Raw genomic sequence first — 81,465 nt, 5'->3', positions numbered from 1 at the left:
GGCAGAGCTGGACCAATTTAATGTCATTAGTGGACCAAAAACATGGCAACGGTGGAACAATCGTATGGCTGTAGTCATTTACATTGTTTTGAAGTAATAACCAAAATGATATCTCTACCAGAATTGAAAAATCCCTCCAATATATTGTTGGGAAGTATTTCTCTTAGGTGAGCCCCCATTAAAGGATATGTAAATATTTTATTATTATTTTTTTGGTTATTAATTAAATAAAATTTATTCTTTAGAGCTTTTTTTTGATTAATAAATAAAAAAAATAAAACCATCCAGAAAATAAGTGGAAATAAATAAATTCTAAGCCCCTCCAATACGTTGTCGAATTATACTATTCCCTAATTTATTAATTCTATAATTTACCTTTATTTCCTTTAAATTTCATACAGGATGATTTACCCTTTTTTCTTTCATTTCTTTAATGTGAAATCATCATTCCCTAAATTTTGATTTATTAGATTAGAATTAGGTAGATAAACCCTTTTGGAGTGGTTGGAATTTAAACAAATCACAAAAGTGCGATTATATGCAATATACTTATCAATAAGGTCCATAACTGTGCCTTCTTAAGTCAGTTTAAGCGATACTGAAATCAGTCCATTTACAGCACGAAAACTCAGTGCTAAAAATAATGTTCTGTTCAATGTAGGCTGGTATAACTTTTTGGGGAACATCTTACTTACCTGTAACAAACAACTTCGGCAGTATGCTTACACTGTACAAAAGTCTTGGAGAGACCACTTAATAAGAGAGTAAGAGAAAGTTTTGAACATGCATTCTACTAATCTTAATTCTAAATTTTTTTAAAAAATTTTAATTTTGACCGAACCTTTTTAATGTTATAGGAGTAACTACTATGAATGATTCAGGAAGGAGGAGAACGAAATCCTACATATCAACGAAGGAAAAGCCAAAACTTTATTCAATGAATATAAGGAATATGTTTATAGGACAGCTTTGTTTTTAACAAAATCCCGAATTTTGGCGGACGATATTACACAAGAAACATTTATAAGAGTATATACAAAGTATCAAACATATGATCATAACCGCCCAATTAAACCCTGGATTTATACAATAACTATCAATGTTACTAGATCGATAATGAAAAAGCAGAGATGGCTGGAACATTTTTCACCCTTCACGGAGAACGTGAGTGAGGATCTTATAAACTCAGTAGAAGAACTTTTTTTAAAAAATGAGGAGTTAAAAGATCTGTGGGATGTTGTAAGTCAGCTTTCACTAAAAAGCAGAGAAGTTATAATACTTCACTATTATCTAGATTTCACACTAAGGGAATCTTCTGAAATTTTGAATATTCCGATAGGAACGTGTAAGTCTAGAATAAATACAGCATTAAATCAATTAAGGCGTTCAAATATTAATAGTGGACCTCATAAAAAAGGAGGGGAAATCTTTTGAAAAATAACGAATTATCAAAACTGTTAAATGTCATAGAGGAAGAAGAAAATTCCTCAGTAGAATTTGAAACTGTATGGAGGAAAGCTAATAGAAAAAACTGGTTAGAGAGATACTTTCAATCATTAAAATATAATTTAGCATTTTTATTGATCTTATTCATCCTTACACCACTTTTATTTGATGTGTTATTTAGTAATAATATATCCGTTAGTGAAACTACTCAAAACTCACCTGTTAATGAGGGAAACTTCTATATTAAGGCAAACACTTATGGTTTACCTGATGAGGTCATAATCCGAGGACAAAGTGCTTTGCCGGAGGGTACAGAACTAGTTTTAAAAGTTTTTCCTTCTAAAGAATTAAATACAGTTACTGAAGAAAAAGTTATTGAAACAGAAAGAGATGGTTCATTCACTATCATATTTAATCGATTGAAAAACAATCAAGATTTTTTTGTTACTTTAGAATTATTCTCACATAAACAAAATATAAAAACACAAGATTTGATAAGTGAAATGAAAGACATTGGGATGAGTGAGATTTTTAATTATAAATATAAACACAAGACCTACAAGGGTTTTCGCCTATATGAAAAAATTCATGGTGTTGATAAAAATACTTGGGGTCAACGTACATTTATGGTTAAAAGTTTGAAGGATTTTGAATAATTGGGGAGGATTAAATTATGTTTACTATGATATGGCGCGGATGGTGGAGACACAAAGAACGATTCATTTTAATGTTAATAGGCGTTTTGGTAATTAGTGGAGGACTGAGTTATATGGCCATATCAACGGATACTAGTAAAGGTACAATAAATGACATACTCCAAAAAAACTGGAATTCACAATACCATATCCTTGTTCGGCCAACGAAAAGTAAAAGCAACACAGAAAGCGAAAACTTAATATCTCCTAACTATTTGAGTAGCTTAAAAGGAGGCATTTCTTTAGACCAGTATAAAACTATTAAATCAATAGATGATATCAGTATTGCAGCGCCTATTTCCATGATTGGATATACTACATTTGCAGCTAATTTAAAAGCATTTAATGAAACTGAGTTTTCAGAAAACAAAATCTACCGTTTAACATATAACAAGAATATTAAAAATGGTTTAGAACAACCTCAAATGAATGAATCTACAAGTTATATAACAAAAAACCCTGATTTATTAAGTAAAGATCTCAATTTTCTTAATAGAAATATAGTTAATACAGAAGGATATTTGCTTTTAGCAGGAATTGATCCTGAGCAAGAGGCAAAATTAACCGGTTTAGATGCTTCTTTACTAACTAAGGGAAAAAATCGTTATTTTGAGGAACAGGACATTCCAGGAGTAAGAGTAAGAGAGGCAGACACAGAATTAAAAATTCCTAAACAACAACACACTTCCATACCCGTTCTTTTAAGTTCCCAATATTACGCAAAGTATAGTGAGAGTTGGAGTATTGAAGAGTTAGAATTAAATAAAAAATTAGATTCTATTAAACCCTTATTAAAGACAAAGGGATTAACTTACCTAGATCAATTTGACGGCAAGGAAATAAGTACATTCTCGATATATTCAAATGATCTTTATCAGTTATTAATTAAACAATTAACACAACAGTCGATTAATCCAAAATTTATTGTAAACGGAAAACCACCAACAGTCGAATTTACAAGAGCCTTAAGATTTTCTCCAAATGGTTTAAATTACGAGCATTTAAACAATCCGTTCCCTGACCGTTGGGAGTATTCATATGATATACAACCAATTAATAATGCTGATGGGCCTCATTATGATATACCTGATGGTTACCGTAAATTAGAACCAATAAATGATTGGTCTGATTCTTCGTTTTACGATTTAAAACATTACATTGATCCTGAATTTATTGGAGTTTATGATCCTAGTCGTTTAAATGTTGCAAAAAACCCTTTAACAGAGTTGCCAATGGAAACCTATCGTCCTCCAACAGCTGAATTGGTAGTGGATGAGACAGATAAACCGGTTAACCCTCCTAGAATGATTTCACCTAGTGGAAGTCCAGCTGGATTTCTCCAAGAACCGCCCTCTCTATTGACTACAATTGATGCTGCAGAAGAAATATTAGGAAACAAACCTATTTCAGCTATTCGAATAAAAGTAAAAGGTGTATCAACGTTCAATGAAGAAAGTCAGGAAATTTTAAAAAGTGTTATTTCACAAATTGAAAAGAAAACAGGATTAGAAGCTGATATTACACTTGGTTCCTCTCCACAGCCAACATTATTACACGTACCACAATCAGGTAATCAACAGGAAATAGGTTGGATTGAGATGCCATGGATAAAATTAGGGACATCTACAACTATTTTTAAAGAAACGAAATTAGGATTTTCAGGCATTATTTTAGTTGTCCTGATTGTTGCTATAATCTATGTTCTTGCTACAAATTTAGTATCATTTTTAGCAAGAAGAAGGGAGTTCGCTGTCCTGCTAGCGTTAGGATGGAAGATTTCAACTATATATAGGTTAATAATTCTTGAAGCTCTTCTAATTGGAGGAATAGTAGCAACAATATCCTTAACTGTTAGTGGTTACTTCATTTCACAAAATGGAAATATTTCTTTAAATAAGGTAATCATTTTAGCCCTATCAGGTTTAATAATATATTTATTGGGTTCAATTGCTCCATTATTAATGGTAAGGAAAGTCACACCATATGAAACGATTAAGATTGGTGAATATCAGCAGATAAAATATAAACTTCTAAAGTCCCCTACTATATGGTCGATGGCAGTTAATCATATGTTCGGTAAGTTGGGTCGAAACTCATTATCAATCTTAGCAATGGTGTTTCCAACAACATTATTAGCAGTTTTTATCTTTATTACTTTCCGATTAAAAGGTGTACTTTATACTACTTGGCTCGGCCAATATACAGCTATGGAGGTAGGTTCTGCTCATTATATCGCCATGGGAACAGCCTTATTAATTTCTATTTTGACAACTGCGGAATTAATGTGGCAAAACGTAGTCGAACGTAAGAGTGAAATATCAATCTTAAAATCATTAGGGTGGAGAAATAACGCTGTTAGAAAAATAATTCTCTTCGAAGCAATTTTTGCAGGGATGATTGCAGGGATTTTCAGTATCATACTCTCATTTCTATTTATTTTTGTTATATATGGAGAACCAATTAACACGCAGTATTGGTTAACCTCACTTACAGGGTTAATACCACTAATTGTAAGTGTAATAGGAGCTATTTTACCTGCACAAATTGCAGTTCGAATTACTCCTTCTGAAGGAATGAGACAAAAATCAAGCTAAATTATTACAAGGGGAGAGTTCACATGAATTCAATTATTGACATTAAAGATGTTTCAAAGTCTTATAGAGGTAATGGAGTAGAAAATGATGTATTAAAAAGGATTAGCTTAACAATTAAGCAAGAAGAATTTACGGCAATAGTAGGACCGTCTGGTTCAGGAAAATCAACATTATTAAGTCTAATAGGTACACTTGATTTTCCTACCTACGGTGATATATATTACAACTGTGAAAAAGTTGCTGACAAAAAAGGGAATAAATTAGCCGACTTTAGATTTTTTAATATAGGGTATGTATTTCAGCAATTTAATCTTCTTCCAACTTTAACTGCTCTTGAAAATGTAATGTCCCCTGTATATTCCAGAAAGGTTTCATGGAATAAAAAAGAAAAGGCATTGAATTTATTGGATGAGGTTGGATTAAGAAATAAAGAAAGTTCACTACCTTCACAACTATCAGGTGGAGAACAACAGCGTGTAGCAATTGCTCGAGCATTAATTGGAGACCCCAATTGGTTACTAGCAGATGAACCTACTGGGAATTTAGATACAAAAAACGGTAAATTAATTGTAGAGTTATTAAAATCCTTTAACGAAAATAAAAACTGCGGAATAATAATGGTGACACACGATTTATCTATTACCAAACTGGCAGATCGTACAATAGAAATGAGAGATGGAGAAATTATATTAGATACTTCTGAAAGAAGCTTTATTGATACTAAGTGATTCAAATATCTATAGGAGTATCCTATAGATGCTAAGTGAAGGATTCTATACAGGCGTTATCGAGGCTGTATTTGCTTATTCGTATAGAGCCACTTCTATCACGATATCGTAAGCCACTGAATTTCCATTTTGAGCACGTCTTGATTTGGATTAATAGGTATGATAGGTTCAATACTGACTCTAAACCCCTTGGTGTATCGGCTTCGAGCAAAACCATACCTCTGGAGGCTCCATGTCAAGACATTCTAGATTTTCCAGGACCAAAAAGAAAAATGGCTCATTTTTTTTGATGATCGGAGTGGCTCAAAATCCAGTTAGCAAAAACATCCAAGCAATTTCCTCTGCGAGAGTGCCTACCTTTATGCCATAATCTTCAATTAGCTGGTTGTATGCTTTGGACGTATACTGAAAGCTCTGATCTGAATGGAGAAGGCTTCAGCTGCGTCACTTTTTCTTATACCATGATAGGCATCCAATAAAAACACTTAAATTTCGGTATTCTGGTTCCAAAACTCAGTACCTCAAACAATTTTCACTCCTAGGTCTAATTAATAATGCTAATTTAATGAGGAGTATTGATAATAAAAAAATTAGTATTAAGCACAATATGTTTCATCTTTACTTTATTTTTTTACACAGTCGACAGTAACAGCAGAAACAAAAGATAATGTTAAAGAATGAAACGAAAGCTTACAAACAAGGATTACACTAAAACAGGTGGTCTTATCTGAAGGCAAAGTGGAAATTCATTTTTTTAAAAAGGCAAACAAGTCAAAAAACTGATTATGACAAAAGAGGACCTGTTTATATGCATTTTGCTCCACATATTAAGGTAGTTGATGATAAGGGCACTTCGCTAACACCAGGTACAATAAAAGGAAGTAACTCATGAGAAAGAGGTATTCTGGATAAAACACAGAATGTTTCTGCTAATACACTGGAACTGGTCACCTATTACACAACAACAAGTCCTGAATTACCTAAGTATCTATTCATTACAAATAAAATCAAGTATATTTCTAAAAATACTTTTTAGTCTAAATATTTTACAGACTATTACTGAACTGGTTTAAAATTGATCAGACTCGACTTTGTACATCCGAGCAAATTCTCCATCAAATCCTATTAACTCATGAATTGGTCCCAATTAAAGAACTGGGGAGAATATTAACCCTTGTGTGTAAGGTATTGTCGTTATTTCTATTGTGTTTTTTCAATTCAAACATTAAATGTTCTCTGGAAAGATAGTCTTTCCTGCATGTTCAATCTAAAAGTTCCGTAAGGGTTTACATGTGAGTAAATCAATGGGGTAAGTGCTCTAAAATCCTCTGGTGCTAGTTTCTGAAGCAGTGACTTATCTTGCTCCAGTAGCACTTCTTGTAGCATTAATGTATTGATGTACACTAGACAGTTTTGAATTAAGTGTAGAGCCAACACAGCAATTTCCTGATCCTCCAAACGGTTCGTTTGAATTTCACCTCCTTTCCCATAAAAAATGAAGCTATTTGCGGAGTTCCAGTTCTCAACGACGTTCAGTCCCTCATGGATTTCTCTCCGAACCTCTTCTGAGGACAAATATTCACTTAAAAAAATGGTTTTCATTGCTTTCCCGAGTTCACTTAGAGCACGGTACGTCGGATGACCACTGTTCCTTGTAAAACGCTTCAGTACAGCCTCCGTTTCAGCAGTACCTAACTTTAAAGCAGTAGCGTATTTAATCATTTGATCATACTGTTGTTCTATTAATGGCCAATTAATTGGTCTAGTTAATACAGGCTGTAAGTTGGAAAAAGCTTCTTGTATTCCAGTGTCTGGGCGGTATAGTTTTTGAGCGTGGATTGCTTTAAACCTTGGCATAAGCTGAAACCCTAACAAGTGACAAAAGGCAAACGCTACTTCACTTTGTCCATGTGTATCAACGTAATTTTTTTCTACCTCCATGTTTGTACAATGTCGGAGTAGCCCTTCAATCATAGAAGAAACTTCAGAAGATGAGCATGATTTCAATTGAGAATAGATGCATGTGGATTTCTTTTCTAAATGCCAATAAATCATTACACCGCGTCCCCTGTAGCGAATATGCCATTCTGTAAGCAAATTCTGGTCCCATGCACCAAACTTCTTGCTATCAGATGCACATGCAGTGGTACCATCTCCCCATATTTCAGTTACTCTATTATCTAAAATTGCATTAGTGACTTTTGATATTGCTTGACGAAGGTTTTCTTTGTGAATAAATTTTCTCCTTACATATAGTAAGTTCTTATAATTTTCCCCATGATCACCAGCAGCAACTCTTTTTAAGCCGGTATTTGTTCCTAATCCATAAAGACAGAGGATAAGTCTTCTTTGAAGAGTTTCTTTGTCTAAAATCTCTCTATTTCCTAATGTTTGGAACATGTCTGTTAAATGTACTCTTAAATCCGCCTCTTTTAATATGTCTAAGAGATTTGTCATGGGCCAGCGTTTCATTACTTCTGCTTTGATGAGGTTAAGGTTTACTGGCTCTTTTTGAGGTTGTAAAGGGGATACTGAAATCCATCCATTTCCCTTACTTAAAATTCTTACTGAAGAATCTCTTTTTACGCTTTTATCCAATTTATCAAGAGCTGTGTGCATAGATTGTTTAAGTTCTTTAATAAGTGTTTGTACATCCAGTGGCTTTCGTAATGCCTCATAGTGATGTATTCTATTTTGTTCAAAATCTTTCGGTAAGTCTTCTTCTGGATTCCTATACCGATCGGCACCTACAACCCATAATTCTTTACAACGGAGTCGATCTCTTAAAGCTTGGAGGACGCAAATTTCGTAATTCACTCGATTAATACGATTGCTTTCCTTATCAATAACTGTATCAATCCAAGCTTGCTTAACAACTCCTTCTATAGGTATAAAATCCATCTCATTATAAGAGTACTGTTTGTTATCCTTATACTGATGAAGGAGACTAATTGCGTCAATAACGGGACGGTGCACTTCATTATTTGAACGAAATTCTAAAATGCCCAATAATGAGGGAACCATTCTTCTGTAATGAGAGCTGTAAGAGGACCTCATTACAGTATGAACCTTTTGTTTATACATTGGTCCAGTATGCTTCATTTCCTTCACTAATTCTTTAAGGGTATCCTCACTTACAACCGGGAATAATACATCCCTCACTTTCCCGTCTGGTTGTTCAACAGCCTTTTCGGCTAAACGAAACAAGACATTTGTTTTCCCATTAACTTTTCTAAAATCTCGTAAGAATTCTTTTTCTACTTTTCTTTCTGCTCTGGCACCTATACGATGAACTATTTGTATAAGTAGCTCAACTAAATTATCAGTTATTTCCCTTCCTCTACTCCAAAAAAATGCTGATAATAGAGTGTATCGAATATGATCGGGATGTCTACGTAATTCTCTAATGTCTTCAGAAACCGAACGCTGCCTATAATTTCTAAGTAGCTTTGGTGGTATTTCTGTAAACAATTCTGAAGGGAGTTGTATGTCTCTCACGATTTGTAACTTTTCTATTTCTTTCAATAAAGTATCTAATCCGATCCGTCCAGGATCAGATACGAGTTCTCGAAAACTAAGTATTGTTTGATCCTCTTTAATTTTCTCATCATTAGACCAAGTACGTACAAAAGCATCTAATTTAGACTTTGAATGAAAGGAAAGCTTTGTGAAAATCGACTGGGATATATTCTCTTCAAATTGGTAAATGGCTGATTTAATATTTCTATTAAGTTGATCTTCGGTTGGGGGAATAAGATGTGAGTGTCTAAGATGAGTTAAGGCGAGTTCTCTTATGCGGTCTAAATTCATTTCATTTGGAATTATTTTTGCCTGTAGCCAGGATTTTAATTGTTCCATATCTTCAGAGGTAATCTCCTTGAAGCCCATGAAATCACGGATTTGTGCACGATGATATTTTATTGTCCGACCTTCCCAATCATATTGTTTTAAGGAATCAGCCGATACACCGACTTGTTTGGCTATATACTGAACGATATCAATACTAATTTCTTGTTTGCCCTTTGGAAACCGACCCTTGTATTGAAAAAATTTCAGGATAACCGCAAATCCAAGTCGAGTTCCACCATGTTTATTCCCAATTAAACGTGTTTCTTCAGGAATGATTGTAAAGTGTTCGATTAGTTCCTCCAGATTCCAAACTTTTTTCACTTTCTGAGCCTCCTAATTTTTGTACCTACAATGAAAAGTGTACCGAACTTTTGCATATAAAAAAAGCCTTTGAAGAAAAGGCTTCAAATAATATATTAATCTACTTTGCCCCTGGTTACACGAACGCTGGTACTGGGCCTTAATAGATACATAGAGTAGAAATTTGTTGTTTTTTGTACGTTATTAAATACAAAAAAAAGAGAAAACCGTGTTGACGCACGGTTTTCTCTAGAAGATACGCTAATCCCTCAGCTTCCCAACTAATCTAACGTTATGAGACATTTGCCTTTTACTATGCTTAGCAAAGACGAAATGTTCTTTGGTATGTCATAATACTAGGAAATATTATTGTATATTTCAAGATGTTTTCTTGAATTAAACCGATGATATTCCTACTGGTATTCAAAGTGAATAGTAATTAAATTCAATTAGAGTTTAATTTGAATTCTATTGTTATTATAATGTAATTTTCAATGATTTCATAACGCATTCTAAAGGTTGTGGCTAAGACTAGCTAAGCCTTTTTTTTGTGTTTTGCGGCTAAAAATTCCAAGGGGGTTATCCAAGTGACCCAGAAAAACATTTCAGCCATTGAAACCATGCAGTTTATGACCTATAGCGACTTAGATTTATATAAAAAAGTAGGATCCAATGCTCTTCTTGATAGAGTAATAGCTTATGAGAGAGCTGAAAAAAAGAATCCATATAGGGATCCAACCACATGTCCTTAGCTTGATGGGCATGTGGTTGGATCCCAGTTTCATATTATTAGGTCTCTTTAAATATAGAATTGACTGTTCTTGGTTTTTCTTAATATTATAAATTCGTCCTTTTTGAAGAACAAAAGTAAATCTTTAAGTTTAAAATTCATAGATCGTTCTTTTCCATTATTTTTTGCTTCAACCACTTCAGCATTTTCTCATCATTGTTTTTGTTTTGTCTTTTGTTTTCTTTTCGAATGTAGCGAGAGAGGGTGGTGTGAGCGATCCCTATTTCCAATGCGCTTTGACGGATACTCATGCCCAACGAGTCAATGGTATCTTTCATGGTTTCTGGAGTAAGAATAACGGAGGACTCTTCAACTAAGTTAAATGATTGTTGTTCTTCTTGTGGTCCATCGTAACGATGTTTATCATGTTCTACTTGAATCGTAGCCACCGTTTCATGTTGAGTCCGTTCTGATAAAAAGAATTCAAAGGGAGTTCCTCTCTTTTGAGTATCTTCTTGGTGAATTTGTTCAATCCTTTTTTCATACTCATTCTGCTGGGTATGTGTTAGTAGATTGTTTTGATTTTCCTTTACCACGATTTCAGTTGGAAGGAGAACAATATTCATCTTTTCCCAATAATTTTTGAACCAACCTTTTCTCCCGACTTTTTCTTCCTGTATGTCTTCTGTATATTTCCAACTCTTGATAACCTCATCCTGTTGAAGTTCGTCCAAAATGGCTTCAAATTTATCACGTATTTGGACACCGTTGTATCGAGCAGAGAAATCCATGACTTTTAATAGTGTCAAGACTTTAAAAGGTTGATTCAGCGAACGGTTTATGGTGCGAATTTTCCATTGCAAGTTAAGATAACGCGTTAATCGTTTTTGTTCCCTCTGTGTATAGTGACTATACTGAAAGACTTTTAAGTCCAGCAGCCCAATAGAACGGTTTGGTACTTCCAAATATGGCTTTAAAATGGAGGTTGGTTTGATTTGTAGAGCATAAATGCCTTTGGCTTTATTGGACTGTTTATCGTAAGCCACTCGTATTTTACCGATTTCAAACATCTTTTGAAAATCTTTAAACTTATAAAGTTCTTTATCTTTGATGTCCTGGGTGTTGATGACTTTAATTTTTTGTTCTCCCATCGACACCCAGATGCTTGAAAGAGCAGCGACTCGCTTCATGATATTAAATCGATCTTCTTCTCTAAAATCGATTTCTCTACCGTGTGAGGTGCGTTTTTTTAAGTTTCTTAAACGCAAGGCGTCATTGCTATGAAATTCTATGTATCCGTCCTGACATTTGGGGGTGACCATCCACAAGTATGTTATCAAATCAAAAAGGTCGGCTGTCATTTCGTCTAGAGAGTTAAGCGTTGATTCAATCAGTTCAAGCCAGATCTCTTGTTGATCAGAAGATAATTTATCTAATCGATTATTGTATGGACGGAGTTCAGCGAGGCCACGTATTTTTCCTTTGTTATCAATAATTTCTGTTTTCATGTGACCACTCTCTCCTTCCTTGAAATCTTTTTTCTTCGTAACGATGTCTCTCATCAAATGAAAATCAATATCCATGCTTGAATAAATATAATCGCGTTCCAATGCCTCCGATATCTTTTCCTCGTTGACACTGCGCTTAATTTCTTCATTTGGAAATTCTAAATGTAAATGACCAGATATCAGCATTTTTATGGTATCTCTGTGCCGGGTAACGGCTTGTCGAATCATTAATTTCGAGATATGAGGACTGATGCAAAGGGTTTGTGTAAAGAGAAAAAAGAGAGCACGAAAACTTGGCCTCATCGTATCCACTGGAGCTTCCCGTTGTATTTCCTCAGAAGTCATACGATATGCTTCCGTTTTCCAAACATTAATGATATAAGGCCGGTCGTTAAATATGGTTTTGGTTTCTTCAAAAATGACGATTTTCAACAGTTTATAGTTTAGTAGGAGATGGTCTGGTATATCTTCATACTTCAATTCAGATCATCCTTTCGCTTTAAACGTTGAATAGCACATGATTATGCACCACTCTTTTCCTAGTATAACAGGGAAGTGATTCTAAGTGTATTGAAAATGCACCAAATACTATACAGGTTATACAATGAGTAGCGATTTTGCACCAAAACTATACAAGTTAAATAAGGAGTAGTTAAAATACACCAGTAATGTTTCATACCACACAAGGTTCGCTCTATCGGATCGGATATTGCACCACGCAGTGGAACGAAATTTTTCATTTGAGCGGACTCTGTATACTATTTACATGAGGATAATGATTGAAATGACGGAATTCCATTATAAAATTTGAAACGTACTGACCAAGACCTCCTTATTCATGGTCAAATATGAGCGAACTCCGTACCCTAAAAAATGCACCAATGGAGCGAAACCTGAGCGAACATTGTCTGCCCATCATTTATAAACAATAAGCCTATCCCTTGCTATACCTACGATGAGACACACATTGCATGAAACAAGAAGTGGAACACTTTTTGATATTTCGGTACAAATTGTGAGCGGACTCTGCATTAAAAAAAATTTTTCAACTTTTCCGAAACCCCTTGAGCCACATGGCTTCAAAGGGGTTATTTTTTTTGGTGCATTTCGCTTAAAGAGGGCACTTGTCCGAAAATCGATTTCGTTATACTTATTTCATCGAAATCTATGCGCTCAAAGGTGGTGTTTCAAGTGCAACGTATTATTGAAAATAGGAATGAACGAAGGGAAACTGCTTCTCCCATCAAAATCATGCAGTTTATGACACATAACAGTTTAAATCTATACAAAAAAAAAGGATCTAAAGCGTCTATTACAAGAATGGTAAATTACGAGAAGCAAGTAAAGAACAAAATGCACCATTCGGGTGCGGTGTTTGTATCTCATTCTAAAAAGGAATTAAGTGAGGGGCGAGGGCATGTCGTCACGTCGTATGAAACGCTCTTAGAACAACATAATCAACTTTCGCACTGGACGCCAAATACCTTTAGAGGTGGTACGTATTATGATTTTAAACGCCGAATCATCAAAGGGCATACGAGGGAGAACCTCAAACAGATCAATGTCATTGGATTTGATATCGATACCAAGAACGTGGATCTTTATGCGTTATTTCTTGGATGTGATGAGCTGGGATTACCACGCCCGAATCTATTACTTGAAACACCTAAAGGCTTTCAAGGTTTCTTTGTATTAGAAACGCCATTTTATATACATAAACAAAAAGATTACAAGGCTTTAAGAGTCGCAGAACGCTTAGCCGATAACGTCATCAAAGCGTTGAAAAAATACGTGCCCGTAGATACAAATTGCGCACCGTTTGGCTTTTATCGAATTCCTCAGCATGGGAATGTCCTTTACTTTGATGATCAGCCCGCAAATACACCGTTGCTTTTATCCTGGTCGAAACAATTTGAAGAAGAAGAGAGGCGATCTTCTTTTCACGTGATCTATTCCAAGAATGCTTCAGCATTCGATCAAACGTCTTCAGACTGGTATCGTGCATTAATCAATGCTGCTCATATTGAAAGTGGTCATAACAGTGCCAGTCGTAATAATGCTATATTAACGCTGGCGATTGCTAATTATGCTAGTGGTAGAACGCTCGAAGAAGCTTATGATGAACTGGATCAATTTAATAGTAACCTAGAAACCCCATTACGAAAACGTGAATTTGAACGTATCCTCAAGAGTGCTTATTCAGGTAAATATAAGGGGGCCAAGCGTTCTTATGTAGAAGGACTGCTTGAACTATGGACTGATGGGACAGAAAAATTCCAAGGGCGAGAAGGGTGGTATAAATTTAAAAAGCCGCGTGAGGAACGTGTGCGTTCTCATTATGACGAACGGGAAGAAGATATCTTAGCTTATTTAGAAGCTCACACAAGTCCCGAAAACCCGTTTTTCGAGGGTTCATTAAAGGTGCTGTCGGAAACCTTTGGAATGGCTACTTCAACGCTAAAAGAGGTGTTTAAGCGTTCTAGTAAGCTAATTAAGCGTACCGTTGGCTGTGGGCGTAATGCTGTTTCCATGGTTTCTAGTCGTTCCATGTTATTCAGAAGCATGTTACTTACACGTAAGAAGCGAATTCAACAGGCTCAAATGACATTTGCAGAGTTACTTCCTGTTGCCAATCAATTTATTAGTCCAGTGGATATTCCAGATATTGAAGAAGAATTAGTACCCCATGAAGTGGATTTCATTTATCGATCGGGAGCTTCACCGCTCATCAAAATGACAAGTTGAAATTAATGAGCCACTCTGCCAATACATATCTAAAGTATCCTGGGCCTCAGAATCTTACATATTTGCTAAAGTACAAAAGAATAGAGTGAAGTTATTCTGGATTTTTAAAATATTTTGGGTTTTGATATATGTTTTTCGAATTGCATAATTTATTTCTGGCGGAGAAATAGGACCACTAACAAATTTTAATACTTAGGATTTAAAGGATTAATAATTGGAAATTACATCATAGTTTTTGGTTATGATTTAGGGGTGATCTTAGATAGAGTTTATTTGGAATTGGATTAAAAGAGATCGTTCTAGAATGGTTTTCTTGTTTTGGAAAATGGAAGTTATAAGAAAAAATAACTAGGCAACAAAAGGGGAATAATTGTAAAAACAAAGCAAAAGTTGGATGTTACTTTTATGTGTCGTATGGTAAAATTATGGTAATTAAGTGGTATTTAACAGAATGTTTACCCACCACTTGATTAGAGTGTAAAGGCAATCCAAATCAACATGTATCAAAAAACCACCTCCTGACCATTCGCTCACTACGTAAACGAGCAAATGGTCAGGAGGAAAATGATAAATATTGATTTGGATAAGAGATTGTGTGGTGAGTGGTGGGTTAAGTAAGAGGGGTAAGTAGGTGAGTGAGTAAGAGATAAGAGAGTAAAAGATTAAAAGATAAAAGAGTAAGTTCAAGGTCAAAAGAAAGTCAAGTTCAAGGGAATGGAAAAAATAATAAAGTGGAAATTATGAGAGGTTGTAGGGGGTAAAAAAAAATGATGAGTGTTGGTAGGTTGTTTGATGAGATAGTGGTTGTTTTTTAGAATGAGGAGGTGATTTAAATTGTAGTAGATGGGGGTTTAATGATGCAGTTTAATGTGGTGAGTGACAAAAGGATGAAGGTTTTACGTTTGATCGATCGTTTTGGTGTGATTGGGGTTACGCAGCTAGAAACGTATTCAGGAATGGCAATCATGACGATTTATAGAGCAAGAAAGCAATTAGAAGAGTTGAATTTTATTGAGAATAAGAGCTTTGGTCGACAGAAAGTATGTGTGATTACTAAAGAGGGCAGTGATTATGTTGGGAGTTTAAAGTTTGGTGGTCCAAGTGGATTTTCTTCTCTTCAACATGATTTAACCGTTGCAGAAATCCTTTTCATCATGAAAAAACGGTATCTAGAACAAGGGAAAGACTTGGATTTTAAAACTGAGCGAGAATTGACAAGAGAATATACACTTACTTTAGCCAATCAAAATCAGCCTATGCGTTGGGATTACATGGCAAAAAATGTTCCTGATTTTTCTTTGTTCAATGAGGAGAGACGAGTCGCGTATGAAGTGGAATTGTCGTCAAAGACGAATGCGAGAATTATTCGAAAGATGAAGCAATATCAGGAATTAATCAATAGTGGTCACTATACGCATGTGATTTATCTTTGTAAAGATCAAACCATTTTAAAATCGATTCAGCAATCAGCCGATGGTGTGGGGGTGAAAAATCTTCGAGCTTCATTGATCGATCAGGTTTTACCTTCAAACGAGGAGTGATATGAGTGGGTTGGTTTGATGAACAGCCGAAACAGGATAAACAGACAGATGGAGAACAACAAACAGAACAGATGATTGTCTTTTTTGCTATTTTCCTCTTGTGTGTTGTGGTCGTCCTTCTTACAGCGAGTTCCTTTGTTATGGCTCTTTTGTTTCTGGGGATGTTTCAGATTATGAAAGACAAAAAAATGGTTAACATTTTCTCGATTATAGCCGGATTGGTTTTAGCAGCCGTTATGTATTTCGAGGGATGGCGTGTATTGTTTCAGCTAACAGAAGCAACCTTCACGATTGTAGGAATGGAACGTTTTGTGAATCTAGTTGAAAATTTACTTAATAACGGTTCGCCCTTTCAAATTACATGGAAAGCTTGGTTAGCTTCATTGTCGCTTGGTGTATTGTTTGCTTGGGTTGGGGTTGCCATCATTGAATTCTACAGAGGAAGAGTGGTTACTTCAAAAGATGAAAAAAGGTTTAAATATCGCCAATCTAAGCAATTTAAGGCGATTAAAAAGTATCGTCTTTCTATTACGAATCAAATTCAGGCAAAGTGGCGAAAGAGTAAAGCGAAACAAGTAGAGAAGAAACAACCGATTGAAGACATTTTATTAGGCATAGATGAAAATAAGAATGAAATAACGATGAAATCTGCGGAAACGAAACAGCATGTACTTGTGGCGGGAACTACTGGAAGTGGTAAAACCGTTGCCATTATGACTCTCATTGAGACCGCTCTTATGAATCATGAAAGTGTGATTTTTGTAGATGGTAAAGGGGATGCGGAAACGATTGAGGATTTACACTCTATGTTTAACCGATATGGTCGTAAGTTGCATGTCTTTAGTGAAGATACAGAGCTCACCTATAATCCTTTGAAAAATGGGAATCGTTCTGAAATTACAGATCGTTTAATGGCACTTTTTGATTGGTCCAATGAGTTTTATGAAAATGAAGCCCAGGACAATCTTCAAAAAGTCGTTTATTTTCTAGAGCTTTATGACATTAATCGAGATTTAAAAAACCTTTTACATTTTCTATCCGTAAAGAACCTGTACAACGTATTAAAAAATGACATTGTTCAGGAAACCAGAATTATTGAAGAGCAAGAAAAAGTGAAAAAAATTCCTTCAACTGCTGAAAATCAGCAGTCCAAACTAAAGGTTACCGTACCTACTGATTCACTAGATGTTTTCGATGATGAACCTTCTTCAACGGAAGAATCAGAAGGTGTTGAGTATAGAACGGTTCAAAAAGAGATCATTGTCCGTCATCCGTCTGAACGATCAAAACAAATGATGACCTTGTTTTTTGATAAAGAAACGTTGTCAGATGAGGAGGATAAGGACATTGAAAAGGCATTTCCACATATGCGCACAAACCTTCAAGGGTTGCGGAGCCAGTTATCACAATTGGTTAACAGTGATCTAGGGGAATTGTTGGAGGAGAAAGAAGGCGGTCTTGACCTAGTCGAAGTCATAAAACGAGGGGAAGGAGTTATCTTTTCGTTTAACTCTCTATCGTATGAAAAATTCATTAAGCGGATGGGCCGATTTGTTATTGCCGACACAGCCAATGCTGTGAAAGAACAATTTAAGACTAATAAAAACGATAGAAAGGGCGTTACAGCCGTATTTGATGAATTTAGTGCTTATGGGTCTGAAAAGGTCGCAGACATCACAGCGAGAGCACGTAGTGCGAATTTGAGGGCGGTCATTGGTATCCAATCATTTGCTGACCTTGCCGATGTTAGCGGGGTTAACATTAAAGAAAAAGTGCTAGACACCTGTAATACTATCTTGATTGGCAAGCAAAACTCCCCAACTACTGCTGATGAAGCAGCAGGCGTAGGGGGAACATTTTCCGACCAAGAGGTCACGTATCAACTTGAAGATAAAGGTGGATTATTCAAGCGAATTGACCTCAAAACAGAAAAAGGAACGGTGCGGAATGTGCAAGCCTTTTACTTTCACCCCAATGAAATTAAGAATTTTGATACAGGGCAATTTGCCGTTATTCGAAAGGCAGCCAAAGGATTGTCAGAAGAAGAAAGAAGACAAATGATCTTTTTCCGAAATCCTTTAACAGACGAAACTCCATCATTATGGAAAAGGTTATTCATCAAATTCCGTACAGGATGAGGGGAGATGTGAAATGAAGTCCGCAGAAAAATTTCAGAATATTCAACATAATTCGACAGATTATATGAAAGAGAATATGCCGAAGAAACAAAAGAAGGAAAGCCGAACCCTTCCCAAACAACGAAGTATGAAAGGGATTCGCTTTACGATCTGGTTTGTGATTGGGATTGTTTGTGTCACTGCTGTTTTAGGTTTTTTGCGTGCTAACAATGCTTTAAGTAAAGTGGCTGCCACTCAATCCACTATTGAGGATGTCAAAGAAGGCTTTTCTGTTCAAGATTACAATGCTTATAGCAGTCCAAAGATGAAGCTTTTTGGTGAACAGGTCGTAAACAGCTTTATCACGATTCCTAAAGATGAAGGCGAGCGAAAAAAAAGAGTAGAGACCTTTAATTCCTATCTTGCCAGTGGATTAGAAGCGCAAAGTTTTGATGGTGTGAAGGGGTATCGAAAGCTTGAAAATCAGCAGTTGTTTGACATTCAATATGGCAAGGATAAAGCAACCCTTCAATACAAAGTAACTTATACAAATGTCTCTATTACCGAAAAAGAGGTGGAGAAAGAAGTTAAGGATGGAGAAAAGAAAAAGAAGGTCAAACAAAAAGTTCAGGAGGAAAAAGAGCAAGTGAAAACAGCACTCTTGAATATACCAGTGCAAGCGAAAAAAGGGCAATATGCTGTCATTGAGAATCTTTATTTTTCGGCTGTACCAAGTGTGGAAGGCGAAGGGTTTATCGCCATTTCTAGTAAGTTACCAAATGAAAATAAAGTAACCGAACAGCAAAAACAAGAAGTAGAGTCGTGGTTAAATGAGTTTTTCACGAAATATGCTTCTGCTCCTAAAGAGGAAATGGAATATATCATGAACAATCCGCAATCCCTCGAGGGATTAAAAGAATTTGTGAAAATATCCAATTTAGGAGTTTATCAAACTGAAAGTAAAAACACGTTTACTGTAAAAGCGATTGTGACCTTTAAGGAGAAGGAAATTGACATCACGAATGAAGAGCGGTTCACGCTCACAATTAAGAAAGATAGCGGTAAGTATTATGTTCAAGAAATGAAAAACACATTAGGGGGAAAATAATATGTTTAACATGCTAAACAATATGGTACTTGGTTCATTACCTACACTTTCAGGAGTACGTGATTGGGTTGTGACAGAAGGCGGTAACGCTGTTGCCATCGGGCTTGTTGTATTTTCTGTTTTCTTCTTGTTCAAACAACAGATTGGGCGTTTTCTCGGATTTATTCTAGTTGCGGGAGTTGTGTTCTTTGCGGTTGGTAGCCCTGAAAGTATGCTGAATTCATTAAAAGAAGTGGGAAATATTCTAATTGGCAATTAGTCTTGCTGCAGTAAGGGAGGAAGAAAATGAAAACCTATAACTACAAAGGTATTTTTGAAGAACCTGTTACCCTCTATCGACTTGGGAAATTCAGTTTGCCGTTTGGTGTACCCCTTGCAAGAGTGGTCATTGCGCTTCTTACCTTGGCAATCATGTTCAGATTCCGAACCTTTTTTAATGGTGTTGGTTCCCTTATACCTGGCTTAACAGTTTTTCTGTATATCTGCATTCCGTTTGTGGTCTCGGGTCTTCTGTACAAGTTAAGGAAGGATGGAAAGAAGATTCATAACTATTTGTGGGATATAGGAGTTTACTTGATTACGATAAAGTTTCCAAAAAAGCGGTATTGCAATGACGAGGTGATCCTTTATTCAGATGAAACCGTTCAATTAGAGCCAGTCTATTATGAGATTCCTGAAGAAGAGGGCGAGGTTGAACATCTTCTTGATTTTGAGGAATATTTGTTCAAACAAGAGGTTGAGGAAGAACAAAAACGAGTGAAAGCCTTATAAGGGATTCTATAGCCCCTTAAAGGAGCTTTTCGAAAAGGAGGACTAATACCATTGTCTATGAATCTAAAAGCGCCTATGAAGCAATTCTATAAGAATATGATGTTAACAAGAGGCGGAGATGTGTATACCTATTATTCTGTCTCTCCAGAAATGATTCCAACGAACAATGCTCAATCTCTTCGTGAAGTAAAAGACCGATTTACTTTATTTTTCAAGGAGCTAGAGCGTTACGGAGATTTTCACCTTGAAATGTATCCTCACCAAATGAATTTAAGAGAACGGTTTGATGAAATTGAAAAAGACTTTCATGAAGATACAAAGGAAGCAGGGAAGTATTACAACAAGGAAACGATTCAACTTTTGGAACAAGAGCTAGGAGCTATTACGCAATATCAGTTTATTTTAGGGGTTCGACTTAAAAGTGTAGAAGCTATTCAGACGGATTACTTTGCAGGAGCTTTAAAAGGAGCGTTTAGTAGTGTAACAGATCAACTTGTTAATATGTTTGGGTTTGAACGAGAAGCAGATCATTCGCTTTTTGAACGATTCTCCCCTTTGGAAGAAGATCTCTTTCAATTAGTTCAAACTGTTGGTGGAAAACGGTTATCAGAAGACTCCCTTGTTTATGTCAACCGTTATACCTTCTTACGAGATATTCACCATTCTGTTGAAGAGCAAAAGAAAATGAGAGGGATAACGAACATTACCAACTGCATTATTGACCCTACAGAAATGGGATATTTGAAGCTTTCTACACCTGAAGGTGAAACGTATATCTCTCATTTAGTGGTCGACGATTTTTCATTAGATATGGAATACAGTCATCTGTTTCAACGTGCTCAATCGCTTCCTTTTCCAGTAGAAGTGCATATTAAAGCTCAATTTCAGAATAAGGACGCCATATTGCGTAAAGTCTCATTCACAAAAAAGAGGTTACAAGAAACTGATCGGGATATGGCAGAAGCAGGAGAAGATGTAGACGATAAAATTTCAAAAGGTCGTCATATGCTTAGTCGCTTAACAAATGAGTTACGAAATGAAGATGTCGGGTTTTTACATTGGGTGGCAACGATTGTTGTTACTGGAAGGACGAAAGAGGAATGTAAATCAAGAGCTACAAGTGTACGGCGATATATGAAGTTTAAGGAAATCAGTTGTGTACAGCCAGTCGCCGATCAACTACAACTCTTTTATAAATTTCTTCATGGGGAGCCGTTAAGTTTTGAAAGAAATTGGCTTCAACGTACGACTCATATCGCTTTTGTAGAAAATCTATTCGCCGTATCGAAAACATTGGGGTCAAAAATTGGCTTTTACTTTGGTCGAGTCGATAATACTTCGGGCAGAAAAGAACTATCGTCTTCGATTGCTAGTAGTCGAGACATAGTCCTTTTCCACCCATTCATTGCTAATGAGGGGATTCTTGGCGCCGTAACCGATAGCCCCCATATTAGTATAACGGGTCAAACAGGGAAGGGTAAATCCTTCCTTGTAAAATTAATTCTTATGTACCTTTCTTTCTTAGATGTAAAGGTCTTAATGACAGACCCCAAGACAGAAATTGAAAAATGGTTCCGAAAAGCCATTGAAAGCCCTGAAATGAAAGAGCAATACCCTTTGTTTACAGAGCTTGTAGAGTCGTTCCATTACATCACTTTGGATCCCCACGACCCTAAAAACTGGGGCGTCCTTGACCCTATTTGCTTCTTGGAAGGCTATGAAGCCCGAGATACAGCACAAGCGGTCATGGAACAAATTTATGACATGTCGTCTAAAGACGACGTCAAAACAGCCGTTTTGAAGACGCTGTCCGAGGTCATAGAGGAAAGAAAAGTAGGAAAGAAAGTAGGATTAATGACGGTTGTAGAGCGTCTGATGGAGTCTGAGGAGATTACTGTAAACCGAGCGGGTCAACTGTTATGGCAGATGACTCAAAATAGTGTTTTACAACTAATCTTTTCTACAGGAGAGACGAAAAGCATTCACTTGGATGGAAAGGTGAACATTTTACAAATCGAGGGGCTTGATCTTCCGAAAGAGGATGATAATCCCAAGGATTATAGCGATAGTGAACGAAAATCCGTTTGTATGATGGTGCCTTTATCGAAGTTCTGTGAAAAGTTCGGAAGTCGTGATAAGGCAGAGAAAACCGCCATTATTTTTGATGAAGCGTGGATGTTGACAGGGGCAAAGGGCGGTAAGAAGCTAATTAACTCTCTTAAACGGATTGGCCGTTCCTATAAAAATCAACTGTATTTAGTGACACAGTCCGTCAGTGATGTAAACGAGGATAAAGATTCCAAAGGAAATATTGGGGCTAAGTTTGCATTTGACGAGAAGGAAGAGCGTCCAGATATTTTAAAGTATGTCGGGCTTGCTCCTACAGAAAGCAATCAAAAGATGTTAGGGAATATGCAGAAAGGGCAATGTTTGTTTTCCGATTTTTACGGTCGTACAGGGAAGCTGTCCATTGATTGCTTGTTTTATGAGTGGAAAGAAGCCTTTAAAACCGTTGAAAAGTCCAATTCAGCTAAAGCAGAGGAGGAATTTGAAATATGATGAAGCGAGCGGGAATCGTTGTGACGGCTGCCATGTTATTGGTAGCCTGTGGCAACTCTTATGACAAAGCGATTGATGAGGTTATTAAGCTAGAGAATGTATCTTTAAAAGAACCTGGTCTTCCTGAAAATATTAATGAATTAAAACGAGATAAAGCCTGTACAAAGGTTTTTGATGAAGGAAAGGTTATTACTATTACCTATGAAATCCGAGAAAATGACTTTGTTACTGAGGGATTTGTTAAAAAGAATGGTGATTATAAAGCGGGAGCAACTGAAAAAGATATGAAGTCAGCAGAGCCTATTTATGTAGAGAATGAAGATTTATGCCAGAACTAAAAGGAAATGGAAGCTATGTTTAAAAAGGTCTTTGCTATCTTACTAACATGTTTGTTTTTATCTTCAGGTTTAGCAATGGCAGCGGAAAAATCAACTACAGTAAAACCCAAAGAAGCGGAGTCCGGTGGGGTCGTATTGGATAGCAAGCGGTATGATTACAGCCATTATGAAGTTGTGACCAATATTGAGGGAGACTGGAACCCTTTTACTGTGGAGGAAATTGACAAGGCTATGAATAGTTTTGCCAATATGATTTTTTCCATGACAAAGATCGTTGCTCAATTAATCGATACAGGACTTGGATTATTATATGGATTGGATTTTTTAGATAGTTGGGCCGATAACATTTCAAAGGTGGCAGAAGTCATTTATGACAACTTGTATCAATCTTTCGCGATTTTGTTTTTTGTTGTCGCAGTGCTTCAGATTTTCTTTTACTACATGATGGAACGGAATGGAATGAAGGCTTTAAAAGCAACAGGAAGTTTGGCAGCGGTAATCATTTTAGCAGTTGTTTGGTTTTCTAATAGTGATTATTTCTTGAAAACACTAAATAGTATTACCAATGAAGCCCAAGGGCAAGTGATGAAAGCGGGCGTGACTTTGACAGATGAAAACGTGGAAGAAGGCAAGGAGCTTGAAGGAAGTATCGCCATTGTGCGAAATCAATATCATGATTTAATTGTAAGAAAACCTTATCTCATCATGAATTACGGTACTACTATAGAGAAAGATATTTTGAAAAACGATAAAAATCGAATAGATAAATTGTTATCAACCACTACGACAAAGGAAGGGTATGCAAAACGTCAGGAAATAGTCAGGGAAGATGTAAAGCAATTTGACAATAAATATATGACTCAATCCTACATTCCAATGAAAATTGGTATCGCGCTCGTGTCGCTCGTTTTTTCTTTATTGCTTGGGATTCCTATGTTGCTCATTGCTTTTCTCAATGCAGGGATTCAAGTGTTAATCATGATTATAGCGATTGTATTACCAATTTCTCTAATGGTCTCCATGTTGCCTAGATTCGCTAACAGTGGATGGTACACCTTTGGAAGAATGGCGGGTCTTTTCTTTATGAAAGTATTTGTCGGCGTGTTTATTCTACTGATGTTTGCGATTACGACCATCATGTATGAAACTATTCCAATGACTACACCTGCTCATTACATGTTAAACGTGGTTGCTATCTCCATGTCTATTATTCTCATGATTAAATACCGAGACAAAATTGTTGAGTTTATCACAGCAGGGCAAGTGACAACGGTAGATGGCAATACCATAAACAATGCTTATCAAAAAGTACGACAAGGAGCAACAGACGCAGGAGAACGAGCGACTGAATGGGCGTTAAATACGGTAACAGGTGGAAGTGCTTCAGCCTATTTAGAAGGTAAAAGAAGGCTAGATGAAATGAATGGAGAAGAACCTGAACGCGCTAAAAATGACATGCCATTGTCTCAAAATCGAGTATCTGAAGAACAACGAAAAGCAAACCGGACAGAGCAAACTTCACAGGCTTCAAATCCTGCTGAAGCAAAGTCAGAGGAAGTTGATCAACCAAATCGTACGCCACAACAGACGACACAAGTAACAGGAACAGCGGATGGTCCGCAAGAAATAGATTCCCATTCGGCAAATGTTGTAGACATTGGGAGCTATCGTGAAAGTCGGTTTAAACGTACCCCTCAAGTAGAGTCGGATAATGATATAAAAGAAAAAACAGAATCAAGCTCTCCAGAAGAACATCATCGAGTATGGAATGAAGACCGTATTCAACCTTCAAACCATAAAAATTCTTCTGTAGATCGAAGTAATCGGACACCACAAATGGTTGAAGATAAGCCCATTACACAGTGGGAAGCTCAACAACAAATCAACGAAAGAAATCACCTTAGCGAGTCGAATCCAAATGAACAGCAACAACAAAGAGATCGAGCAAGAACCCCTCAACGAAAAGTAGAACGACAAGAATCTGACATCACATCATCTAACGTAAACAGAAAACCGTAAGGGGGCGAAAGAGCATGAATAAGGTCATTTATATTGTTCTCGCTCTCTTTATTGGTTTAATCGGCGTCTTTGCGGGGCTGATCTTTCTTGTTGTGAGTGATAGCGAAAAAGAACAAGAACCAGGTTTTATTTCGGAAAATGGCACAGCCCTTGTTAGTGAGCAAGTAAAACGGTATGAGTCACTCATTCGGAAATATGCCAAGAAAGAAGGCATTGAACAATATACGGAACTCATTATGGCACTTATGCAACAGGAGTCAGCAGGGCGAGGGCTTGACCCTATGCAAAGTTCTGAAAGTCTATGTGGGCGGATTGGGTGTATCGTCAGTCCTGAAAAGTCCATTGAGCAAGGGGTAAAAGTTTTTAAAAGGACTCTTCAGGCAGCGGGTGGAGATATTTATCTAGCCCTTCAAAGTTATAATTTTGGGTCAGGCTTTATCGGTTATGTAAAAGATCGGGGAGGAAAATACACGAAGGAGCTTGCTGTTGAGTTTTCTCAATACATGATGACCCAAGTCTCAAATCCCGAAAACTATACGTGTATTCGTGCGGAAGCTAAGCCGTTAGGGGCTTGTTATGGGGATATAGGCTATATTGAAGCGGTGATGAAATATTATAACGGTGGGGCAGGAGAAGTCGTCCAAACAGGAAAGAAAGGCGAATGGTCGTTTCCTCTAAAAGTCGTTCAAATTACTAGCTCTTTTGGGTGGCGATCAGACCCAGGGACAGGAGAAAAGCAATTTCATCAAGGGATAGACTTTGATTGCTCAACAGGTGACCCGATTTATTCTGTAAAAGATGGTGAGGTCATTGTTTCAGGAAATGGTGGCACTTATGGAAACTTAGTGATTGTTAAACATGGAAAGGGTCAATATAGTGCCTATGCTCATTTAAATTCCCTAGAAACAAGAGCAGGAAATGAAGTCAAACGTGGTCAGCAGGTCGGTACCTGCGGAAATACTGGATACTCGTTTGGAAGTCATTTGCATTTCGAACATCGGGTTAAATATGAGCCCGTTAAAAGACTCGATAACTTTCAAGACCCTAAATTTATTCTTGGTTTGTAAGAAAGGGGAAGAGACATGAAACGGTATATTATTATTGGTTTTTCGGCTTGTGTACTTTTAAGCGGGTATCTATTTTTTCATACAGGTCAATTAAAAGAAGAGTTAACGGCCGCCCGAACAGATGTGAAACAATTACAAGAAGAAAATAAATCGATTGCGCAAACACCAGAAGACCAACAAGAAGCTAAAGCCCATTTAGTAGCGGAAGAATTTATTAACAAATATTATGTTTTTGAAAATGAACCTGATAAAAAGAAGGTTGAAGCCCTATTAACCGAAAAAGCTAAGGAAGTGGTCTCTTTTGAAGGCGATTCCGAAGTGAATTTTGAAGGAAGCCATGTTACCTCAAATGTTGAGAATTTGAAGCTGTATAGAGGTGACTATACGGATAATCGAATGCAAATACTTGCTTCTTTTAACAATATTATTACGGCTAATGAGATATCGAGCAAATCGATTTCTTATGCAACACTTGATCTAATCAAAGACGGCGATACATGGAAAATTGATGATTTAAACATTGCTCAATACTGAATTAAATCGATTGGATATTTATAGATGTTGGAGAAACGCTCTGTGGCGCAATTAGAAATCATTTTACGAATAATGGTACACTAAAATACGAAAATAAGGATTGGTTTATATGAAAAGAGTCTATCAACCGACAGACTCTTCTTTTTTCTTTAAAATCTTTGCGGAAAGTGCAGTCAGGTAACTCAACGAGATATGAGGGCAAGCATCTGCCATCCACGATTAGCTGATGTAGGCGAATCGCGTCTCTGGCGTTTTCGGTCCACGTCAATTTCAAACTCTACAAACAGCTTAACGTTGTAAATCCGCATTTTCGGGACGCTACCCCAAAAGAGGAAGTCATCTTCAGTATTTTTGAACGATTATTACTTCTAACCCTGCGTTTCTTGCTCTTTCAGCCAAATCTTCTGCATTTTCTCTTGAAGAGAAGGCTCCCATTTGGACTTTAAATAGGTTGTCTCTAAAAAGTACAATCGACTCAAAACCTTTAGATCTTGCATCTGCTGCTAATCTTTCTGCATTAGATTTTGCGCTGAAAGCACCAATCTGTACTTTGTATAAAGTCTTTGGCTCTGGTACTTTTATTAAGCCAAATGCTTTTACCAAGCCATTTACATGACCTTTGGCAATATTACTTATAAAACTAGTGGTCTTTAACTTGTTTGCATCATTCATATTATCAATAAAACCATTTTCTGTTAATATTGATGGCATGTAGGACTCTCTTAGTACATGAAAGTTTGCTGTCTTTTTTCCGCGGTCCGTGAAATTTACTAACTTTAAGATTTCTTCATGGATATGGTTTCGATAAGTGGTAGTAGGAGTACTAACCCCTGGGAAAATATAGTCTTCATAACCTGTCCCTCCGCCCGCATTAATGTGAATAGAGAGATAATAATCTGCTCCCCAAGCATTTGCATCATTTGTTCTTTGAGTTAAACTAACGGTTTGATCACCAGTTCTGCTCATCTTAATAGAAACGTCCTGATATTCATTTATTAAAATATTTCTTATCATGGAAGCAATCTGCAAGGTTAAATTTTTTTCCTGTAATCCATTCCCAACTGCTCCTGAGTCATTTCCTCCATGCCCTGGATCAATAAAAATTTTCACCAATTTTAATCACCTCAATGTATTCTATTAGAGATGTTTAAAAGGGCTTGTACAGATGCCATAACTGATTGGAAATTTGTTCATTTTCACTGTTATAAGGTGTCTTTTTCTATGATTCCAACTAGTAGGGGTCACGTCACCAAAAGTGAAAAGTTGTACGTTTAGACACAATTTGGACATATTTCAATTGATTCCCTGTACGTTTAGACAGAAATATAAAATGAGGAAGACAATGATTAATAATGAAAATATACGTTGGTAGAATCAATTAGGTCGCGTCTGTACGAAACCTGTTGGCAATTTTAAGAGGCATTTTAGTGTGTAGATGTAGGCAGCTCACTTTTCTATTTCTTATACTCTCTCCATCGACGATAAAAAGTAGCTTCACTGATATTGGTGATTTTACAGATTTCCTTTATAGGTTTATTCGTGGTTTGATGTAATTAAATAGCATGTTTGACCCCTTCATGCTTTAAGGCTAAGTGACAGGGTAGCTGCTCTAGTCCGTAAGATTATTTCTAATAAAAGTTAAAATGTTTTTTGATAATTTTGATAAGTATTATTGATAGCTTGCTATGTCGAAATTTAAACTATTTATAAAAGACATAGCGAGAAGAGGGAAACCATTGAAGAGAATTGGAAAGGGATTACTCTATAAATAGAACATAAGTTCTTAATTACCCCCTTAACAAAAGGGGGGATCGGTTAACTGAACCAGTTCCCCCAAAATGAGATGAACTTGGAAAGAAAGACACATTGGAGTTGTTTCTCATATTATCTTATGTATTCGTAAATGGTTTGTTTGGGTGTTTGTGGAGAATTTAATCGTATTGTGCTACAAATAGGCCCAGTACCAGAGTTCGTGTAACCAGGGGAAAAGTAGATCAACAGATACTTTGCCTTCTGTAATAAATATTGTTCTATTCGCCTTGTAGTAATTTTCTATAGAGTGTCATCCGAGATATACCAGCTTTTTCAGCAGCTGCTGTTCGACTAAGACCTTGTTCAATTAAATAGATGGCGTATTGAACTTTTTCTTCATCAGTTTTTGGTCTTCCTGGATGCTTTCCCCGTTTTCTTGCTGCCATAATTCCTTCTTTGGTTCGCTCTGAGGTTAGATCCCTTTCAAACTGTGCAATACCAGTAAAAATTGTAAAAAGCATTTTCCGGTGAGCTGTCGTTGTATCTAGCCAAGATTCTTTTAGACTTTTAAGGTGAGCACCTTTTTTTGAAATCATATCAGTGATTTCAATTAAGTCCTTTATAGATCTAGACAGTCTTGTTATGTCTGTTACTACAACAGTGTCTTCCTTTCGCAAAAAATCCAACATACGGTTAAACTCTGGACGTTCTCGCTTTGTACCCGTTACTTTTTCAAAGAAAATGCGTTCGTATCCAAATTCTTCTAATTGTTTTTTCTGTCTATCAAAATTTTGATCAACTATACACTACGAAAGAAAATAGAATCGTACATGTATTATTATAATTATTGTCGACCTTTTACAAAATTAAACTGCCAGACTCCGGTAGAGTTTAGAGTCATGGTAGCTTAGGTTTTTATTTAGTCTTATTTGAATGTGTCTCTCCACAACCTAGTAGCTTTGTCTCAATAATAGGATTATGATTTATAACCTCTAAAAATATCCTTTTTAATGTTACCTTTTTTGACGTTTTTGGATTTTAAAAAGTTTGATATAGAAGCAACCATAGTTTGAGTACCTGCAGCATAGTAATACCCTTTATTTCCATTGGATGTGATATAAGTTGAGATGTCATTATAAAGTGAATTTCTCTTTTGGTAATATTGCACATTAATAGAAGGATGTTTGATTGCTAGTTCATCCAATTCATTTGAATACAAAAAATTTTCTGAACTATCTATATAAAAAAGGGTATAGATAGGTTCATTATGGTTTTGGGATGTTAAATCTTTTATAATGGCTCTGAATGGGGTAATTCCTAGTCCACCAGCTATAAATAGTGTTGGCTTTTGAGGTGAATCAATGTACATAGGTCCAATTGGTCCACGCATACATATTTCCATACCAGGTTCTAATTCTAACATTGCTTGTTTAAACTCACTAGGGTTATTAGTGATTTGCATGGAAATTTGAATTTTATCTTCAGATGCTGCTGAGGCAATGCTGAATGGTCTGGTAGGTTTGTTTACTTTCCTATGGGCAATACTAAAGACTCCATGTTGTCCAGCCTTCCAATTTAATTGATCACTTTTTTCGAAAATAAAGGTAAAAATATGATTGTCCTCTTGGATTTTTTCTCGCAGCTTTATATTATTCTTCTTGAATATAGGTTTTATATCTTGAATAAACCCCATAATATCCATCTCTCCCTTAGTTTCTAGTATGATCTGTATGAAACAATAAAAAATAATGAATAAAATATTCTCTTTTAATTACTTTCCTACAAAAACCGTTTTTTCTTTTGCAACAAAAATCATGGGTCTTCATAGATTCACTAGAGCCAATTCTCTTTGAAATCCTCAATATATTTTCTAATGTTTGTAGGCATTTTGCCCGTTACTTTTTCATAATCATGCTTAATTCCTTTTGCAAGGCCAAGCTTCGTTGGCATATGAACTCCCACGACAACATTTGTAAATACTTCATCTTCACCCATATTCTTCATAAATTCTCTAAATTCTTTGACTGAAGGGTTTGTGTATTCAATTTTCACTCCAAGAACTTCAGTCATTATTTTTGCGACATCAAAAAAGTCGAGGGCTTCATTCCCTGTGATAACATAGATTTTGTTTTTATGCTTTACTTCATCAACCAACGATAGAGCAGAGATTTCAGCAAGATCTCTAGTGTCAACAAAGCTTGTTTTTCCATTACCTGCCGGTACAAAGATACGTTGTCTTTCTTTAATTTCCTTACAAAGAAAATCATTTAAATTTTGCATAAAATACCCAGCTCGAACGAATGTATAAGGTATCTTGTAGCTTTTTATCAGCTTTTCCATTTTGTAATGGTGGATAAATGGCATGAATTGCACGTCTTTTAACGATAAATAGGTAATGTGTTTAATCCCTTTATCTTTTGCCTTTTCTAAAAATATTTTAAATTGAAGATTTTCACCCGGTGGGTACATTAGAAAAATACGGTCAACATTTTCAAGAGCCCCATCAAATGTACTTGAATCTAAAAAATCAAGACTCACATATTCGTATGCATCACCAAACTTAGCTTTGGCTTTTTCAATGTTTCGAACCGCACATACCATCGGAATATCTTTAATCTTTAAATAGTTAGCAACCTGAAATCCAACTTTTCCCGTAAAACCTGTTACTAAAATCTTCATTACAGGTCCTCCTTGCTGTTATAACTATCAATTTTGTCTGAAATTTTATTTAACATGTGGATGGTGTTCAATAGCTCTTCTTCAGAAAAATCATGCAAAATGTATTGATACAACTCCACATGCTCTTTTTTCTTATCTTGTACAAGTTTTCTTCCCTTTTCAGAAAGAAATAACGTGACAACTCTTCGGTCTGTTTCGCTTCGGTGCCTTTCAATTAAACCTAAGTTTTCAAGCTTATCAGCAATACCAGTTGCAGCACCTGATGTCACACCAAAATGTTCTGAAATTTCACTTGTTTTTATTTCGCGTTTACTGTGAATCATAAAAAGAAAAATCATTAAACCATGATTAATCTCTCCTTCATCTCTAGGCTTCATAATCTCAACACTCACTTCACTTGCTCTTTTTAATGAAGTTAATAAATTTTCAAAGATGTTCAAACCATGATCCTCCTTTGTGAAAATATCTTAGTAACTAAGATATTACATATAAAAGTATATTAATAATCAAGGTGAAATTCAAGTTGTAACAATAGGTAATTAGGATGGTACCTTCCAACTTAACTTACATTATGAGAATTTTGTAGGTAGTTACGATAAAAAAAGTCGACTTTGTAAATTGATCAAGTCAATTAATTATTTCATTTTAAATTAGTCTTACCCAAACGATGTCTGTTAAATAAAGCTGTATATACATAGCCAATTAGGGGTACCGTCACATGCCCATCAAGCTAATGTAGACGTCAAGTTGAATTTTACACTTTTTGCTCGTTTCCTTTTTACACTCCTGCTGAAAAAATGCTCTTTCGGTTTTTCATCCGATGACTTTCCTCATCCTCGCCACCATGTATGACTTCCACACGATGAAGTAAACGGTCTAAAATAGCTGTCGTAATGCCTTGATCTCCAATTAAATTACCCCATTCATCAGGACCTTTATTTGAGGTAAGGATAATCGAACTTCGTTCGTATAAATGATTAATTAAATGAAAAAATAAGTTTGCTTCTCTTTGATCCATCGCCATATACATCAAATCATCGATAATCACAAGATCGGCATTTCTTATCCGTTTGAGCTGGACTTTAGATTTATTCAGATATTCTTCTGTCTTTAAAAGCTGCACAAGCTCACCCATTGTAGCGAAGTAAACATTAAATCCTCTGTAAACTGCTTCGAGTCCCAGCCCTATTGCGATAAAGGTTTTCCCAATGCCAGGGGGACCTAGGAGAATTAAATTATACTGTTGCTCTAACCAGCTTAATTCTCTAAGTTGAGAAAGCTGGCGGGCTGTTAGAACGTTTTGACCTTTTAGTTCAAACTCATCTAATGACTTCACGAAAGGGAAGCGTGCCCATTTCATTCTTTTTTCAAGGCTCTTTGCTTCTCGTTTTGCTAATTCATATCGTGTGATAGATTCTAAGAATTCCAAATAGGTCCAGGATGCTTTTTCAGCTTCGCGAAGAAGCTGTGGCAGCTCCTCCGCAGTCTCTGATAAACGTAACTGACGAAATTGATCTTGTAATTCATGCACCGTCTTGTTCATTATGCTCGACCTCCCAGAATGCTAGTATACGCATTTAATGAGCGAGTAGGGGCCTTAATATGAGGATGTTTTGCTGGTTTGGCATAAAAAGATTGTACCTCTTTAATTGGTTCATCACGCAATGTATTAAGGTGATGAGCAATATCACGAAAATCATTTGCACTGTATAGTTTCTCTGTCATGCACTTGGTCATAACAGTATCAATTAATGCTGGATACTGTTGAATTACCTTGTAGATGATCGCAAACTGGTCTCGACGATACCTTGGATATTTTTGGCTGATCTCATCAAAATATGCAGCTGCCTGAGTCTGATTTTCAAAGTAAGAGATGAGACGTTGCTTAAGCTCTTCAATCCCTTTTGAGCGATCGCGAGTATGATGACGGTTTTGAATGAGTTTTCCTTTTTCTGAACTAATAAAGTGTTCGGTAATGATTTCACCATTTGCTTCTTTACGTATTACAAGAGTTTGTTGTTCTTCGTTTGTCACTTCAATCCATACAAGATTTTCAGTCATTGCTTGATAAGTCCCTAATGGGACGGAATAGCGGTTTGACTTATAGCGGATCGTGTTGTCCTTGCTTACAGTTCTTGTTATACTTTGGTTATTGGTACTTTCATATGAAAGTAACGAAGAGACTGGCTGTAAGTGTTGCTTTTCGAGGAGAAACACTTCTGCTGGTCTTTTTTTCGTTGTCTGGTGAACCTGATGGTTCCCTGTTCGTTGAAGCCACTGTAGTGCTCGATCATTCCAATCTTCTATGTCGCTAAACACTCGACTGTCAGCGAAATTGCCTTTTATGTATTTCACTACATTTTCAATCATGCCTTTAGATTCCGGATCAGCTCTTCTACACAAGTGAACTTTGAATTTACGCTCTTTCACATAGCTTTGAAATTCTGCTGTTAAAAGTAGCTGACCTGCATTTTCACTCACTGTGATTAAGTGGTCTTGATCATAGACAATTTCTTCTGTTCTTCCTCCGTAGAATTGAAATGCATTTTCATGACATCTGATCGCATCTCTTGTAGTAAACGGACGTGCCTGCCATTCCATATATTTATGTCTGGAGTGAGCGAGTACAAAGGCAATAAAGTACAGTTTGATTTCTTTGTTGTCTGTCGTCTTCTGTTTTGTTTCACCCCAGTCTACCTGAAGTTGTTTGCCCATTGGTTGTTCAGGAACTGCTTCGTATTGGCGGACAATGACCTTTTTTTCAATCTGATAGACTTCACGAATATCTCTCACATAAGATCTCACAGTACTTCCACCGACCAATAGGTCGGGATACCTCTCTAAAAGCCAATCATGAATTTGGGCACTACTCAGGTGAGGATACTCTTCTAGCCAGGCAAGTATCCAGTCTTTATAGTGATCCAATTTTTTCTTCTTCCCCATAGGCTGTTCTATGTATGCTCTTGCTTCATCAAATGTCATTTCTAGATACTTATAGACAGTTGGTCTTGAAATCTTAAGCTCCTTAGCGATTTGTGCTACTTTAAATTTTCTTTTACGTAGTTCATGGATCTTTACATATAACACTAACTTTTCCTCCAAATCCCTAAGCTCCAGTAAAATAACGTCACAATCTATTTTACTAAAGTAGTAGGTTGATTGAGCAAAAGTGTAAAATCTTATCAAGCAAAAACTGTCAACTTTATTCTAGCGTTCACAGCTAATACCGATGAATGGTTAGTGTAGAGCTCTTTCTACAAAACAATTGTCTATGCTACTGAAAAAAGGCATGCCAAATAAACCAGCCAAATAAACCTAAAGATCGTTGTAATTCCTGTGAAAAGAGGGAAAGTTCATCTGAAACCTTGCGAAACATAAAAAACCATTCTTTCCATCATATTATAGAAAAGGATAGCGTTTTTTCACTTTTGGGGTAATAATTTGCCCTTAACTTGATGGGCATGTGGTGAGACCCCTAAACCTTCATTTTCTACTTCACAATACGAACACTTCATTCAAAATTCTCCATGATCAACTCACGTAAAAAAGCTGACATCGACTGTTCTTTTTTAGAGTCGTCTATTCGTTCCCATACCTCATCAGGCAACGTGATGGACACTTTTTTCGTGGTACCAAGTGATGGTCGACCAGCTCCGTCTCGCTTGCCGCCATGTGAAGCTCGACAATCCAAGCAGTCCTCAAATCCCTTATACGCTTTTTCGTACACCCGGTTATTAATCTCTAAATGTTTATTACAGCTCTGACAGATAAAAGTCTTCATAATCAAATCTCCTCTTGAAATTTGTTACTTCTATTGTATGATTTTAAGTAACTTTTATCAAGAGTTAAATTTTTATTCTTTTTGACCTCAAAACGTTGCCATAAAGGCAACGGACAATGCCCTCAAGGCATTAGGGTTGGTAAGGAGGCTTTCCCCTTCTGGCATAATCAGATGGTGCGTATGCAAGCATGAGCAAACTGTGGTTCTTTTCATGAGAATAAAGGAGGTTAACCCCTTACACTTATAGAATCAATATGTATAAGTGAGTGAAAGGAGAGTGGGTGTGAGTGAGTGAGAAGTGGTATAAAATCACCGAAGTAGCTGACCAGCTGAACATACCCCATCAAACGTTAAGGCGTTATTTAACGAACCACAAGCACTTGGTAAGGATTCGTAAACAACATAAAGCCTATAACATTCATGAAGAAGCTATACCCGTTATAAAGAATATGAGACGACTATATGAAGAAGGTAAAACCACAGAAGAAGTTGATAAGATACTTACAGATAGTGGAGTCCCTGTCACTATTGACGTTGAGAACGGCGAGGGCAAACGTGAGAAGCATGAGATAGGTGAGATTTTAACTAAGATGAATGAGAAGTTAGAAGAACAAGCAGATCGCCTAGGTCAGCAAGACGAACACATACGAAATCTAACAGAAGCCATACAGAAACAAAATGAAATCTTTAATAACCAATCTAAGTACATTGAAGAAAGCTTAGAGAGGCGTGATAGATTGTTAGTTGAATCCTTACGAGAATCTATGCAATCATCTTTACTTCTCGCGAGTGCCAAAGAAGACGAGAATAACGAGAACCCTGAAAAGAAGTCCTTTTGGGAAAAATTAAAGTATTTATTTAAGGGGTAATTGCTACCTATTGATACTGCATAAAACCCCACTTTTTTATGCAGTTGCCAGGCTTCTGAAGAAGCTAGAAACGTTGATAAATCAACGATGTATAAAAAGGTGTATGAACGATAAAAACCGACCAAGAGCCAAACCCTTGATAAATCTGGGTTTGGCTCTTTTTCTACCTTACGAAAATTTAACTTTATGTTAACTAGAAATGTATACTCTATACATTTCTAACTATTCCTCTGTTTGATTTATCTAGGAAAACAAAGGGTTTGACTCTTTTTCTAACTTTATAATAGTTGGCAATACTTTTATTGGAAATCACCTGTGTCCTTATTATCACCCATCATATGATTTGAACTCTCTCCTGGCTTCTCATTAGGATTTATTGGAATTTGAGCATTATTAGACTTGGTCTAGTTTTTAGACTTTGTCTACAAGCTGAAACTTCTTCGGTTTGAAGAGGTCTATAAATATAATAATGGTTTGGGAACATGAATGTTATTATCTTTACCCGAACTAAGTTTTTTCTTATCCATTACAAGAGAAGTACATGTTTTGGGGAAATCATAGGGAATAAATTGCTGGTAGTCATCTGAAAAAATATTAGCATTCCGGAAATCTCTAAATGGATTATCAATTGGTTTTAAATTACTATTACGTTGTGTTTTTAAGTGATTAACAATAACAGTTCCAATATATCTTCCTAATCTGAGTCCTTCGTTATTATCTGATGGAAAATGAACTCCTGCATATAAACGACTGAGCGCATTGTCATCAGCTATTTTTCGAAGCTTTTTTGCTTCTTTCGGGAAGAAATAGCTCAGCACCACTTCAGCACAACCTGACATGGTGGCATGACCGGATGGATAGGTTGGAAAACGCGGTGTACATATAAATGTTTCCAGCGTCTGATCATATTGATTCGGCCGTGCAACATCCCATTCATATTTTAAATCCCATACAACAATCAACGTGTCATTAATAGCAGCCTGCACAGCAGCTAAGATTCGCGCTGCATATGTTGGAGTTACATCATACGTATCTATTAAGCGATCGATCACAGGGGTCCACTGTTTGGTGGGAACTCCCGTACCATAATAATTCGCAATATTTTTTTCATAAGGTGTAAGCTGATTTAATGTGTTTTGAACAATCCGTAATTCTTTTTCAAAATCGATAAAGCTGGGATGTTTTATAGGCAATCGGAGTTTTCTCCCAATTGGATCAAGGTAACTTCCTTGTTTGTCACGTTTCAAAAATATAAGTGACCACAATCCAGCTTCAGGAGTAACCGGGTCAGTAGGCGATGTCACTTCCCCTGCATAAGGTATCTCTGTCCAGCATAAATAATCTTCACTCAAAATTTCGTCACCTCAAACCAATTCTTAATAAATCATATTATGAAAGGAATATAAAATGTGATTAGGCTTTCACACATCCCTTAGTAATATCGTCATATTTCAATCAAGTCAAAGTTTTTGTGAAGGTTTTTATTTACCATTCCATCGCTTATTTTAACTCTCCCGTTTATGAGAACAGCCTACTCATTCTTGAATAAGATAACAGAAGAGTTCTGTGTAAAGGAATGAGTATAGTGAGAAAAAAGAAAAAACCATCCTTAGTAAAATTCATTGATTGTAATATCGATTTACCTCCCAGGGGATGTTCCGGGATTTTCCCGTTTGAAGGTTGTACGAATCCAACGATACAATTAGATGCCATTGGAACGATCAGCTGTGAAGGCATCATCAGTGGTAGAGTGCTATGTGATTATCAACCCCTCCAAGGTGTCACGGTTAATCTGTCGTCATCATTCCCGGGACTGGTCTTTGATAACCCAAATCCTGTCACGGATAGCACCGGCCGGTTTTCAACGAAAGTGACCGTGGTTCCGGGCACTTCGATCATACCAAACGTCATCGTGACCGCAACGGCAGTGGTCATCGGCAAAGAAGTCAGGGATTCGATGTCAGTGAGAGTGGATTGTATTAAATGTAAACATCCTGAACTCACCCTGGACACGATCAAGGAGCCTGTCGGGTGCAAGGGTGCAAAACTTTCTGGTCGACTCATTTGCGATGGAAGGGCAATAGGGAATGCGGCCATTTCATTTATCATTGAATCACAATCCAAGCGTGTCGTTATCACTCCAAATCCTGCGATTACTCAGGGTGACGGGGAATTTACAGCAACTCTGGTTCTTTTTCCAGAGGTGAATGAGACCATTTCGATTACAGCATCAACGAAAATCGGAGGAAAAACGGTTACCTCAGAAACAAGAGAAGTGAAGGTTCGCTGCGCCAAATGTAAGAAACCGGACATAAAATTAGGTGAATTAAAGAAAATCGATTGCTGTGCCGTCGTGCGTGGGAAAGTTACGTGTGATGGCGTACCACAGTCGAATATCACGGTAATACTAACCGGTTCACCAATTCTGAAGTTTAGGTCTTCTGCTCCAGTGACCAACGAGAAAGGAGAATTTTCGTCGGTCGTCAAGGTGAAAAACGGAACTGATTTTCAGTCTGCTTTCTACACAGCTAAAGCAGTGGTGAGTGGGAAAACAGTGGAGGACACTGACCAAGTCATGGCAGGCTGTAATAAGTGTAAAAAGCCTAAACTTACTTTAGAAGTGCCATGCGAAGTCATCCCTTGTGAAGGCACTAAATTGACCGGGCAATTAACCTGTGACGGAACCCCTATCCGAAATGCTGCAATCACGATTACTATCATAGATTCATCACCAGGTGCTGTGGAAGTGAATCCCAACCCTGCCTGGACTAATGAACAAGGTGAATATGAAACAAAGATCACACCTGTCTCGGGAAAATCTGAAGACATATCCATTCAGGCGATGACAATCTTTGGCGACAAGATGATCAAGTCAATGATCAAAACAGTCAAAATTCATTGCCAATGCAAAGATCCGACCATTGAACTGGATCATATAAAAGAGATAGACTGCTGCGGAAAGGTGAGCGGAAAAGTTTGTTGTGACAAGAAACCCTTGAATGATGTGAAAGTAAAACTGTCGAGTCCAGTTTTACGGTTTGAACCTGATGTTGTGTATACAGATGAACTTGGAAGGTTTTCAAGTGCCGCTAAAGTACCGCAGAATACGCCATTCGAAGACGTTAAGTACTCGGCAAGCACTGAGATAGAGGATGAAAAGAAAATCGTAGAGAAAGCCTTTGTTTATGCAGGCTGCCAGGAATGCAGAGAAGTCAAATTGACGTTTAAAGTGCCACCAAAAGTGAGATGTAAAGGTGCCTGTCTCACAGGAAAAGTACTGTGTGACTCCAAGCCACTTGAAAATCTCAAAGTTCATTTTGAAGTGAAGGAAAAGGACTATAAGTCTACCGTCGCACCGAATCCTGCAATCACAGATAAGGAAGGGCATTATTCATCAAAAATCATTCCTAACCATGGGATGCAAGGTCGCATCTCAATCCGAGCTTTTGTTGTCATTGATGACAAAAAGATTTACACGAAACCATATGATGTGCATATCGAATGTGTCTGTCCACCTGAAGAGTGTTCCTGTAAAAATGATTAAAAAACCGGTAATGAATCAATCTTTTACTCATTACCGGCTTTTAAAAAGGTTACTATAAGACTTAGTGACAGAGTTCCTGCTGTAGACCGCAAAGTAAACTTGGAGAAATAATAAAACCCTATTTTTTTAGTTCTTCAAGCTTTCTTCTATTGACCACTCTGTATAAGGAACCTTGTGATATTCCAGTTGCCGAAACAATTTCCCTTATAGAATATTCTTTACTATCATACATCCTTAGCGCAACAGTAAGCTTTTCTTTATCCAACCTGGGTCTACGTAAGGTTTTCCCACGCCTTTTACTTGCTTCGAGTCCTTCCTTTACTCTCTCGGCAATCAGGTTTCTTTCTAATTCAGCGATGACGCACATCATTTGGAACATGGCTTTGCCCGTAGAGGTTCTTGTATCCATAATGACGTAAAATTCAATCTATTCATTTTCATGGTTAAGAGCCAAAAGAGTATAAAAATATACAAGTTTACTGGAGGTTAAAAATGAATAATCTAAAATTGGAAAACAAAAAAACTACATTTTTCAATGTTGAAAGGCTGTCGAGAAAATCTCGACAGCCTATCTTTTTACCAATTTCTTTGTTGGGAATTAACGAAATAGACCCCTCTTATATCCTGAATTACAACAAGCACCACCATAACCCGGTGATGGCTTATGTGCCCCAGCCACTTGTCCTGGCATTCCTGGTGTATACGCTCCAGCCACGCTTGGTCCTGGTCCCATATTATAGTCTTGGCTTGTTACTTCATTTGCAACAGATTGAGAATGAGGATAGTAGTGTTGATTCTGAACATTTGTATGATTAATGGTATTTGTGTGAGATGGATGGATATGAGGTTGAACAATGTTGTTGTATGTGTGCTGAGTGCAGCATTTAGTAGGATGAACAATCGCTGGTAATACTTGAGATGGTTTACAATACATTTTCTCCACTCCTTTCTTAATTATCTACATTTATAAATTATGTGAAATGGTGGATGTATGTACTAGTATAAATCCCCATTAACACCAACAAAATCAATTTAGGATTTAAAACGAATGCTATGTATTGAGATCTATACAAAAATTTCAAACAGTAAAGAAAACGTCCCTTTTTTTATCAGGCCAGATAATGGAATAAACGTAAAGGACAGCTAGATATGGTTCCTTTATCAATCAACCATACAATTGCATATATTCAAGGAGCTGAAATATGGATTTTATTTCACCGAAGGAAGCGGTGTTGAAGATGAACCAGTGACCTAAAGATACTATAGCGACGGGTCATCGTCATACCTTTGGGGTTAAATCTGACGGAACGGTGTTGGCTGTAGGTTGGAATGAGTATGGCCAATGCGATGTAAGCAGCTGGCGCGGTATCCAACTGCCCTACCTTCTCAAACTGTGAAGTAAGAAAAAAATAAATCCCTCTATTAAGAGGGAGGTTTTCATTAATATAATGGTTGGGGGTTGTGACAAGGTGGAAATCCATTTATATCCTGAATCATATAAAAATTGTATTGTTTTAAGGCAAATTGTGCTTGATACAAATATTCAATTACAAGTAGCTTTTCACCAGATGTACCACACAAAATACCTGACGTTCCTTGCCCATTTGCTAATGAAACACCGACAGGCTGGCCAATCAAATATCTAATTTTTTGTTGCCATGGCATAGTCATTACTCCTTCAAATACATGATATTGAAATAGAGAAAATAGGTGCCTGTATTGCTTAAATGATGGTCGAAGATAAACTTCGTCCCGGAGGTAAAGTTTTTGGTGGAATTTCTATCGAAAATAGCTCTGTGCTATTTTTATTCACCTGGATATCCAGTTGGCCAGTAACTCATTTTCATCCCCCTTTGTACAATTATATTGACGTTCGTAAAAATGCCAGTTGGACAAAAATTGTAGTTGTTTCTATGGATATATATCGGTTGACGTCATTTATGTTAATGACCAAGTTCGCCTTTAGATATGCATTTTTTGAAAAGACTGATAAATATTGAGAGTCTTCTTTAGGCGGCAGCACTACAGCCTATACGTGTGTCGCTTTGGCATTAAAGAAAAAGCGAACCAGGGGGACTAATTCCCTTCGGTCAAACGCCCCCTTGGTTCCGGTTCCTTTTCCCATCAACCCACACCGAACGAGTCGAAAACCTTAGAATTCTAAAAAACTGAAGAACAAAAAATTAAAAGAATAAAAGACAAAAGGAGAGCAACCAATATCCGGCTGCTTTCTTTTTTTATGGATTTTCCCCTTTTGCCTTCCGAATCAACATAAAAAACTTTTGTTGTTCAAACCACCCTTGCCCCCTCTCTAAACTCATTGTTCGTTCTACTTGCAAAAGGGGAAAAATGAAATCGAAAAACCAAAGGAGGAAAACCAATGACGAAAAACAAAGTACTAGTAGAAATCAAAGAACAATTAGATCAAGGGATTCAAGAACTTATGAACGGCGAGAAATTCCAGGAGTGGTTGAAATTCCTCTCTAACTCCCCATAACTACAGTTTTAACAATACCATTTTAAATTCACTTGCAAAATCCACAAGCCCCCTAGTAAAAGGATTTAATGAGTGGAAAAAACAAGGACGTTTCGTCAAAAAAGGAGCTAAGGAAATAAAAGTAATTGCCCCTTTAATTGGAAAGAATACAGAGAAGGAAAAAAAGGTCCTTTATGGCTTTCGATACGTGAATGTCTTTGATGTTTCAAACACCGACGGAAAAGAGTTCCAACCCCAGTTGTAAAAAGACTTGAAGGAAGTGGAGAACAAGAAAAAGCATTACTGCAGGAATGGATAGATAAAAATTACATTTCGGTGATACAGGAGAAGCTTACGGGTATTTTAATATTAAGGGAAATTACATTCTCTTCCACCTTTACGGCTCCGAGTTCGGGCTGTCTTTAGGCCAGCCATGGTTCGTTAACGTCTAATGTCCCGTTCAAATTCGGCTAAGACTGAAAGCATTCCAAACACAGTTTTTCCCACGGCTGTACTTGTATCAATTTCATCTTGAATGCTTATAAACTCCACTTCTTTTTCTCCAAGTGTATCAGCAACTTCAATTAGTTGTTTTATTGACCTAGCAAAACGATCTAATTTGTAAACCACAAACTTATTTCGAGGGGTAGTACCAGCGAACCTGTCACTACCCGCAATAATCTATTGGTCATTACATCTATATCAATCATATCCCAAATCGTCAAAGCATACATATCCCCTAATGAGTTAATGATGGGGAGGATGCAAAGGTGAAACGGGTATCCAATGTGACAGTAAGAAAACGATTAGTAATTGCTTTTATAGTCGGAATACTTATATTTACAATCATTGATATTCGGCTAGGATATGTACAATTTTTTATGGACAAGCTTACAGTAGGTGCCAAAGACTCCTGGAGCAGAAATGTTCCTTTTGAGCCAGAACGGGGAAAAATCCTTGACAAGAATGGGGTAGAGCTAGCAACAAATCAAAGTGCACCAACAGTTTTTGTAATTCCAAAACAGATCACAAACCCTGCTGAGGCTGCGGAAAAGCTTGCGAGTTCACTTAATATCTCAAAAGAGAAAATTTATAAGTATATGACGCAAAATTCATCGATTGTGCGTATCAATGAAGCGCGAAAAATCTCATATGATAAGGCAAAAGAAATTGAAGACTTAAATATGAAAGGTGTTTATATTGGAGAGGATTCGAGAAGATATTATCCTTTTGACAGCTATCTTTCGCATGTTTTAGGTTTTGCTGGTGTCGACAATCAAGGGTTAATGGGGTTGGAACTTTATTACGATAAGGAATTAAGTGGTGAGCAAGGTTCAGTAAAATTTTATTCCGATGCTAAGGGTAAACGGATGCCAAATATGGCGGATGACTATCAACCTCCAGTAGATGGCCTCGATCTTACTTTAACCATCGACACGAAAATTCAAACGATTATTGAGAGAGAATTGGACATTACACAAGCCACTTACAAACCTGATGGAATTATAGCAATAGCTATGAATCCCCAAAATGGGGAGATCCTAGCGATGTCAAGCAGACCAACGTTTGATCCGGATAATTTTAAGAATGTACCTCAAGAGATCTTTAATCGAAATTTACCTATTTGGAGTTCGTATGAACCTGGGTCCACATTTAAGATTGTTACTCTAGCAGCAGTTTTAGAGGAAGATAAGGTGAATTTAACAAAAGAACAGTTTCATGACCCAGGACATATTGAAGTTTCAGGTTCAACATTACATTGTTGGAAGAGAGAGGGGCATGGCACACAAACCTTCTTCGAAGTGGTACAAAATTCATGTAACCCAGGTTTTGTTGAATTAGGAGAACGATTAGGGAAAGAAACTCTGTTTCAATATATAAAAAACTTCGGTTTTGGGCAGAAGACTGGAATTGATCTTCATGGGGAAGGTAAAGGAATCCTTTTCGACTTAGACCGAGTTGGCCCAGTTGAATTAGCAACAACTGCATTTGGACAAGGTGTTTCAGTCACTCCTATACAGCAGGTTGCTGCGGTGTCAGCTGCCGTTAATGGAGGGACTCTTTATCAACCATATGTTGCTAAAGAATTGGTGGATCCGGAAACAGGAGAAGTGGTCATGCGGAATACCCCGACTGCCAAGAAAAAGGTGATTTCAGAAGAAACTTCAAAGCAGGTAAGAGAAGCACTAGAAAGTGTAGTGGCTCAAGGTACAGGTAAAAAAGCATTTGTAGAAGGTTACCGGGTAGGAGGGAAAACGGGTACAGCTCAAAAAGTTAAAGATGGGAGATATATGGAAAATAATCATATTGTTTCATTTATGGGATTTGCACCTGCTGATGATCCTGAAATTGTAGTTTATCTAGCCGTTGATAATCCAAAAGGAACTATACAGTTTGGTGGACAAGTAGCTGCTCCGATTGTGGGAAATATTATTAAAGATAGTCTAAGCGCCCTAGGTGTAAAAAAGCGTAAAGATCAAATTGAGAAAGAAACCACCTGGCTAGATACTCCCATGGTGGAAACTCCCAATTTAGTTGGTTTATCCCGTAAAGAACTTAAAGAACAGTTGGTTAACTTCAAACTTGATATTAGTGGAGAAGGCAATAAGGTAGTCAGTCAGGCACCAGACCCAGGAGTGAAAATTGCAGAAGGGTCAACTATAAGAATTTTAATAGGAGAATAAATCGCCCAACTTTTTAAAAGTTATTTCTATATAAAGAGTGGCTTTAAATCTAGATTTATAATAAGATCGCTCGAAACTGGGGATTTCAGACAGTATCAAATATCTCACGTTGCATATACTAATTGCATGCTATTTACATCACCAGGAAACAGTTACATCCATAGAAAATATCAAGAAATCAGAACCCTAACTGAGATGGTTAGGGTTCTGATTTTGTTATCTTTGGAATAAAGGTTGATCAAAAATAAGTTCATTTTTGTAAATTAGTAGGAAAATTTTATAAAAAAGTTTGATAAATATGTTTTCATCAAACTTGATACAACAATGTTTCCTTTAAAGGCTGAAACAGTTGTGTCAGAGACATACGAACCTATCATACTCCCCTCCAAGTATTGATATCAGAAGACTTTTGGGAAAATGATGATGGTGCTATACATAATAGGGAGTTTTATAAGATAGTTTGTAATGAAATTGCTGATAAATGGGAGCACAAGCCAAGGATACGGGTCAAGAGAATATAAGGGTGAGTTAGAGTAAAATAAATCGATGAGTGCACTTAATGTCGTCTGCACATCTGCTATTCCTTTAAATTGGGCAATCGTATTATAAGGTCAATCAGATTTATATCTGGTTGACCTATTTTATAGGTGATATTTTGGATAGTCAACAAAAAGAACTGTATACTTGTAGGGCATAAAAAAAGCCTTATATCAGAATCTTTAGTAGGTGATATTTTGAAGTTGCAGAGTTAAAATCCGAATCAAGAGCTGATATTCTATAGTCCACCTCTCTATCGAATGCTGATTTAGGAAATTATATTAACTTATTCAACTAGTGGGACTATTGCTGAAGATCGATCGGGTAGCTCTATCCGAAGGATGTTAAAAAACCCATTGAAACACCAAAAATAAACAGCGTGTGTAAATGGGTACTCTCGTAATGTTAGGATATCTTTATTAGTTTTCCTTCACTCTTTAAAGAGCTTTGAAGCGTAGACTCTGCGAGAGTTGGGAGGGTTACTTCCAAGAGAAATGTGGGGATCCACCAGGCCATACTTTTATTAGTTAACCACTTTTAGGGTTTAAGTATAAATTTCATAGAAACATTAAGAAAAGGCAAGAAAACAAGAGTTATTTCTTATAAGGTAGATTGTTGTTTAATGAAAACTCAAGTGATAGGTCATTGGGTACCCATAGTAAGAAGTATGACAAAAGTGTAATTACTTTAAAATATGGTAATGATGAAAATTTATATAAAATTACAAAGGGGGGATTGGTCAACTGAACCAATCCCCCAAAATGAGGTTAACTTGGAAAGAAAGAAACATTGGGGTTGTTTCTCATATTATCTTATGTATTCGTAAATGGTTTGTTTGGGTGTTTGTGAAGAATTTAATCAAAAAAGTTCTGAAACTTTGACAAAGGAAAAGAAATCGGTTTACCATACCGATTTCTTAGGATAAACTTCGAAAGAAGGAACATTTGGGATTTCCCATATTATCATATGTATGGAATATTTATTTGTGCTTGTGTTTGCAGAGATGCCGTTAATTAAAAAGGATATCAAAAAGCCCTATGAGTAATTACACAATTCGATAAAGAACTCTTGTAAAGAGTATATTTGTTTTTTCAGCTAAAGGGGAAGATGCAAACTTATTTTATCGTCGTAACAATAGCGAACAATATAGTGGAACAGGATCATCGTTTTATAAAGAAGCGAGTCCGTTCGATGGTAGGATTGAAATCATTTCGTACAGCTACTTACATACTGAGTGGCATAGAAGCGATGCATATGATGAAAAAGAAGCAGGTTCACCAAGGGGTGAAGTCTGCCCAAAACCAAAAAGAATTCATCCATAAACGGCTTGGGTTAGCTTCACGAATTAGCAGTTTAATAGAAACTAACACTTTATGTTTCTAGCGAATAATTTTTGCACCAGAACCAAAAAAGAAGTAAATTAGGGAATGGCTTGATAAACGAGGTATTTCTCAAACATGGTTGGCCAAAAAATGAGGAGTAAATAGGAATACAATTAATGAATTAGCTTCTGGAGTAAGATAATTAGGACTGAGTTAATCAGTCCCTTTCTTCTAGTCGATTCTCACATTCCATGCACTTAATGGAAATGTCTAGCTTTGTAGAACGAACAATTAAACCACAGCTAGGACAAACCCATTTAAAAGATTTTTTTCTTTCCTCTGGCTGCTCTGCTTCGTTTCCCTCTCCTCGGTGTAATTCCATCGCTCGACGAGCTATAATGAACGCTTTTTCATCGATTCCAAGTGTTGAGATTTTCTGTTTTGTTTCTTCTGTTAGTTTCGGATTGTACCACCCATAACGCTTATCTGGCTTATCTTCTTTAAAATAAAACCCTCGATTTTCAGCCTTTGCTTAAATTTTCGGTTGTTATAAGTCCCGCCACGGCTACAATCCTGAACGACATTTATAATATTGTGCAAATGTACCAATTCATATAAGAGCGTATCCATGGTTTCAAAAAAATCAGAGTCCAGGAATTCAGCAGCTATATTAATCTCGTAAAGTTTAATTTCTCCTTGCCGATCGCCCCAAATCTTTCGAGTCGTGCACCAACCCATTGCCTTACGCTGGTTTGAATGGTAATGGCAGGGGTGGGCAACTCGATTCAAACAACAAACCTTAAAGAAGTGACCGAGGCTGATTATTCAGCTTCGGTCTATTTCGGTTATTCCTCTTCTTCCAGTTGTTTATCACACATCATGCAATTCAATGCAATATCAGGCTTTGTTGATCGTACGATTAACCCACATTCAGGGCAAACCCACTTATAAGAAGTTTTCTTTTTTTCTTCTGTCTCAGCTTTCTCTTCACCACTTCCAGCAGCGGTACCACTTCCTCCACCTTTACGAGCAATCACAAAAGCTTCTTGTTTAATGTCTAACCCTCTAATTTTCGTTTTCGCCTCTCCGTTAGCTTAGGGAAAGCCCATCCGTATCGGTCATTCTTTTCACTTGGAAAATAAAAACCTCGCCTTTCACATTCTGCCTTAAAGCGTTTGTTATGGTACGTGCCATTTCTTGAACAATCCTTTACGCCATGAATCGCATTGTAAAGGTGGACCATCTCATGAAGCATCGTATCCATCGTTTCCATAAACTCAATGTCCAGGTATTCAGCTCCAATGTTCAGCTCGTACCGTTTGTTTTTCTCTTCCTTATCGCTCCATACTCCCGTTGTTGAACACCAACCCATTGAACGTCTTTTCCCATTCATCAGTGTTAAGACTTATGTGACGGATTAGAGCATCAACCCTGTAATCAAGCCTTTAAACAAATAAGTATATACCATTTAGAAAATAGGTTGCACTCCAATCTCGTCATCCCTAGCGATTCTCCAATTTTAGGGGAAATTAGTGCATTCCTCCCTTCAGAAAAAAAACGGCATATGGTTTAATGAATAGTACATTAGGATGATATTAAATAATAGGGTTGTCATTTTTTTTATAGAGGTTTCTTTATATACTATAAAAGCAGGAATTGTATCCGCCGCTTTTTTTTTAACATTTAATCGAACATATGTTCTAATGGTGGTGAAGAAAATGGACTCATTAAAAGAAAAATTTTATCGAATCTACCCCGATTTAAAAGGAAACAAAGCAGTGGAATCATTTTTGAGCCAGTCAAAACATCAAGAACTTCTGAAAGAATTTTTGACATCACCCAGCCCTTCAGCGGAGGATTACCTTAACGAAGCATTCAAGGCTCATTATTTTGCGATCCGATTTACTTCCTATGTAAGTTCATCTTTGTATTTTCATAGCGTCAATTTTGATAAAAAAATCCGTCTCCACCGCGGTCGGCAACTTCTGACCCTCGACCAGCCACTCAGCGGGGAGAAGGAAGGAACGTTTAAAGACATAATTCCCGATTCCGAGGAATCTTTCATATTACCCGAACAATCCTTGAAAGATGCAATCAGTGACGATGCGCTTCTGGCTGCATTTAGAAAACTAACGAACAAACAAAGGGCGATTCTTGACCTCGCCTATGTAAACGGAATGAGTGATACAGAGATTGCAAGGGTCCTCCGGGTTACGCAGCAGGCTGTCTCGAAATCCCACCGGAACGCTTTGGCAAGATTAAGAGAAGAATTACAGAAAGGAGCATGAGAATGAACGCACTTTATGACATGGTGAAAGAAGCAAAGAATAACTCTCTTTATGAAGTTAACGTGGTCCGAACATTTGAACCCAAGATCCTGAAATCGCTGCACTTGACGAAGCAGGAAAACCGCGAAGACCTTGAACAGGAATTAAGGATCAAAGTGATTGCGTATGTCCGGAACTATTCCCTTGAAGATGTGCCCGGATTATTTGATCTACCGAAATAACCGCCGCAATGCAGATACAGATCCTGCGGCACACGTTAACGTTGATGTTGATTTGAAATAAAGTCGTACAGTTTAAAACAAAGTTTAACCGTTTATAAAAAAGTTTGATCAAACTTCATTTTAAAATATGTGGTCTAAATCATCAGAGAATTAAAGGTTTTGATCAATCTTTTTTCCAAAAACAAAATCTAGTCACATTAATAAATTAGCGATCACAGCCTATTTTTGATCGAACTTTTTTATAAAGAAACAGTTGAAAGTGAAGTTCCATACCTATTAAAAAAGGACAAGTAAACACGCTCCCCCTCGTGTTTACTTGTTTTTTTATCTCAGAAAAGTTTTTATTTCCAAGGTTGTAATTTCCCACCCTCCCTCTTCTTTATAAAGTGTAAGGCAAGCAAAACGGAATAAGCGCGGCGGGGATGGCCCCCCTTACTCTGCATCCCTTTTGGCTGTCTTACTACTGAAGCCAGAGTTGCAGCGCATTAAATCGATGCAGCTCTGGCCTCCAACCAAAAATCCATTAAACCTGAGGAGAGATGAGTTTATGAATTGGACGAGAACGATGAAAAATGGTGATTCCGGCAGTGATGTAAAGGAACTTCAAATCCGCGTGGCGGGATGGGCTTCTGATTCTGCTTCACAGACCAAATTAACAATCGACGGAGCTTTTGGTCTGGGAACGGAGGCAGCGGTCAAGCGTTTCCAGCGTGCTTACGGGTTATCGGTTGATGGAATTGCCGGTCCCCAGACTCACAATCAGCTGAATGCACTTGAGAGCAGCGACGGTTCCACTGCAAGTTTCAATTTCAGTGAATTCCATTCCAAAGACGGCAGCGGTTTTTCAGGAGGGAAAGTTGGATCGAGCCAGGTAAAGGAAAGTGTTCGCCGCTTGATGTACAAGCTGGAAGCTCTTCGCAAGAAGCTTGGCAATGCGCCGATCACGATCAATTCGGGCTTCAGGAGCATCAACCATAACAGCAATGTCGGAGGGGCTTCAAACAGCATGCACCTGTACGGGGTGGCAGCAGATACCGACCCTTCAGGCAAGACACCTTACCAAACAGCAGAAATTGCAAAAACCTGTGGATTCAGCGGGATTATCCAATACAATACCTTTGTCCATGTGGACAGCCGCATCGAGTACCCATACGGATCTCAATTCTGGTATTGGGCTTAAGAAGGGAGAATGATGAGCATGCCAAAGATCGTACTTGACCCCGGCCATGGCGGGAAAGACCCCGGTGCAACGGGGAACGGCCTGCAAGAGAAGCAGTTGACATTAACCATCGCTTCAAAGGTACGGGCACTTCTGGAAGAACAATATATCGTCGAGGCCATTTTAACGCGGACAACAGACGTCTACGTAGGATTGTCAGAGCGGGCACAATTTGCGAACGGACTTGGTGCAGATTACTTCGTCTCCTTCCACCATAATGCCGGCGGGGGGACAGGGTTTGAAAGCTTTATCTACCCCGGTACGTCAGGAACCGAAAGTGGGAGGCGCCAGGATATCGTCCATGCTGAAATAATGAAATTTTATGCAGGCTTCGGTCTTCGTGACAGAGGGCAGAAAGAAGCTAACTTCGCTGTACTGAGGGAAACCGCAATGCCGGCAATCTTACTCGAGAATCTATTCATCGACCATGCCGGGGATGCTTCTTATTTAAAAAATTACACATTCATTCAAGGATTGTCACAGGCCCTCGCTTCAGGTATTGCAAAAGCAGTCAATCTGCAGCCATAGACAAGCAACTTCGACAGTCCTTTCAAGCAACCAAACATAAGGAGGTCTCGCAATGGAACATTCTGTGTTCATTCAATTATTGGGCAATTTCGGTTTTCCGATTGCAGTCACTCTTTTTCTTCTCGTCAAGCTTGAAAAGAAACTTGAACAACTCGAACTTGCCATTCACGCTTTATCCAAAGCGTTCTCCAAACAGGAAGGCAAGTCGGATAAATGAGCCCGAAAAGGAGAGGAATCTGCAGTGTTTTATTAAAAGTCAAGAAAACATTTAAAACCATTTATAATTAAGCAACCAAATAAAATGTCACACATTTTATAAGGCAAAAGAGCGTGAATTTTTCTCCAAGAGAACCGATTCAGCTAAAGTATCCAATTACGAGCTAGTAGGAGCTCTTCATGATATGGAAACGTGCCCCGTTCTTTGTGGAGATACAGCGTTCTGTATATTCCCATAAAATCATGAGTGAGAAAGTAGATCGTTATGAAGCTTATCGATTATCTGGAGAATGGAAAAATGAAGCCTGGTAGCCACAGGAACGCAAGGTGTGTCCTACCGTCATTGTGATAACTGATACTCGTTACAATACCGAAAGTCCCTTTGTGAAGTTCATTCAAATACAGAACCTTGAACAGTTAGTGAATATGCCAAAACCGAAGCCGGCTGTTCTTTTCGGTCTTCAACAAAACCAGCTAATAGTTTGTCAACATTTTTCAATAAAAACTTAAATTAACTCGTGTTATACTGAAAATAGGCATGCCAAAAAACCTTCCACTGTCATAAGTTTGGAAGGTTTTGTCTTATTTAGATGGAAATCTTAATTAGGCTATATCTTGGAAAGTGGTTTTGTTTTTTAATATGGCATAGATCCAATGTAAGAGCTTATTTACGCAAGCAATGACGGCGACTTTATAAAGTTTGCCTTCCTCACGCTTCTTATCGTAAAACGCTCTCAATCTCTTGTTTCTAGGGATGATTTCATCTGTTGTTTTTTGCTTGCGACAGTCACGAATACCAGAACGAACAGCCATATATAAGGCATGCCTTAATCTACTTGAACCACGTTTTGTAATTCGAACAAGAGTAGCTTTGAACTTACCTGATTCAAACACTTCTGGATCAACCCCAGCGAATGCTACAAGCTTTTTAGGGTGATTAAACTGGTCTATCTCACCAATTTCAGAAATGATCGTTGCCGCGATTTTTCCGATACCAGGGATAGATTGGATAATCTTATATTCTTCAACTTCTTTTGCGAGAGCGTCTATCTCTGACTCCAATCTTGATAGATGCTCTTTGTATTGGAGAAGCATATCAATATACATACTAAGACTCAGTAAATGACTCTGATAAAGTGTCTTTTTAAATGGATTCCGTGCTGCAGCTTGCTTAAGATCTCGAGCTTTTTCTTCTGCCCACCTCTTAGAGCGACTCTTACAGAATTCCTTGATTTTTTCGGCCAACATATCTTCACTAACAGCCAGAATATCTTCTGATGCGGGGAATTCCTTTAAAAGAAGCAAAGAAACAACGGAATATAAATCCCCAAACACACCTCTATACTCAGGGAAGATTTGATCCAACACTGCTTGGAATTGAAGCTTGGTTTGAACGTATATCCCAGTAATATTCTCATGCTGTCTTGTGAGATTACGTAGGTTCAAAAGCTGAATCCCGCGTCTTTTATAGGGTTCTAAATCCTCTTTGTAGTAAAGCTCACAGAGACGATAAGCATCGATGGCATCCGTTTTAACTTTCCGTAAACTAGAGCTTTTAGCTCGATGAGAGATCAAAGGGTTAACGATGATTAATAAATAGTTATGCTGCTCCAGAAACTGAACCACTGGTGCGTGATAATGTCCGGTATCTTCTAGTACAACCGAGGTTTAATGCCGGTTTTATCTTTTACACTTTCCAAAAACTCAAGTAATGAGCCTAGCCCATCAAGATCATGCTTGATACTGAAACTTTTACCGTAAGGTTTTCCCTTATCTAAAAAGGCCTGAACCTCACTTTCTCCTTTTGATACATCCAGACCCACGACTGGATTCATTCTCCATCTCCTCCTCTAATTCAACTTGCCAGTAACCCCTAGTCCTCCTAGTAGTATCATAGCTTCGCTTGTTATACGAGATCTTTGTCCCAACCAGCCTCAAACATGTTTCTACCAGTAGGGGGTGAACGGTTTAACTGACGGGATCTAAGTCCCACGGGGGCGGACGTTCTACCCTGGCTACTGTTATAATAAAACCATATAAAAAATGGTCAACCAGAAATATATAACATTCTGGTTAACCTTATAATACGAAGGGGGCGTTAGTTGAACAACAACCAACACCGTTGTTTTAGTAAATAGGGCCATTGGTTGTACTTAACAATTTGCCTTTGTGATAAACCTTCAACCTCTTTTAAGAATTTGATATTATAGAATTTAGCCATTTCGATCATCCTTTTTCTTCCCCTCGACTATGTAGTAAGTTTGGTCACTTTCTATCATAAGAGAGGTTACTAGAATTGGAAATCATGTGGCTCATTTTTTATGTGATCATTTCGTATGAAAGTGGCTCAAATCTAAATTATCAAAAACACGGAGTAGTCAGTTGCTGGTTTTAGGCCTACAAAGAAATTTACAGGTTGAATTATCCTTTGTGATTTTAGTGACAGAAAAATTTTCAGTGTAAGTGAAATTTAATTTTAAAAATAATTATAAAATTCTGAAATTTTATATTGACCTTTTTATACGCGTTTTCTATAATTGTTAGAGTAATAGTATCTATAAAGAAGGAGAAATCTTACATATTTCCAGTTTTTATCTGATAAAAAGAAAGCGCTATCAAAAAAGGGAGGTAAATTATGCAAACTAAAAAGGTATTAACGTTAATGCATGTAATGGCAGCAATTCTACTAATAGTTGGACTTTTTCCACAGCTGTTACTTGGACAGGCTAATGTCGCAGCGGCTAAATCCTGGGATTTATATTCAGAAAAGATTATGTCCAAAGATACCACCAACAAAACGCTAGAATTAGAAATTCAAGGTGTTATAAAACTTGCTGAAAATTATAAAGTTACACAGAAAATAGAAGGGGAAAATATTGAAAAATCACTTCGTGATGTAAGAGTTGGCGCAGAAAATATCACTGTGAAGGTAAATCATAAAGGAGAAATTACAAAAATCTTTATTGATGGACCGACACCGGTTAAAAATATGAGAGTTGGTATCATGACAACAGGTTTTGCGTCTATCGACCATGAAAAGATAGAATTGAGTTCCCCAACCGGGCTTAAGATTGTTGATAAGATTACAAATGAAGCTTTTGAGATTGGTGAAAATGAGAAGATTACTTTTACACCTGATTCACATGCAGTAACAGTTAAAAAGCAAGACGGTACGGAAATATATACGACATCTAATAGATTATATGTGTCAACAGTCGAGGGAAGTAAAATAAAAGTAGATAGTATTACAAGAGCAGTTAAGGATCCGTCATATCGAGGTTTTTTTGAAATAACGGCAACTTTAACAGGCGATAAACTCAAATTAATTAACGAAGTGGATTTTGAAGAGTATTTATACCAGGTAGTTCCTAGCGAAATGCCAGCTTCTTTCGGGCTAAATGCTTTAAAATCACAGGCTGTTGCAGCTAGAACCTATGCTGTAGGTGATTATTTAGCCGATCGATTTGCGAAAGGTGGTTATTTTGTTTTAGACAGTGTCATGAGCCAGGTGTATAACAATTCGAGTGAAAATACTCTAACTACACAAGCAGTACAGGAAACAAAAGGAGTCATTATGTATAGTAATGGTGGTAGTTTAGTAGATGCTCGGTATTATTCTACTTCTGGTGGTTTTGGGGCATCTAAACACCAAGTATGGGCTGATGCAGACGGGACCTTCCCAGGGCAGGAAGTTCCATATTTAGTAGCAAAAAGCCATACATTCGATCCAAATGATACTAGTGAAATGCTAGAAATAGACACGTCAAATGAGCAAGAAATTCGAGAGTTTTATAAGACACTTTCTTACAGAGGATATGATGACACATCAGCTTACTTTAGATGGAAAGTAAGTTTCTCTAACGAAGAATTAGCCAATACCATTAATAATAATATAAAGGCAAGATATGCGGCAGATCCTAACTTTATATTAACCCAAAATGAATCTGGTGAATTTGTGAGCCTTCCAATTCCTGACGAAGGCATTGGAGAATTTAACAATATGTACGTTGTAAAACGTGGTGATGGCGGCAATATTATGGAATTAGTAATTGAAGGCTCAACAGGAACCTATAAAATTGTGAAGGAATACAATATTCGATTCACCATTAGACCATCAGCTACTTATACACTAGGTGGACCAGTTACCTTACACCGCGCCACTGGTGGAAGTAGTGGTTATTCGGCTACACCACTTACAAACTATACGATTCTACCATCAGCTTTCTTTAGTTTTGAAATAGACGAAGAATCTGGTGTTACATTCTTCGGAGGTGGAAATGGTCACGGTGTAGGGATGAGTCAATACGGAGCTTCTCAATTAGGGCTAGAAGGATGGACTTTTGATCAAATATTAACAGCGTATTACTCAAATATGACTTTGACAGATGTGTCTGTAATTGGGGGTTCCGGGGAAAAGTAACAAAGTATGGGGTTTGACACGGATCTGTATCGACTTAGAGTTGGAACCTTTCGGGTTATATTTGACATAAACCATGATGAGAAAGTGATATACATACAAGCTGTTGGAAATCGTAGTGACATCTATAAGTAACGACAACACACAAACCTATTTTTAAATGTAAAAAGACTTTCCCAAATTGGAGAGTCTTTCTTTTTATACGTAAGAACAATGTCCGCTAATGCTTATTGCGTGATTTAGTTCCATTGCTACACAGACCCCAACTGTTTTAGGTACCTCACTTTTATTATGAGGGAACTTAGCGTCGTATTGGAAAAACTTAAACATAACAGTAAACCCAAGCTTTGAGTTTCCTGGTTCTGGTGCAAAAATTATTCGCTAGAAACATAAAGTGTCAGTTTCCATTAAACTGCTAATTCGTGAAGCTAACCCAAGCCTTTATGGATGAATTCTTTTTGGTTTTGGGCAGACTTCACCCCTTGGTGAACCTGCTTCTTTTTCATCATATGCATCGCTTCTATGCCACTCAGTATGTGAGTAGCTGTACGAAATGATTTCAATCCTACCATCGCATACTGATGAAATCAACGTTTACAACCTTTGAATATTAATATTCAACTTTCAGATATGAATAAAAAACTGTATAAACTTTACTTAAATTTGGAAAGGGATTACTCTATAAATGGAACATATGTTCTTTATTAACCCCCTTTTATTTCGCCATCCTAGTGATGGCGTCTTTTTTTTATTTTGAAAAGGGTTGAGGGAGGTTAAAAGCTTGAGAATAAAGGAATATTACTTCAACCCATTACATAAAGTGTTACAGATTAACAGTGTAATAGTGTAACAGTGTTAGTGACTTAACTTAGAAAATTACGTATGTTTTTCAAAAAAAATAAAGAGGGGGAAGGTCTATGATTAAGTTTGACTTGAGACAAAAACAACCGAGATCAGATAAAAAAACTCGTGTTAATGCTAGCTTAGACAATGACACTCACGAGAAGTTAAAAAAGCTTGCAATAAGCTGTGACATGACTAAAACCATGTTAGCAGCAGAACTATTAAAAATGTGCGTCAATCATTTGGACATCATTGACTTTTATCAGAAGAATTACAATAAAAACGATCAGTATAGAGTAATACCCGTAAAGAAAGATGGGAAAGTGCTCTATTAGGGGGTAATCCGAGATACGTGTAAAAATCTAAGTGTAACCTATCCTAAATTAAAAAGGGGGGATCGGTTAACTGAACCAATCCCCAAAGATGAGATGAAATTGGGAAGAAAGACACATTGGAATTCTTTCTCATATTATCTTATGTATTCGTAAATGGTTTGTTTGGGTGTTTGTGGAGAATTTAATCGTATTGTGCTACATTCATAAGATTTTTCCCCTTAATTTTGACAAAGGAAAAGAAATCGGTTTACTATACCGATTTCTTAGGATAAACTCCGAAAGAAGGAAGATTTGGAATTTCCGATATTATCTTATGTATGGATTATTTACTTGTGCTTGTGTTTGCAGAAATGCCTATAATTAAAAGGATATCAAAAAGCCCTATGAGTAATTACACAGTTCGATAAAGAACTCTTGTATAGAGTATATTTGTTTTTTCAGCTATAGGGGAAGATGCAAACTTATTTTATCGTCGTAATAATAACGATCGTTTTTGGGACTCAATGTGGGAAAAGATACGGTAGATTAATAAGCTGATATCATTTTATGTAAATCTTATGACGGACTAGAGCAGTAACCGTGCGCCCATGAGATTTGGGTGTCTCTACTGCCGATGGCAGTCTCACTGGAGTAATGTGAGTAAAGCGTCGTCTTACCTCATCCGAAAGGACTGGGGGGACAAGAGCATGACGTTAAAAGGCTTGTAAGCTCTAACACTATGAGCAAGATGCAAGTCAGCTAGGCTACATATGGTGAAGGCTATACTGCTTAAATCCCAGTCACGTCGGACGAAGCTCTGTCCCTTTGGAAAAGTGCTGAAACCCATGACTTGGCACTACTGGATCAAGGGTTGTGAACCGGTAGAACTCCTGCTAAGAGCCAACCACAAGGAGTGGACAGTGACGAACGGGACAGCATCCAAGTTACTTGGGGAAAGGATCACAGAGAACAAACTTCTATGTGGAAAGGGGTAACTCGGATGAGCCAAACAGCCCTTTAGAGACTGGAGGTACTACAGTTCTTGGAGAGCCGTATGCCGTGAAAGTGGCACGTACGGTTCGGGAAGGGGGAGTCGATGCGCCGTCGGCGCTTGGCTCCCTACTTCACCCTGTGACTAAATCTATTAGGCGTACTTCTTGACATTGCGCCCAATCTTTTTCCATTTCTTGAAACATCCAGCGCACATCTTTTGACGATCATGATAAATTGCTTTACTAGAACGAACTTCACAACCACAGTGTTTACACTTCATTCTTCATCAATCCCTTTTTTTACTTCTAGCTTGGACAATTCAGAATACTTTTAAACATAAATAAAGCAGGCTTAAGCCTGCTATGAGAACCTTAAAGGCTCCTTTTTAATTGAATTGAATGTAAATAAATACCGAATTGACAAGAAAGCACACAAGAGGAAAAATAATCAAATCAAATCTCTTTGAAGGTTTTTGAGTTCTATCTTTTACTATTGGAGATTGAACATTAGAAAATAGGCAATGAAATAGGTTGCTGTCGTTAGAAAGAAACTGGTTGCTAAACTTAGAAAGAGTTTATATTCATTTGGTACGAAATGATCTTCTGATATGAGTGATACTAAAAAAAATACGGTTCTGGTGCGAAAATTACTCGCTAGAAACATAAAGTGTCAGTTTCCATTAAATTGCTAATTCATGAAGCTAACCCAAGCCGTTTATGGATGAAATCTTTTTGGTTTTGGGCAGACTTCACCCCTTGGTGAACCTGCTTCTTTTTCATCATATGCATCGCTTCTATGCCACTCAGTATGTAAGTAGCTGTACGAAATGATTTCAATCCTACCATCGAACGAACTCGCTTCTTTATAAAACGATGATCCTGTTCCACCATATTGTTGAGATATTTAACTTGCCTTAGTTGGATGCCTTCAAGCATCTGTTTTTCTACTTTTAACTCTTGAATCGCTACAGGATAGGCTGGGTTTTTGTCTACTGTTATAACACGAGGTTTACAAATATGAGAAGCAGCCAAGGCTTTCTTGAAAAAGCGCTTGGCTGCTTGTTTATCTTTTGATTCACTTAGATAAAAATCAATGGTATTCCCTTCTGAATCGACTGCACGATATAAATACATCCATTGGCCTTTTACTTTTTCCTTTTCCATACTGATCACACACCTTTTTTAGATTAATAGTATCAGTATGTCCAAGATTTAGAGATTACTTACTATCAGTTCCAGTTTTTTGAACCAGTACTTAAAATTGGAACATAGGGGGTTGACGGAAAGGGAATTCCCCCTGGTTAGCTTTTTCTTTCATGCCGAAACGACATGTATCGGAATTAAAAAAGACGCTTTTCCTTACTGTACAGACCGTAGTTGCCCAAAGAATATTTTAAAATTGATCCATCGAAAGGTTTGGAGACTTTTTCTTAAAAAATTATGTAGTCAGAAGCTCTACAATATTCTTTAAGATTTGGAACTCCCCAGCTTTTACTTGCTTCATAATATCTCTAAATCGAAGGGTTAAAAACTCTTCTACATCCAGTTGAAGGTCAGGATGGATCTCTTGTAAATCGTGAAGAAGTACTTCCCCTCTTAGGACATGTTGCTTTTCTATTTTCACACTGATATACGTATATTCTTCTTTCCTTGTATTCCTCTTTTTGAAATGTTGTTTTAAGTCCTGTATATTCATTTCTTTTTTCCCCTCAAGATAATGATTGATGGAAAGATCATCTATCTCCTCTTCTTCCTGGCTACCTCTAATCCATTTAGCTAAAGTGTCATAGTTCATGCCTCTATCAATCTGACGAAGAAAATCTAAGAAGAAAAGGTTTATTAATTCCTCTACCGTGTAGATATCATCCATTTCATCCTCAAGTATCTCATTAATCGTCCCCACAAACACTTGGGCACGTTTTAAATCATACAAAGGAACCTTTATATTTAATCGAGCATGTTTAGACTCAAATAGACGGTGTATGAGACCCCCAGCATGATCAACAACAGCATTATTTATTAGGTCTAAACGGCTGTACTTTCTCACGTGTTACATGGCCCCCTTTCTCGATATAACTTAATACTGAAAAGACAACGCCATGAAGAGCTTTTCTTTCGGATACATTCCATTCAATGGAGAGATTGGTTAACAACTCTTTTTCAACTTGATTGGGTTTAACGGTTTTATGAGTTTCGGTGTTCCTGTATGTAGAGGACTTGCCTAACATTTCAGGATGTCTTAATCCGAACCTCACAAGCATCGTAAAAAATTGAGTAATACTTTCAGCACTTAATTCGTTCTTTAAAGATTGATATAACCGTCTAAACTGTCTATTTTCATCATCAGTCACAGGAAATTTCATTGGAGCTGATTTATCAAATCTTGTTTTACGTTTATGGTCACCTGAACGAGCTACAGAAGGCTTTCTAACTTGTTCCTTTTTTTCTTCAAAGAATAATGGAGCAATCGGTTTATGCTTCATCTTCCTTTCCCCCACTTTCTGCTGCCATTAAAATTAGTAATTTCCGAGAATCGTAATCCCATAATTCTACTTAAATTACTATATGAGATAGGGAAGGGGAGTAGACCAGGTATAAAGGAAAATCATCCTGGCCATAATGGTATTACAAAACCTTGTAAGGGAGAGCTTGATTATGGCCAAACAAAAGTTAGATAAGGAACTAGCAAGAAAAATAGTGAATGCAAGTAAAATTGCGTCTAAAGAATTGGGTTATGTTCCTGATAAGAAGTCTCACAAATAACGTAGTATCCTAGAGCCAGAATGCTATAAACCCATAATCCCACTAAAAATAGCACCTAAAGAGAGGTGCTTTTTGGTCGAACCGTGAATAATCGTCATCCACCATTTTTCAAAATGTGTATCCTTCCCCAGTTCAATACACTGCATTTAGCCCCCGTTTGATTATGAGCAGGTTATTCAAATTCATTAATAATAATTCCATGTTTATCATAATATTTATAGTTCCGAAATGTATATTCGTTTTTATCAGTTTGTGGTAAATCTGCCCAAGTTACGGTATCGAACGTATAGTATGATCCTTTTTGGCGTAATAGACTCTATGGTTTTCCTGTTAACGTCATCTTACGAGCATACACATTCTCCTTTTTTATGATTACTCATCATATTGAACCTGTCTTTCAAGTTCCTGAATCTTGGCATGTTGCTTTCTTATCAATCTATTCTGTTTGTCGACGGTGCGTTGTAATGCTCTTATTTCTTTTCTAACTGACCAATCATATATAGAAAATAAGATCATTCCTACAACACCTGTCATGATATACAGTGCATACATATTCCTTCCTCCATACATTTTACAACCTTTACACATCATTCACACAAGTCATTTTCTGCTTTTCTCTTGTTAACCAAAACGCTACACCGTCTTCATTGATAAATACCTGATCCCCCCCACTACAAGATCGGCTTTAGGAACCTTTCCTCTTCCATAATAAAGATGTAATTTATGTCGATCATAACGCAATCCTTATTTGCAATCAATTTGATCTTTTTGCACCAGAACCAGGTTTTTACTTCTCATAACATTGCCTATGGTAACTAGATTTGTGTTCATACTCATGTAATACAGGTAAGTGTTATTTGTTTTTTAATTAACATATATATACAAAAGAAGGAAAATGAGAAGAGTTTTTCTTCTCTGTTAATATTAATGATTTTGATCTTCAACTTTACAGAGCTTGGTTTTATATAGTATGAAGAAGAAAAGGGGTACGGTGATGAGACAAACAACCCAAAAAATTGAATTTCCCCAGAAAATTAAACTACTAGTCAGTTGTTGTAATGCTCAAGGTGGATTATTTGAGGTGGAGTGTTTTGGGGAAAAAGTCCAGATTGAGAAAAAGATAGATCATACTGTTCATGGTGTTCGAGGCGTTGCAAAAATAGCTAGTGGAGGGTATTTCATCGCTGATAGTTCTAGATCATTAGGGATCTATGATGAAAAATTTCAAAAAGTGGCAGACTATACACCTGGTGAAATGGATTATCATGGAGTAGAAATCTATAACAATCACGCATATGTAGTAGAAACAAATAGAAATCGGATCGGTATTTATACTCTGGACTCTATAAAGCGTGTGGGAGAGATTAAAATCAGTCCAGTGAACCATATGAATGATTTAGCATTTCATCATGGGGAATTATATATTTCTATGTTTGCTGAGGAGAACTGGCCGAAAAGCTCTCGACCTGGTGTAATTAACAGATACTCGATAGATGGTAAAAAGAGAGAAACTTATATCGATTCGCTCCATCAGCCTCACAGTGTCGTATTTTACAAGGATAAAATTTACTATTGTTCCTCTCCAAATAGGATAGTAAAAAGAGAGAAAAAAGTTCTTTTTCAATCTAATGAAGGATACCTTAGGGGATTAGCTGTTAATGATTCCTATATTTTTATTGGTCAGAGTCAATCGCGCCATGATCAGTATCGATCGGTAAGATGTGGATTCTATATTTACGATATAAAGTCAGAGGATTACGAATTTATTCCACTACCAGCTACAGAAGTGTATAGAATATTACTGATTGAGTAGGGTATTAAAGGCTTAGTCACAGGTGAAGTAGGGAGCCAAACGCCGACGGCGCATCGACTCCCCCTTCCCGAACCGTACGTGCCACTTTCACGGCATACGGCTCTCCAAGAACTGTAGTACCTCCAGTCTCTGAAGGGCTGTTTGACTCATCCGAGTCACCCCTTTCCACATAGGAGTTTGTTCTCTGTGATCCTTCCCCGTGTCTCTCCCATTACGGAAAGCATTTGAGTAGTATGATCACTCCGTACCCATATCCCTTGCGGAACTTAGGTTATCCCCAAGTAGCTTGGATATCTCGCTCTACACGTAGGTGTCCCGTTCGTCACTATCCACTCCTTGTGGTTGGGTCTTAGCAGGATTTTACTGGTTCGCAACCCCTGATCCAGTAGTGCCAAGTCATGGGTTTCAGCACTTTTCCAAAGGGACAGAGCTTCGTCCGACGTGACTGGGATTTAAGCAGTATAGCCTTCACCATATGTAGCCTAGCTGACTTGCATCTTGCTCATAGTGTTAGAGCTTACAAGCCTTTTAACGTCATGCTCTTGTCCCCCCAGTCCTTTCGGATGAGGTAAGACGACGCTTTACTCACATTACTCCAGTGAGACTGCCAACGGCAGTAGAGACACCCAAACCTCATGGGCGCACGGTTGCTGCTCTAGTCCGTCAGATGATTTACATAAAATCGAATTTCTACAACCGACTTACTGAATAACCCTAATGCATCTTGTCTCAACACCTATACAGGGGGGCTTACTGATACCAATCGCCACTGTAATTACATTTTCATAAAAGTAGCAAACGAAAGCCGTGCATTGTGCACAGTTATACATCTTTAAGAACTAGTTAAAATCAAACGTTATTTTCATAGTATTTCTTACTCCATATGGAATTTCTTCTCATTTAAAAGTCCAAGCAGGTGGAAGCTCCTTTTCGTCAGACTACGGTACAATACCACTCAATGACTCAATGAAACAAGAGCCCTCCGCTGAAATTCGGCCGAGGGCTCTTTGTGCGCATTAATAGCTAATGAAATAATTCCGGCTCTTCTCGTTCCAGTTTGTGCCTGCGTATCCTGTGCTGCCTTCAACATTCACATAACATGGAAGTACAATATGAAGAAGACCAGGCACTGCACGATTGCGGAACGTGATCGTGTATCTCATTTTTGAATTGTCGTAAGGCTGGACGACAGCGAGGTCCGAGCGCAGCGAATTAGTGTCCATTAAACCATAGTCCATTCCCTCAGAGGAGATACCCTTGGTAATCGGTGGATTGATATTGGTGCGTATCCAATAATTCCATATGTTTGTGGCTGAAACGGGATCCGTCGGCACATCGTATGTCAATAGGATTTGATTCGGCGCTGTCTGAACCACCTCCATAATAATCGGGTGAGGCGGTTTTGCACGCTCTTGTATATACTTACTCAATAATTTTCAACTCCACATATCAAATTGGGTATATGAATCGAAATTTCATATTTAAATATGGTATTCTCATTTGCCTATCCGAGTGCATGTCAAGTTGAATATCCCTCCAGATCAACTCACTAACCTGGGTATTAAAATGCTTTGATCGAGGAGGGAATAGGGTTAATACCTCAGACGTAAAGGGAAAGGCAAGGATCTGGTTGATCACGTAATAGAGCTTTGACAAATAGGTGAGTAAACAATTAGTAGATTGGGAGATAGACGACTGTAACAAAAATCAACGTTATATCATGAGATTGAAAACCGGGGGTTAATTAGAAATTGCATTAATCGTTCTTCTGTAAATTATTTTTTGGTTCTGGTGCAAAAAACTGAAAATGATAGTAAGTAATCTCTAAATCTTGGACGTACTGATACTATTACTCTAAAAAAGGTGTGTGATCAGTACTATAATGGGTGCGTATGAAAACAAAAGATCGCTAAGTCAAAGACTAGAGATAGTTGCCGTGACTTGCAGCAGGAGGTTTGCATTTACTAACTTATAGAGTGCTTAATATGGAAATTAACACCAATATGGCCTCTTATGGCTATTCTGCTGGATAAGGACAAATCTTTTTTAGGAGGTAGGTTATCTTGACGGAGCCGATTAATTCAAATATGTACGGAAAAGAGATTACAGAAATAAAAGGGGATCTTAGAAATATTGAGAATCGGGTAAATAACCTTGAAAAAATTACAACTAGACAGGATCAACAAATTATTTCAATAAATGAAAAGCTAAATAAAATTGACGATAATACAACCTGGATTAAAAGAACTATTACTAGAGCCATTATTACCGCGATTTGCTCCGGTATTATCGGTGGAGCAATCGCTATTATCTATAACACTTAAAAGGAATACAATTCATTAATAAATTGGATACACGCTTTGAAAATCCAACCTTCCTATAACTATTTTCAGCATTTGTAGCTCCCCTACTCGGTTATTATGGATTAACCGTACAAGACCTCACACAAAGGGTTCTGCTTTAATTTAATGACCGGTTCTTATCAGATAGTAGTAACAGCTTACTACAAATGTTAGATTTTTTTGTTATCACACGAGGATTAGAAGCGTGCGAAAAAGCTTTTAGAAGCTAATGGGGATGTTTTCAATAGGAATATCAGTGGTTATCGTATTTTTACTAAACAAGATGTAGAAGTGTGTCGGGAGTTTAAGAACGTATCAAGAGGAGGTAATTCGGTAGAGGAAGCCGCACAGATCATAGCGAATAAATACATAGCAAAACCCAACACAAATGATGATACTGTGTCGGATGGTGCACAGTATTCCCAATGGTCTGAACGTGACATGCTGGCTATTTTATAAAAAAAGTCGACATATTGACCACCACGAACGAAAAACAGAATATATTCAATGAAGAACTACTTAAACGTCTGGAACAACAACAGAAGTACATTGATACTCGGTTAAACGAAAGGGACAAAATGCTAACGGAGTCTTTAAGGTAATCACTGGAGACACAAAAATTACTTGCTGTGGCACATGAGAAAGAGAAGAATAAAGGATTCTTTACTCGGTTGTTTGGGAAGCAATAAAAAAAGCCCCAGATAAAGAACTCAACTTAAAATAGCACCCAAAAGGGTGCCTTACTATCGTTCTCCCCTTAGTCGGCCGATCCATGACTTCAGTACAAACTTCGGTTCTGGTGCAAAAACTTCAAGTTAATTGCAAGTAATCTAATCTTTTTGCACCAAAACCCGGTAAACTGATTGGGTATTTTCCCCTATCAATTCACTAGTAATCTCCTGGTTATTTTCTGAATATTAGGAACTAGTACTCTTTCTATATATTTCCTATTCTTCTATACTTATAAATGTTTAACTCTAGCAAACTATCATTAATTTTTGGAGGTAATTATGGTAAGAAATAATCGTAAAATGCCTAAAGTATTAGCTTCAGTTTTAGCTGCTTCATTAGCGTTTGGTTCTATAGGATATGCAGCGCCGCTTGCAATTGAAAATGGGAAATCTTCTTATTCCCAAGATCAGAAAATTGTAGCAAGAGTTAATGCTGAACTGGCGATTGAACACATTAAATACCTATCACAAGAAATTGGGACAAGACCTGGCGGTCTAGAGGGAGAGAAAAAGGCAGCTGACTATATCGCCAAAACACTTCAAGGGTATGGGTATGATGTTGAATACCAATACTTCCCGGTAGCGGACCAATTTATCGCTAACGTGGCTTTTGCTGATGGTACAGTATGGGAAATGGGTGCAGCCCCAAATGGTAAAGTCAGTGATAGCTCAGTTAAAGCTGATGTTGTTTATGTAGAAGGCGGACTGAATTCAAGTGACTTTTCAAATGTAAGCGGAAAAATCGTTCTTTTGGCAAGAGCAACTTCTACTACTGACTATAGAACACAAGTTGAAAAAGCTGTTCAAGCCGGAGCAACCGGTGTTATTCTGCAGAGCTTAGTTGGAAGCCGAGGGAATTATGGACAGACTTTCAATCCAAATTTAACAGCAAAATATGATGTTCCTGTCTTTGGAGCTTCCTATATCCATGGGGAATGGTTGAAAGAAAAGCTGGAGCAAGGACCTGTTGAAATTAATTTAACTGCAAAACACTACTCTGACCTGAAATCCGTAAACGTTATTGCAACAAAGGAAGCAAAATCGAAGAGTAAGGATACAAAGGAAGTCATTCTTGGTGCTCACCATGATAGTGTCGTAGGAGCTCCGGGTGCTAATGATAATGCTTCGGGAGTAGGATTAATGCTCGAATTGGCAAGGGTTTATAAAGGATACAATACTGATAAAACGCTTAAATTTATTGCTTTTGGTTCAGAGGAGCGTGGCTTGCTTGGTTCAAGATACTATGTTGATCAATTAACCCAGGAACGAAGAGATCAAATCGAGGCAGTATTCGTACCTGATATGGTAGCAACCAATTATGACAAGGCAAAGAATCTATATGCAATGACTCCTGATGGCAGCAAAAACGTTGTTACTGATTCTACTGGAGCTGCTGGTGCCCGTCTAGGTAATTCTGATATTCTGCCGGGCAAATTTGGATCAAGTGACCATGTGCCTTTCCATAATGCCGGCATTCCGGCTGCTTTATTCATTTGGATGGGAATTGATAGCTGGGATCCGCTTGTTTACCATATTGAAAAAGTTTACCACACACCACAAGACACAATCGAAGACAATATCTCTGCAGAAAGAATGCAATCTGCACTTGATGTTATTGGTTCTGGTCTCTTCGATGTTATCCGTAAGGAAGTTCCTGCTAATTATAAATAAGGTTCTGGTGCAAATACTCGAAGAAAATAAAAAGATGCGAAAGATTTCCAGTGAAAACGATTCAAATTCTTACAAAATTTGGTGTGTTTGATATAGATGACATTATATTAAGCATAATTGGCACTTCTTTAGGATACCTTATGCATAAATTTTTCAAAAATATTAAAGAGGCCTATTAGGCTTCTTAGTCTTATCAAATGGATAAACATATATCAGCAGGGAGATCTTTCCCAATGCGAAGAAAGCCGAATTCCTTAACATAGGAACCTCGGCTTTCTTTATGTCCATGTATCTATTAATGGGAAACTCATTAATATCAAAAGATCTAGCCTTAGCGTGGGAAATATGATAAATCGTTGGTGCTACCCCATGCCCATCAAGCTAACACTAATGAATGGTTAGAATAAAGCCCTTTCTTCAAAACGATTGTCTATGCTACTGAAGAAAGACATGCCAAATAAACCTAAAACAGGTCATTTTTTTACGCTATGCTGCTTTCTTGTGACACATGGTATAATTATAGACGACACCCAATATATCAAAGACCGTTTTTTTCTCGTATCTATGAGATTTTCGCCCGTTACGCTGTAGGAGGTTGAACAGGCGGAGTAAAACCTTTGATAACTCTTGGGTGCTTTTTTGTATCGATTGAAACAGTAATACAAAATAATCTTTAATGATATAAATGGCTTTATATTCACTGAGTTCTTGTTTTTTCTTGATGAGGAGTAGCTGCCTCATTTGAAACATGGTAGAAGAACAAAGGAGGATGGCAATTAGTTGACCATAGAGATGACATTCTAATCGCTCTTTTTTGATCTCTTTACAGTTATCTATTTCAAAAAAGGATTTCCATGTTTTAAAGAGTAATTCAATTTGCCACCGTAAAGAATAAAGATCGTGAACGTGTCCCGTTGGGACGTCTTTCATTGACGTATTAGTTATGTATACATTCATCGCACTCAATCGTTTACTCCGTTCTTTCATGACAATGCCTTTCTTCTTCTCCTTTAACGCTTGGTTTTCTCGACGTTTTCGAGTCTGTTCTTCTGTAAGCCGATGGAAAATGACTCTAGTAGGTAACTTTTGATACCGGCCGATATAAACATCAGAAATCTCATAGGTTTGACCAGGTTTTAATTGATTCATAATCTCTTCTACATCCAATTGAATATACTCGGTTTGCTTTTTGATCTTTCCATTTTTGTAGTACTCAGGATTAGGATTCCTCATATAAATACGAGAGTTTAATTTTAAGCGAGAGATATAATAAGCCCCTTCCTCATCCATTTGATGGAGATCTTTCAAGTCAAAGTATCCTAAATCGCGAATACACAAATCACCTGATTGCACCGTTTGTAAGCAAGTAGAACCGTAGGTTTTATCATTTTCCTTACCAGGTCCTGAGTGAATGTGTAGGAATTGACCATTGAGAAGATCATATTCTAATTGAACCTTCACACCTGCTGTGTGGCTGCTTCCTCCAGATCCTTGATAATTGCAGGCAAACACATCTGGAAGTTGAAAGGTAGTAGAATCTAAGATTCGTATACGCTGAAACTGATCAACATAACGATGAGGCAGAGTCTGAGAGGTAAATAACTTTTGAGTAAGCAATGAAGTTAAAACATTTCGTAGAAGCCTGACAGCTGAAGTATTAAATCGTTGATTAAGTCCCTCAGGACTTATTAAGACACCCGTTGAAGATTCTAGAGAACTACACAACTGCGTCAAGGAAGTGCTTGCTACTTTTTGGCTTAACCACACGCACAATGCTATTAAATCTTTCGCTTGATACTTACTCGCCCTTTGAACAAAACCTACCTTTTTAGCCAACTGTTGGAGAACTTGTGGAGACAATGATCTTTGTAATTCTTGTGAAAAGAGGGAAAGTTCATCTGAAACTTTGCGACACATAAAAACCATCCTTTCCATCATATTACAGAAAAGGATAGCGTTTTTTTCGTTTTGGGGGAAATGATTTACCTTGACTTGATGGGCATTTGGTGCTACCCCTTAAACAAATACTAAAATAATAGGTGTTGAAATGTATAATACTGTTTTTTATCAGAAATTCTTAAATACCCCATTTGGATTAGCAGTTATGTTTTTAACGGATCTGGGTCTTATCTTATTAGAGGGTTGGTGGTTGTGTAAAAGATGAAGATACTGAAATATATAGCTTTAACGATTAGTTTTATCATGTGGGGAATTCTAGTGGTTTTTTCGATTTATGTGGACTTTTTAAAATAGGAATATGTTTTATTGAATATTAATATTCGAAAGAAGAAATCCAGTTATTTTATGTTCGGTTTTTAATCTCTTCAGTAATTTTGGCCAACAAAAAACGTTCGGGTTTTCTCTTAAAATTACCCTGGTATTTGGATCTGCAGCCAGCTGTAATTGGACGAGAATCCGAACAAATAAAAACCATGGACTCTGTCCAAACCTGCTGGGGAACTCTTCCCCAGACCCCCTATATTCGAACTCCCCAGCCCCTCAATCCTTGAGGGGCTCCCTCGCCGGTAGGCAAGAACAAACGGTTGGTTTGTTCAATGCCAAGAGGGTTTGGATGCAGTGAAGTTGTCAACGCCTTTCCGTTCCTTATGCTCACTCGGGAAAAACGCCCTCGCTCCGCTACCACTCCAAGACATTGACAACTACCATACGGGGCATTTTTAGCCCTTTTGAGAAATACCCCCTTTGTTCAAGCACCTTCTATTGCCTTCAAGGAAACAAAACCGCCTTGAAGGCGTTAAAGTTAGCTCCTTATGAACGGTGTTCAGGATTAAGTAAATCAGCAAATATAAAACTTCCTTTCGCCTCATAGTTGGCTAGTAAACTTTGTGCAGCAATCACGAATAGTTGATTCTGTGACATCCCAACCTCTACAGACATCTTTTCTAATCCTTTTTTTACGCTATCAGGCATTGAAACAGTTAACTTTTTAATTGTCATAAAATTCACACTCCTAAATAACATATTAATTTCATTATAATATTTATATGATATTAACCCAGTATTATTATGGTGTTTTTAGAACCCCCTTGTTTTGATGTGCATACCCTCTACCCCCGCAATAATTCGTTTGGCAGTCCGTAAGGACTTTTAATCCACGCATCGGGCGAATTCGTTTTTTAATAAAGCGATGCTTCTGCTCCACGATATTGTTGAGATAATTAACTTACCTTAGTTGGATGCCTTTAGGCATCTGCTTTCATTCTTCTCTTGGATAGCTATGGTGTAAGCCAGATTTGCTTTCTAATTCATTTACATAGAAGGATCTTTTTCTTTACCTGTTACAATATCTCTTACATGAAGAGGGTTTGTAGGTGCCTAAATTGTGCCGTTTGATGGTGGCGGCGTTTCTTTCTCTATCCAATTAATTAATAAATCAAATGACTGATGTGCATAAGGAATGAGTGGTTGAAGCTTCCGTTTTGGATCAGCATTTGGATCCCAAACAAGACTGTCAACGTGATTGCCATTTTCAATCGTATAAAGACGGTGCAAATGGTCCTTTTCATTTTTCTTTACGAGCTTTCCATACGGATTTGCATGAATGCTTGGTGGAATGAGGGCATCTATTGATTCCCCTATTTTTAGTTGATAATGGAGTAACCATCGTCAGCTTTGTAATATCCACAATTGGACTGTGTTAAAGCGTAACGAATTTCACAAGCCGTGATTACCGTTTTAGCGAACTCACGGGAGAAACCGTAGTCAAGATCACAAGGAGTGCCATTGTATAACGAAGCTCCTACCATGACTAAATGACTTGTTGCTCCGGTAAGCCCTGGATGACCAGGAACCATGTGTTCTTTTTCCTCACTAAATTCCATTACATGCGATTCGCTTCCCCTAGCTCTTCTAAATCCAATAACTCAAATACTTCTGGAACCGCTGCAACATACAAAGCTGTAAGGTTTTGCTTATCATTCTTATACTGTTTATATTTTAATAGTAGAAACTCGAAATTTTGACGGTGATCTTCACTTGTATAGTACATATATGTACCTCCGGATAAATGTATATTTTAAAACCCTTTTTCTCAAACTAAAAAAAATAGTAAAAGGAGATTATCCCATGAAACCAAATAGTCCTTTTGTTTTTTGGATGTTGATTATTAGTACCATGTTATCTTCATTGTTCAGTGCGGTGATGATTAGCAAGTTAAATCAAATTTACAATAAGTTAAAGTAAACTAAGCGTTGCAGTTCGGATAGAATAATCAACATACTTTGATTCAAGAGTCCATCCGGCTCTTTTGAATTTTACTAAAGCCCAATCAATCTCTGTCGTAATGTGCATGTTAACTCCATCATCATACTAATGGTCTCGTAGATATATTGAAGATTTTCATTGGTGAGAAAGTGATCAGATTCAGTAAACCGTTTATAGATTACCGACTTCCTCATATTGCAATCATAGACCGTAGGGAAGAGAGACAATTGATCGTTCATTTAATGACTTCCTTCCTCTCACCCAATTCACGATACAAGGAACTCTTCGAGACATGGGTAATCTCTTCAATTTCTTTAATGGAGTATTCTTTGGAATCATATAGCATTAACGCATGTTTCATTCCTGAATGGTGTTATCGTATTTTTTCACACGACCTTTATATCTACCTTTCTTCTTAGCAATATTGATTCCCTCTAATTGACGCATTTTCGTGAGATCCCTTTCCAGTTGATTAACTCCGGCCATGATTGTTAGGAGAAAATCACTGTAAGGATTATTGCTTCTCATGTCTAACCGGGTGTCATTGATACTTCTCAAACAAGCTCCCTTGTCTTTAATGATATCGACTAGCTCAAATAAATCTTTCGTGCTCCTGGAGATACGAGTGAGATCCGTGACGAGTATTTCATCACCTTCACGGATAGAAGACAAAAGCTCTTGTAATTTCGGTCTCTCTAAATTTCCTCCAGATTGCTTACCAGTGAAAATTACCTTACACCTGCTTCGTTCAATTGAAACAATTGACGGTCCAAATTTTGCTCTTTGGTTGAAACCCTTGCATAACCAAATAACATAAATGTCTTACCCCCATGACTATTCCTCTTCTTCACCAAAGATTTCAATGAGCTTTTCATCTATCTCGTTCATCCAGGCAATTTGATTTTGCGTAGTAGCATTTTCTGTGCCACCGATCAGAAAAGAATTGTCCTCTAATTCGAGAAAGTCTTTGAATTCTTCTCTGGTACATTCATTACCTTCAGCAAATTCTTGATTCCAATTTGCGTAATCTTCCTCTGCTTCTGATGTCACTTTAGGCAATAATTTGCACTAATTTTAAGTGCTATTTTGCACATGCAACTTTAAAACCCAGCTACCTTCATAAGAGTTAGCTGGGTTTCTTCATTTTTACTGTTTTTCTATATAGCGATAAATCGTTGTTCTAGATACGCCCCATTTTTCTGCGACGTCTTTAATCGGTGTACCATTTTCAATTAGTGACTTCATCATTTCAATATCTTTCAGTCCGAATTTTTCAGGACGTCCACCAAGACGACCACGTGCTCTTGCTGCAGCTCGGCCGGCAGCCGAACGTTCCTCAATTAAATTACGTTCAAATTCAGCAAATGCCGCAAATAGATGAAACATCAATTGGCCTGTGGCATTAGTTTTATCCATTGTTAGATTTTCTTGCAGACTATGAAACCCAACACCACGTTCATTTAAGTTGTTCACAATTTGAATCAAATCTTGCATGTTGCGTCCTAGTCGGTCCAATCGCCAAACGACTATTGTATCACCTTCACGTGCATACTGAAGTGCTTCCTCTAAACCGGGACGTTGTTTTTTTGCCCCACTCATTTTATCGTGGAAAATTTTCGTACAACCATGTTTAGATAAAGCATCTGTTTGTAAATCCAAATTTTGTAACCCTGTCGATACACGTGCATATCCAATAAACACCTATTATCACTCTTTCTCATTTTTCTCTAATCCTATTGTAACATAAGATGAAAATGAATAGGTTATTGAACATAGAATAATGAACAGAGTTTTATTACATATAAAGTAATAAAAAACGCCCCTTTTTAATTAATAATAGGCATGTTCAGAAAAGGACGAGTTTTGTAACATATATCTCTTGTGAAATATTATCATATTATCGTTTTGACTAAAGGGTGCTTTTTAATCTTGTTCCACAATCGGGTCATTTAATTGAGCAACATCTCTAAAGAAAACTAGGTATTTAATATTTCTGCATAGATTTCTCAATTAAGGAAAAAAATAAAGGTATCTATCTTTAAGGAGGTTTTCATTTTGGCAGAAAACAAAGATATGAATGCTTTAAATGAACAAGATGTGAAGCGTGAGACATTGACAAATCGCCAAGGTCATCCTGTGAGGGATAACCAAAACATCCGTACAATTGGCAATCGTGGTCCAGCTACACTTGAGAATTATCATTTCGTTGAAAAGATTTCCCATTTTGATCGGGAAGAGGTACCAGAGCGTGTAGTACACGCACGAGGATCTGGGGCATTTGGCTATTTTGAAACGTACGGAAAAGTTGGAGATGAACCGGTAGAGAAGTATACTCGTGCTAAAGTATTTTCTGGCGCTGGGAAGAGAACACCACTAATGGTTCGCTTCTCTACAGTGGCAGGAGCGAAAGATTCGCCGGAAACAGCACGAGACCCACGCGGTTTTGCGGTGAAAATGTATACGGAAGATGGCAACTGGGATCTGGTTGGGAACAATCTGAAAATTTTCTTTATCCGAGATGCGATGAAGTTCCCTGATATGATTCACGCGTTTAAAGCGGATCCTGCTTCGAACGTACCAAATCCTCAGCGGATGTTTGACTTCGTTTCGCGTACACCAGAAGCAACACATATGATTACATTCCTGTTTTCTCCATGGGGGATTCCCGCAACATACCGCCATATGCAGGGGTCTGGTGTAAACACTTATAAATGGGTAAATGATAAAGGTGAGGCTGTCCTAGTGAAGTATCACTGGGAACCGAAACAAGGAATCCGTAACTTAACACAAGAAGAGGCAAACGCAATTCAAGCGAAGAATGTGGGGCATGCGACACAAGATTTGTATGAAGCGATTGAGCAAGAAGATTATCCGGAATGGGAACTCTTTGTACAGATTATGGTAGATGATTACCATCCGGAACTTGATTTTGATCCCCTTGATGATACGAAACTTTGGCCAGAGGATAAGTTCCCATGGTTGCCGGTTGGTTGTATGGTTCTTGATCGCAATCCAGTGGATTTCCATGCGGAGATTGAACAAGCCGCCTTTGGTACAGGGGTTCTTGTCGATGGAATGGACTTCTCAGACGATAAAATGCTGCAAGGTCGTACCCTCTCTTACTCCGATACACAGCGCTACCGTGTAGGGGCGAACTATCTGAAATTGCCTGTGAACGCACCGAAAGTGCCTGTTCGTACAAACCAGCATCGCGGCCAAATGGATATCCGTGACCCGAAAGAGTCTGGAGATAATCCACATATTAACTATGAGCCATCAATGCTCGGCGGCTATGAGGAAGCAAGTAAAGGCGTTCTTCCACCGCACCGTCCAAAGTATAATGCAGAAGCAATGAGTGCACCTATTGAACGTCCTAACAACTATGGGCAAGCTGGAAATACATACAGAGAATTTGAGGAATGGGAGCGCGATGAATTAATCAAAAACCTTTCCGAAGCACTTGCGGTATGTGACAAACGAATTCAAGAAGCGATGATTGAGCACTTTACAAAAGCCGATGAAGACTATGGTCGCCGTGTGAAGGAAGGAATTGAAAAGAAAATGAAAGAACTTGAGGGAATGAAGACAGAAAATAAAATTCCAGGCCGTGAATCAGGTCAATCGAAATATGGACAAGGTTCACTGGCTGCGAATGAAGCAACAAAAGATGCTGTAAAAAAAAGCCACGAAGCCGATCCTTATTAATTATGAAGTAAGAATGCAAGGGGGGTGTCCAGAAAGTCGGTGAAAACTAACTGACTGGTGGCCTTTTTAATTTTTTTCGTTTTTTTATGTAGTATTCCTTTTATTGGGGTACCAGGCACACCGGACTCCAATGCTTTAAAGTGGTTTTGGATTTTCTATTTAATTATATTATTTGGTTTTCAGTCTATTTTGGAGTGGAAGTATCTGAAGAACTCAAAGCAATATGTTACCACACTTATTTTTCTGTTATTAGGTGTAATTATTATTTATTATATGGAGTATTTTTTCAGTTGATGAGCTGGGGTTCCTTACTAAACAGATAAAGACATTGTGAAGTAGTGTACTTAAAGAAACGGGCGCTTAAATGGAATAAATAGTAAATAAAAAGACCGTGAAATATACAAAGTTTTATACAAAACTTATATTGCGGTCTTTTTAATATGCAAAAATTATACTGTCATCTCATATATAAATTAAATGCCAAATACAAAATTCTTACTATAGACATGGTAAGAATTCACGAATAGAAAAAACTTGCTGTTTGTAGTAAGCAAGTTTTTCGTGTTATTAGACATTTTTCTTTTTTAAAGCAGCACTTTGGTAAACATCTAACACATTTGAAACCTCTTTATCTAGGGACCAATGGGTCATCCCCCATCTTTTAGCATTAGAACCAAGATTTTCTCTATATGAATCGTGTTCTAGTAAATAACTTAATTTAATAGATAAAACCTCTGGATTGTTTACAGGTGAGAGTACACCTGTAACTCCATGTGTAACCATCTCTGGCAATCCTCCTACGTCACTAACAATTACAGGTTTTCCAGCAATCTGTGCTTCTATTACTGATAAAGGCTGGTTTTCAAGGAGACTTGGAAGTACAAAAATATCTGAAATAGTCAACAAATAAGGAACGTCATTTCGCTTTCCAAAAAAGACAATGTTTTTTTCTAACCCCAAATTCTCACTTTGAGTTTGCAACTCTTCAAACTTCGGTCCGTCACCAACAATCCAACAAACCCAGTCATTTCGAATTTTTTTTAATTTGCTAAGAGCGAATATTAAATGATGAACTCCTTTAAGCTCAGCGAGTCTTCCAGCGTAAAGGATGACCTTCTTGTTGGCAGGAGGTTGAATAGGAGATTTCTCTTTCATACGTTTAAGGAAACCTTCTATATCGTATCCATAGTGGAGTATCTTGATCTGTTCATTTGGAACGTGAAACTCATTTATTAAAATATTTTTAAGCCATTCATTTGCTACTATCGTAATTTCAGCAGACGTTGCACCCTCGTATTCAAGTTCATCAAAATATTCACAGGCTAATTTTGATGTAGGGGATATTTGGACGTTAGTTACGAAGTCTTTCAACTCATGGGCTACACTACCGTGAAGGGTGGCTACTAATGGGATACCTTTGGGTCTAATTCGATTAATACAAGTGGTTGACAAGACATCTTGTGTATGAATTAAATCATATTTTTCCAGGCCCAAAAAGGCTACTCCTATCTCATAACCATTACGTTGATTTTCATAATGTTTCACCACTGAGTTTGCATAAAAAGACGGATGAGGTTGTTTGCTTTGTTTATCCTTAATAAAACCTGACCTTCGATTCTCATTGACAATATGAACATAGTTAGTATCTTCACCGTAACCTAATAAATCTACCTCATGTCCGAAAGACTCTAGCTTTTTTTTTAATTGCTGCATATAATTCCATACGCCACCTACATGTGGAATTACCCAAAATGTAGCAAGTAATATTTTCATAGAATATCTCCTTTTTTTTGACCTGCAAGATTAACGTTTCAAAGTTATATATATATATATATATATATATTCAGGTGAAATGTTTGTGTAATAGACATTTGTCTTTTCTATTGTAAAAAGCGAAAATAAATAAAAATGATGGTGAGAGCAGCCTATAGCAACAGAGAAGATACAAACATAATGTAAATAGGAGTATTTTTTAACAATGGAGTAATGTTAAGTATTCTACCAATATCTAGTATGAAAAATTAGGATGATGAGAAATGGATCCGAAAGTCTCGATCATAATTCCATTTTATAACTGCGAATACGTAGACCAAGCAATTCAAAGTGCATTAATGCAAACTTATATGAATAAAGAGATAATCGTTGTGGACGACGGTTCAACAGTTTTTATTGAAAAAATTAAACCGTTTTTTGGGAAAGTAGGTTATTTAAGGAAAAAGAACGAAGGAACTGCTACAGCATTAAACCATGGAATACGTGCAGCCACTGGAGAATATATTGCTTGGCTAAGTTCGGATGATTACTTTCTTCCTGAAAAGATTTCTAAACAAATCTCATTTATGCTTAATCATAAATTTGAGGTAAGTTTTACAAATTTTGATCTTATTGACCACAAAAACAAAGTTTTATATTCTCAAGTCGGAGAACGTTTTTTAAATATAAATGAAATTTACAAATCTTTCCTAATTCGTAATCCTATTAATGGTTGTACAGTGATTATGAAGAAGAATGTATTGAATCAGGTTGGATACTTTAATCCTTCCCACCGTTATACACATGATTATGAAATGTGGTTCCGTTTACTGGTAAATGGATATCAAATGCATTACTTAGATGAAGTCCTCACAAAATTTAGGACACATAAAAATTCGGGTACAAGTAGATATCAAGCGGAAATGCAAAAGGAAATAGAAACAATTAAAGCGCATTATCGACCACTTATTACAAAATACATTAAATAGTTCTGAAAAAATTTGATAGTTACGGACCAATATATATTTTCATTAAATATTTCCTGTTCTTCTCCGTAAGTATTTAATAATTTAAAAATGGAGGGTGAAAGTTGACAAATACCTTTAATCAAAAACGAGAAAATTTCATTGAAAACCTGGTAAAAGAAGCAGATCCATTGCCACTTTATAAAAAAGAATTTCCTTTAATATTTTTTTGGAGTCCCAAAAGTGGTTGTACTTCAATTATCAAATGGTTCTTCTTCCAAAATGGATTACTTCAAAAAGCGACTAATTATAATCCCTGGATTCACTATTTTAGAATGGAAGTATATCAAAAACAAAATGGTTACAGGACAGAATTAAAAAATGAACTTTTGAATGGAAAAAAAGATACTTATAAACTTGTTCGTAATCCTTATGCTAGAGCAGTCAGTTCATTTTTAGCTACAGTATACAATGAAGCAATAATGAAGGGAGTTGCTCCAAACATCAATGACGGTTTATCATTTAAACAATTCTTATATCAAGTTAAAAAAATTGGCGTTAGTAGAGATTTAATAAATATGCACATTGCCCAACAATATGGTGAAGGAGAAGAGTTGATTGTCCAAAACTATTTAAAGATAGAAGATTTTGAAAGGAGCATTAGAAATATTGAAAGTAAATACGGCCTAATACAATCCAACCTTTCAGACATCATTAAATCACCACACCATTTGTCCTCGAAAATGACCAATAAAGGTTTATTTGCAGATGTAATAATTACGAAGTCTTCATCTATTGAGGCTTTACCAATGTATGATAGTTTTTATGATAAAGAAACAAAAGATTTAGTTAGGGAGTTATTTAAAAAGGATTTTGATGCATATGGTTATAATCAAGCTGACTTAAAATAGCTAAAGCCGGGACAGAAAAATGTTCCGGCTTTACATTTTATATAGGGGTAGCATGTTTATTTCGTTGATACATTTGTAATTTGATAAAACTCTAAAATAAATGTCGAATTAAGTTCAGCTTCGATATGAATTTTTTTAGAGTAGGGATCTATTTTTTACAAGTCCTACAATTGAATTAAAGTAACCGTCTTTCCATGTTTCGATTTCAATATTCTTAGACAAATTAAACTAATTCAGCTTTTGCATTGATCAGATGAGTCAACCTCAGTTTTTCAAAAGCAATGGAACCCCAAAATATTTATGGAGATAAAAAACAAAGACCCATTCTGAGAAAATACAGATAGTAGTCTATGTCCATTTATTCATCACTTCATATTATAAGTAGAGAGTGAAAAAATACCCTATAGAAAGGGGAGAACTAGATGAGTTTCCCGAATATTCCTAATATTACAGCTGAAATTGACATTGATCGTGACGATGTCATTAATCTTTTGTTAGCTTCCATTGCTTTTGAAGAGCTTGCTTTAGCTCATATTCTGAACGCGGAAGCAGAGAAGATTCAATTGGCTGTTGGAACTCTTCCAGGTCTGACACCACCGCCAGCGTTATGTGATTTGTTAAAGGTGAATGACTCGGTACAATCTACGATGAAAGAAGCAAGAAATAAAGAGATGCTACTATCGGATAAATTAGAACAGGTAATCAACATCATTGCCCTTCAGATTTGTAGTGGTCCAGGATGTTCAGGACGATGTTCCGGTTGTTAAGTGATCTGTATTTGCTTGATTTAGGAATCAAAAAATTTTAGTGAAACATACAAAGAAAGGAAGAGATTCGTATGGGTTTTATCATTAATTGTCCTGGTCCGACAGGCCCTACTGGCGCTACCGGTCCGGCTGGAGGTCCGACAGGCCCTACTGGATCTACTGGTCCAACCGGATCTACTGGTCCAACCGGAGCGACTGGTGCCACAGGAACAATAGGTCCAACAGGGCCAACAGGAGCAGATGGAGCTGCGGGAGCGACAGGCGCCACAGGAGCAATAGGTCCAACAGGGCCAACAGGACCAGCCGGAGCTACTGGAGCAACGGGGCTTGCAGGACCAACTGGAACATTCTCTACTTCTTCTTCTGCTGTTGGAAATGGTGGATCAATAACTCTTGGTGTCGGTGAACTTCTTCCACTTGTAACTATATTAGAGATTAACGGAACCGATATTGATGTCACAGGAGGGGATACTGAAGTATCTCTACAGCCCGGCATTTATTTTGCTTCAGTACAAACAAATATTGTGAATTCACCACCGATAGGATCAGGAACAGATAGTTACGCACTGCAATTAAATGGAGCAGTGATACCATTAACAATTGTAGATTGTAATGGTGGAGGGAATTTACCATCGGCTGTTTCTGCTGTATTCACTGTAGCAGAACCTGGACCAGGAAGTCTTGGTATTGTGAATTTTGGAGGCAGTGGCAATATGGAAGATATAACTCTTGAAGGTACAATTCTCAATGTTATAAAAATTTCGTAAGAGGTCCAGTACCAGTCTTCGCGTAACCAGGAGCAAAGACCTGGTTAGATACAACAACGCCTCAGGGAAATTTGCATTGGGACCTTTCAAGTAAGTTAACATAATTGCATTTTATCGGTAATGAAATGAAAGAATCTCTAAATGAGATTCTTTCAGCTTGTAGACAAAGTCTAAGAATTAGACCAAGTCTACAAGCTTTTTTTGTATAATGGAATGGAATCGATTTTTTTGTGGGGGATATAAAATGTTATCAAAACACGTTGAGGATGGAAGAAATCAAATTGAAATGGTTGCGTTGGACCAACTTGTTCCAGAGGATCATCTGGTTAGGAAGGTTGAACAAGCGATTGACTTTGAATTTATTTATGACCTGGTAAAAGATAAGTATTGTTTAGATAATGGTCGACCGAGTATTGATCCTGTCGTTCTTATTAAAATGGTCTTCATACAATACCTTTTCGGCATACGCTCAATGCGTCAAACCATAAAGGAAATCGAAACCAACGTGGCTTATCGATGGTTTATTGGTTATGCGTTCACCGAGAAGATTCCTCATTTTTCAACCTTCGGTAAAAACTGCGCTCGACGCTTCCACGATACAGATCTATTTGAACAAATTTTCTATCGCATTCTGAAAGAAGCGATGACCAAGGGATTGGTGGATCCATCTGTTGCGTTTATTGATTCTACTCATGTAAAAGCGAATGCTAATAAGAAGAAATTTGAAAAGAAAATAGCCCGAGTCGAAACCAGAACGTATCAGGCTCAGTTAGATGAAGAGATCAATATCGACCGTGAGGAACACGGAAAAAAGCCCTTCCCCCACAGAATAAAGAAGAGTCAAAAGAAATAAAAGTCAGCACGACAGATCCTGAAAGTGGTTATTACGTAAAAGATGAGCGCGAAAAGCTGTTTGCGTATTCTTTTCATACGGCAAGCGACTCCCGGGGTTTTATCTTAGGTTCTCTCGTCATGGGAGGAAATGTTCACGATAGTCGGATGTTGGACAAGCTCGTCACTCAAGTCACAGATAAAGTCGGTAAGCCCAGTTCTATCGCTGTTGATGCGGGATATAAAACACCACACATCGCTAAATTCCTCATGGACCAAGACATCAGACCTGTTATGCCTTATACACGCCCGAGAACGAAAGACGGATATCTTAGAAAATACGAATATGTTTATGATGAATATTTTGACTCCTATCTATGTCCCGAAGGACAAATTCTACCTTACCGCACGACGACAAGAGACGGGTACAAACAATACGCTTCAAATCCTTTGGAATGTATAGACTGTCCTCTGTTAGAACGTTGTACGCAAAGTAAGAATCACACCAAAATGATTCATAGACATGTATGGCAGGATTACATAGATGAAGTAGATCATTTGAGACATACAGGACTTAATAAAACTCTATATGCGAAACGCAAAGAAACGATCGAACGAGTCTTTGCGGACGCAAAAGAAAAGCATGGCATGCGTTGGACGACCTTAAGGGGGCTTAAAAAAGTTTCAATGCAGGCGATGCTTACGTTTGCTGCCATGAATCTTAAGAAATTGGCAAACTGGACATGGCGAGGACCATGTCCAGCCTAAAAAAAAGAAAAATCTTTTAAAATAACAGAAAACCCCATCTTCGCTTAATGGAGTGACACAGTCAAATAAGACTAAATAAAACACCTAAGCTGCCATGACTCTAAATTCTACCGGAGTCTGGCAG

At 37.3% G+C, this 81,465-nt stretch carries 71 protein-coding genes and 8 pseudogenes; 42 read left to right on the top strand and 37 right to left on the bottom strand.

What is annotated here, in order from left to right; translation table 11 throughout:
- The first annotated feature begins 897 nt into the window (after positions 1-897).
- Genes RSX31_RS21200 through RSX31_RS21185 form a run of 4 tightly spaced genes read left to right on the top strand, consistent with a single transcriptional unit; the run spans position 898 to position 5,463 of the window.
- Positions 898-1,434: an RNA polymerase sigma factor gene (locus tag RSX31_RS21200; RefSeq protein WP_315635967.1), complete on the top strand. Its 537-nt coding sequence runs from the start codon at positions 898-900 to the stop codon at positions 1,432-1,434.
- Positions 1,431-2,102 carry a hypothetical protein gene (locus RSX31_RS21195; protein WP_315635960.1) on the top strand — a complete coding sequence of 224 codons (672 nt, stop codon included), beginning with the start codon at positions 1,431-1,433 and terminating at the stop codon, positions 2,100-2,102. The genes RSX31_RS21200 and RSX31_RS21195 overlap by 4 nt, the downstream gene beginning before the upstream one ends.
- A 17-nt stretch (positions 2,103-2,119) precedes the next feature.
- The gene (locus tag RSX31_RS21190) at positions 2,120-4,735 is read left to right on the top strand and encodes an ABC transporter permease (protein ID WP_315635959.1); all 2,616 of its coding nucleotides are present in this window, start codon (positions 2,120-2,122) and stop codon (positions 4,733-4,735) included.
- Positions 4,736-4,758: 23 nt separating this feature from the next.
- Entirely contained in the window at positions 4,759-5,463 is a 705-nt protein-coding gene (locus tag RSX31_RS21185) for an ABC transporter ATP-binding protein (protein WP_315635958.1), read from the top strand.
- 1,218 nt (positions 5,464-6,681) lie between these two features.
- Here RSX31_RS21185 and RSX31_RS21180 read toward each other — a convergent pair.
- On the bottom strand, positions 6,682-9,633 hold the full coding sequence (locus RSX31_RS21180) for a Tn3 family transposase (protein WP_315635957.1): 2,952 nt from the start codon (positions 9,631-9,633) through the stop codon (positions 6,682-6,684).
- Positions 9,634-10,199: 566 nt separating this feature from the next.
- Here RSX31_RS21180 and RSX31_RS21175 point away from each other — a divergent pair.
- Positions 10,200-10,364 (top strand): hypothetical protein, encoded by a 165-nt coding sequence (locus tag RSX31_RS21175; RefSeq protein WP_315635956.1) that lies wholly within the window; start codon positions 10,200-10,202, stop codon positions 10,362-10,364.
- A 136-nt stretch (positions 10,365-10,500) separates the two neighbouring features.
- Here RSX31_RS21175 and RSX31_RS21170 read toward each other — a convergent pair whose 3' ends face one another.
- Positions 10,501-11,850 carry a hypothetical protein gene (locus tag RSX31_RS21170; RefSeq protein ID WP_315635955.1) on the bottom strand — a complete coding sequence of 450 codons (1,350 nt, stop codon included), beginning with the start codon at positions 11,848-11,850 and terminating at the stop codon, positions 10,501-10,503.
- Positions 11,851-13,041: 1,191 nt separating this feature from the next.
- Here RSX31_RS21170 and RSX31_RS21165 point away from each other — a divergent pair.
- The 11 genes from RSX31_RS21165 to RSX31_RS21115 all read left to right on the top strand — a co-directional run bounded on the left by RSX31_RS21165 (position 13,042) and on the right by RSX31_RS21115 (position 26,649).
- Positions 13,042-14,595 carry a primase C-terminal domain-containing protein gene (locus tag RSX31_RS21165; protein WP_315635954.1) on the top strand — a complete coding sequence of 518 codons (1,554 nt, stop codon included), beginning with the start codon at positions 13,042-13,044 and terminating at the stop codon, positions 14,593-14,595.
- A gap of 857 nt (positions 14,596-15,452) precedes the next feature.
- Positions 15,453-16,136, top strand: coding sequence for a hypothetical protein (locus tag RSX31_RS21160; protein ID WP_315635953.1), 684 nt, complete (start codon positions 15,453-15,455; stop codon positions 16,134-16,136).
- Between the two features lie 5 nt (positions 16,137-16,141).
- Positions 16,142-18,274, top strand: a complete 2,133-nt coding sequence (locus tag RSX31_RS21155) for a type IV secretory system conjugative DNA transfer family protein (protein ID WP_315635952.1) — start codon at positions 16,142-16,144, stop codon at positions 18,272-18,274.
- A 13-nt stretch (positions 18,275-18,287) separates the two neighbouring features.
- On the top strand, positions 18,288-19,361 hold the full coding sequence (locus tag RSX31_RS21150) for a conjugal transfer protein (RefSeq protein ID WP_315635951.1): 1,074 nt from the start codon (positions 18,288-18,290) through the stop codon (positions 19,359-19,361).
- Between the two features lies 1 nt (position 19,362).
- Positions 19,363-19,620, top strand: a complete 258-nt coding sequence (locus tag RSX31_RS21145) for a TcpD family membrane protein (RefSeq protein WP_315635950.1) — start codon at positions 19,363-19,365, stop codon at positions 19,618-19,620.
- Between the two features lie 26 nt (positions 19,621-19,646).
- Positions 19,647-20,132 (top strand): conjugal transfer protein, encoded by a 486-nt coding sequence (locus tag RSX31_RS21140; RefSeq protein WP_315635949.1) that lies wholly within the window; start codon positions 19,647-19,649, stop codon positions 20,130-20,132.
- A 57-nt stretch (positions 20,133-20,189) separates the two neighbouring features.
- Positions 20,190-22,691 (top strand): ATP-binding protein, encoded by a 2,502-nt coding sequence (locus RSX31_RS21135; RefSeq protein ID WP_315635966.1) that lies wholly within the window; start codon positions 20,190-20,192, stop codon positions 22,689-22,691.
- Positions 22,688-23,029 carry a cystatin-like fold lipoprotein gene (locus RSX31_RS21130; protein ID WP_315635948.1) on the top strand — a complete coding sequence of 114 codons (342 nt, stop codon included), beginning with the start codon at positions 22,688-22,690 and terminating at the stop codon, positions 23,027-23,029. Before RSX31_RS21135 ends, RSX31_RS21130 begins: the two co-directional genes overlap by 4 nt.
- Positions 23,030-23,044: 15 nt before the next feature.
- Positions 23,045-25,048 (top strand): FUSC family protein, encoded by a 2,004-nt coding sequence (locus tag RSX31_RS21125; RefSeq protein ID WP_315635947.1) that lies wholly within the window; start codon positions 23,045-23,047, stop codon positions 25,046-25,048.
- A gap of 14 nt (positions 25,049-25,062) precedes the next feature.
- Positions 25,063-26,115, top strand: a complete 1,053-nt coding sequence (locus RSX31_RS21120) for a lysozyme family protein (protein WP_315635946.1) — start codon at positions 25,063-25,065, stop codon at positions 26,113-26,115.
- 15 nt (positions 26,116-26,130) lie between these two features.
- Positions 26,131-26,649 (top strand): hypothetical protein, encoded by a 519-nt coding sequence (locus RSX31_RS21115; protein WP_315635945.1) that lies wholly within the window; start codon positions 26,131-26,133, stop codon positions 26,647-26,649.
- A gap of 342 nt (positions 26,650-26,991) precedes the next feature.
- Here RSX31_RS21115 and RSX31_RS21110 read toward each other — a convergent pair whose 3' ends face one another.
- From RSX31_RS21110 to RSX31_RS21100, 3 genes are all read right to left on the bottom strand, one after another.
- The gene (locus RSX31_RS21110; RefSeq protein ID WP_315635944.1) at positions 26,992-27,762 is read right to left on the bottom strand and encodes an N-acetylmuramoyl-L-alanine amidase; all 771 of its coding nucleotides are present in this window, start codon (positions 27,760-27,762) and stop codon (positions 26,992-26,994) included.
- 341 nt (positions 27,763-28,103) lie between these two features.
- Positions 28,104-28,178 (bottom strand): hypothetical protein, encoded by a 75-nt coding sequence (locus tag RSX31_RS21105; protein WP_315635965.1) that lies wholly within the window; start codon positions 28,176-28,178, stop codon positions 28,104-28,106.
- 501 nt (positions 28,179-28,679) lie between these two features.
- Positions 28,680-29,204 carry a recombinase family protein gene (locus RSX31_RS21100; RefSeq protein ID WP_315635964.1) on the bottom strand — a complete coding sequence of 175 codons (525 nt, stop codon included), beginning with the start codon at positions 29,202-29,204 and terminating at the stop codon, positions 28,680-28,682.
- Between RSX31_RS21100 and RSX31_RS21095 the strand changes: the two are divergent.
- Positions 29,199-29,312, top strand: a pseudogene (locus RSX31_RS21095) (IS3 family transposase); the annotation flags it as partial. The gene RSX31_RS21100 and the pseudogene RSX31_RS21095 sit on opposite strands and share 6 nt — an antisense overlap.
- 65 nt (positions 29,313-29,377) lie before the next feature.
- On the opposite strand, the gene RSX31_RS21090 reads toward RSX31_RS21095, so the two are convergent.
- The 6 genes from RSX31_RS21090 to RSX31_RS21065 form a co-directional block, all read right to left on the bottom strand.
- Positions 29,378-30,094: an FAD-dependent oxidoreductase gene (locus RSX31_RS21090; protein WP_315635943.1), complete on the bottom strand. Its 717-nt coding sequence runs from the start codon at positions 30,092-30,094 to the stop codon at positions 29,378-29,380.
- 140 nt (positions 30,095-30,234) lie between these two features.
- Entirely contained in the window at positions 30,235-31,080 is an 846-nt protein-coding gene (locus tag RSX31_RS21085) for an SDR family oxidoreductase (protein WP_315635942.1), read from the bottom strand.
- Positions 31,080-31,520, bottom strand: a complete 441-nt coding sequence (locus RSX31_RS21080) for a MarR family winged helix-turn-helix transcriptional regulator (protein ID WP_315635941.1) — start codon at positions 31,518-31,520, stop codon at positions 31,080-31,082. The genes RSX31_RS21085 and RSX31_RS21080 overlap by 1 nt, the downstream gene beginning before the upstream one ends.
- Positions 31,521-31,858: 338 nt before the next feature.
- On the bottom strand, positions 31,859-32,623 hold the full coding sequence (gene istB, locus RSX31_RS21075; protein WP_315635940.1) for an IS21-like element IS643 family helper ATPase IstB: 765 nt from the start codon (positions 32,621-32,623) through the stop codon (positions 31,859-31,861).
- Complete coding sequence (istA, locus tag RSX31_RS21070) at positions 32,623-34,167, bottom strand: IS21 family transposase (RefSeq protein WP_315635939.1); 1,545 nt, start codon at positions 34,165-34,167, stop codon at positions 32,623-32,625. Before istA ends, istB begins: the two co-directional genes overlap by 1 nt.
- Before the next feature lie 424 nt (positions 34,168-34,591).
- Positions 34,592-34,861 carry a type II toxin-antitoxin system HicB family antitoxin gene (locus tag RSX31_RS21065; protein ID WP_315635938.1) on the bottom strand — a complete coding sequence of 90 codons (270 nt, stop codon included), beginning with the start codon at positions 34,859-34,861 and terminating at the stop codon, positions 34,592-34,594.
- Between the two features lie 287 nt (positions 34,862-35,148).
- Here RSX31_RS21065 and RSX31_RS21060 point away from each other — a divergent pair, with 287 nt between their 5' ends.
- Positions 35,149-35,730 carry a MerR family transcriptional regulator gene (locus tag RSX31_RS21060; RefSeq protein ID WP_315635937.1) on the top strand — a complete coding sequence of 194 codons (582 nt, stop codon included), beginning with the start codon at positions 35,149-35,151 and terminating at the stop codon, positions 35,728-35,730.
- A 455-nt stretch (positions 35,731-36,185) separates the two neighbouring features.
- Here RSX31_RS21060 and RSX31_RS21055 read toward each other — a convergent pair whose 3' ends face one another.
- Positions 36,186-37,082: a vanadium-dependent haloperoxidase gene (locus tag RSX31_RS21055; RefSeq protein ID WP_315635936.1), complete on the bottom strand. Its 897-nt coding sequence runs from the start codon at positions 37,080-37,082 to the stop codon at positions 36,186-36,188.
- 233 nt (positions 37,083-37,315) lie between these two features.
- On the opposite strand from RSX31_RS21055, the gene RSX31_RS21050 reads away from it, so the two are divergent.
- Positions 37,316-39,274, top strand: coding sequence for a hypothetical protein (locus RSX31_RS21050; RefSeq protein ID WP_315635935.1), 1,959 nt, complete (start codon positions 37,316-37,318; stop codon positions 39,272-39,274).
- Positions 39,275-39,392: 118 nt separating this feature from the next.
- Here the strand turns inward: RSX31_RS21050 and RSX31_RS21045 are convergent.
- Positions 39,393-39,683: pseudogene (locus tag RSX31_RS21045) on the bottom strand (recombinase family protein); the annotation flags it as partial.
- A 189-nt stretch (positions 39,684-39,872) separates the two neighbouring features.
- Positions 39,873-40,208 carry a spore coat protein gene (locus tag RSX31_RS21040; RefSeq protein WP_315635934.1) on the bottom strand — a complete coding sequence of 112 codons (336 nt, stop codon included), beginning with the start codon at positions 40,206-40,208 and terminating at the stop codon, positions 39,873-39,875.
- Positions 40,209-40,536: 328 nt separating this feature from the next.
- Here RSX31_RS21040 and RSX31_RS21035 point away from each other — a divergent pair, with 328 nt between their 5' ends.
- The gene (locus RSX31_RS21035; RefSeq protein ID WP_315635963.1) at positions 40,537-40,671 is read left to right on the top strand and encodes an RCC1 domain-containing protein; all 135 of its coding nucleotides are present in this window, start codon (positions 40,537-40,539) and stop codon (positions 40,669-40,671) included.
- A 43-nt stretch (positions 40,672-40,714) separates the two neighbouring features.
- Here RSX31_RS21035 and RSX31_RS21030 read toward each other — a convergent pair whose 3' ends face one another.
- On the bottom strand, positions 40,715-40,939 hold the full coding sequence (locus RSX31_RS21030) for a hypothetical protein (RefSeq protein WP_315635933.1): 225 nt from the start codon (positions 40,937-40,939) through the stop codon (positions 40,715-40,717).
- Between the two features lie 851 nt (positions 40,940-41,790).
- Between RSX31_RS21030 and RSX31_RS23360 the strand changes: the two genes are divergently transcribed.
- Positions 41,791-42,015: an ArdC-like ssDNA-binding domain-containing protein gene (locus RSX31_RS23360; protein WP_397548118.1), complete on the top strand. Its 225-nt coding sequence runs from the start codon at positions 41,791-41,793 to the stop codon at positions 42,013-42,015.
- Positions 42,016-42,191: 176 nt separating this feature from the next.
- On the opposite strand, the gene RSX31_RS21025 is transcribed toward RSX31_RS23360, so the two are convergent.
- Positions 42,192-42,380 carry a recombinase family protein gene (locus tag RSX31_RS21025; RefSeq protein WP_315635932.1) on the bottom strand — a complete coding sequence of 63 codons (189 nt, stop codon included), beginning with the start codon at positions 42,378-42,380 and terminating at the stop codon, positions 42,192-42,194.
- 140 nt (positions 42,381-42,520) lie between these two features.
- Here RSX31_RS21025 and RSX31_RS21020 point away from each other — a divergent pair, with 140 nt between their 5' ends.
- Together RSX31_RS21020 and RSX31_RS21015 are read left to right on the top strand one after the other, a co-directional pair.
- On the top strand, positions 42,521-44,434 hold the full coding sequence (locus RSX31_RS21020) for a stage V sporulation protein D (RefSeq protein ID WP_315635931.1): 1,914 nt from the start codon (positions 42,521-42,523) through the stop codon (positions 44,432-44,434).
- Positions 44,435-46,099: 1,665 nt separating this feature from the next.
- Positions 46,100-46,354 (top strand): annotated as a pseudogene (locus tag RSX31_RS21015) (DDE-type integrase/transposase/recombinase); the annotation flags it as partial.
- A gap of 784 nt (positions 46,355-47,138) precedes the next feature.
- Here RSX31_RS21015 and RSX31_RS21010 read toward each other — a convergent pair.
- Both RSX31_RS21010 and RSX31_RS21005 read right to left on the bottom strand, forming a co-directional pair.
- Complete coding sequence (locus RSX31_RS21010) at positions 47,139-47,330, bottom strand: hypothetical protein (protein ID WP_315635929.1); 192 nt, start codon at positions 47,328-47,330, stop codon at positions 47,139-47,141.
- Positions 47,331-47,350: 20 nt separating this feature from the next.
- The gene (locus tag RSX31_RS21005) at positions 47,351-47,665 is read right to left on the bottom strand and encodes a hypothetical protein (protein WP_315635928.1); all 315 of its coding nucleotides are present in this window, start codon (positions 47,663-47,665) and stop codon (positions 47,351-47,353) included.
- 346 nt (positions 47,666-48,011) lie between these two features.
- On the opposite strand from RSX31_RS21005, the gene RSX31_RS21000 reads away from it, so the two are divergent.
- From RSX31_RS21000 to RSX31_RS20975, 6 genes are all read left to right on the top strand, one after another.
- A complete protein-coding gene (locus RSX31_RS21000; RefSeq protein WP_315635927.1) occupies positions 48,012-48,581 on the top strand; it encodes a sigma-70 family RNA polymerase sigma factor in 570 nt (189 codons plus the stop codon).
- Positions 48,582-48,583: 2 nt separating this feature from the next.
- Entirely contained in the window at positions 48,584-48,802 is a 219-nt protein-coding gene (locus RSX31_RS20995; protein ID WP_315635926.1) for a hypothetical protein, read from the top strand.
- A 547-nt stretch (positions 48,803-49,349) separates the two neighbouring features.
- Positions 49,350-49,982, top strand: coding sequence for a D-Ala-D-Ala carboxypeptidase family metallohydrolase (locus tag RSX31_RS20990; protein WP_315635925.1), 633 nt, complete (start codon positions 49,350-49,352; stop codon positions 49,980-49,982).
- An 18-nt stretch (positions 49,983-50,000) separates the two neighbouring features.
- Positions 50,001-50,549, top strand: a complete 549-nt coding sequence (locus tag RSX31_RS20985; protein WP_315635924.1) for an N-acetylmuramoyl-L-alanine amidase — start codon at positions 50,001-50,003, stop codon at positions 50,547-50,549.
- Positions 50,550-50,601: 52 nt separating this feature from the next.
- Positions 50,602-50,766 carry a YvrJ family protein gene (locus tag RSX31_RS20980; RefSeq protein WP_315635923.1) on the top strand — a complete coding sequence of 55 codons (165 nt, stop codon included), beginning with the start codon at positions 50,602-50,604 and terminating at the stop codon, positions 50,764-50,766.
- Between the two features lie 179 nt (positions 50,767-50,945).
- Positions 50,946-51,077, top strand: a complete 132-nt coding sequence (locus RSX31_RS20975; RefSeq protein ID WP_315635922.1) for a hypothetical protein — start codon at positions 50,946-50,948, stop codon at positions 51,075-51,077.
- A gap of 291 nt (positions 51,078-51,368) precedes the next feature.
- Here RSX31_RS20975 and RSX31_RS20970 read toward each other — a convergent pair.
- A pseudogene (locus RSX31_RS20970) lies at positions 51,369-52,600 on the bottom strand (IS110 family transposase).
- Between the two features lie 800 nt (positions 52,601-53,400).
- Between RSX31_RS20970 and RSX31_RS20965 the strand changes: the two are divergent.
- Together RSX31_RS20965 and RSX31_RS20960 are read left to right on the top strand one after the other, a co-directional pair.
- Complete coding sequence (locus RSX31_RS20965) at positions 53,401-55,185, top strand: SpoIID/LytB domain-containing protein (RefSeq protein WP_315635921.1); 1,785 nt, start codon at positions 53,401-53,403, stop codon at positions 55,183-55,185.
- Between the two features lie 6 nt (positions 55,186-55,191).
- Positions 55,192-55,317 (top strand): type II toxin-antitoxin system RelE/ParE family toxin, encoded by a 126-nt coding sequence (locus RSX31_RS20960; RefSeq protein WP_397548117.1) that lies wholly within the window; start codon positions 55,192-55,194, stop codon positions 55,315-55,317.
- A gap of 293 nt (positions 55,318-55,610) precedes the next feature.
- Here the strand turns inward: RSX31_RS20960 and RSX31_RS20955 are convergent.
- Positions 55,611-55,757, bottom strand: a pseudogene (locus RSX31_RS20955) (IS6 family transposase); the annotation flags it as partial.
- A gap of 342 nt (positions 55,758-56,099) precedes the next feature.
- Here RSX31_RS20955 and RSX31_RS20950 point away from each other — a divergent pair.
- Positions 56,100-56,360 (top strand): hypothetical protein, encoded by a 261-nt coding sequence (locus RSX31_RS20950; protein ID WP_315635920.1) that lies wholly within the window; start codon positions 56,100-56,102, stop codon positions 56,358-56,360.
- 1,664 nt (positions 56,361-58,024) lie between these two features.
- Here RSX31_RS20950 and RSX31_RS20945 read toward each other — a convergent pair.
- The 4 genes and pseudogenes from RSX31_RS20945 to RSX31_RS20930 all read right to left on the bottom strand — a co-directional run.
- Positions 58,025-58,483, bottom strand: a pseudogene (locus RSX31_RS20945) (IS6 family transposase); the annotation flags it as partial.
- Positions 58,484-58,769: 286 nt separating this feature from the next.
- Complete coding sequence (locus tag RSX31_RS20940; protein WP_315635919.1) at positions 58,770-59,378, bottom strand: hypothetical protein; 609 nt, start codon at positions 59,376-59,378, stop codon at positions 58,770-58,772.
- Positions 59,344-59,814: a hypothetical protein gene (locus RSX31_RS20935; protein WP_315635918.1), complete on the bottom strand. Its 471-nt coding sequence runs from the start codon at positions 59,812-59,814 to the stop codon at positions 59,344-59,346. Before RSX31_RS20935 ends, RSX31_RS20940 begins: the two co-directional genes overlap by 35 nt.
- A gap of 652 nt (positions 59,815-60,466) precedes the next feature.
- The gene (locus tag RSX31_RS20930) at positions 60,467-60,646 is read right to left on the bottom strand and encodes a hypothetical protein (RefSeq protein WP_315635917.1); all 180 of its coding nucleotides are present in this window, start codon (positions 60,644-60,646) and stop codon (positions 60,467-60,469) included.
- Between the two features lie 442 nt (positions 60,647-61,088).
- On the opposite strand from RSX31_RS20930, the gene RSX31_RS20925 reads away from it, so the two are divergent.
- Complete coding sequence (locus RSX31_RS20925) at positions 61,089-61,907, top strand: DUF4915 domain-containing protein (protein ID WP_315635916.1); 819 nt, start codon at positions 61,089-61,091, stop codon at positions 61,905-61,907.
- A gap of 1,016 nt (positions 61,908-62,923) precedes the next feature.
- Here the strand turns inward: RSX31_RS20925 and RSX31_RS20920 are convergent.
- Positions 62,924-63,337 (bottom strand): hypothetical protein, encoded by a 414-nt coding sequence (locus tag RSX31_RS20920; protein WP_315635915.1) that lies wholly within the window; start codon positions 63,335-63,337, stop codon positions 62,924-62,926.
- A gap of 657 nt (positions 63,338-63,994) precedes the next feature.
- Between RSX31_RS20920 and RSX31_RS20915 the strand changes: the two genes are divergently transcribed.
- On the top strand, positions 63,995-64,231 hold the full coding sequence (locus RSX31_RS20915) for a hemolysin XhlA family protein (RefSeq protein WP_315635962.1): 237 nt from the start codon (positions 63,995-63,997) through the stop codon (positions 64,229-64,231).
- A gap of 1,028 nt (positions 64,232-65,259) precedes the next feature.
- Positions 65,260-66,651: a M28 family metallopeptidase gene (locus RSX31_RS20910; RefSeq protein ID WP_315635914.1), complete on the top strand. Its 1,392-nt coding sequence runs from the start codon at positions 65,260-65,262 to the stop codon at positions 66,649-66,651.
- A gap of 486 nt (positions 66,652-67,137) precedes the next feature.
- On the opposite strand, the gene RSX31_RS20905 is transcribed toward RSX31_RS20910, so the two are convergent.
- The 11 genes and pseudogenes from RSX31_RS20905 to RSX31_RS20860 all read right to left on the bottom strand — a co-directional run bounded on the left by RSX31_RS20905 (position 67,138) and on the right by RSX31_RS20860 (position 72,576).
- On the bottom strand, positions 67,138-68,568 hold the full coding sequence (locus RSX31_RS20905; RefSeq protein ID WP_315635913.1) for an IS4 family transposase: 1,431 nt from the start codon (positions 68,566-68,568) through the stop codon (positions 67,138-67,140).
- A gap of 852 nt (positions 68,569-69,420) precedes the next feature.
- Complete coding sequence (locus tag RSX31_RS20900; RefSeq protein WP_315635912.1) at positions 69,421-69,609, bottom strand: hypothetical protein; 189 nt, start codon at positions 69,607-69,609, stop codon at positions 69,421-69,423.
- A 96-nt stretch (positions 69,610-69,705) separates the two neighbouring features.
- Positions 69,706-69,868 (bottom strand): annotated as a pseudogene (locus RSX31_RS23355) (DDE-type integrase/transposase/recombinase); the annotation flags it as partial.
- Positions 69,869-69,987: 119 nt separating this feature from the next.
- Positions 69,988-70,164, bottom strand: coding sequence for a hypothetical protein (locus RSX31_RS20890; RefSeq protein ID WP_315635911.1), 177 nt, complete (start codon positions 70,162-70,164; stop codon positions 69,988-69,990).
- A gap of 89 nt (positions 70,165-70,253) precedes the next feature.
- Entirely contained in the window at positions 70,254-70,493 is a 240-nt protein-coding gene (locus tag RSX31_RS20885) for a hypothetical protein (RefSeq protein ID WP_315635910.1), read from the bottom strand.
- Entirely contained in the window at positions 70,493-70,660 is a 168-nt protein-coding gene (locus RSX31_RS20880) for a DUF2538 family protein (protein ID WP_315635909.1), read from the bottom strand. The genes RSX31_RS20885 and RSX31_RS20880 overlap by 1 nt, the downstream gene beginning before the upstream one ends.
- Positions 70,661-70,928: 268 nt before the next feature.
- Positions 70,929-71,114, bottom strand: a complete 186-nt coding sequence (locus RSX31_RS20875; RefSeq protein WP_315635908.1) for a hypothetical protein — start codon at positions 71,112-71,114, stop codon at positions 70,929-70,931.
- Entirely contained in the window at positions 71,111-71,221 is a 111-nt protein-coding gene (locus RSX31_RS23350) for a hypothetical protein (RefSeq protein WP_397548116.1), read from the bottom strand. The genes RSX31_RS20875 and RSX31_RS23350 overlap by 4 nt, the downstream gene beginning before the upstream one ends.
- An 11-nt stretch (positions 71,222-71,232) precedes the next feature.
- A complete protein-coding gene (locus RSX31_RS20870; RefSeq protein ID WP_315635961.1) occupies positions 71,233-71,604 on the bottom strand; it encodes a recombinase family protein in 372 nt (123 codons plus the stop codon).
- 105 nt (positions 71,605-71,709) lie between these two features.
- A complete protein-coding gene (locus RSX31_RS20865; protein WP_315635907.1) occupies positions 71,710-71,934 on the bottom strand; it encodes a hypothetical protein in 225 nt (74 codons plus the stop codon).
- An 87-nt stretch (positions 71,935-72,021) separates the two neighbouring features.
- Complete coding sequence (locus tag RSX31_RS20860; RefSeq protein ID WP_315635906.1) at positions 72,022-72,576, bottom strand: recombinase family protein; 555 nt, start codon at positions 72,574-72,576, stop codon at positions 72,022-72,024.
- Between the two features lie 354 nt (positions 72,577-72,930).
- Between RSX31_RS20860 and RSX31_RS20855 the strand changes: the two genes are divergently transcribed.
- The gene (locus RSX31_RS20855; protein WP_315635905.1) at positions 72,931-74,580 is read left to right on the top strand and encodes a catalase; all 1,650 of its coding nucleotides are present in this window, start codon (positions 72,931-72,933) and stop codon (positions 74,578-74,580) included.
- 57 nt (positions 74,581-74,637) lie between these two features.
- Entirely contained in the window at positions 74,638-74,874 is a 237-nt protein-coding gene (locus RSX31_RS20850; RefSeq protein ID WP_315635904.1) for a DUF4181 domain-containing protein, read from the top strand.
- 273 nt (positions 74,875-75,147) lie between these two features.
- Here the strand turns inward: RSX31_RS20850 and RSX31_RS20845 are convergent, their stop codons facing one another.
- Positions 75,148-76,353, bottom strand: a complete 1,206-nt coding sequence (locus tag RSX31_RS20845) for a glycosyltransferase family 4 protein (protein WP_315635903.1) — start codon at positions 76,351-76,353, stop codon at positions 75,148-75,150.
- Positions 76,354-76,616: 263 nt separating this feature from the next.
- On the opposite strand from RSX31_RS20845, the gene RSX31_RS20840 reads away from it, so the two are divergent.
- From RSX31_RS20840 to RSX31_RS20820, 5 genes and pseudogenes are all read left to right on the top strand, one after another.
- Positions 76,617-77,321 carry a glycosyltransferase gene (locus tag RSX31_RS20840; RefSeq protein WP_315635902.1) on the top strand — a complete coding sequence of 235 codons (705 nt, stop codon included), beginning with the start codon at positions 76,617-76,619 and terminating at the stop codon, positions 77,319-77,321.
- A 101-nt stretch (positions 77,322-77,422) separates the two neighbouring features.
- The gene (locus tag RSX31_RS20835; protein ID WP_315635901.1) at positions 77,423-78,208 is read left to right on the top strand and encodes a sulfotransferase family 2 domain-containing protein; all 786 of its coding nucleotides are present in this window, start codon (positions 77,423-77,425) and stop codon (positions 78,206-78,208) included.
- Positions 78,209-78,630: 422 nt separating this feature from the next.
- Positions 78,631-78,975, top strand: a complete 345-nt coding sequence (locus RSX31_RS20830; RefSeq protein WP_315635900.1) for a hypothetical protein — start codon at positions 78,631-78,633, stop codon at positions 78,973-78,975.
- 71 nt (positions 78,976-79,046) lie between these two features.
- Positions 79,047-79,742 (top strand): hypothetical protein, encoded by a 696-nt coding sequence (locus tag RSX31_RS20825; RefSeq protein WP_315635899.1) that lies wholly within the window; start codon positions 79,047-79,049, stop codon positions 79,740-79,742.
- A gap of 244 nt (positions 79,743-79,986) precedes the next feature.
- A pseudogene (locus tag RSX31_RS20820) lies at positions 79,987-81,341 on the top strand (IS1182 family transposase).
- The last annotated feature ends 124 nt before the right edge of the window (positions 81,342-81,465 follow it).

Origin of the sequence: Rossellomorea yichunensis, from assembly GCF_032337515.1 — a bacterium.
Classification (GTDB): Bacteria; Bacillota; Bacilli; order Bacillales; family Bacillaceae_B; genus Rossellomorea; species Rossellomorea yichunensis.
The sequence above is the reverse complement of the archived record's forward strand: the minus strand, read 5'-3'. Positions and strand labels throughout refer to the sequence as shown.

Coding starts and splice junctions, on each gene's coding strand:
- RSX31_RS21190 (WP_315635959.1), top strand. CDS start 2,120: ATGTTTACTATGATATGGCGCGGATGGTGGAGACACAAAGAACGATTC.
- RSX31_RS21185 (WP_315635958.1), top strand. CDS start 4,759: ATGAATTCAATTATTGACATTAAAGATGTTTCAAAGTCTTATAGAGGT.
- RSX31_RS21170 (WP_315635955.1), bottom strand. CDS start 11,850: ATGAAAACAGAAATTATTGATAACAAAGGAAAAATACGTGGCCTCGCT.
- RSX31_RS21160 (WP_315635953.1), top strand. CDS start 15,453: ATGCAGTTTAATGTGGTGAGTGACAAAAGGATGAAGGTTTTACGTTTG.
- RSX31_RS21150 (WP_315635951.1), top strand. CDS start 18,288: ATGAAGTCCGCAGAAAAATTTCAGAATATTCAACATAATTCGACAGAT.
- RSX31_RS21145 (WP_315635950.1), top strand. CDS start 19,363: ATGTTTAACATGCTAAACAATATGGTACTTGGTTCATTACCTACACTT.
- RSX31_RS21140 (WP_315635949.1), top strand. CDS start 19,647: ATGAAAACCTATAACTACAAAGGTATTTTTGAAGAACCTGTTACCCTC.
- RSX31_RS21135 (WP_315635966.1), top strand. CDS start 20,190: ATGAATCTAAAAGCGCCTATGAAGCAATTCTATAAGAATATGATGTTA.
- RSX31_RS21130 (WP_315635948.1), top strand. CDS start 22,688: ATGATGAAGCGAGCGGGAATCGTTGTGACGGCTGCCATGTTATTGGTA.
- RSX31_RS21125 (WP_315635947.1), top strand. CDS start 23,045: ATGTTTAAAAAGGTCTTTGCTATCTTACTAACATGTTTGTTTTTATCT.
- RSX31_RS21120 (WP_315635946.1), top strand. CDS start 25,063: ATGAATAAGGTCATTTATATTGTTCTCGCTCTCTTTATTGGTTTAATC.
- RSX31_RS21115 (WP_315635945.1), top strand. CDS start 26,131: ATGAAACGGTATATTATTATTGGTTTTTCGGCTTGTGTACTTTTAAGC.
- RSX31_RS21090 (WP_315635943.1), bottom strand. CDS start 30,094: ATGGGGTTTATTCAAGATATAAAACCTATATTCAAGAAGAATAATATA.
- RSX31_RS21085 (WP_315635942.1), bottom strand. CDS start 31,080: ATGAAGATTTTAGTAACAGGTTTTACGGGAAAAGTTGGATTTCAGGTT.
- istB (WP_315635940.1), bottom strand. CDS start 32,623: ATGAACAAGACGGTGCATGAATTACAAGATCAATTTCGTCAGTTACGT.
- RSX31_RS21065 (WP_315635938.1), bottom strand. CDS start 34,861: ATGAAGACTTTTATCTGTCAGAGCTGTAATAAACATTTAGAGATTAAT.
- RSX31_RS21040 (WP_315635934.1), bottom strand. CDS start 40,208: ATGTATTGTAAACCATCTCAAGTATTACCAGCGATTGTTCATCCTACT.
- RSX31_RS21030 (WP_315635933.1), bottom strand. CDS start 40,939: ATGCCATGGCAACAAAAAATTAGATATTTGATTGGCCAGCCTGTCGGT.
- RSX31_RS21005 (WP_315635928.1), bottom strand. CDS start 47,665: ATGGGTTGGTGTTCAACAACGGGAGTATGGAGCGATAAGGAAGAGAAA.
- RSX31_RS21000 (WP_315635927.1), top strand. CDS start 48,012: ATGGACTCATTAAAAGAAAAATTTTATCGAATCTACCCCGATTTAAAA.
- RSX31_RS20995 (WP_315635926.1), top strand. CDS start 48,584: ATGAACGCACTTTATGACATGGTGAAAGAAGCAAAGAATAACTCTCTT.
- RSX31_RS20990 (WP_315635925.1), top strand. CDS start 49,350: ATGAATTGGACGAGAACGATGAAAAATGGTGATTCCGGCAGTGATGTA.
- RSX31_RS20985 (WP_315635924.1), top strand. CDS start 50,001: ATGCCAAAGATCGTACTTGACCCCGGCCATGGCGGGAAAGACCCCGGT.
- RSX31_RS20980 (WP_315635923.1), top strand. CDS start 50,602: ATGGAACATTCTGTGTTCATTCAATTATTGGGCAATTTCGGTTTTCCG.
- RSX31_RS20975 (WP_315635922.1), top strand. CDS start 50,946: ATGATATGGAAACGTGCCCCGTTCTTTGTGGAGATACAGCGTTCTGTA.
- RSX31_RS20965 (WP_315635921.1), top strand. CDS start 53,401: ATGCAAACTAAAAAGGTATTAACGTTAATGCATGTAATGGCAGCAATT.
- RSX31_RS20960 (WP_397548117.1), top strand. CDS start 55,192: ATGGGGTTTGACACGGATCTGTATCGACTTAGAGTTGGAACCTTTCGG.
- RSX31_RS20950 (WP_315635920.1), top strand. CDS start 56,100: ATGATTAAGTTTGACTTGAGACAAAAACAACCGAGATCAGATAAAAAA.
- RSX31_RS20935 (WP_315635918.1), bottom strand. CDS start 59,814: ATGAAGCATAAACCGATTGCTCCATTATTCTTTGAAGAAAAAAAGGAA.
- RSX31_RS20930 (WP_315635917.1), bottom strand. CDS start 60,646: ATGTATGCACTGTATATCATGACAGGTGTTGTAGGAATGATCTTATTT.
- RSX31_RS20925 (WP_315635916.1), top strand. CDS start 61,089: ATGAGACAAACAACCCAAAAAATTGAATTTCCCCAGAAAATTAAACTA.
- RSX31_RS20915 (WP_315635962.1), top strand. CDS start 63,995: ATGTACGGAAAAGAGATTACAGAAATAAAAGGGGATCTTAGAAATATT.
- RSX31_RS20910 (WP_315635914.1), top strand. CDS start 65,260: ATGGTAAGAAATAATCGTAAAATGCCTAAAGTATTAGCTTCAGTTTTA.
- RSX31_RS20905 (WP_315635913.1), bottom strand. CDS start 68,568: ATGTGTCGCAAAGTTTCAGATGAACTTTCCCTCTTTTCACAAGAATTA.
- RSX31_RS20900 (WP_315635912.1), bottom strand. CDS start 69,609: ATGACAATTAAAAAGTTAACTGTTTCAATGCCTGATAGCGTAAAAAAA.
- RSX31_RS20885 (WP_315635910.1), bottom strand. CDS start 70,493: ATGGAATTTAGTGAGGAAAAAGAACACATGGTTCCTGGTCATCCAGGG.
- RSX31_RS20880 (WP_315635909.1), bottom strand. CDS start 70,660: ATGTACTATACAAGTGAAGATCACCGTCAAAATTTCGAGTTTCTACTA.
- RSX31_RS20875 (WP_315635908.1), bottom strand. CDS start 71,114: ATGAACGATCAATTGTCTCTCTTCCCTACGGTCTATGATTGCAATATG.
- RSX31_RS23350 (WP_397548116.1), bottom strand. CDS start 71,221: ATGCTATATGATTCCAAAGAATACTCCATTAAAGAAATTGAAGAGATT.
- RSX31_RS20845 (WP_315635903.1), bottom strand. CDS start 76,353: ATGAAAATATTACTTGCTACATTTTGGGTAATTCCACATGTAGGTGGC.
- RSX31_RS20840 (WP_315635902.1), top strand. CDS start 76,617: ATGGATCCGAAAGTCTCGATCATAATTCCATTTTATAACTGCGAATAC.
- RSX31_RS20830 (WP_315635900.1), top strand. CDS start 78,631: ATGAGTTTCCCGAATATTCCTAATATTACAGCTGAAATTGACATTGAT.
- RSX31_RS20825 (WP_315635899.1), top strand. CDS start 79,047: ATGGGTTTTATCATTAATTGTCCTGGTCCGACAGGCCCTACTGGCGCT.